This is a genomic window from Pseudomonas poae (assembly GCA_028869255.1).
Taxonomy (GTDB): domain Bacteria; phylum Pseudomonadota; class Gammaproteobacteria; order Pseudomonadales; family Pseudomonadaceae; genus Aquipseudomonas; species Aquipseudomonas poae_C.
The window spans coordinates 1,154,352-1,268,736 of record CP110972.1 but is presented as its reverse complement, the minus strand read 5'-3'; the positions used below and the strand labels follow the sequence as shown (position 1 = coordinate 1,268,736).

The following is a 114,385-nucleotide window of genomic DNA, read 5'->3' as shown; positions in this document are numbered from 1 at the left end:
TCGCCGGACTCATGTACATACGTGCAGCGTCCTTCGAGGAAATGGCAGAACTCATCGCTGGTGACATGGCAGACCCATTTACCCGGCGTGCAGATCCACACACCACACTCGGACTTGCCATCAGGGCCTTTGTGCAGCAGCACGCCAGAGACATGGGACTGGCCTTCAAGCATGGTCGGAATCACGCCCCAGTCTTTAACGTCAGTGATACTCAGCGGGTCGTACAGAAACGGAGTATTCATTGTTGCACTCCAGGAAAATTAAAGGCTCAAGCCAGCATGTAAACGTTGCGCAGGGTTTGCCGGACGTGGCATTCGCCTGTCCAACCGGACCGGAACAGCACCAGGGTGTTGGGGCGAACTTCGATGACGTCACCATCGTCGTTGCGGTAGGTGGCTTCGCCTTCGATGAAGTGGCACAGCTCATCACGGGGAATTGACAACCGCCAGCGCCCAGGGGTGCAAACCCAAAGCCCGGCTTCAGGGATGTTATTGGGCCCTTTGAACAGCAAACGCCCGCTGGAGTGCGAGACGCCAATGAGGGCGTCGCTTTGCACGCCCCAGTCCACCAAGTCGGAGCGGCTGCTGACTGCTTCGAGGTACGGCGTAATACCTGCCGTGGTTCTGTAATCAGGCATGGTTCAGTATCCTGTTGAGAATGTCAGCAGCATCTTCCGGCCCTTTGCGCGACTGCATTTGAGCGCTGGTGTGTTGCAAGCGTTGGCTCATCACCGGGTCGGTGAGGCACGCGGCGAGCTTTTCTGCGAGCATCGCTTCGCTCCAGTCGTATCGATCGAGTTTGAAACCGTGACCGCTTTCTTCAGCGCGCATGGCGTTATCGTGACCGTCCCAGACGTACGACATGACAATCGCCGGTTTGCCGAAGAACAGACATTCAGTGAAGCTGTTGTTGCCGCCGTGGTGGATCACCGCATCGACCTGGGCAATCACCGATGGCTGGGGGAACCAGTTGGAGATCAGCACGTTGTCCGGTAAGTCCGGGTATTCATCAAGGTGCTCGCCTACATTGAACAGCGCGCGGTAAGGCAGCTTGCCGACCGTCGCGATCAGTCGTTTGAGCACATCGACATCACCGGAGCCGAGGCTGCCAAAACTGACGTAGAGCAATGGTTTGTCGTTATTGGCGCGGAAAGCCGGAATCTCGTACGTCATATCGCGCCGCACACACCCTTGCAGGTAGTGGAAGCGCTCGGCTGGCAGCTGATGACGGCGCTCGAACTTGACCGCGTCCGGGTAGAGCAACAGGTTCATGTAGGGCGATGTCTCGAAGAACGTACCCAGCGGATACGGCTGCTCGCCATGGGCTTGCAGGAACTGATTAAAGTCTTCGTGAATCGGCCCTAGAACGTCTTCGAAGCGCTGGCGAAACTCCGCGTGACCGGCCTTATCGTCGATGCTCATGCCCGACAGGTGCGGCGGGATATCCGGGTCTTGAATTACATTCTCCGAGCAGGAAATGATCCGGACCCAGGGCCTGCCGTATTGCTTGATCGCCGGAAATAGGATCACGTTGTCGACGCAAATCAGGTCCGGCTTCACTTTATCCAACACTGTCGGCAAATCCTTCTGTGCCCACTTCGCGGTGTCGACGATGGCAGCCCAGCATTCCTTGACGTAGTTGTCAATTTGGTCGAGCGGGGACTTGCGAAAATTAGGAATATGACCGTTGACGAAATCGACCCAGTAGCGCGCCATTTCTACAGCCGGCATCGGTGCCGACATGTTGACCATGTGCTCTTCAAACCCATACCCGGCGTACAACCCACTCATGCCCGGGTCGGTAAGGAACACCGCCTTGTGGCCGAGGGCCTCGCAGGCCTGGGCGATACCGACGGAGTTTAAGGCCGGACCAAAAGCGGCTTCCGGAAAGAAGGCGATCACTTTCTGTTTCATCGAGAGGTACTCCTGGCTGGTCTTTTTGAGGTCCGCGCGTGAGTCCATTATCAGGCTGCCTGGCAAGCGACGATGACGCACGCTCCTGATCTACGTCAGCTTCGGCTGCCTCGGTCCCGCAGATACCGATATGATGACGCACCTGAGCGGCACGATCGAAACCCTGCCCTACCGCTTTTTGATCAACGTCGGCGCTTTCCGGAACATGTACGACACGGTTCCGGATAACGTGTACTCTGGACAGCTTGTTCCTACAGCCGGCAACGCTTAAAGAATGCCAGCTGTTCATCCATCACGGCTGCAACAACCGGTTTTGTGAGGCTCTGTATTTCGACTTGCCGCCGCTGATCATTCCTTATTGCTGGGACGGCCATGACAATGCTGCCCGCGCCGGGGAAGTCGGTGTTGGCCGCTACTTGTCACGCTTTGCCAACCCATTTGCCGCACTGCTTGCTGCCCTCGAACAATGATTGGACGATCATTCAATGAAACAACGCCTTGAGACGCTCAGCAAAAATATGTAGTCCCCCTCCGTGGGGTCGAGATTGCCGCACGGGCGACCATGTCGCTGCATGCCGTGCACACCGAACATCCTTCATTGCTTCCCCTGGGACGATGTGTCCAGAGCATTCCGGACGAGCTGGAAATGAAAGCGCGTAATTGAGGCCTTAAGTCTTGAGCATCATGAACACCTTGCGCACCTCGGTAAGGTTTTCCCAAGTGCCTTTGAAGCCGGCGGCGACCACAAACGTAGCACCCGCACTGAACTCCTGGCTGACACCATTGCTGTCGGTCAGCCGCACACGGCCCTCAAGCAAATGGCAGAGTTCGTCGTAGTCACATTCGCATCGTTCAACGTGCTCCGGCGCCTCCCAGATGCCTGCTACGGCGCTTTGTTGCGTAGACGAAAAGTGCCGCCAACTGCGGCTGAGGTACGGGAAGTCGGCCAGTTCCGGGTCGCTGATATGCAGTTCGACAGCCGACAAATCAGGATTGGCAAAATCGACGACGTGCTCAGGTTTATTAATGATCATGCTCACTCCATATCAAGAATCAAAGCCGATACCCAAGGCATCAAAACCTTTCAGCAACCAGTTGCGGTGCCCAGTAAGATCCTCAAGCGCCAGCGATCGCTGCGCTAGCGAAACGCCCACATAACGCAAGGGTTCGGGAGGAAACGGAAAAGGTGCCGTCGAGGTCATTGCCAATTTCGTGCGTTCGGTGGCTTTTCCCTCGAGCAAGTCGAGCATGGTCAACGCCGCAAAACGGCTGGCCGACACTCCCTGTCCGGTAAAACCCTGGGCGTAGGCAACACGCCCGCCAGATGAAGTCCCGCAGAACATCGTGGTGCGCGCGGAAGTATCGATGATGCCGCCCCAGGCATGACTGAACATGACATCGGCCAACGAAGGAAAGGCCGCTTGAAATTGTCGAGCAAGCGTCACAAAGCTTTCTGGACGCTGCGTCAACGCCTCATCGCGCTGGCTGCCAAAGTGGTAAATGGCGTCGTACCCCCCCCAAAGGATCCGGTTATCCTGGGTTTTGCGCAGGTAGTGAAACTGATTGCCACTGTCGGCAACTCCATAACGTCCAACCCAGCCGATGGCACTCAGTTGAGCATCATCAAGGGGCTGAGTCGCCAACGCGTAATCATAAATGGGAATGACTTTGGACTTCAGCCCCCCCAACAGGGGGGCGCGATGTTGGTGCCGAGTGCGACCTTGGCGGCGTTGACAATACCTAGTCCGGCGACCAGTACCTGATGACTTCCGTCTTCATGCAAGGCGGTAACCGGGGAGTGCTCGAACAGCTGCACACCTTGTGCCAGGCAGACACGTCGCAACTCCGAGACCATCTTGACCGGATTCAGCAACGCATAATTGGGCTCAAAAACCCCAGCGATATAAACCGGTGAGTCGAGGCGCGACTTCAGTGCCTCACCCTGAAGAAATTCACAGGCAATACCGAAGCGCGCGTAGTTGCGCTGTAGCGCCCCCAACTGCTCGACCTGCCAGGGCTGGCTTGCAACACTCAACTTTCCACAGAGTTCAAACTCCACTTCCATGCCATGGCGCTGCAGATCCTCCTCAAATGCAACCAGATTTTCCCGGCCCAATCGTACCAACTGCTCAGCCTCCTTGGGCCAACGTGTCAATGCATTGGAAACACCGTGGGAAATACTTGGTGCGCAGAATCCGCCATTCCGTCCGCTTGCCGCGTCGCCACACTGCCCAGCTTCGAGCACAACGATGGATGCGTCAGGCCAGCGTTGGCGCGCCATTAACGCCGTCCATAGACCAACAAAACCGCCGCCCACAATCGCAATATCACACGTAACTTCACCCGTGAGCCTCGGAGCGAGGGGATTCGGCGTACGCGCGTCCCGCCATACCGGATAAGGCCGGGTGCCAGCCAAGGAGTGATTCGCTGTGTGAAGTGTCATACAGTAATGCTCCGCAAATAGATAAACCGACGTTAAAGCAATAGCCAGCACTTCCGCCGATACAACTAGCGCCCCCCCCCAACTGGCGGGGGGCGAAAATCAAATCTTCCAACCTACTCTAGGCTCTGACAAGGTATGAGCCATAGAGCGTGTTATGCCAACCTACCGACTATGCCTTCGAGCAAACAATTTAATGGAGTTGCAGTGCGCTACCCCCAAGCATGGGTACAAGCGTGATCTAGATAACCTAATAATAATGAAGCTGCGGTACCCACCTGCGATTAATAGCCAGCCCACAATAGGAGAATTCTGTACAGTGCAGTGAAACACATAGGCACTCATAACGCTCAACATGGCATTCCGCCAGAATTCACGTCATAAATCGTGCAACTCCGCACGCGATCATTGACGGCAGAAACTCTATAAACGCCAACAGCAGTGAATACACGAAAAATTTATTCCACTTACTCGAACATGAATAACTACTAACAAAATCAGTTATCTGCAATCAGAACTATTGGCTCAAGACAAGTTTTCGGCCAATACCTTTAACATCACCACTGTGTCCGAATACAGAGGCGACTCTGCAGTTGGCGAAGATGATTGCTTCACAATCACCACGCCGCTTGGCCGATGGATATAAACAATCTGCCCATGGATCCCCACTGCCATGATTGACTGTCCAGAGTAAACATACCAGTGGCTCTTGTAAGACGCGCCGGGCGTCCAAGAAGAATAACTTTCATTGAGGGCGTAGTGCTCTGGATCGCCGCCTTCAAACAGTCGATCAACTGCGCTGGGTGAAAAAAGTTGCCTGCCTTCCCACTCACCTCGTTGTGAAACCATTATTGCGAATCGAGCCATATCCCGAAGTGTTGCGTTAAATCCTCCGCCAGAGCAAGCTCGGCCATGCGCATCATTGACAAAATACGCATCCCGCTCACACCCGAGCTGCGACCAAACGACTTCCACGAGTTTAGAGATGGATTGGCCAGCCGCTCGTTCAACAATCCAGGCAACGACTTCGGTACATGCCGTAACGTATTCAAAGCGCATTCCATGCGAACCATGCTTGCGCAATTTTTTTAGATAATCGCAGATATTGTCAGGGTAGTCACTGCCTTCAGGTTGCTGCCATAGACCACTGGCGTATCCAAACTGAGCAGTAATTCCAGTTGGATCGTCATACTCTTCATAACAATCAATTCCAACTGTCATATTCAACACTTGACGAACAGTAGCATCGCCAAACGCACTGCCGATTAGTTCTGGAATATACTTAATCACCAGCAAATTCTCATCAATAATATCTTTAGTGATGAGGTCTTCTGCGATCAAACCCACAAGGGACTTCGTCACGGAAAACATGATGTGTCGATCATTCGGCTGGTAACCATCAAAATAGCACTCATAGACACTTTTAGCATCTTTCAACACAATAAAGCCGTCGGTATATGTCGACTTCAAATGTTCTTGCACTGAAACCTCTCTACCGCACTTGCTTTTAAATAAAACCCCCGACAAATCTTGAGGCGCGCTAATTAGAGGCCGAACAGGAACATCGCCTCGCCCCACCGTAATGCTCCGAGTCAATTGCTCAAGGCGTTTGAAGCCCCATCGATTATTTGGGGCGACCATATAATTACGATGAGTCACGAGATTTTTTTCGGCCGGCGGACATCCGACCATCAATTTATTTTGTTCGACATATAAATCACGACTTTTTTTTGCATCCAAATAAGCTTCATTGACACTTTTCTTATCATACATAGAGATACCTTTTACGCTCCACCAATCAGGAAGCATCAATGTTAATCATCCAAAATAATGCAATATCAAATTGAGCAAGCACACACTCAAAACCAAAATTTCAAACCTGATGAATTTCGGCACCGAACATGCGGAACGCCAGGTACCGAAGTCGATCACTAAAATACAAGAAGCACATCATGAGAACAATCAAACAAGCATCAATATTCAATCACCCGACTTTACAGTATTCCAGTAACGTGTCGTCATACGCTCCGCACCGAACGGCCGTACATTATGGAAAAACAACTTTCCACGCTTGTCCTCTGGAATGAATAGCGCCTCATCCGCCAATCGGGCTGCGTCGATCATTCCTTTTGATGCTAAATTAGCGTTGGGATAGCCAATAGCATTAGAGATCTGAGCAATGATCTCCGGGCGCTGTATGTAATCAATAAATTTATATGCAGCCTCGACATGTTTTGCTCCCTTAGGAATCACCATGTCGTCCGTCCACGCCAGCGCGCCTTCATCAGGCATCATTAGCTTAATTTGTACCTTGCTATTATTATTTGACTGTGCCATGTCCCGCGCCACCGCAATCCCGCCGGAGTAACCTACGACAACACATATATCTCCATTAGCAAGATCTTGCAGCCAACGTGCCGAATGGAAATATGTGATATTAGGGCGCGTTTTGGTTAGTAAATCACGTGCTTTTTCTAAGCTTGGCTGATCAGCCGCATTTGGATCGAGTCCCAAATAGTTAAGAGCGATAGGAAAAACTTCGGTCGGGGAGTCGATAAACGCCACGCCACAACTTTTGATCTTACTGGCATACTTTGGATCAAATACCAGCGACCACGAGTTCGGAATAGGAACCCCATTTAAAGCAGCGTCCACCTTTTCCTTATTATAGCCAATTAACGTTGTGCCCCACAAATAAGGAACACCATGCGCATTACTAGGATCAGTGATCGCCAGATTTTTGAGAAAATCAGGATCAAGGTTTTTCCAATTCGACAACTTAGAGTGATCAATCGGCAATATCGCACCCGCCTTAACCAATCCAGGCAGTCTTTCATGGGATGGAAATGCCACGTCATAACCTGAGTTCCCAGTGAGCAGCTTTGCCTCTAGTGTTTCAACCGTGTCAAAAACGTCATAGGTGACGCTAATACCCGTCTCCTTTTCAAATCCCTCTATAACGTTTTTTGGCAAATATTCGGTCCAATTGTAAATGGATAGCTTATCGTCAGCCGCATAGCTGGTGAGCGTTACACAAGCCGTAACTACAAATACAAGGGTAGAAAGATTGGTTAACTTTTTCATCCGACACGCCCAATTATTGTGTTTTCGTTAAGGCAGAGACCGTGATTGCGTACATTTCGGCGTCTGTCGCACCGTCTATTTATTTGTAAAACCACCCAGCATTGCAAACTCCTTTACTAGATCGTTCTCCTTGCTTCAAAACGAACATCATTAACGACATGCTCACTTTGATACAACTCTATTAATAGAGTCAACTCCAAAAATAAAATAAAAATATCTTATTAAAAATCATATAGTTATGAGAGAGACGACCTATCCGCAACGGAAAAAAATCCTTAAATATGCTGTCCCGGTGTGCAGCCGAGGTACGCCACCTCGCGCCCCCCCCTGCGAGCGCCTCCTAAGATTTACTGCCAAAATTCACGTTTTTCAGCGTAGCTGATAGAATTGGCATATGAGTCAACAATCGGAAGGTATTCATGGCTGGACTTAGAGAGCAGCAGAAAGAGAATCGTCGCTTGGCAATATGCTCTTCAGCGATTAAGCTTTTTGCATCCCGCGGTTATGCGGGCACTACAGTTGGGGCAATTGCTTCAGATGCAAAAGTATCTCCTGCCACTGTATTTAATTATTTCAAAACAAAAAAAGATATTATCCTTGGGGTTATTGACGCGGCCGACCAACAGGCATTTATCCAAATTGGAAATAAAAAGTCTCAGTGGAAAGATGCAGTAGCTGCGCTGGTTGAGGTTGATCGCTTAATTACGATCTATGAATGCAAAGTTTTACCGGTTAGCGTATGGAGGGAAGTACTTCCAGCATGGAGCGTGGCCCCTCCAATCCAACTCGTAACTCTCAATCAGAAAATAATAGAACTGATTATTGAGGTTCTAATATCCCTTCGAGAAAAAAACCTTATAAATCAAAAAGCCGATCTTCTTTTCGTTGCCACCTTCCTTAATTCTTATGCCAACTCGAGGTTCAGATGGGAAATACAGTCCGGTGATTTTTGCATTGATTCACACGTAATGCACATGAACGACGCGATAACGATGTTGATTTACGGAATACGTCAATAAAATATATGTGCTAATTTTTAATCCTCTGACAGGACCCATCAGCTGATCTGCATATAGCGACAAGTGTATCACTAATCTACAACGTCGCCTATGTTCGCTATTTCGAAACAATTCAAACTGCGAATATGTGTCATGCATTGATTGAAATAGAGATCAGGCGGCTAGCTTGGCAAACTCTGCGTTGTGGCTGGTATCCTGACGATCAGTATGAGCTATGCGAATAAGTCAGATGACCTTTTCGCTCAATGGCTTATAAATTCGAGAGCGAATGCTTCGTCGTTGCATCGGTGCCGACCTCACAGACCTAGGCTAATTGCATATTTGTGCACGTATCAAGCGGATACCTCAAGCTGGCTGAAAGATAATACATCTTATTTGAAACCTATACCTTGCCAGCGCATGACCATAGAGGAGCGCGACAGACAGATGGCCAGCGCCGTACTCTTTCGATACACCAGTTGTCATGAGAATATTCCAGCTCAGTCCTAGCATCGGCTGCTGTCAGTCAACCAGGCTTCCTAACAAATACATCCGTGAACACCTTCCATGCCGCGGCACACATTAAATTTCGCTACTACGCGCATCGGGCGGGGGCTGCGTTTGGTAATGGTGCGTGGGCTTTGCACCACATGTGGAACTAGCGCATCACCTTTGGCCCCTGTTGCAAAGTCAGAGGCTTGATGTGCAGTATGGATCCCGAGCGCTTAGGACCGTTAGACGCCCCTCCCCGCTATTCTAATAAGGAACTCCGATGCAGTCGACATTTTTGGCTTTCGATTTTGAGTGGAGTCCGATACAAAACTATCTTAATGATAGAGGCATTGATGTTCCGCATTCGATACTCGCCGGCTTAGCCAGCGATCAGCTCCCCAGCCATGCAGTCTATGACTGGGTGGTGCGGAACCACTCAGCAGTTATTGACGGTTTGCAGTTGGGTGAGTACTACCGGGTCTCTGACTATGGTATCGCAGGGCTTGCACTGCTGAGCGCCGATACATTTTCAGATGCGTTAAAAGTTGCCAGGGCATACATGTCGTTATTCAACCCCGACATTACCGGCATTCGTATTGATCCGGGCAATGCTCAAGGCGAGCTTAGAATAGCAACAAGCCCTATCACCAACCCAGGATGGAGCATTGAGCAGTGCCAGTTTCACGCGAATGTTCTCGCGTCTGCGGCTTATCATTTGTTCTGCTCTGTCATGGGGCACCCTCCTAAGGGGTTAGCATTGACATTACCGGCAGGACTGAAAGACACGCACCCCTATGAAGAGTACTTCAAAGCCCCAGTTCGTACCTACGGTAGCGATATCGTCTACAACCTCCCAGCCAATATACTCGACCTGGCAATACCAACAGCTAACCCTTCTGTATTCCAATCGGCTCTTGGTCAGGCCAGTGACAACTTCAATAAACTATTCGACAGAGAAATCGGCGGCATCCGCCGACGAGTGATCGCTCTGTTAGCGTCTCTGCCGGAGCGGTATCCATCGATACAGCAAACAGCTCAATACCTCAGATTGACAGAGCGGACGCTACGCAGGAGACTTACAGAAGAAGGTAGTAGCTATCGAGAAATATTAGATGAGGCGCGCCTCCAGCGCGCTCAAGAACTGCTGAGGCGATCTCAGCTATCTACCGAGCAGGTCGCTGAGCTACTAGGTTACTCAGACGCATCAAGCTTACGACAGGCATTTCGGCGCTGGACCGGGGTCAGCGTCAATGAATACCGCCAATGCAATCGCGATACCTAGACTTACCCAGTACTTGAACTCGTGCCGCCCACTCATTTGTATAAGCCTTAAACGGCCAAATATCTTTTTCCAACCACATAAAGAGCGAAGAGAGGCGCCCCTCTGTTTCTACCATTAATCGCGTCCATTCGATACTTTGTTACACGGATTTATTCCAGTCAGCAGCGCTTCTACACATCTATTGAATACGTCTGCGGAATTTCTTATCTAAGTCATTTAGACCGGATCTCGAAGGGAGTCTACTTACATCGGGTGACCTATTGCAGGAAAAAGCGACGACGTTAACACGTCGCCGCCTATTCGATGCTTAGTGCAGAGATTTAATGACAGCGTTCAGGAAAACGGCCTGTTCGTTGTAGGGGTTCTCAACAGTAAACTGCGGGTCCGATTGGTCACAACACCGAGGGTCAGGTTTGTCCCAAGTAGACCATTGGACCACGACAAGGTGTTCAGATTGATTGATGGCAATAAACTGACCGTAGATACCGACCGCCGAGAACGTCCAATCTGAAATTGAGGCCGGTTGCCCCTGTACTGGCGGCCGAGATTGAACCGGAACCGATCCACCCGATGCGTCGGAATTTTGCAAAGGCGCGCCAATATCGACATAAATAGGGTCGGCTACATTGGTACCGCCAACAAGCGAATCATCGTAAGCCGGGCTGAACCACCACATATAACCGTACATCCCGTTATCCGCGTAATGAGGCAGGGCTGATGCAGCAGTCCATGTTGTGGAATCACGTATCCAATTTTGCGGAAGAACGTGGGTGCCGTTCGACAACACGCCATTGTTAAGAACAAATAGCCCTAACCGGCCAAAGTCTCTCAACGTGGCATTAAATCCGCTCCCGCCGCTGGTTACTCCATTTGAAGACCACCAGTTGCCATCTGCTTCCATACCGTAGGGTTGCCATATCTTTTCCCCTAAATACTTGGCCAAGCTCATCTGTGTAGCCCGCTGAACTATCAGGCCGGTCAGAAATGCGTCACCGGTGTTATATTGAAACCTCACCCCAGGAGCGATCGGTTTTCCGGTATCTCTGTCCACGACTCTTTTCACGGTTTTCATCAAACTGACGATGCAACTCCCGGGATCTGCTTGAGTCACGCAGCCCAGCATCTTAGAGAGATCAGATTTGGGATCAAGCTCATTTTCATTCCATTCCACTCCAGACGCCATATGCAACATATCGCGCAACTTGACCCCCTCATAAGCAGTGCCCGCCAGCTCAGGGATGTAAGCGACTACCTCATCGTCCAGACTAGAAATATAGCCGTCCTTTAGGGCGATCCCCATCAAGAGGGAGGTTACTGACTTTGATACAGACTTACCATCCCATAAACTTTCATTGCTAAGCCCATCCGCATACTTCTCCAATACAACCTTACCGTCCTTTATCACCATCAGCGCGGCAGCTTTGTTATTCTTTATATAATCATCAACGTTGTTAGTTCGCGGCGCCCCATCAGCCTTTACGCCGTACTGATAAGATAAAGATCCTAAACGACTTACCACAGAGGGATCAGCTTTCGGCAAAGCAGATGGTGTTTTGCCTTTTAAGATCGGTTCAGTGCTGAATAGTTTTGCACTATTGCTAAAACCAATGATTTTTTCCTGCATAGTCCAGGAAAAAAGTTTTTGGGGGTCCGGCAACACAACACTATCTTTGCTATCAACCGCAAAAACATGATGTGAGGTTAACACTACTGCAGCAATGCCTCCGGACAAAAAAAACTTGCGCCATGCTAATTTATTCATAAGCCCTCTTCATTTTGTTAGTTTTTTCAAAGAAAGTAGTTTTTACGCTTACCCCAAACTCTCGAGAGCCCCCCTAGTCAACAAAAAACTATATTTCAAGCTAAGGACCTATCTGGACGACCATATATACCTAGCCCTCCACATTTAACTCGCCAACAAAAATATTAAAATTGACCTAACTGCCTCTGAACCTATGGTTTTTTTTGAGCTGTGTTTATTCAGACAGTGACCCTCATATTTTCCGCAAGAGGATTAACTCTGTTCAACGAGACGATTGAATATTTAAAGACTACGTCGACTTACTACTACTCAGTTCACGCCCATACGACGTAGGTTAGCGGGCTGCCAATAGCTATCAGGCGGCGGTGTAACATTGAAGACGCGGGGCGCTTTTTCTAGACTACGCAGGCCTAAGGCGCTGTATTCCCTTTTTATCAGATCGTGGTAAACGATCATCTCAGTTGTCAGTGTAGGAACCTCGTAGGCTTGCTTCGTATAGGCAAAGTTTACTCGCCAGAGTTGGCCATGACTGTCATAACTTTCAGCCATGAGAATGCCCCAACTGTCTTCGTCAAGATAGAAGCGTCGCTTGGCATAAACATGACGTTCTCCTGACTTTAGAGTAGCTTCCACAACCCAGACTCGATGCATTTCCCAGCGAGTAAGATCGGGGTTTATATGACCTTTTTGCAAAATCTGCTCATGCGGCGTTCCGGGCTTTCCAAGACGATAATTATTATAAGGCACGTACAGTGCACGACGGCCTACCAATGTCCAATCAAAGCGGTTGGGAGCACCGTTGAACATATCCGCGTCATCGCTAACGTAGCCATCAACCGGATTGTCATAAGCCACTGTTGGTGCTCGCCGAACACGGCGCTGGCCAGGAAAATAGTTCCACGCCAATCGTGGCTCTACTGTCTGATCAATCGTTTCATGAACAAGCAGTAGCTCTCCCGCAGAACGCGAGGGAGGCAGTACTTGATTCATATAAAAAAATAGTATGTTTTCCAAATTGTCTGCGTTCTTACTTAAGTCGTAATAGTTGAACAGCAGTTGATTTTCCTCTCTGAGGCTGGAGACGCTGCCGTCGGATCGCACCGAAGCAGAGGTCGACGTCTCTTCGAAGTAACGGCCTTGCCAACGTGCAATGTGATTCCAGATTGCTTCCAGCCCGCTCTGCGGAATAGGGAAAGGGATGCCACCGTAGGCATGAATCATCCCATTTCCGCCTGGATTCAAATCGGCATTCAAAGCATTTCGAACAGTGTTCGTATAAATCTCATCAGGCGCAGCGAAGCTCCGCTCAGTGGGGTAGACAGGTAAACGAAATGTCTCTGGATAAGCAGCGAACATCGCCCGCACCCCCTCACTGAGGTGTTCGGCATAGGCTTTCTGGTTCTTAGCATCGATGACTAAGACAGCCCGTTGATTTGGGTAGGGGTCGACCTCGAAGTGACCGGCCCCCTCGTAGCCACTAGGTGCCTTACGCAGTCCGCCAGTCCACTCTGAAATTCCAAGACCAGGGTCGCCCGCACGAATGGCGCCGAATGGGGTTAGATCTGTAGAAAGACGATTAGCCTGCTCCGCCGGCACCTTCGCCTGCGCACTCAGAGATATGATTGCACCTAGTAGGACGCCTGCTAAATGGCCATTGCTTGGAAGCTTCATGGTAATACCTGTTAGAAGGAGTAGGAAACATTCAGGGCGACATTGTCACGGTCAATCAAAGGGTTATTTTTTCGAGCACCCCAGAATGCTGTGTAACTCAATTTTCCGCTAAGGCTTGAGCCGTATCGGGCTCCTAGTTCCAACACCGAAGACTTTCGGCCCTCGATGAAGTTTTCGCTTATGGCGGGCGAGGTGCCTTTTACATCCTGCCGAAACGTTAAGCCGGGAAGAAGATCAACGCCGGTGAACACCTTTTTGAGGGTACCGGTGAGACTCAGCGTGTAACCCCACGAAAGCGGTGACAAATAGGCGTAATTGACGGTATCTGTTAGATGCCCCGGTATGTAGTTACTGGCCACTTCCCCCAAGAAAAAGAAGTCGTCCAGCCCAAGCGTTGGGCCGAACGCATGCACGGCGGACATAGAACTTGTGAACATCTCTCCGCGCTTATATAAGTCAATGGGTTGGGAGCCAACCGTGCCGAATTTTCCAAGGTCTACTGGAGCCTCGCTAGCGCCGCCTCTTAGCAAAGCTCCAGTAATCAGTTGCTGAAACTCCCACGTCATAGACGGCTCTATTGGCGCATTCGGGCGATAGGTAAGTTCAAGAGCGACGTTGGTATCACCCACATTGCCTGACGCGGTGAAACCAAATAGATGAATATCTTCTGGATAAACTAAATTATATGAGGTGTTGTCGAGCATCGCTAAACCGTCCACCAACGGCACAGACGCAGGGTTTGATGCCGCAGTTAAAGCGCAAAGATCTGAGAAGCGCCCGCCACCGCCGCCGCTGCATCCATATGACGCGCCTGGATGTATCGAGATAAATGGAACTTTGCTGTGATAGTTAATGTAGTAGAGACCGAATTCGGTGTTATTTAACTCCTCCGCACTGTAGCGGAGCACAAAACCAAACTGTCCAGCGCCACGGGCATCATGTTCACCAGCATAACGCGCCCCCGCGACCACTCCATCAACACCATTAACACCAGGGACCAGTGAAGCAGGAACACCCACTCCTCCCAGTTGTCCACGCAGATCGGCAATTAGCCCATTTGTCCCTTTACCAAAGATGTCCGTGTCGGAGAAGAACCCACCGGTCGGTATTACCTGGTTTGCACGCCACTCCAAACCATAGAACCCCTCCCAACTAAAACTATCGCTTAGTCCCATCTGAACTGACAGCATGTTACTTGGGAGCAAAGCTTCTTTAAGGCTTGCTGAGGGCAACACAATACGGCCTACATCAACCGGATTTACAATATTTAGCCCTTCACCATAGTAAATACCCTCCCCCCAATTTATAACTTGCCTACCCAATCGAACAGTGACTGGCAACTCGTTGTATTCAAAACTGCCGTATACAAAAGCATCAAGGACCCTTGCACCATGCCCGAGACTATCGCGCAGCCCTGATGGAAATTTTTCGTCGCTGTCGGTATTGCGCAGCGCATTATTGCCACCGCTAGGAGGGTGATCCATCAATTGCGTGTCATACCAAGCACTGCCCCGCATAAAAAAGCCCAAATTATCGCGCTTGAGGCTCAACTCCGAAGTTACTTTATACTCACTTGAAATCAACCCGCGCTTATAGTACTCACTGCCATCATTTGCGTTGGCAAAAATATTTTGACCGTCCCGTACAATTCTCTGCGCTTTCGCTGTCCGATACATCTGCGAGTAGTCGATGACACTATCAAATGACGCATCCACCCCTTCAAATGGAGTATCTAGTTGAAGCGCTGAAACCTCATGCGGGGCAATTAAAAGCCCCCAAGACAACAGTATTGAGGCGGTCTTTTTCATTTTTATGCCTGCCTATCTAGCAATGTGCTGGTAGCAGAATATGAACAGAGTTTTGTTATTCTCTCTAGAATATTAACGGACAAAAAACGGTGAAAATCGGCCAGCACATGACTTAACACGCAACAGAAACCAGCCAGAAAAAATTGCATCAACAAAGAATGGAAAATCACCATTTTTTCTATAAGAACCTGACCTATAGTCAGGTTGCGCTGGACACCAATCGATGCACCTACAGAGCGCAGCAGATCAAATAAATCTATTGTCTAAGCACTTTCGAGCAAGGAGTAGTTCACTGATATCTTCATTGCGGCTCACCCCTACAAACTTATTAAATAACACCTTGCACAAATACGCCCAACGTGAAATAAAAATACAATCCTATAAAAACTACTCACCTTAATAAATCTGGACAACATTCACTGCTCGTCCGAAGGCAAATAGCCTATTCCTGGTTTTCCGATCCCCCTCACCCACGACAACATCGTGCTCAATGAGGGCACTTTCACCTTTGAGGGGGCATGTAAAGGGGTTCGGCTTTAACTGAGCAGGCAAATGTTCAATTAGCAGTGGTCCCGTCAGCGGTCTGATGCTCAAAGTAGCCGACCGGTGTGACATCGAAGGCCCCGCCTGATTGCAGCCAGGCTCTTGTGAGCGTAAAAACGGTGCTGCCTGACACGCCTATCTGGCCCACGGCATACCAATGACGTCCGACGTCGTACAGACAGCCACTTTTCGGAGTTGAAGACATTGACCTTCTCATTCAATGGCATTCGCCGTTTCATAGGCACATCAGCGTTGATCTTCTTGTGTACGCCGTCTGTCATGGCCAGCACATTCCTTCATCCGGGCACTCTTCACACCCAGGAAGATTTCGACCGGATGAAGGCTAAAGTCTCACGACACCTGCAGCCTTGGACTGACGGGTGGGACATGCTGGTCAAGAACCCTCATGCGTCGTTGAACTGGACTCCACGCACTCAGCGCGTGATTTATCGAGGTTATAACGGCACTGACAAGGAGAACTATTCCCTGCTTTTCAACGATGCCGCCGCAGCCTACGCGCTTGCGCTTCGCTGGAAAATAAGTGGTGATGCGGCCTACGCTGACAAGGCTGTCGCCATTCTGGATGTATGGTCCAAAACACTGACTCGCATTGATGGAACACCCGATAAATTCCTCGCCTCCGGCATTTACGGTTATCAGTTGGCTAATGCTGCGGAAATCATGCGCGCATACAAACCGTGGCCTACTCAGGATTTCAACCGTTTCAAACGCCTGATGCTCGATGTGTTTTATCCAATGAACCACGACTTCCTCGCGAACCACAATGGGGCAAAAATTGATCACTATTGGGCCAACTGGGACCTGGCTAACATGGACTCGATGATCGCCATCGGTATCCTGACGGATCGCCGAGATATCTACGATGAGGCCGTCGAGTACTTCAAGCATGGCAGAGGCAATGGTGCCATCGATCACGTTGTGTGGAAGATCTATTCTGACGGTCTTGGCCAGACGCAGGAGAGCGGGCGTGACCAGGGACACAACACGCTAAATGCCGCGGAACTGGGCGCATTCTGCCAAATGGCATGGAACCAGGGCGATGATCTATTTGGCTACCAGGATAACCGTGTCCTGCATGGCATGGAGTACATTGCGAAGTACAACCTGGGACAGGACGTGCCTTACACGCCTTACAGCAACAGCGACGTCACCCAGGATGTCATTTCAAACAACGGTCGCGGCGATACTCGCCCCGTCTGGGAGCTTCTCTACAACCACTACGTGGTGCTTAAAGGACTCGATGCGCCGTATATCAGCGCATTCGCTAAAAAGATAAGACCAGAAGGGGGCGGTGGTGACTACGGACCTAATAGCGGTGGATTTGATCAACTGGGTTACGGCACGCTGACCTATACACTGAAATAGAAATCTCAAAGGTTTCACAGCAGTACCCGAACAATCGGGACAGTTAAATAGAAAGCTCCGGATTTATCGAAGGCAGACGATTGAAGACGTCACCGGGAGCAACTGCACTCCCCGCCCCCCATGGCGTATTGTGAACAGGACTGTCCTTGGTTGGGCCCGAACCAATCAGGAGTTTCGCACCCGGTGTGCCCGAAAGCAGTCGCCATCAAGCGCTGTATTTCTCCATTTGATGGCGGACCACATCGGGTTGAAAAATCAGCAGATGCAAAGCAAAACCCAGTTGCAATTTCCGTTTGAGTTCCGCAAGGCACATACATACGGACTTCACGAACGCGTGAGTATTGCGTTCGTGCTGAATGGGCTGACTGCAAGCCATTTAAACGTGCAATTCAAGGCAACGACACCAGTGCGTTCGCCGCAAGCTTTCAGCAACGGGCCTGGAATCTGATCGGTGTACTGAGTTATCCGCAGGCTGGTCAGATCCTCGCGAAATCGCCCCTGCCCGCCAATAACTGTTACCTACGTGCGTGAGCTGATTCGTTACCCTGGGAGGGTCATACCTATGGCCTCGATTGAGCACGAGGCTACCGTCTACGACCGGCTCGCAGCCGCCCCCCTTAAAACACACGATTGATCAATAACTGCGGCAATCCAGCCAATGACCGCAAAAGATCGCGAGCGCAGACTTCTCCAACACGCCGTCAAGCAAGGCGGCTCAGTGGCATACAAGAATAATGACTCGTGAGAGGAGCTGCCATGTCGGGCATCGATACCCTGGGCTACATCGGATTTACTGCGCGTGATCTGGCTGCCTGGAAACGCTTCGCCCCAGAAGTACTGGGCCTGCAAATTGGCCAAGAATTGGAGGACGGTACGCTCATACTACGCGCCGATCTTCATCAACGGCGCATCATCATTCACCCTGGCGAACGTGACGATATCGCTTATGTCGGCTGGGAGTGTCGCTGTCAAGAAGATCTGGACAAGGTCCGAGTTTCGCTGCGCGCTGCCAAGGTGCCCTTCGAAGAGGTTTCCAGCGAGGTGGCCCGCGCGTTGGCCGTGCAAGAAATGATTCGTTTCCGCGACGTTGACGGCGTACTCATTGAGGCGCATTACGGGCCGACTCTACTTGCCAACCAGCCCTTTATATCACCTGTCGGCGCACGTCCTTTCCTGACTAACGAACAAGGCCTGGGGCATCTGGTCCTATCGACAGGGCAATACGGCGAGCAAATTAATTTCTACCAGAGCGTGCTGGGCTTCAAGCGCACCGACTCCCTGATGATCAGTGGTCTCAGTCGCGAAGCGATGTTCATGCGAGTCAACCAACGTCATCACTCCTTGGCTATCGTCGACCTGCCTCCAACTAACGGCCTACGCCTTCACCATATCTTATTGGAAATGAACTCATTGGATGAGGTGGGCTTCGCCTACAGCCGCGCTCGTGCGGCAGGTGCTCACATTCTCATAGACCTCGGTCGGCATGTGAATGACAACATGTTCTCCTTCTATGTCATGACGCCTTCCGGCTGGTCAGTGGAAATCGGCTGGGGAGGCATTCAAATCGATGATGAGACCTGGCATGTGACTCATTACCCGACCAATAGCAGTTGGGGCCACGAATTTCATATGCCGCCATCCTTGGGCGTCGCCCAATCCCCATCAAAAACCGGAGCGCACGCATGACGATCCATACTGCCGAAAGCACCTCTCGTTTCATTGAAGTCATGGGAATCAATATTCACTACCACGACACCGATGTCGGTGATCGCATCCTGGTGATGCTGCACGGAGGAGGCCCGGGCGCGTCCGCCTGGAGCAACTATCGGACAAATTTGCCTGTGCTGGCCGCCAAGTATCGGGTCATTGCTTTCGATGCGCCGCACTATGGCGACTCGGACAAGCCAATGAGTGCCTATCAGGACACCGACTACTATGCGGATGTCTTCGCACAGGCACTCGATCAATTGGGGGTGAAGGCTGCTGATTTCGTCGGTAACTCCATGGGCGGTACCATATCCCTGACGCTGGCGATGAAGTGGCCAGGCCTGGTACAGAAACTTGTACTGATGGGGCCTGGCGGCTCACCCACAATGTTTACGCCCATGATGACGGAAGGCATTAAAATCCTCGGTGCGTTCTACCAAGACGAAGGTCCTACGCGCGACAAACTGGAAGCCGCCATACGCATCATGGTATACGACCAGTCGATGGTAACTCCGGAACTGATCGACGCACGCTTCAAGGCTGCGACCCACCCAGACCTGCTGAGAAAACGGGAATGGAAAGGGCATCCGATGCTCAATCTGTGGAAGCGCCTGGTGGGCTCGCCGCTCGAAAAACGTACGCTCCTGATCTACGGCAAAGAAGATCGGGTGATCCCATGGGACAGTAGCCTTCTTCTAATGCGCTTGCTCCCAAATGCCAGTCTGCACGTGTTTCCACGTTGCGGTCACTGGGCACAACTCGAGAAAGCCGATGAGTTCAACACTCTGGTGGCTGGCTTCTTGGAGCAACCTCATGAGTGACGTTCTCTCGACTGCTCGTGCGACTCCGGTTACCTCACATCAGGATCTTGCCCTTCGACTGCGGCAGGCGTATGAGCACGGTACCGTAAAGCCTTTGCGTGATGGGCTGGACCCCACCGATGCAACAGGTGCCTACGCTGTGCAGGCCATCAATACCCTTCACTGGGTGCAGCAGGGGCGACGCATTGTCGGTCGCAAGGTGGGTCTTACAGCCGTGGCGGTCCAAGCTCAGTTCAACGTCAATCAACCCGACTTTGGGGTATTGTTCGAAGACATGCGGATAGCGGACGGTGGAGTCTTGGCCCCTTCGTCAATGTTGCAGCCTCGGGCCGAAGCGGAAGTGGCGCTCGTCCTATCACAGGACATCACCAGCCCGACCGCTACTGTGCAAGACATTATTGCCGCAACCAGTCACGCAGTTGCAGCAATCGAGATCGTCGATAGTCGTATCGCCGACTGGAACATCACATTCGCCGACACCGTAGCCGATAACGGCTCCTCTGCACGCTTCGTTCTGGGCAAGGAAACGCGCGCTCTGGAGGGGCTTGACCTCTATACCTGCGGCATGGTTCTGGAGGTCAATGGTTCTATCGCCTCAGTGGGGGCTGGAGCGGCTTGCCTTGAGCATCCGTTAAAGGCCGCCGCCTGGCTGGCTCGTACGCTCGCGATCGCCGGCGAGCCCTTGCGCGCAGGCGATATCGTCCTTACCGGCGCGCTTGGGCCGATGGTCACACTCAAACCGGGTGACCGGGTCGAAGCGAAGATCGGTGGGCTGGGCGCAGTTTCATTCACCTATTGGGAGGCACGCTGATGAGCATCGTCAATGTAGCGATCATTGGTTCGGGCAACATCGGGACGGATCTCATGATCAAAATCCTGCGCCAGTCGAAGATACTTAAAATGGCTGCACTGGTGGGTATCGACCCGGACTCTGAAGGATTGCGCCGCGCGCAGCGGCTCGGTGTCACCACAACACATGAGGGCATAGAAGGGTTGCAGCAACTCGCGGTATGGCCGCAAATAGGTATCGTGTTCGATGCAACGTCTGCAGGTGCACATCGTCACCACAGCGAAGTCGTGACAAGCGCCGGCAAAGTCATGATTGACCTTACACCAGCAGCTGTTGGGCCTTATGTCGTCCCGGTGGTCAACGGTACCGCACACTTGGCCTCCCCTAACGTCAACATGGTGACCTGCGGCGGGCAAGCGACCATCCCAGTGGTGGCCGCTGTGTCCGCCGTTGCAACTGTGCACTATGCCGAAATCGTCGCCTCCATTGCATCGAAAAGCGCCGGCCCCGGCACACGTGCAAACATCGACGAATTCACTGAAACCACCAGTCGCGCGATTGAGGTGGTGGGCGGCGCGGCCCGGGGCAAGGCAATCATCGTCCTAAATCCAGCCGAACCCGCCATGTTGATGCGTGACACAGTGATCACTCTGTCCAGCGGGGCCAGTGAAGAACTTATCGAAGCTTCCATTGTGGCAATGGTGAATAAAGTGAACGGCTACGTGCCGGGCTATCGCCTTAAGCAAAAGGTTCAGTTCGAACGAATCGGCCCTGACGCGCTCGCGTGCATTCCGGGCCTGGGACGCTTTGAAGGGCTCAAGACCACGGTGTTTCTGGAAGTCGAGGGTGCCGCGCACTACCTGCCTGCCTATGCGGGCAATCTGGACATCATGACGTCGGCCGCCCTGCGAACAGCCGAGCAGATCGCGGCAACCCGCACAGAGGAGGCCGCGTGATGCGCTTCGACCCTACCCAGACCAAGCTGTATATCCAGGACGTGACCCTGCGGGACGGCATGCACGCCATTCGCCATCGGTATTCGCTCGACCAAGTCCGTGCCATCGCTCGCGCGCTTGATCAAGCGCGTGTCGATGCTATTGAGGTTTCACATGGTGACGGCCTGAATGGCTCCTCCTTCAATTACGGCTTCGGGGCCCACACGGATTGGGAGTGGATCGAGGCTGTCGCTGATGTACTCAATCATGCCGTGTTAACGACGTTGCTGATTCCCGGCATCGGAACCATAGAGAACCTGCACCAAGCCCATCGGCTGGGGGTACGTTCGGTTCGCGTTGCCACCCACTGCACGGAAGCCGATATCTCGAAACAGCACATCGCGGCGGCGCGGGATCTTGGGATGGACGTTTCAGGTTTTCTAATGATGAGTCACATGGTCGAGCCTGACGCGCTTGCCGCGCAGGCGAAACTGATGGAGGACTATGGTGCGCACTGCGTCTACGTGACCGACTCCGGGGGAGCGCTGGATATGGACGGGTACCGGGCACGTTTGGAAGCCTACGATCGTGTCCTGCGACCCGAGACGCAGCGGGGTATTCATGCGCATCACAACTTGTCCCTGGCTGTAGCCAACTCCATCGTTGGGGTTCAATGCGGTGCAGTACGTGTCGACGCTAGTCTCGCTGGCATGGGAGCTGGCGCGGGTAACGCGCCGCTCGAGGTATTCATCGCGGCAGCCGAGCGCAAGGGCTGGAACCATGGTACCGACCTGTACCGCTTGATGGATGCCGCAGAGGAATTGGTTCGTCCGCTGCAGGACCGTCCAGTTCGGGTCGATCGCGAAACGCTAAGCCTGGGATTCGCTGGAGTCTACTCCTCGTTCCTGCGGCACGCTGAAAAAGCGAGCGTCGATCATGGTGTCGATGTCCGCGCGATTCTAGTCGAACTGGGTCGCCGCCGGATGGTGGGTGGCCAGGAAGATATGATCATCGACGTGGCTCTTGATTTGGCGAAAGCCTCGTCTTTGGAAGCTAGCGTCCTGCCAACCTGATTAGTCGCACTTACTCTTTCGATAAGTCCCGTCCCTGGGAATAAAACAATAAATAGGAGATCGGTGATGAAAAACATGACCGTGAAGCTGCCGTATGACCTTCGCACCCCCGTATTGATCGCCGGCGCAGGCCCCGCCGGGCTGACCCACTCACTCGCGCTCAGCCGTTACGGCGTACCACATATTCTGTTGGAGATGTTTCCGGGTTCCGCGCATACGCCACGGGCTCACATCACTAACCAGCGAACCATGGAAATTTTCCGTGACCTTGGTATAGAAGAGGCAATCAAGGCCAAGGCGACGCCCGCAGACAAGATGTGGAGCAATGCTTGGATTACGACTATGGCTGGGCAAGAGATCTTTCGATCCGAGGCCTGGGGGGGATGAACACGCAGCTCGATACCGTCAGGCCAGCCCCTGTGGTATGTGCAACATTTCCCAGCACATCATGGAGCCGATTCTTGTCGATGCGATCGAGACTGCAGGCGTAGCGGACTTACGTTTCGGTCATCAGCTCGAGTCTTTCGTACAGGACGAGCAAGGGGTCAGTGCGGTTGTACGAGAAGTTCAGAGCGGAGCAAGTTATACGATACGCGCCGACTACCTGATTGGGGCAGACGGCGCTCGCAGTAGAATCGCACAACAGTTGGCCCTGCCGTTCGAAGGGCATATGGGTAGCGGAGGCGATACAGGTATCGGCGAGGTCGTCTATGTCTGGATCAAGGCAGACCTGTCTCGTTACTGCGCGCATCGACCTGGCACCATGTACTGGGCAACTGATCCTCACCACGGCGCAACTTTCGTCAATGTGCTGCCTTGGGATGAATGGGTCGCCGGGTGGAATCTACTTCCGGGTGAAGTGTATGACCCCAGTCCGGAGGCCCTGCGTCGGCGCGTCGCCGCGGCCATTGGTGACAGTACCATCGACATTACCATCAAGAGCGTCTCGCGCTGGGCGCTCAACCGGATGTGGGCGACCCGCTATGGAGAAGGCCGTGTCTGGTGCATGGGCGATGCGGTTCATCGACACCCGCCGATGAATGGCCTGGGGTCGAATACTTCTGTCGCGGATGGCTACAACCTTGCGTGGAAGCTAAAACTGATGCTCGAAGGCAAGGCCGGCCCCGAGCTATTGCAAAGTTATGAAATCGAACGTCAACCGGTTGGCGAATACATTGTCAATCGCGCCTGGGATTCGGCCGTCGGTTTCTTTGGACGGTTCTATCCCGAGTTCCTGGGTATCAACCCGGCTGCCACATCGGAGCAGGTCCAGCAGGCGTTGTTGCTGCTGAAAGAAGACAGCCCAGAGGGTGAATTTCGACGCGCCAGCTTCGAGAAATTCAAGCACGAGGTGCTCGACCCTGCCTTCAATGCACTGGGCGTGGAGATGGGATATCGCTATCGATCAGGAGCACGCGTTGATGACGGTACCCCTGAACCAGTGGTGTATGGACACCAGGATGTCGCATTCGAGGCGACGACCTGGCCAGGCGCTCGTCTCCCTCATGCTTGGCTCGAACGGGGGTTGCGGCGAATTTCAACCCTGGACCTGGTAGGACGAGGCCAGTTTGTCTTGCTGACCGGGCGAGGTGGAACCGATTGGTTCGAGGCAGCACGGGAGGCAGAGCGCATCACCGGCGTGCGGGTAGAGGTCTGCTTGATAGATACCCGCTTTGGGACGGTGCGTGATCCGCTAGGGCAGTGGGCGCAGGCACGTGGAACCCGGGCTGATGGCTGCGTACTGGTTCGTCCAGATGGGCACGTGGCTTGGCGCGCAGAGAGCGTGGCGGCCGCTGGTGAGCTGTCGTCAGTAATGACACAGGTGCTAGGTGTGCCGGAGACTAAATCGGTTGCACACCCTTCATTGGAGGCCAGCGAGCTGTCGCTGGCTTTGCACGGTTAAGCGTTACAGGAGCGCTAGCCATGAAAGCAGATACCCAACTTCTGGACGCATGGATCGACATCCACGCTCATTTCAGTCCACCGCGCACAGATGCGCAGCGCGCGGCCATGTGGCACGCGTTACAGCAGGATCACTGGATCGGTGAACAACCCGCTGAATGGAACCTGGATGAACGACTGGCTTATATGGATCGAGTCGGAATCAGCATGCAAATGCTAAGTTTTGTAGCACCGACTCATTCAGCGATTGAGGCCTGCAACCGATACGGTGCGGAACTCGTGGAGGCTTATCCGTCACGATTTGGTCTATTGGCCGGCCTGCCGACGGATGAAGCGGAAGCTGCCTTACTCGAGGTGGTGCGTGCCGAAGCGCTAGAGGCTGACGGGTTCGCCGTGTACTGCCAGTACAACGGCGTCTTTCTCTCCGATGAGCGGCTGGAGCCTCTCTGGGCCATGCTTAACGAGCGCCAGGCAGTCGTGTTCGTCCACCCCAACCATGCCGTACCCGGCCAGTTCTCACGGCCTGGTGTGCTCTTGGAAGTCGCCTATCAGACTGCGAGTGTCATCACAGATATGCTCTATGCCGGCGTGTTCAGGCGTTATCCCTCTATACGCTTCATTCTGGCCCATTGTGGCGGGGCACTACCGGCCATCTCTGGCCGGCTGATGCTCCTCGGAACCGAATCGTGGGTGCCTAATCCACAGCGCCTCAGTCAAGCGGAGATGCGAGCCCAATTGGCAGCACTGTATTTGGATACGGCCATGACGGGTTCACCTCAAAGCCTGTTGGCCGGCATTGCGATGACTTGTCCTGAACATCTGGTTTATGGCTCGGATTGCGGCGCACCGTGCACCACGGAACACACGGCGATCGCCAACATCAAGGCCCTTTTGGCTGTTACCGGGCTACGCCCCGAGCAGATCGAGCAAATTGGTCGAAATGCCCTGACACTTTTCCCCAAGGCAGCGCAAAGGATCTGGCGCGTACAGGGGGCTGCCTCGTAAAACCAGACCCAACCCACCAGACGTATCCATACTACTTTGCGCGCCGAACATAGTTGCCGCTTTGCATCCTTTGTCAGGATAAAAAGCGGCAACAGATAAACAAAACAACAACAAAAAGAGAATAATATGCGTGTACAACACTCGCTTCGGTTTTCATCCGTCTGCTGTATGGGGTTCATGGCAATTGCCATCGCAATCAACGCAAATGCCGGCGAGACGGCCATCTATGGCGGCCCCATCGGCGGCACCGATATAGGCGGAGCCTACTTGCCTCCGCAGCCAGGTCTCTACATGGGGGCAGGCTATATCGGCGTCACCTCGGATCGTTATCAGGACGTCAATGGTCATAAAGTTGCCTACGATACCGGTTTTGACGCGTCAGCCGGCGTGGTGGGGTTGAATTACGTCTACCCATTCAAAGTACTCGGAGGAAGCCTCGCGTCATCGGCGCAATTCGGTTATGGCCGTCGATGTGTTCGGTTTGGAAAACGAAACTGCGATATAGGCACCGCCGATATCTACAGTGACCTGTTCTTCTGGAGCAAATATCTGGGAGGGGGTGAGTCGACCACCTCAGGTCTTGCCCCGCTGCCCTACGGTCTGACAGTTGCTGGAGGCCTGGGGGTGACGATCCCAACCGGTCGATACGACAAAGACAAACCTGTCAATACCGGTGGAAATACGTGGATCATCTCGCCGAATATTGCAGCCACCTACCTGACTGATCCGAAATATTCACTCGGTGGCGACGGAACAGAGTTGAGTGCACGACTGTTCTACTCCATGCCACAGGAAAACACCGCCACCCACTTCGATGCAGGAACGGTCATCAATGTCGACTGGGCCATTACTGAACGCTATGGCAAATGGCAGGTTGGCATTGCCGGCCAGCAAGCAAAGCAGATTGAGAGCGATAAGCGGCCTGACGGTACCCGAACCAACGCCTCGAAATTTTCGGCTGGCTCCATCGGACCGGTGGTCAGCCTGTTCGTGCCTAGCATCGGCAGTCAAATTAAGATCAAGGCTGGCGCGAATTATGATGCGAAGAACACATTTTCCGGCTACAGCCTAGTCATGGTGATGGGATGGAAAGTGTTCTGATAGCCTCGTATTAATGCCGAGCGAACCATAAGTCAGCAACGAGGGCTGGCGCAGATATCGATGCGCCAGCAGTTGCAATGCATCCAGGCCTCACACTCTATCGACCACAGGCGTTGCTTAAAGATATTGGCCGGCTAAATGATCAATTCGGCTGAACAAACAATCAATGACGCGTCGCTGGAACTGAGTTAGCGTGATCGAACAACGACAATAACCACGGGACGCTCGCATCCAGCAAGACGTATCCGAGATCGGAGAAGGCGCATGGCTCAATCGACACCAGCGTTTCACAACGATGGAAGCGGCTCGGACAAGGGGCTCTTTAAATATGACGACGGCGTGATGTGGTCACTTTCCAACCCAGCCCACTACCGACCAACCGAGGCCATGGATCATCTTCTGCGCTCGATACGCCTTTCAGGGGCAGTACCAGGTAGTGCGAACCTGTCGGCTCCGTTCGGCGTAGATGTCGCCTACGGCCCTGACACGTTCGTCATTTATGAAGCTCACCATGGCAGCTGCGAGGTGTCCTTCGGTTTGTACAGTGATCCAGTAACTTTCACACAGGGAGACATTCTCGTTGTCCCCTGTCATATCCGGCACCAGATATCCAATCCACCGAAGTCACCCTGTATCGATATCCGCGAATTGCTCAGAATTCAGGTCGAGCCTCACGTAATCGACGCTGAAGGACGGCCGTCTCTGACGCGCCTTTTGAGCCAACGGGTTTCCTACGGGGGGAGGCGAATTGTTCGAGCTGCGAATGATCGTCATGTTTGTGGACAAGCAAACATCCGGTGCACTCATCAGCGGCCTACCCGGTCCGGTGTTGTTGAAAAGGTTCGCTGACCAGCATAACTCGCTCCTGAACGCCGTTTTCGATGAGTTCGATGTGCAGCGAGACAGTGATTTCATGACGCAGTCCGTTGTTATCCGGCTCGCGGAGACAATATTGACGATCACTTTAAAAGAGGCCGCCTCGCAAAGTAGCAGCGATGCTATCTATAAAGGTTTGGGCGACCCCGCTATTGCACGGGTGATTTCGGCAATCTTGCAGGAGCCCCAACGAGATTGGGAACTGCACGACCTCACAGAAATTGCCCATCTTTGTCGATCAGCTTTGACCACCCGTTTTTCAGCATCCGTCGGCATGACGCCTAGGCAATTCGTGACCCATATTCGTCTTGCGAGGGCTGGAGAGCTGCTGGCCGACAGCTCGCTCAGCATTGCGAAGATTGCGGAACAATCGAGTTATGGGTCCGAAGCCGCGTTCAATAGAGCGTTTCGCAGGTGGTGCGGAATAACCCCGGGGGCTACTAGGCTCCGTGCGAAATCCTCCGAAACCCATTCAAACCTAAGGAGTGCAAAGATCTAGTAGTAGTTTAGCCTTCTATTAGAAATCCGAAATGCTGATATTGAACTTCGACAAGCGACTTACTACTTGAACCAGCGTGAAATTTTTTATCACAAAGCGAACTGCACCACTATATGTCAGTACAATCAGTCATTGGTATCTGGCTGGAAAATCAAAAACAAGGGGTTAGAGCAGGACGTTGAAAAAATACTGACGAATACCATATTGAACAATAGGTAAATGGAATGACCTCACCGAGTGAAAAATCCAAGTAAAATAGCCGGTACCATCAGCTGGCTTGATACACAGATGCTCCGCGAGAGGCCTATCCATTAGGATATGGATGGTCCGCTGCATATGAGCGTTCATGTTTTCAATCCGAATACGAAAATCTTCTATCGCCCTGTAGATGCAGCGTTGCGTTGGTGCAATCTCACTCGCTACGAAGCTCAAATTGTCCAGGCGGATTGGTCTCGCCCCGAGAACCTTGCAATCCTATTTCCCCAATGGCCCAATCTTCACATCGCTTTCGAAAGGATTTTAGACGCTATACGCAATGGTGAACTGCCGTATGGCTGCCTCGGCATTTCTGTTCCTTTGGGAAGCTATGTAGAGTCCTATCAGTTGACCATCCGCCATTCAGACTTACGTCGCTGGATGGAGATTCATTACCCCGACCATAAGCCCAGCTTTTTATTCGAGTCCGGTGAGGATGCACCTGCAAAGGTCAGCCTCGGAACTTTTCTCTCATTGAAAGCAGATCGAGACGAGTTATCGAGGGCGTTGAAAGCGCAACAGCAGCACCTTCAAGAAATCTTGGGAGAACTCCAGTCGATTGGACTTGAAAGAGATGATCTCAAAGCCTTGGCCAAAACGAATGGTCAACTCAGCGAGCGTAGTGAACTGACCTATCACAATATCATTGGGGCATTGGTCAGCCTTCTTTTGGACCATTCGCCCGCCGGAAAACCTCTTTCGGTATTTACGAATCAAGCAGCCATCGTTGACGCCATTGTCGCCCGTCACAAAGATGTGCCCGGCCTCAGCAAGCGCACACTTGATGAAAAGTTTGCCGTGGCCAATCGTAGCCTCAAAAAAAATACCTAATCGAGCCAATTGCGTTGCAATAGGCTTGATTGCAATGCAATGACTCATCCGCCGTGGTGCGATTCAATCCATGTCACTTCCCAACACGCGCCAATTGGCGCCAGGAGTGACTAGCATGTCCAGCCAATCTGTCCCCTCAGTTGAAGCGCCTCAACCCCAACGCCACATCATGCGGCGTGAGGAGGTCGAACAAAAAACCGGCTTCAAACGTGCGCACATTTACAACCTGATGAAGGAAGGAAAGTTTCCGCGGGCAAAGCGTATCGGGCTGCGCGCAGTCGGCTGGGACTCTCTGGAAATCGAACACTGGATTGCAGAACGCCTTTCGCGACAGGAGTGAGGGTGATGCACGTGGTCTCGGTGGTTTCCACCAAGGGTGGGGTAGGCAAAACTACAGTAGCGGCGAACCTAGGCGGCCTGCTGGCAGATGCTGGCCTGCGTGTTCTGCTCTTGGATCTGGATAGCCAACCCACCCTCTCCAGTTATTATTCATTGAGCCAGAAAGCGCAGGCAGGTGCGTACGAGCTGATTGCACTCAATCTCACAATACCTGAACTAATAATTTCTAGGACTGCAGTCGTCGGTCTCGACCTGATTTTCTCTAATGACGATCAAGGTCGACTGAGCACCTTGTTGCTGCATGCCCCTGACGGACGACTACGCCTGCACAATTTGCTCAACGAGTTGTGTCTCAATTATGACCTGCTTTTGATCGATACTCAGGGAGCACGCAGTGTACTGCTGGAAATGGCCATCCTGGCCTCCGATCTCGCCCTCTCTCCCATCACGCCAGAAATGCTCGCTGCCCGCGAAATGCGCCGTGGCACCTTGAAGCTACTGAGTGAGCTCGAACCATTTCGCCACCTAGGCATCGACCCGCCGCCCTTACGGCTCTTACTGAACCAGGTGAACATCAATCGAGTGGACACCCGGATGATCATCCGAAGCCTGCGCGAGACTTTTGCAGAGGCTACCAATATCTCGGTGCTAGACACCGTGATCCCGGACCGGGTGGCATATATCAATGCCGCATCCCTCGGCTTACCGGTTCACCGAATAGATACACGCCCGTCGAGTAAACGCCGACGCTCGCAGTCTGCGCTAGAAATCATGCAGGCGCTGGCCATCGAGTTATTCCCTGAATGGCGTGAAGCGATCTCTTCGGTAATGAGGTGTGCGGAGCCTCGATAAAACAAATCGCCTAATCAGCATTTCACGGATTTTTTTGTTTGATCGACCTTGAAGCCAACAGGGCTTGGTAAGGAGTTTTCTAATGTTGGATCAGTTTCCTATCGTTGTTCAGCCTTCCATTCGACCACGCGACGCGGCTTGCGAGGAGTACTGCACCGTGGTTTTTCGTTTGCAAGGGGGCGCTCGGCCATGGTGTGGTTCCTCGCAGAACTCTCCCAACATTTCGAAGGTTCAGGGACTGCCGAAATCGTGAAATTCGAGGTCGGTGACCATTTACGTAGCCGACGTTAACCGAGGCGGTTGCGATGAAGAAGCTCATTCAGGAGGAAATCACCGACAAGCTGCACCAGGACCACTTCACTCAAGGTCCTGGACTGGAGCGACTGTCCGATCCAGTCATCGACACTCCCATGCTGGTCACTCTGGAACAGTTACGTCCCTACGAACACAACCCACGCTTCATCCGTAATCCGCTTTATGACGATATCAAGGCATCGATCCGTGAACGCGGGCTGGATCAACCGCCACCGATTACCCGCCGTCCGGGTGAAACCTCTTTCATCATCCGCAACGGCGGTAATACGCGCTTAGCAATTCTCGGCGAGCTGTGGCAGGAAACGCGCGATGAGCGTTTCTTTCGGATTCACTGCCTGTTCCGACCTTGGAGCAATGAAACCAACGCCCTACTCGGCCATCTGGCGGAAAGCGACCTGCACGGCCAACTCACGTTCATCGAAAGGGCATTGGCAGTAGCCAAACTCAAAACCATGCTTGAGTCGGATGGCCCAGAGCTCTCACAACGGGAGCTGGCTCGACGTCTTGCCGCTGGAGGCTATCCGGTTTCGCAGTCGCATATCAGCCGGATGCTGGACACCCTTGAACACTTATTACCCGCCATTCCACAAACTCTGTATGCCGGCTTGGGTAAGCCTCAGATAGAGCGCCTGATCGGTCTACGTAGTCAGGCTGAGCGAACCTGGAACCGTTATCCAACCGCCACAGTCGCGTTTGCAGAGTTCTGGCTGGAGACCATGGGCTACTTCGATGGCGATCCTGAATCCTTTGATCTTGAGCAGATCCAGGACGAATTGCTCGAACGCATGAGCCACTTGCTCGGACAGTCCTACCGTATGCTGGCCCTGGAGCTGAGCGATACCCAACGGGTCGTCTCCACACCTGGGGCTGTAACGACCACGCCCTCCGAGAGGATCTATCCGCAAAGCGTACATCAAGCCACGGCAGCCCGCCCCTCCTCCGACACCAATCCCGAATCAACTGATGCCAAGAGCAAGGTAGAGCCAATTTCAGAAGAACTGCTCAGAGCACCCGAAACAAATGCTTCACCTGCGGTCAGCCCTCTATCACGCGTTCAACAGATTCGTGAGCAAATCGATCGCGAGATATCCGACGAGGCGACGTCGCTAGTCGAAACCTGCCCAATCGACGACCTCTGGATCATCAAACCACCGCCGGATACACCTGAACAACTTCGTTTAGCCATTGCCGGACTGGCTCGTGAAATGGCGGCCTATGCCGGAGATACCGAGAGCATCATTGATCAAAAGCTTGGCTTGGGCTTCATCCTGGATATTGAGCGACTTGATCTTTCAGCGCCTCGCTCGACCGGCGTTCACCTAATGCTCCTGGCCCTGTTACGCGCTCAAGACGAGGTGAACTGGGAGGATCGCAAGCAAATACCCTCAGCACTGTTCGGGCAATTGTTGTTGGGGGTCTATCAACTCCCTCTACCAGATCGACCGGTCACGGACGTGGGGCTGGAGCGACTGCCTGACTATCTGCTAATCAAACTGTTTCGCCTGATACGCCTGGCCCGGCGTCTAATCGACTTAACACTCATCTCTGAAGACAAAAACTCACCGGAGGAGCTGAGATGAACTTGTCCTTCAATATGCTCAATCAAGCCATGCTAACCCAGGTACTGCACGAACTGCGCCTGGGCAACCTGCAACGCTGCAAGGCACTTGGACTGAGTGAGGATGACATCTTCGTGCTGCAATCCTTACCACCGACCACGCTATCGCGCCTGGCCCACGCCACTGTCCCTTGGCTTGAAGTCAAGATTGACTCGCCGGTGCTGCATCGTTTGATAGAACAAGCTGAACGTGATGAACAGAACGAACGGTTGATCAACCGAGCACTCAAGCTCGGCGCCAGCAGCACCATCATGTACCAGTGTTTTGGCTTGGCGCATTCGGAAACAGCCATGCGCCGGCGTCTACTCAAGATAGAAACCCGTAAAGGCCGCCCACAACATTTGAGCGAAGCGCAGGAGCATGCGTTGTGGCAACGTTGGTGCCAAGTACGAACAGAGGACGGCACCGAGGATAAACTCGACGCCATGATGATGCTTGCCGAAGAACAGAAGATCAGCTTGACCATCGTTTGGCAGCAAATCGACCAGTACAGCAACAAAATATGAATGCTGTTCCTGCCAGTCGCTGGCAACGTGTCCTGCAGCAATGCACACAGCAGCTGCATGAGCGCTGGCCAGCACACCCTACCACTGAACAGCCCTCCAACCAGGCTCTACAGGCTGGCTTTCTGTATAGTGGCCAATCACACGAAGTCGTGCCACGTCGGCTGCTGTTGGATAATCGGCTGACGCCATTGGAGCGAAATGCCTGGCAGGTATTTCGGCTCATGCTGCAAGGCCAGGGCGTGGTCACGCCGCGCTATGAGGATTTGCAGCCTTACCTCTCGAGCGTACCTTACGGTGCGTCAGCCTCGCGTGAAACCATTGCACGCGTATTGACTATGCTTAGGCTCACTCGCTGGCTCAGTTTGGTGAGCCGCGGTCGCGATCAAATCAGCGGGCAGCTACAAGGTTCTTTGTACGTTCTGCACGATGAGCCGTTAACCCCCGCCGAAGCCATGGAGCTCGATCAGGATTACCTAGAACTGGTCGGACATGCCCTCGGTCATGCGACGAAGGCCGTGCGGATTGTCGCTCAACACATTGTGGAGGAGGTCCGACAGGACACGAATCTCGATCAGGGTCGGTTACCGACGCGGCTGGACTGTTGGGGCGAACAGTGGGCGCAGCAAGGCTTGGATCAGCCACCCGGTGATGCATTCCACGATTCCGAACATGGGGAAGATCACCGCGTTCGGAATCGTGCAGGCCCTCGTTCGGATTCCGAATCAGGCTCGAATCCTAACGTTTCCAGCACCGTTCGGAATCCGAACGCTGCTTGTACTGTATTAAAAGAAAGTAAATGTACAGTACCGCGCGCGACCTCTACTGTGGATAACCTGCACTGGCCCACTTCGCTGCGCCTGAACCCAAGCGAACGTCAGGCCATCGGCGTGGCGCTGAACAAGCTCAACCCAGCGGATCAGCAGGCGGTGCTTAACGAAGCGGGGGCACGCTGTGCGGCCGGTGGTATACGCAAGCCAGCGGCCTATCTAATGGGCCTGATCCAGCGTGCGCTGAAAGGCGACTTTCGTCCTTGGGCAAGTCAGGCCGAACCGTCACCCGTCGCAGAGCCCCCCCCACCCGCTCCCTCGCGGCCGACTCGGAAAAAGGGCGACCCCGCATCAGCCCTCGCCCAAGCGTGTCTGAATGAGCTGCGCCAACTGCGTGGACGCGGTGGAACTCAATAGAGTTGATGCCAGTGGCATCAAATCCATAGAGCTCCAGTCTACGGAAATGTCGGACCTTGCCATGGAGCTTTTAGAGGAACAAAGGTACGTCCTCAACTAAACGTAGACGTTATGTATTTTCTCTTTTTTCATCAAACCGAACAGACCGCGTTCAGCTTTTTGGCTGCCCTTGACCCTCATCTGTCGCAACGTCCCGTCCAAGCAAATGCGAGGACAACACCATGGCCGATCACTATCAACTCAATCTGGGTTCATTGCGCAGCAGCATCACCCTGACCCTGCATACCCACCATGCAGCCCGTATCTGGCAAGGTCGAGCCGCACGCGAAGGCGTCCACTCGATCATGGGTATGGCCGGTTACATCAGTGTCACCAACCTGATCAAGCAAACCGCGGCCCAGGACGATCCCTATGCTGACTGGGCCATCGTGCAACTCGAAGAAAAACTGATGCAGGCCAAGGCTGGGATGATGGAACTGACCCAACAATTGGATCGGATCAGACAGGATCTGCCGACACAAATCGACATGGGCGATAACCTCAACATCCACCCGGTCACCTTGCCGTTGTACATCGGCAGCCAGCTGGGTTTTCTGGCGGTCTACCTGCTGACCGACTACGACACTCTAGTGCGTCGGACCCTATTGGCCCATCACACCGCCTTGATCGGCCGCACCGACATGGAAGCCTGGATCGACGACGGCGCCCATTTGCTGCGCAGTCTGTTTGGTCAGGCACAGCGCTACCGACATGCCGGCGTCACGCGTGATGACATGGCGGCGAACAACGCCCGTGCCATTGCGGCTATCGAGAAAATGGGCTTGCCTCCGATGGACATCCTTGAGGGACATCGCCGCTCCCAGTTCGCGCCGCCAATCATTCGCCGTGGTGTTGTGCCAGTGGACGACGCAGACGCATTGGCAGAGGAAGCGGGAGAGCCATCTGCAATTGCGAATGAGCCGGAGGACGAAGCATGAATCCGATAATCCCCGCCCAAGCACCCCACTTCGAAACGTTGACGCCGGATGCCTATCGACAACTCGAACACGCAGCCTCCCTAAAAGGCCTTTTAAAACCTTTTAAGGGTAAGGGGGAGTTGGAGTACCTGGCGCAGGTGGCGAGGGAAATCGAGGCGCAGTTATGTCACCTGATGGAGGCTGTGGTACAGCAGGCCGGACAGCCCCCTTACTCACTGCTGGATATTCGATTGGTGCTGCAGAACACCAACGCTGGCAGCACCTTTTTGCGTTGGCGCACCCGTGACTTCGCCCGCATGGGGGTTGCAGTCTGGGAACGCCAGGTGGGCAACAAAGTCCTGCCGCTGACCGTACACGAGGGATTGCACCGTTTCGAATGCAACCGCATTGCACTGAACCTGCAGATGAGCGTGGTGCATTCGCTTTACCGCCAGGCCTCCACCTGCGCGATCAAAATGGCCAGCGCAGAACAGCTGCTGCGCCCGTTCACACCAGCAGCGGAGATATCACAATGAGCACTTTTTTTGTCGGCGAAGGCAATATCGGCAGTGCGCCAGAGTTTCAGGAGTTCCCGTCAGGCAATGACGAGCCGCGGCGTTTGCTGCGGCTGAATGTGTACTTTGACAACCCCGTGCCACGCGAGGGCAGCTATGAAGATCGAGGCGGCTATTGGGCACCGGTTGAGCTTTGGCACCGCGAGGCCGAACACTGGAGCACGCTATATCAGAAAGGTATGCGTGTCTTGGTCGAAGGCCGCACCGTGCGCGATGAGTGGGAGGACAGCGAAGACAATGCTCGAGTGACCTTCAAGATCGAGGCCCGTCGCGTGGGCATCCTGCCCCACCGGGTGAACATCGTGGCCATGCGGGAACGCACCAGTGAACCGGCGGCCTCTCAAAATACAGAGCCGTCCGGTTCACCTGCGTCGAAACCTAAGAAGCGCAGAGGGCAACCACCTACGGACTGACAAACTTCAGGCATAAAAATTGCGTCTTCGCGCGAAGTTATTGGCCTGTCATTACTCGCCGCTCGTGAAGTACCACACTGCTACGAGGTTGCAGCCTTGGCCCATTCACGGCTGCTCTCACCGGCTAATATGAGGAACCTGCCATTCAGGTTTCTCATATCTCGCAAAGGCCGTTTCCTACAACGCTGCTCCGACCTCAATCCGGAGCAGTTCTATGCGTCTCTTCCTCTGCGAAAAACCTTCCCAAGGTCGTGACATCGCCAAGGTTCTTGGAGCCACCCGACGCGATGAGGGTTGCCTGATCGGCATCGACTCAACCGTCACCTGGTGTATCGGCCATCTGCTGGAGACAGCTCCACCTGAGGCTTATGGTGCCCAGTACAAGTCCTGGTCGTTGGATCAATTACCGATCATTCCCGAGCAGTGGAAGGCCGAGGTCAAACCCAAAACTGCCGCACAATTCAAAGTCATCAAACGTCTGCTCAGTAAAGCATCCGCCGTCGTAATCGCGACCGACGCCGACCGCGAGGGTGAAATGATTGCCCGCGAGTTACTGGAGCTTTGCAAGTATCGGGGCCCCGTCCAGCGCCTCTGGCTATCTGCACTCAACGAGGCCTCGATTCGCAAAGCATTGTCCTCACTGAAGTCCGGCCAGGAGACGTATCTGCTCTATCATTCAGCCCTCGCTCGCAGCCGGGCGGACTGGCTGATCGGCATGAACCTGAGTCGCTTGTTTACTCTCCTTGGGCGACGGGCGGGCTACGACGGCGTATTGTCGGTGGGACGTGTCCAAACACCCACTTTACGTTTAGTGGTCGATCGGGATCGAGCGATTGCCAGCTTCGTCTCGGAGCCCTACTGGGACGTGGATGTGCAATTGTCCGCAATGGGTCAACCATTCATCGCCTCGTGGCAACCACCCAGCTCAAGTCGAGATGAGGCAGGTCGTTGCCTGCAACATGCGGTTGCCCGTCAAGCAGCCCAAGCAATTTCTCACGGTAAGACCGCCACAGTATTCTCGCTGCAGACTGAGCATTTCCGCGAAGCGCCGCCTCTGCCCTTTGACCTGAGCACATTGCAAGAAGTCTGCTCGCGCAAGCTAGGACTCGGCGTTCAGGAAACTCTGAACGTCGCGCAAGCCCTTTATGAAACCCACAAAGCCACCACCTACCCGCGCAGCGATTGCCGCTATTTGCCTGAGAGTATGTTCAACGAGGTACCCGCGGTATTGGATGCCCTGCTCAAAACAGATCCCGCGCTGCAAACCGCACTCGGGAGACTCGACCAATCACAGCACTCCCGCGTATGGAGCGATACCAAGGTCTCCGCGCACCACGGCATCATCCCCACCACCGAGCCGGCGAATCTTGCGCGGATGTCCGAACAAGAACGCCAAGTCTACGAACTGATTCGTAGCCACTACCTAGCGCAATTTCTTCCGCACCATGAGTTTGATCGAACCGAGGTCGAGCTGGAGTGCGGCGAAGAACGTTTGACTGCTGTCGGCAAGCAGATCCTGGTACAGGGCTGGAAAGACTTGCTCTCCGACAACACCGAGGTCGATGAGCCTAGACAAAAATCCCAAGTATTGCCCGTCCTACAACAGGGTACGCAGTGCACAGTGGACGATGTTGAACTCAAGTCACTGCGCACCGCCGCTCCTAAACCGCTCACCGAGGGCGATCTAATCAAGGCGATGAAGAATGTGGCCAAGCTGATCAACGACCCACGCCTGAAGCAGAAACTTCGGGACACCACCGGGATCGGTACCGAAGCCACGCGAGCCGGCATCATTAAGGGGTTGATTGATCGCGGTTATTTACTTAAGAAAAAACGCACCTTAATGGCCTCCGCTGCGGCCCATACGCTGATTGAAGCGGTTCCCGCTGCAATCGCAGATCCGGGTATGACCGCGATCTGGGAACAGGCCCTGGACGAAATTGAAGCGGGACGCCTGTCTCTGGATGCGTTCGTCGCCAAGCAAGCGAGTTGGATTACGCAATTGGTCGAACACTGCGCAGCGCTCACGTTGGCGGTACCTGTCGAAGCCGGTCCAGCCTGCCCCATATGCAATGCCTCAACACTCAGACGAAAGGGGAAATCAGGGCCATTTTGGTCGTGCTCCCAATACCCAGCCTGCAAAGGTACTGTGCCTATCAGAAAAAATTCGCGTCCTCACTGACATGCGTTGGCGATCAACAGAAGCGTTGGAATGTACTGCTCAGTGCACCATCAATGGCATCTGATCCTTCTCCAGGTCGACCAGGGGCTGCCCGATCTCGCGCGCCAAGACGATGCCCGTCGTAATCCATATCTGCCCCAGTTCATTGAACGCTTTAAGGTGAGCAGGATTTTCGTTGAGCCAATGAACAAGGCTGTCGAAGTGTTCGGGGTTATCCGGACAATCATGGATCTTGATGAATAGCTCCAATGTTCGATCCCAGATCAGATCCATGACGTTCTCGCTCTGCTCTTCCATGCTCAACCTTTCCTCCGTCTGGCCCTATCAGACCGCTCATTATCACAGGTCACTTCGGGCTCCGATTCCTGGAGGAATAGAAGCTACGTCGCGACACACAGCTATTTAAGTCAATATAGCAACCTATTGAGTCGATACTCAACCTTTAAGGATGTTCATGTCAACGGGTCTTTGCTCAACCATTCGGGTTGAACTGGAGAACTCATCACTTGGCACATAAACATCCAACCCAAGCCCAAATCGGACGCATGATCGCGAAGCACCGCACTCAGCGAAATCTGACCCAGGAAGAGGTGGCTGAACGCATGGGGATTGGCAGCGAAGCCATTTCGCGCCTTGAGCGGGGAGTGGTGGAGCTTTCCGTGGTCAAGCTGATGCAGTTAGCGGATATTTTCGACTGCAGGATGGATGAACTGCTGACGGAGTCGAGCAATCGTCCCAATGACCAGAGCCAGATGATCGCGGTTCTGCTGAGTGGTCTGAAGGAAAGTGACCGCGCCTTTATTTTGGCAACCGTCGAACAATTAGCTGCCCATCTTGGCAGTAAGTAATCTCTTTCATCGCGCTCAACGCAGCGTCTTATGAAGGAGCGCTCACTGGCTTGACGCCGTATTGCCCTCTCTGCTGTAGTAGCTTCGGACCACCGCCAACGGCGACCCAAGACCGATTCGCTCCGGGCAGCTCGGTCGAACTCTAAGAGTTCGGAGCCTTCTCTTCTGCGGAATTTCATTCCTGATTTGTGCTCGACCTGATCACGGTGGCGGATGACCACTGTTGCCTCTGCCCGGCAATAGCGGTCATCCGCTTCGGTGATCGTATTCAGTCCCGGAGCCCACCGGGGAAACACTGGGCACCCTTTGTGCGCGGATGCGTGCCAGCAGCTTCCGATCCAGGCCACGACAAGGGTCGGTTGGCGAATCATGGCGCAGTTAAACCTAGTTTTGCGAGGAGCTTGTCGACTGCGTAAGACCGTCAAAGGTGGCTTTTCTCTTCCTCGCCTGGCACCCCGCCAGGCCCACTCTTCACTTTCTTCAGTCCAGTGACCACCACCGTATTCCGGCCGTAAAAAATCAGGTTGCAGCGTCTTGACGCTCCCCTTTGACAGGCTTATACAAAGGGCGTGGTTCGCTGTCGTTGGCAGCCCAGCCCAGGTAGCCAGAACCTTCAAGGCTACGCCACGTTCGTGGTGGTTTACCCAAGTGCAATCAGCGTTCGGAAGCTTGCACGGTTACCGCTTCAGCGGTGATGAATGCCCACTACCCCCTGCGCGCGGATGACCACCGCAGATATTCTTTGCTGCTCCCCTATTCCCCTAACGCATTGTTCTGATCGTCATCGGCTTGCCGGTAGCGAGTCGTTCATTGCTCGCCTTCACCTTACCCACCCTGACGGGGACTCACTTCCCCGTTAGGGATTGTGCGTCACCGTTTTCCCTTGAAACAGGAGAACCACCATGGCCAACGCCAATCAATCCCATGAAGCAACCACCTACTTCAACCTGCACACCGTCGGTATCGGCTACCTCAACCGTGTGCGTGAAGTGCAAGTGCGCCGTGGTCAACCGTTTATGGCTTGCGATATCGCAGCCCTGCACGGAGCCAACGACGCGGTTGAGTACACCCGCTTCGACTGCAAAGTCGCTGGGGGTGAAGCTGAACGCTTGATTCGTCTGTATATGGACGCCGTCAACACCGAGAAAAAGGTCTTGCTGTCGTTCCGTATTGGCGATCTCTGGATCGATCCATTTCTCTACGAGAAAGGCGCTAAACAAGGCCAACCAGGCGCCAGTCTGAAAGGTCGTCTTCTGTTCATTGAATGGATCAAGGTCAATGGCGTATTCGAATACAAAGCGCCCGCCAGGCAGGAAGCAACAGCACCTGCTGAGCAAGCGCCTAATAGTGAACCATCCCAAACGTCGGTTGATGCCGATGCTGCGGAGTTCGAAAACCCAACAGAGGCTCGGGTAGAACCTGAATCTCCACCAGCTCCCCGCACGGCCCGCCGTGATGCCACCCGTAACCTTCAGTCCGCCTGAACCGTCCACGTTGCTCCACATCAAGGCGCTCTCTTGAGCGCCTTTTCTTCAATCAGCACAGGGGAACCAATATGGAATCCTTCTGGCTTTGCGATGACTGCCTGTTCGCGACGGCTTACGAGGACTGCAGCACGTTATCGCTTTACTACACGACGGATGAAACCGTGAAGCGCTTCGCCAGTATTGATCATGGTCTGATGCGGTTGATGCCCATCAGTGCCGACTTCGATCCTGAAGCCGGCTGGGGGATAGAAGCCTTTTCTCTATTGCCTTGCGAAGGCTGTGATTCACAGCTCCACGGTCAACGCCACCGGTTTACTCGGTTGTAAACGGCACGCCATTTAACGCACACGACTCTATACCCACCTCGGGGGACGCCACTCCCCCAAGGGTGTGTACCCCTGATTATTCCCTTCGGAGGTACCACCATGAGCACTCAACTCACACTGATTGAAACTTCGAGCGTCGAGGCTGATCGTATCGTTCACGAAAACCAGCTGATCGAGGAAGTGCAACTTATTCTGGATCGTCGGTTGTTCACCCGCGGTCCTGCCCTGACATCCCCTGACACCGTGGCGGCTTACCTAAAGCTGCAGCTTGCACAACAAGAGCATGAAGTCTTCGGTGTGATTTTTCTAGATGCCCAGCACCGGGTACTGGCGTTCGAAGTCCTCTTTCACGGCAGCATTGACGGGGCCAGCGTTTACCCCCGCCAAGTCGTTAAACGCTCCCTCGCGCACAACGCCGCTGCTGCCATTTTTGCTCACAACCACCCTCAGGTTGCTCGGCGCCCAGTCAGGCGGATCGCGTCTTGACCGCACGATTGAAAGAAGCCTTGGCCTTGATCGAGGTGTGCGTACTAGATCACTTCATCGTGGGTGAAGGTTGCCCTCTCTCCCTTGCCAATCATGGCTGGCTTTAACCCTTTCAGGCGCCTGCGGGCGCCCTTTTCCATTCTCATTCTGGAGAATCCTCATGAATCCAATACGCCAAGCAACAGCCCTGCCACTGGTTTCAAACCCCTTTACTCGCGGTTACGACCACCTGGACATCGAACGGCTGCTAATGATCACCTACGAAGACGATTACCCTCCCTGTTTTCGACCCGTCCACGCCTCTCAGGCGCATCTGCCCGACCATGAACTGCAACTGTTCCCCTGTCAGTTCAATGACGATTTCGCCTTGATCAGCGGAGGTCAATCCATTCCGGATGAGTTGGATGAACGCTGCCAGTCCACCGGGCTGGTGCGCCAAGTGATCTACGCCGTGATGGGTGAAATGCTCAACGAGCGGTATCACGTCGGCGACCTGTACTCCCTAGAACAGGCACAAGCCATGGTCCATCGCCTGAGCTTCGAAACGGGACACTACAGTCGAGCCTGGGAGATCAGTACGGCACACCTCACTGAAGAAGCATTGCGCTACTTGGTGGCTGGCAATCATGAATCCAGACCAACCGGTCTGCTGTTCGAACCCTTTGCGCTGAACGACTGCAATGGCGTTGGATGCAAGCTGATTGGTACACCTTGGACCGACGATAACCTGGTGAACATCGAGGACCGTCCTTACTCATCGCTGAGGCAAGAGCAACTCGATGCTGGTACGCCGACAGCCTTGGTCGACGTGCTGTATTTGGCGGCATTGGCGGATGTGCGATTGTTGATCTTCGATCCCGACGCTGCTGTCTTGGATGGACTCGCTATTTATGATGCATAGCAAAGTATTTAGCGTTAACACGACATGCCATAGATCGGATTTCTCACTGAATCGCTCCTTCACCTCATGTCAGGTTCTGCACTGAATCTGACATGAGGTTTTTTTTCATGGAGCGTTTTTTCACGCCTGTCTGCCTGCTGGGTTTGCTCAGCGCCTGCACCGCGCAAATACCTAACACATTGCCGACACCTTCAGAGGTAGACGGCGGATCTGATCGGGCTCAGTTATCGAGAAGTTCAGCCGAAGAGGGTCATACGCCAGAACTTCGCTATGGCCGCTATACGCTGGTCAGCACCGAGCCCACTACGGAACAACGCGACCTTCTCGCTCAAATCATTGATGTGAGCATCCCGTCTAACCTGAACCCTTCAGTGCAGGACGCGTTGCAGTATTTATTGCAGCGCTCGGGCTATTCGCTCTGTCCCGATACCGCAGCGTTGAAGGTGCTTTTTTCTCTGCCCCTGCCTGCGGCACATCACCGGCTTGGCCCAATCCCTTTGCGCAGCGCGCTACAAGTGCTGGCTGGCCCCGCCTGGCAACTCACGACCGATGAAGTTAGCCGTTCGGTCTGCTTCGAGCAGCATAAAACAGGCGTCGGCGCTGCGCTGGTTACACCCGTCTCGCCCCATCAACCGGAGGCGCGGCCATGAAGGCCTCGACGCTTCAAACCCTCATCGTCGGCTTACTTTGCCTGGCAGTCTCCGGGCTGAGCGGTAGTTTGTATAACCAGTATCAGCGCCTTGCAGAACTGCAGAGCACGGACACGCAATACCGACAAACCCTGGACACCCTGCAACAGGATTCAAGTGCCCTCAAGGACGCACAGGAAAAACTGCAGTTCACGCTGAAAGACCTGAAGCAGTTGGTCGATGCCGGCGAGCAACAGGCCAATACCCTCGATCCGATGTTGGATCAGTGGGCGCAAGAGATACAAAACCTGCGCGACGGTCTGGCAACCCGTGCCACCGAGGCGGACATGACAGCACTGCGAGCACGCCTTGAGCACGCCGAGCAGCAGCTCTTGGACCTCAAGATCCAGCCATCACCCTCACCGCCGACACCTTCCGCATCCAGGCCGAAACCGACTGTTCGTTCCAAACCCGCCCCGCTCTCGCCACCGTTCTCCGTGTTGGGATTCGAGTCCCGTGGTGGTGAGCACTTTCTGGCGGTCGCACCTCATGACAGTCACGCGCTTGTGAATGTTCGACTGCTGCATAGCGGCGAGGAGTTCGGTGCCTGGCGTCTAAAAGTGCTGGAACCAAACTCGGCCATCTTCGCGGTGGCCCGTGAGCTAGACCAGATCGTGCACCTCCCTTGAGAAGCGACCATGAAAAGAGCGCCACTCCTCCCCTTCGCATGTCTGGTTTCACTACTGACCATAGATGTTGCGATGGGTAACCCCATCACAACAGAGTCACAGATCCAGGACACGCAGTCCGCTCCGCTGGGCCGCTCGCACTCTGAACAGGCCACAAGCTGGGGGCTGACAGAGCAGGAGTGGACGCGTTTTGAACAGATCCAAGCCGGCCCGCGCGGTTTCTGGAGCCCAAACCTCGATCCGTTGACCGCACTCGGAGTCGAGGCCCAGACCGAGCAAGAGCGCCAGCGCTATGCCGAATTACAAGTAGCGCTGGAAGCCAAACGCGCCGAGCGCGAGTTGGCCTACCAAAACGCTTACACCGCAGCCTGGGTCAAGCTGTTTCCTGGGCTACTACCGATCCAAGGGATGGGCTCCCCATCTGCCTCCAGCTCACCGGTCGCGCCGCGTCAGGCCCTGTTTGTAGAGGAACACTGCCCAGCGTGCACTGCCGAAGCGCAGCGTCTGCAAAGCAGTGATACGGCGTTCGATATCTACCTGGTGGGCAGCCAAGGTGAGGATGAGCGCGTCCGGAGTTGGGCACGGCAAGCAGGCATCGATCCGGCCAAAGTCCAACGCCAGAAGATCACCCTGAACCATGACCGTGGTCGCTGGTTCAGCCTGGGTGCTCCAAGACCATTACCTAACACATTTCAACAGGTGAACGGACAATGGCAACGTCTCGACTGAGTGGCATTGCGTTCCTGCTGACGATGTTCGCCGCCCAGGCCGACGAACTTCCGCCTCCTGCTTACCAACTGGCGGCGCATGACGCTGACATCCCCTCTACGGTGCTGTTCGCGATTGCCCTGCAGGAGAGCGGTACCCGCGTCCGTGGTCGACTGCTGCCCTGGCCTTGGACGCTGAATATTGCCGGTAACCCTTACCGCTTCGCCACTCGCCAGGACGCCTGTCATGCCTTGCTTCAGGCTCTTGCCCAGCATGACGCTAAGCGGGTAGATGCCGGACTTGGGCAGACCAATCTGGGTTATCACGGGCAACGTTTTTCCAATCCCTGCGAAGCCCTTGACCCCTACCGAAATCTCGCTGTAACCGCCGAACTGCTGCAGGCGCATCACGCCGCCACCGGTAATTGGGTGTCCGCTGCTGGACGTTATCACCGCCAGGCAGGAGGAACGCCGGCCGCGCGTTACCGCGCAGGATTTTCCCGGCAACTCGAACGGCTGCTGACTTCCTTCGAACAAGGCACACCACCATGAAGCGGAGATCCCTTACCTGCTATCTCATCCTGCTCTTGGCACCTTTCGCCCAGCCGGAGCTGACTGTAGCCAGGGATCAGCCTAGCGACTTCACCCGCCCCCATTTTCAAGTTGCCAGGCAGCCCATAAACAACAATATCCAGCATGATCGGGCCATGCATGCGGACTTGTCCACGGTTCCCGATGAAAACTGGATATTACCCGTTCGCAGCTCTCACTTGAGCCCCGGCCAAATCACGTCTCGCGCATTGAACATGCCGGGCTTACAACCATTTTTCCTGGTGGGTGAGGATACCCAATCACTGGCTTGGCTGAATCAACGCGCAGTTGAACTGCTGGAAATGGGCGCGGCAGGTCTGGCCGTTGAAGTGACCGATATTGAAGCCTTGGCCCGGATTCGAGCAGCAGCTCCGGGCATCACCATCCTACCGGTGAACGGCAACGACATCGCCGCCCGTCTGCAGATTGAGCATTACCCCGTCTTAATCACCGCCATATCGCTGGAACAGTGAGCCCAACCATGGCCGAGCATGCGATGGAGTCCAAGCTCCGGCCAGCGGTGGAGCTGTACACCGTAGCGATCTGCGTCGCTGCCGCCGTGTTGTGCGTGTACTCGCCCTGGGCTGTGGCCCTGTCACCCGAGATTGGTCTGGTTGCAGCGCCGGCCTATGCCCTGTTCGGCCTCATCCGCCTGCTACAAGCCTGGGAGGTGCTACGTTATCGACGCGATATCCGTCGGCTGCCCCGCTACGAGCTGACCAGTCGGCAGATTCCGGTCAGCAGTAAACGGTTGTTCATGGGGCGTGGTTTTCTCTGGAACCGCCTGCACACCCAGCGGTTGGTAGAGGCCCAGGATCCGGCGGTCGCCCGCTATGTCAATCAACCGACCAGCTACCGCCTGGCCCGTGGACTCGAGCGGCGCTTGGAGCATGCGCCGTTTCTCATTTCTACCCTGGCACGTGTCACTGCCTGGGACAGTGCTTTCAATCCATTAAGGCCTCTCCCCCCGGTAGGCGGTTCGCCGCTGTTACATGGGGTTGAGCCCAACGAAACAGAGGTAAGTCTGCCTCTAAGCGAAAGGGTCGGACACACCCTGGTGCTGGGCACTACACGCGTCGGCAAGACACGACTCGCCGAGGTGTATATCACTCAGGACATACACCGCGTCGAACATGAGGTAGTCATCGTTTTTGATCCGAAGGGTGATGCCGACTTGCTCAAACGTATGTACGTCGAAGCTAAACGGGCCGGTCGGGAAAAGGAATTCTATGTTTTCCATCTGGGCTGGCCGGAAATCTCCTCGCGCTACAACGCGGTGGGACGCTTTGGGCGCATCTCGGAAGTGGCGTCACGCATTGCCGGGCAGCTCAGCGGTGAGGGCAATTCTGCGGCCTTTCGTGAGTTTGCCTGGCGTTTCGTCAACATCATCGCCCGCGCACTGATAGAGCTGGGCCGACGTCCTGACTACCTGCAGATCCAACGGCATGTGGTCAACATCGACGCACTGTTCATCGAGTACGCGCAGCACTTTTTGCTAAGCGCGACCCGACCGCGTGGGAGGTTATTGTCCAGCTTGAAGGCAAACTCAGCGAGAAAAACATTCCCCGTCATATGGTGGGACGCGACAAACGCGTGGTCGCCATCGAACAATATCTGGCGATGAACCGGGTATTTGATCCGGTAATGGACGGACTGCGTTCAGCGGTTCGATATGACCGTACTTACTTCGACAAGATTGTTGCCTCCCTACTGCCACTGCTGGAGAAACTCACCACCGGCAAGACCGCACAATTACTGGCCCCCAACTACACCGATTTAGATGACCCGCGGCCTATTTTCGACTGGATGCAGATCATCCGAAAACGCGGCATCGTCTACGTCGGCCTGGACGCGCTGACCGACGCCGAAGTGGCCGCCGCCGTGGGCAACTCCATGTTCGCCGACTTGGTCTCGGTCGCGGGTCACATCTACAAACATGGCATTGACAATGGCCTGCCGGCATCGGCTAGCAGCAGTACCAAGCTGCCGATCAACCTGCACGCCGATGAGTTCAACGAGCTGATGGGTGATGAGTTTATTCCGCTGATCAACAAGGGTGGCGGCGCCGGCATCCAGGTGACCGCCTACACCCAGACCCTCAGCGATATCGAAGCGCGCATCGGTAACCGCGCCAAAGCTGGCCAGGTTATTGGCAACTTCAACACCCTGCAGATGCTGCGGATACGCGAAACCGCCACGGCGGAGCTGCTCACCCAACAGTTGCCCAAGGTCAACGTGCTGACCAGGACCCTGGTGTCGGGTGCCACTGACACCTCCGATCCTGAAGCCAACACGGATTTCACCTCGTCCTCGCAGGACCGCGTCAGCAGCACCAGCGTGCCGTTGATCGAGCCGGCGCACATCGTCAGCTTGCCCAAGGGGCAGATGTTTTCCTTCCAGGCCGGTGGCCAGCTCTGGAAAGTGCGCATGCCGTTGCCAAAGCCCTCCAACGACGATGACATGCCCGAGGACCTCCAGGAGCTCACTCAGCGGATGCGGGCTACTTACAACGACCAAGCGGGCCAATGGTGGACTGCCAGCGGTGGCGGCCCAACAACAAACTTCGATCTGGATCAGGTGGGGTAGCGCGCGCCCACAGGTTTTAATTCGGCAGAATTCTATCCAGAAGGCGTAGTGACGACACCAACACTGCAACGCGCAAATGGAGCGAATGATGGCGACTTCCGTCCAGAACACGCCACCACAACCGATTCAGCGCCCGGGATTAATCGTCTCGGCGATTGGTCTGGTTTTGCGAATCATCGGATTGCTGATCGCCTCGCTGGTGTTCTCGATCCTGGTCGAGTTCGCAGGCCTACTACTGTTTTGGAGCGAGCAGGGTTGGCGACATAGCCAAGCCATGTTGAGTAGCGAGTTGGGGTGGCTGAGTGATTACTTCAAGTCTTCACTGATTCTCCAACAGCCTGGTCGAACGATTGTCCAGTGGCTGGACTTCCTCAACCAATGGTTGCTGGTTAAGACCGGCTTTGCGGATTTTGCCCAGAATGCGCACGCGTCGAACCAAGTTAACGACTTTCGGGGTTTGATCAACCAGTTATACGTAGGAATCGAAGATTTCGTACTGGCCGCGCTGTATACGTCCTTCACCTTCGTAGTGCGCCTCACCATCCTCGCACTGGCCACACCACTGTTTCTGCTAGCCGTGCTTACCGGCTTGGTCGATGGACTTATGCGCCGGGATCTACGCAAGTTTGGCGCTGGCCGAGAAAGCAGTTTTGTCTATCATCGCGCCAAACGTGCGTTGATGCCACTACTGTTGGTGCCGTGGATTTTTTATCTATCCCTGCCATTTTCAGTCAACCCTATGATTATATTTTTACCCTGCACTATAGCTCTTGGGATAGCCATATCGATAACCTCGACAACGTTTAAAAAATACCTATAAAGGCAAATGAGCTGTTACACGCCCGCAAGCACCTGCCCACGACCAAAGTTAAACAAACGCAGCCAATGGTTATCCGGCCAAAACCTGGCGAGCCAATAGGGCGTATTGCAGAAAACCCTACTTCAGCGACTTAATGATGCGCTGATGTCAGCTCAGGTCGAGAAAAGCCAAATTTTTTCCGATATTAGCTGACCACTACGATCTGATCGACGAAGCTTTTATGATCGAATCTCCTATTCGACAGGCGCTCACCCCCATAGCCATCTAAAGTAAGTTTATACATCCAGCATCTTGAGTGCCGCTAAAATTCTTGATTGCTTCTCCGATGCAGAAACTGCCCTGTTAAAAAAAAGATCCAGTTCACTGACTAGCACCTCCATCGCACTTCTTAACTCTTCTGAAGAGACCACCTCTGGATAGTTCAAACGCGCGTCGACAACTGAAGTTCTTATCTCATCAATCTTGGCCCCAGCTTGCCCAATGGTCTGATCAACCCAATTTTGTAACCCTGGCAATAAAGCATTTAACTGCCTGATCAACTTTTTATTTTCCGCATCCAACTGAAGACCTTCCGGGAGGACTCGCAAGACCTCGGGTGTCATAGACAAAGATCCAGTGCTAGCCAGAATTACCTCTAAGCGATCCTTGACATGACAAGCCAGTTGGTTAACACGCTCAAGCTCCTGGCGAACGGCAAACACTTCTCTGGCAATGATCGCAACAAACTCTTGTAAACTGGACATACCCACTACCACCCAATGGCTTAAATCATAATAAATAGTTAGTTGCATCGCCTCATCAAAATACTGATTTACGAGCCCCCCCCTTGCAAAAAAGCCGGTAATTTTCAGTTGCCTCATCGCTTAGCTCCCAAAAACCCTTGAAGCAAGTTAATGTAAAATCATTATTATCCAACGGAAATGCCTACAAGGCAGGTTCGCTTTCCGGTTTTGATTACATAACCATGCACACGCAAGCCATGCTAAGTGCTACTGCCCGCCTTGATGAATCACTGCTCGCCGTGCAGCAGTCTGTTAGTTTGATCGAACCGCAGTCATCTGGATGATTCTGGAGACGACCGAATCGCGTGGCTGCTGGATTTGTTACTGCGCATTCCTCTGCCGCACATCTGGTTATCCTCCTAACTCTGTCACGGTGGAGACATTGTGTACGAAAGTGGCCAAGCTTAATCTCTAACCCGTGCTGCAGCCTGCTTACCTCCGGTGACTTCGAACTGGCCCACCAGTTTTTGCAGCTTATTGGCGTTCATGCGTACGGTCTCAGCGCTGCTTTGCAGGGCCACGACGTTTTCGCGCATTTCACCTGAGGCGGCGTCGACGCGGCGGATAGTTTTGGCGTAATTGAGGCCGCGCTGCTCGATGATGCCGATCATGTTTTGCACTTCATGATGCAATTCAGCGTTGTCGGAGCCGGCATCGACGCTGGAACGCAGGTGGTTGTCGACGTACTGCACGCCGCTTTCCATAAAGGCTACGGCTTGCTGGGTTTCGCTCTGCAGGCCCTCGACCATTTGTCGGATGTCTTCGGCGGCACTGGCCGTGCGCACCGCCAGTGAGCGGACTTCATCGGCCACCACGGCAAAGCCGCGACCGTGCTCGCCGGCCCGTGCCGCTTCGATGGCGGCATTGAGCGACAGCAGGTTGGTCTGGTTAGTGATGTTGGTGATCAGGCTGATGATGTTACTGATCTGCGCCATCTTCGAATCCAGCGACTGCACACTGGAGGCGGAGCGCTCGACGACGTCACGAATCGACTGAGTGCCGACTCGTGCCGCCTCGAACTGCTTGCGGGCACGCAGGACCACATCGTCCATGGCCCGCTTCATCTGTTCAGCGGTCAACGAGGCCTGACGGATTTCCTCGAGCTGGCCTTCGACAATGGTCATCATGCGGTTCACCGCTTCGGTCACCTCGTCCGACGTCAAACCGGCTTCCTGACTGTTACCAAGCATCAGTTCGTTGGTTTTGCGCATGCTTTGTGAAGCATGAATCACCTGACCGACGACGGTGTCCAGGTTGTCGATAAAACTGTTGATCCAGCGGCCCACATCTCCGGTTTCATCATTGACCATGGTGCTGGTGTCGAGGCGCCTTGCGCATACAGTGGACCCGCGGCATCACTTGGTAGCCAACACCCCGCAGCTAGCTAGGGGACGCCGGGGCGGGGCAAAAAAAATATTGCTGAGGACTCTTCCCGAACGGGTAACGCTACTTGGAACTTGGGCCCTGAAGATACTCGTGTCCAACTGCGTTTCAGAGTCATGGAAAATGCTCAACCGGTGGAGTATTTTTTAGTTCAATCAGCGAAATGCCAACCAAATCCCTAAGCATCCTGCACCAGGAAGGGGTAGTGAGATTGCACTGTGCCCGAGGCCACTGCCGACAAGCAAAGGGGAACATGCACTCCTCAAATTGCGCTAATCTTCAATGCGGATTGGATCCATGCATTGCATCCCATGATAGAGCAACCAGTCACATTACAGAGTCTCCAAGCATGAACTGAAATTCTATCCGACTCACCTTTCCCAGCATCTGTACTGAAGCAAAAAAAAGTATTTGTTGATTGTTTTCCGATATCGCGACGGAGATATGGCCGACTAGACTTTGCCCAAAGCGGTTATCAAAGTTAATAAACTTCAAAATTACACAATCAATATCACAGTTCTCGCCATACCCTTCGTACTCTACTAAAAACCTGGGGCCTGGAGTTGTAAGTTCTCGCGGACCTTGTTCAATGGCCCCCTCGGAAAACTCCATCCTAACATTTAAATTGTCCGAGTCATCAATAGGGCAAGTAAACGTCAGCGAGTCCCCCTCAGGAACGAACAGCACTGCGCTCATGAGAACCTTTCGACCCCCTATTTCCATGGCCCGCCTCTTAGCGAATATCACTAAAAGACATCATTATGACATCACGCTAAAATCCGCGAAAGTGTCGCAAAAAAGCCGCCAAGACGCCAAAAAGAGATGGGTTGCGGAACGCATCATGAAAGTCGTGTCCCCCAAGCCGCAGAAACTGGGTATGGAGGGAAATATTTCCCAGGCCATCCCTCTGTCACAACACCAGCATGCGGGTACGCATGGGGGGTTGGAGAGAATGAGCTCAGCAGAGACCCGGTAGCCCCATTCTGTCAAACCGCGCAATATCAAGCACTCAGTTGAGCTCAGAACGCTGTTGCGCCAACAGCAACGAGAGCTTCCCGAACTTTTCGAGCGCCAATCTCCCAGCCCCCCGCTAGGTGGCTCTCGACACATCGTGGAACTGCGGCCATGGCTAAAACTGAATTGCTCGCAATCGGCGCTCTAGCCATTCGCCCAGTCCCTTACCACAAACCGGGGCAAGCTTTCCAAACCAATATGTAGGGCACTACCTATCGACATTCTACTGCAGGCTTCGACCCTCGGAACGCTTAGCAAAGCGACGACTGTCGGCTGGAAGCCACATAAGAGCGTTGGAAAAGAAAGCTAGGCCACGTTGTAGGGGCTAACGAAGGTTATGAACTCATCCGACCTGACAGCCAATCAACGCTTTCTTCCCCGCCATGGGCTCGGGTCAGGCTTAGGTATCCAGGTGCGGTCGCATCAACGCTTCAAACCATTCCTGAAAGACTGCCAGTCGCCGCGAACGCTGCCTGCGGTTCGGGTAGACAAGCGACACCTGCATAGGCGCGGCGCGAAAGTCGGTCATGACCTCCACAAGTTCGCCTCTGTCGAGCAGATGCTGGACGTCAAATCTAGGAATCTGGATCAATCCCATCCCCGACACGCAGCAGGCTATGTAGCTTTCGGCGTTGTTGACGATCACCCGACTAGGTACGGCGACCTGCCGGTCGTTGCCCGCTACAAAGCAGTCCCAAGGCAGTTCCCGTCCAGTGGAGGGCGAGGCGTATCCCACCGACCAGTGTCCCTGGGTCAGGTCATCCGGCTTGACCGGAACGCCATACTCACGCAGGTATGCCGGACTGGCGCAGTTGATCAGTGCGATATGGCCGAGGAGGTGAGCGACCAGACTGCTGTTATGCAATGCACCAATCCGGACGGCGCAGTCAACGCCTTCTTGCACTAGATCGATCGCGCGGTCGGTCGAGCCCAATGCCAATTGAGGGCGGGGATAGCGACGCAGGAAACCCGGCAGTGCAGGGGCAATCAGTCGGCGGGCGATACGGCTGGGCACGTCAACATTGAGCCGCCCTGAAATCTTACGTTGGCTGGCATAAAACAGCTGATTGATGTCTTCCGCATCTGAGAGGAAAAGGCGTACCCGCTCCAGCAACTGCAGGCCATCGGCAGTCAGGCGCACCTGTCGCGTCGTTCGATGCAGCAAGCGCGTGCCCAGGGTCGATTCGAGTTGTTGGACGGCAGCGGACACCGATGCACGCGGCAGTTCCAGCGCATGGGCAGCCTTGATGAAACTGCCCATCTCGGCAACCTGAACGAAGACGCGATACTGATCGAGTTTATCCATTAATTCCTTTCCACATAGCCTGTTGAACTGAGAGCCAGCTCGAAGGGACCGCGTCTCATCCGGCGAATCCGCCGCTGCCAAGGAAGGCGTCTTCCTGGTCCGTGGTCCGGCGTCCCAGTATCACGTTACGATGCGGGAAACGGCCGAACCGGCGAATGATGTCCCGATGTCCCTCTGCATGGAAGAGCCAGGGTTGCCCGAGCCGAGCGTTCAGCTCGACCGATAGATCCTGGTCACCGATATCTTCCGAATGGGCAAAGGGCAGGCAAAAGAACAGTTTCAAGTCTGCGTCGACCTCCCCCATATACCCAACAGATTCTGCCTTTCGGGCATAGTGTCGGGCCAAGGGGTCCGTTGTATACATACGAGCTATACCGCGGAAGGCATTGCGCGGGAATTGGTCGAGCAGGATGAGCAAAGCCAGCGCTCCCTCTGGCGTATCCGCCCAATCGTCGCGCATGCGCTGTGCCGCCGGCAGATGCAGGCAGAGGAAGCGCTCACGAAAATGCTGGTCGAAGGCCGGATCGTGGCTGAACCAATCCGTCTTGGACGCTCGCCAGAATCGCAACAATTCAGCAGGGCCCTCCGGCGTGGCTGGCGCCCCCGCAACGGACATCCGGGTCCGATTGCATCCCGACGCGACGCTCACTGCCCGTCCTTCCTGCGGAGGTCTCGGAGCAGGTGCCCTTCCCAGAAGCTCACCATCAGCACGACCGCGGTGGTCAACCATCCCATGACCAGCATGTCGGCGAAAAATGCCACGGGCACCAGCGCCAGCAGCATCAGCACGCCGGCCAAATGCGACGCCGGCACTACACCATAGACGATCCGCTTGTATATGGCGCTGCCCAGCAGATAAATCGCCGGTCCAGCGAGCAAGATGACGATCTGGGCCGCGCCGGGGTGCGCATGCGGATGGGCCAGCACCAAGTCGTTGCCAACCGCGGAGGCGATAACGCCAGCGATCAAGATGGCATGGATGTAGTGGAAGTACGCCCCGATGCGTCCGGGATCATCCGAGCGCGTGATGGCCTCCGTCGCGTCCTTGCTCGACGTCCCGAAGTAAAGCCACCACATGGCCAGCGTGCCGACGAAGGTGGCCAGCAGCGCCAGCACCACCGGCACATCCCATTTTGCGGCATCGGCAAGGGTGGCGCCGCTGGCGAGCACCGTTTCACCCAGTGCCACGATCACGAAAAGCTGGCAGCGCTCGGCCAAGTGGCCGCCTTCGATCGTCCACTCCTGTGTGCGGGAACGCCCCATCCCGGGCAAATCAAAGCCGAACATCGGGGAGACGTACTCACAAAGAACAGCGACCAGCCATAGCAGGGCACGCGTTTCGTGCTGTGCTAGTGCCCCGGCGATCCAGAACACCCCCGAGATAGATACCCAGCCGAGCATGCGGCGGTAGTTTGCCGACAGCGGATGTCCACTGGGCAGTTGCAGCGCAATGAAAGCGGTTCGCCCGACCTGCATCGCTACGTAGGCGCCCGCGAACATGAGCCCCCGGTCGGAGAATGCCATCGGAATGCTGGCCGCCATGACCAGCCCGAGCAACATGGTCGCGAACATCATGCCTCGGATGGGGGGTGTTTCGGGGTCGAACCAGTTGGTGACCCAGCAGGTGTATTGCCAACCCAGCCAGACCGCGAACCACAGGATCAGCGTTTCGATCACGCCGAATCCCGTGAGGTTGTGCAGCAGCTCATGGCTGAGCTGGGTCACCGCGAAGACGTAGACCAGGTCGAAGAACAGCTCCTCGTAGGTCACACGTGCGTGATGGCCGTCGCGATGGCGCAGCAAAGGATGGTCTGGCACCGACTTGCTCGACATGGTGGTGGTCTCCTGCTTCACGGCTGCGAGAGGCGCCAGACCTCGATGCCGGCCGCGATGGCTGGCACAGCGAAGACCAGTAACAGGATCGGAAACTCCTCGCGTGCACTGTAACCCGCGAGGCTGACGCCCACCCACATGTTGACAGCCGCAACCAGCAACCAGACGGGCACGAAGGCTTTGGCCGCGAGCGCCATGCCTGCCGTATTGGCCCCCAGAGCCAACCGAACAGGACGAAAACGCCCAAGAGGACTACGCCTCCGAACATGACCATCAGTACGTGCATGCAGAATCTCCCATATTTTTCATTGACTGCTTCTTTAGCGTCGACCCATGGAGAGTTGGCGAGCTTGAGTTGCTGGCGCTCAGTTAAAGATGCTGAGGTTCCTGACGACGTCCTTGCCGGCATAAGGCGGAAAGACGTCCAATTCGAGGTCAGGATTACCAATCAGCATGGCCTTCGTATTGCTCAGCGCATCAAAGCCGGCCTTGCCGTAGTACTTGCCCATGCCACTGTAGCCGACGCCACCGAAGGGCAGGCTGTCGATCCAGCAATGCAAATTGGTCTGGTTCACGCAGCCTCCACCGAAGGATAGGCTGCCCAGCACGTAGTCGATGTTCGCCTGGTTCTTGCTGAAGATATAGGCGGCCAGTGACTTGGGCTTGCGCTTCATAATGCCCACGATCGCTTTCAGGTCGGTGTACGGAATAACCGGCAGGACCGGGCCAAAGATTTCCTGCTGCAGTGCCGGGTCGTCCCAGGTCGAGGGTATAGCACGGTCGGCTCGACGTAGCGCGCCGACACGTCGAAACGACCACCATGCACAACCTTGTCGGGCAGGATGTACGACACGACACGCTGCGCGTCATGTTCGCTGATCATGCGGGCGAAATCGGGGCTCTGCTGCGGGTCGGCACCGTACATCTTGACGATGGCTGCCTTGAGCTTGTCGATGAAGGCGTCGGCGACGCTTTCGTGCACGTACACGTAGCCCGGCGCGATGCACCATTGGCCGGAGATCGCGTTGTGGCCCCAGGCGATGCGATCGGCGGCAATGTCAAGGTTGGCGGTTTCGTCGACGATGGTGGGGTTCTGGCCACCCAGCTCCAGAATCACCGGCGTAAGGTTCTCGGCCGCCGCGCGCATCACGACCTTGCCGACGGCCGAACTGCCGGTGAAGAAGATGAAGTCGAAGGGAAGCTCCAGCAGCGCGCTGATTTCTTCGCGCCCGCCAGTGACGATAGCCACGTTCTCGGGCTCGAAGTACTGGGGCACGAACTTCTGGAACAACGCGGCGGTGGCTGGCGTAGTATTGGCAGGCTTCAACACCACCGGGTTGCCCGCCGCCAGTGCGGCGATGGCCGGGTCCAGCAACAGCAGGATTGGCGCATTGAACGGACCGATCACTAGCGTCGGACCGTAGGGTTCCTTCAGAATCAGGCCACTATTGCCGGAGGCCTCCAGCCCTTTGGGAATGGCCACCCGCTGTGGCGCCATCAGTTCCTTAAGGTTTTCGCGGTAGTATTTGATGTTGCCCAACGGCACCGTGATCTCGAAGAGTTGCTCGAAGGACGGCTTGCCGAAGTCCTGATACAGCGCAGCGCAGAATTCCTCCTGGCGCTCGCGCAGCATCCGCTCCAGGCGGTCCAATTGATCGATGCGCCAGTCGTGAGACTTGGTGGCGTCGGTCAGGAAGCGTTCCTTCTGGGCATCCAGGATGCCTTGAAACTTGTTGGCCATATCGGAAGACCTATTCGTCAAGTGCATCGAGCGCCAGTCCGGCGGTGAGCCTGCTGCTGTACTGCTGCTGCCCGGTGATAAGTCGGCCGTCGCGGATAGCAAACGGCTCATTTACTTCCCGGCAGAGATAGGTGGTGCCCTCGATTCCGGCCGCTTCGCTTTGAATGGTGTAGTTATTCAACTTCATGCCGAAGGCCGTGTTGACCTCGTCTTCTTCCGCGTCGGTGAAGCCGGTCCACGTCTTCCCCTCGGCCAGCAGCTTGCCATCCGACAGACGCGTCCAGAGCAGTAGAGAAGATCCGTGGCAGATCAAGGTAACGATCTTTCCCTTCTCGTAGAAATCGGCAACTAGTTGGTGCAGCGCCAGATCGTCCTTGAACGTCAGCAGTGGCCCGCCGCCTGCGACCCAGATCGCGTCGTATTCGTCCACCTTCACCGCACTAATCGGCAGCGTCCGCTTGAGCATCGGACCAAACGTGGCGTGGTGCACAAACCCGAGTGTAATCAGGTCGTCAGCATACACGCCCCCCGGGGTGCGCGGATCGCTGTGCGTATCGATCATGACCTCGCCACCCTTGGGAGACGCAAGCTCCACCTCATGCCCGGCTTGCGTGAACATGAGGAAGGCGCACGTCATTTCTTCACCGAAGAACCCCACCGCAAAGCCCTTAAGCTGGGCTGTGTTCGAGACGATCAACAGTATGCGACGCGGCTTGCGTTTCAGTCCGACGCGAATTTCAACTTTCAGGTCTGATGCAGGCATGCTCGTTTCTCCTCTAACTTCAAAAGTGTTGCGGACAACCCGAGCGGGAATCCCTCCTGGATGCCTGCGTTCCAATTCATCAGTTGATCGGCGAAACGATACCGCCGTTGATGTAGCTGGTGGTACCCGTCATCCAGCGCGCTTCCGGCGACACCAGGAACAGCGCAAGGCCCGTGATGTCGGTGATGTTGCCCAGACCGCCGTCGATCGACATCGATTTGAGCCAACCGATGTTCTCGTTGGATTCGGCTGGGTAGAAGAACGACGTATCAAGCGGTCCGGGCGCGATGCAATTGACCGTGACACCACGCCCGCCCAGTTCCTTGGCAAGCGACTTGCTGAAGTGTTCCAGCGGTGCTTTGCTACCGGCATAGCCCGCATAGGTGGGCGCAAAGGCAGCGACCATGGTGGTAACAAAGCTCAGGACGCGGCCCTCGTCGGCGATATTTTTCGAAGCTTCCTTGAGAAGGAAGAAGGCGGCCTTGGCATTGACGTTGAACAACTCGTCAAACTCCGCTTCCTCGAACTCCGCCAGTGGCTTGCGGATGATCTTGCCTGCCGTGTTGATGAGGATGTCGACCTTGCCAAATGTGGCAATGGCGGCATCGAACAGCGCTGTGGCCTGCGCAGGCTTGGTGAGGTCAGCCTGAAAAATCAGCGCTTCTTGTCCGGGTCCACGTACAGCCGCAGCAACCTCTTCCGCCTGCGCCTGCTTGGAGGCCGAGTTGTAATGGACCACCACGTCGGCACCTTCCTGCGCCAGTAGCAGAGCCAGTGCTTTACCCACGTTAGCCGAGGCCCCTACGACAATCGCGGTCTTACCGATGAAGCGGCGCGCGCCGGTGCTGGTGGCCGAAGGAAAGATCTTGATGACTTCTTGATGAGTGATGGCAACCATTTGAAAACTCCTGCGAGGTAATCATTTACCTGCCCCGTCGCTGACGCCAAGAAGGGCGCCGATCCGCTCAAGGGGGCAACATCTGCGGCCCTTGGGGCCTATTTGGTGGCGTATCCACCATTGATGAGGATCGTTTGACCGGTGATCCACCACCCGTCGCTCACCAGGTGACGAATGAAGGGCACCACATCCTTGATGTCGGTCAAGCCTGTTGCACTGAACGATGAAAGCGCTGCAGCCGTTTTGTGGTAAGCCACTGCATCGGCACCCTCGGCTGGATAGAAGAAAGGCGTATCCATCGGGCCCGGGCCAACCGCCGTCACCGAGATGCCGCGCGCACCGAATTCCTTGGAGGCCGCGCGGGTGTAGTGCTCCACCGGCGCCTTCGTGCCGGCGTAGGCGGCGTAGAACGGCGTGAAAGCACCCAGCAGCGATGTGACCACCGTGCAGATCTTGCCGTTATCGTTCAAGTTTTTGCCGGCTTCCTTGAGGAAGAAGAACGCAGTCTTAGAATTGACCGCCGTCATCTCGTCGTACTCGGCCTCGCTGATTTCGGCCATGGACTTCTTGAGCACCTTCCCCACGGTGTTGATGGCGATGTCAGGCTTGCCGACTGCAGCGATGGCATCAGCAAACAGCTTCTCGACGGCTCCGGCCGTCGTCAGATCACCCTGCAGGGCCACTGCCTGCGCGCCGCTTGCCTGGACCGCAGAGACCGTCACGTCGGCATCGGCCTTGGATGCGGCGCTGTTGTAGTGGATCGCGACGGCCTTGGCGCCCTGCGCGGCCAGATCGCGGGCGATCAACCCGCCAAGGTTCTTGGCTCCGCCCGCGATGAGAACAACTTTACCTTTGATAGAATGGTCTGCCATGGGGGAATCTCCTTCACGAATGGGCGAAGATCCGAGCTTAGGCTGCATCAACCAGGCGATAAACCATTAGTAATTGGATGGATAATCCAGAAAAGCGATCTAATCGAGGGTGTTTGGACAGACTGATCACGCGATTGATCAAAACAGGTTATCGCCTAGAGACTCGAGACGCTGGGCATACCCTTCCCCCCCCATCGCCCGCTATGAACGCACCCAGCATGGGTGGAATCCGCCCGGCCGCGTCAACAGTCTCGCCGTATGTTTGTGCGTGCTGTGCGGCATAGGTCAAGGTCGGCCTTAAGGCCCTCCGGGTAGGAACATGAGATTGTGACCTTCATGCTCTCAGTCTTGGGCATTGGCCTTACCCGCGGAACATTCTGTAAGGCAGTGAAGTCCGACGTAAACGTAGGGTTTCGGCTCCGTATTTATGCTCATCGCTCCGACAAACTCTCATTTGAGGAACACCTGGGCATTATCGTGCACCCGTTTTTATATGGTTCAATTCAACTGGGCGCGAATTGGGATTGCCCAAACACTCAATGCCAGATAACGACTTTTTTAAAATCCCGCAGTGAACTTCCTGAAGAAAAGCGATTCCTCACGTCTCGCTTTTCTTACTGCATCCCCCACCCTCTAACTTGATTCTGACTCCATATCACTATGGGCCAGCATCATGTCGACTTCCGCCTTTCGCTGCTTGTTGCTACTTTCGCTAACTATCGTCCATGGCAGTAGCTATGCCGCATCGGCTCATGAGCAGGAACAGCTCGGCCTGGTCCAGAAGCAGCTCGACATTATCGAACGCCTTGCGACACGAGCTAAGGCAGCCAGCACGGCTGAACCAAACGACCGCTATCGCTTCGACTATCCCCGCCTGACTGAGGACATCCAGCGCATCCGCCAAGGTGTACAGGGGTATCTATTCCCCTCTCGTGCACAGCCCCGAGATCCCGCTGAACTCGTCGGTGACTACCGCATCGACACTCCGCCGCAGGAGCTGTCGCGATGAGCATGACTGACGCCCAGAGCGCTGCCTTCCAAAACGCCTCCGGCTTCTCGACGCAGAACAGTTCGACGTTGTGGCTCTCCCTGGTTCTCGTACTGACCTTGCTGTGGTGTACCTGGGTGATGTGGACGGCTTACCGGGGCTGGGCGGCCGGCAGTGTGCGCTTCGGCGCCTTCGGCGGCAGTGCCGCGCGCGTCTTGCTAGCCCTACTCGTCCTGATGTTCTTCACCCTGTCCTAACCCAGGAGATCGCCGTCATGTTCAAGTACTTTACCCCTCTGAAAAACAACCTGCGTGATCGTGCCAGTCAACGTCTAATTGGCTTGTTGTTGGTGCTCGGCCCAGGCTTCGCCTTTGCCGAGCTACCGACCATGGAAGCGCCTTCCCGCGGCGAAGGCACCGGGTTGATCGAAACGATCAAAAACTACGCCTACGACGGCGGCATCCTGCTCGGCCTGTTGATCGCCCTGCTCGCTTTTCTCGGTGTGGCTTGGCATTCCCTGACCGTCTATGCCGACGTGCAAAACCAGCGCAAGACTTGGAAAGACCTCGGCGCCGTAGTCGGCATCGGAGCCCTGCTGGTGGTAATCATCATCTGGTTCCTGACCAAGGCCGCCGCGATTTTGTGAGGGCGACATGAACGACACTATCGAACGCCTTGCCGACGGCACCTTGGTCTTTCTGCCGGAGCGACTCAATCGTGATCCCGCCGTATTGCGCGGTTTAACCAATGATGAGATGTGGGTTGCACTTGGCGCCGGCGCAGTCATTGGCCTGCTGTTGGGCGTTCCTCTGGCGATCGCCACCGCTTCCATTGCCGTGGCGCCGACTGGCATGATCGCAGGCATGGCAGTGGTGTTATTTGCCGGGGGTACGCTTTTGCGTCGGGCCAAACGGGCCCGTCCGGAGACCTGGTTGTACCGCAAATTCGAATGGGTACTGGCCAGTCGCTGGCGCCTGGGACGCGGCAGTTTAATCCTTCACTCCGGTGCCTGGACGGTTCGCCGTTCGCGTCGACTGCGCCCTGCCCTGTCCCGGTGGCAGCGATGAGTCGCTTTCGGAACAAGGTGGATGCCCAACAGGCCCATATCTTCAGCCTGCGTCTGGCGGTAATGATCCTCGCCCTAATCTGCGCCGGACTCTGGTATGGCTGGCGCTCGGCGCCGACCGATCTGACCGTGCATGTCCCCCCGGATCTGCGCTCGGGCAGCACTCGCAAGTGGTGGGATATCCCTTCAGAAAATGTCTATGCCTTTGCCCTGTACATCTTTGGCCAACTCAACCGCTGGCCCTCGGATGGCGAGCAGGATTACCGCCGCGCCATCTACGGCTTGCAGTCCTACCTGACACCCGCCTGCAAGGCCTTCCTGGACGGTGATTATGAGTACCGCAAGGCCGCTGGCGAACTGCGCCAGCGGGTGCGTGGCGTCTACGAAATTCTGGGCCGAGGCTACAGCGAGGATCCGGAACTCAGGGTCAAGCAACTCGACCGCGACAGCTGGCTGGTCAAGCTCGACCTCAATGCCGATGAGTATTACGCTGCGGAACCGGTGAAACGGGTGGTGGTGCGTTATCCATTACGTGTAGTGCGTTTTGATCTTGATCCCGAGCGCAACAAGTGGGGGCTGGCACTGGATTGTTATCAGGGCACTCCGCAAAAAATCTCCCTGCCTGGAGGTGAGCCATGAAGCGGATCTCTCCCCTGGGAATCACCGTCGCACTGATGCTATGGGGAGCTGCAGCGCAAGCCGTCGAACTGATGCACTGGGACCGCCTTCCCCTCGCGGTCCCTCTGGCGATCAATCAGGAGCGGGTGATCTTTGTCGATGAGGATGTTCGAGTCGGCGTGCCCTCAACCCTGACGGGCAAGCTGCGCGTACAATCAACCGGCGGCACGCTGTACCTGCGAGCATCGGAAGCCATTGCACCGACACGACTGCAAGTGCAGTCGGTCGCAACGGGTGAGATCATCCTGCTGGATATCGCGGCCACTCCTGGTGATCAACCGCTGGAGCCCGTGCGTATTCTCAAGAATGCTCAGGGACAGGCTAGCGAGGCTGAATCTAACACCGTCCCTGTTCCAGAACGCACACCAATCCCGGTCGCTCTGACGCGCTACGCCGCGCAAAGCCTGTACGCGCCGCTGCGCACCGTGGAGTCCCTGCCCGGTGTACGCCGCGTCCCGCCCAAGTTGCGCACCGAACTGCCGAGCCTGCTGCCGACCGAAAACGTGTCCAGCACACCCATCGCCGCCTGGCGACTCGGTGACTACTGGGTAACGGCAGTGAAGTTGCGCAATAGTGGTTCAGAGATAGTGCAACTCGACCCGCGTCGGCTTCAGGCCAAGCTGTTCGCCGCTACCTTCCAGCATGCTTTCCTCGGGCCTGTCGGCAGTGCTGAAGACACCACGATTGCCTACCTCGTCACCCGCGGTGCCGGCCTCGAGCACGCCGTGCTGCTCCCGCCCATTGCGCGAGGTGCTGACGATGAAAGCTAACGCCTTGCTCAAATGGCTGGTACCGGCTGCGTTGCTGGCCGTGGTGTTGATTATCCTGAAAAGCTGGGTCGCGGGTGGCAGCACGCCCTCTCCAGAGCACCCAGTTGGTCAGGGCAACCTTCAGTTATCCGCCGAGCAAGCCAAGTCGCTCGGCATTGCAGGCGATACCCCGCGCGATACGGTTGCCACCCTGGTCGGCCAGGTGAAGGCGATGCGCAGCGACATGCTCGGTTTGAAGAAACACAACGATTCACTACAGACGGAAAACAACCGCCTACGCGAGCGGGAAAACAGTGTCGATTCGCGAATCCAGACGGCGCTTGGCAGTGTGACCCAGCAGGTCGACGAAGGCCGTCGACAAGCCAACGAGGCCCGACTCAAAGCAGAACAAGACAGTCGCCAGGCTAGCGGTCTGCTGACGCAATTGCAGGAACAATTGTCGGGGCTGACCGGCAAAGGCAAGGACATGCCGATCGGATTGGGGCTTGAGCCGGGCGACGGTGCTCAGTTCGAAGCGCAGCATTCTGCCAATGATGCGCTGCAGTGGATTGAACCTTCGGATACTCCCCCACTGACACCCGTGGCAAAACCACGACCTCCTCCGCACTGAGTCTGCCTACCGCCTTCAACTCGCTGGAGGGCCTGAAAGACAACGCTATTGACCGCAGCCAGAAACAGTTGCGCGCGGTCACCAAGAGAGAGCGTGAACTGGCCCGATCCGTTGATCGTACCGAGGGTGCGAAGCCGATCTACACCATTCCCGAAAACGCCACGCTGATGGGATCAGTCGCCATGACCGCGCTGATTGGCCGAGTCCCGGTGGACGGTACAGTGAATGATCCCTATCCCTTCAAGGTACTGGTCGGTCCCGAGAACCTGACCGCCAACGGCATCGACCTGCCGGACGTTGCCGGTGCCGTGATGAGCGGCACGGCGTCCGGTGACTGGACCCTGTCTTGCGTACGCGGACAGGTCGAGTCAATTACCTTTGTGTTTACCGATGGCACCATCCGCACGGTGCCTCAGCCGAAAGCGGTAGCCAGCCGCAACGCCTCCACCACCCAGAGTTCGAACTCCGACAAGATCCGTGGCGGACTCGGCTACCTGTCCGATCCGTATGGCATTCCTTGCATCACCGGCGAGCGCCGCTCGAACGCTCAGCAATACCTCGGCAGCCAGAGCCTGATCACGGCGGCCGGCGCCGGTGTCGCCGCTCTCCTCGGGGATGAGCGTAACAACAGCAGCGTGATCAGTTCGGGCGGCAGTACGCTCGGGGTCACCAGTAGCACGGGCAACAGCGCGCTGAACTCAATTCTCAGTGGTGGGGTCAGCGACATCCGCGAGTGGGTCAACAAGCTGTATGGCGAGGCCTTTGCTGCCGTGTACGTGCCACCGGCAGCACACGTCGCACTGCACCTCGACCATGAGATCACCATCGACTACGAGCCCAAGGGCCGGAGCGTTCGCCATGAAAAAGACCGTAGCTCCCTGTCTGACCTGGATTAGCGTGTTCTGCTTGTTCCTGGCGGGGTGTTCCACCGACAAGGACACGCTTTTGCCGCATGGCGAGCAAACCATGCTGGACATCTGGAACGGCGCCGGTTCGCAAGGCACTCAGCAGCAACTGCTGGATGCTCGGCAGCAGTTGCGCCGCCCGTTGGTTCGAGCAGACTTCTCCGTTGCTCTCCAGGAACCGTACACGCGTACAGCGGCGAACGAGATCCGCAACCTGTTCCCTCGCCTGCCCAATCCCGATCTGGTGCTGTACGTGTATCCGCATTTGAGCGGTACCGAGCAGGCACCAGTCCCCGGTTACTCGACCGTCTTTTCGCTCTACCAACGGGTGCAGTACGCATTGCCGGGTGAACGTCAGGAAGACTTGTAGTGCATACCGGCGATTCGGGCAAGCGCACTCCCGCGTGGAAAGCCTGGCGCAATCCATTGCGCCCTCGCGCCACCTTGGCCGATGAAGCCGCACTCTATGCGCACAATCCCAGCTTCACCGATCATCTGCCGTGGGTCGAATACCTCGACACCGAGCAGTGTTTTCTGCTGGATGACAATCGCTCGGTGGGTGCGGTGTTCGAGTTGCTGCCTATCGGCACCGAAGGGCGCGAACCCGATTGGCTGATGGCCGCCCGCGATGCCCTTGAGGATGCCCTGCAGGATAGCTTTGCCGAGCTGGATCAAGCGCCTTGGGTAGCGCAGTTTTTCTGCCAGGACGACAACGATTTCACCTCCTATCTGACCCGACTCACCGACTATATCCGTGACAGCGCGCGAGGCACGGTCTTCACCCAGGCATATTTGGAGCTCAGCCGCCGTCATCTGAAGGCCATCGCCAAGCCGGGTGGTCTGTTTGAGGATAAGGTGGTGACGCGCCTGCCCTGGCGTGGCAATAACCGACGGGTACGCCTGGTGGTCTATCGCTGGCTCGAGTCTGACGGTGAGGAAACGGGGCTCACCCCCGTGCAATCCCTGCAACAGGCTTGCGAACGAATCGGTGCTTCGTTGCAGGTGTGCGGGGTGCAATCGACGCGAGTCGATGGCCGCGGTTTGCATGCCTGGTTGTTGCCCTGGTTCAATCCAGCGCCGAAGCTCACCGATGAAGCGCCCGAGGAGTTCTACCGCCGCGTGGCCTATCCGGAGTCGGGCGACGGTGAATCGCTGGCACTGCCCTTCGACCACGACTTTGCCGAGCGGCTGTTCTTCAACGAACCGCGTTCGGATGTGCAGCACGGACTCTGGTTTTTCGACGATCAACCCCATCAGGTCATGGTGGTGGACAAGCTGCGCCGGGCACCGTCGATTGGTCAACTCACCGGAGAAACCCGTAAGGGCGATGCAGTCAACGCCCTGTTTGACCAGTTACCTGAAGGCACGGTGATGAGTCTGACCCTGGTGGTCAAACCGCAGGATGTGCTCGAGGACCAGTTAAACCGATTGGCGCGAAAAGCCATCGGTGAAAACCTGGCCTCGACCCAGACCCGTCAGGATGTCGAAGAGGCCCGCGCGATCATTGGCCGTCAGCACAAGCTGTACCGCGGCACGCTGGCGTTTTACGTGCGCGGTGACGATGAACAGCAATTGCACCAGCGCTCGGTCAGCCTTGCTAACGCGCTGTTGGGCGCGGGGCTGCAACCGGTACGTGAAGGCGATGAGGTCGCCGCCTGCAACAGCTACCTGCGTTGGTTGCCGATGGCTTTCAACCCGGCCCGCGACACTCGTAACTGGTACACCCGCCTGATGTTCGCCCAACACCTGGCGAACCTGGTTCCGGTCTGGGGCCGCAGCACCGGCACCGGCCACCCGGGCATCACCTTGTTCAACCGCGGCGGCTCGCAATTGAGCTTCGACCCTTTGTCACGCCTGGATCGGGCCATGAACGGTCATCTGCTGTTGTTCGGTCCCACCGGTGCCGGCAAGTCGGCGACCCTGGTCACCCTGCTGATGCAGGTCATGGCCGTGTACCGCCCTCGCCTGTTTATCGTCGAGGCCGGCAACTCATTCGGCTTGCAGGGAGACTACTTCGCGACAGAGGGCCTGTCGGTCAACAAGGTCCGATTGAAACCAGGCGCCTCGGTCAGTCTCGCCCCGTTCGCCGATGCTTGGCGCCTGGTCGAGCAGCCGGATCATGTGGCGAGTCTGTCGATCGATGAGCTGGACGATGAGGTGGTAACCAGTCACGAAGACCAGCGCGATGTTCTCGGCGAACTGGAAATCACCGCCCGCCTGATGATCACCGGCGGCGAGGCCAAGGAAGAGGCGCGCCTGAGTCGAGCCGATCGCAGCTTGATCCGAGAGTGCATTCTCGATGCGGCGCAGACCTGCGTCGCCGCGGGCCGACAGGTACTGACCCGCGACGTACGCGACGCCTTGCTGGGCGTCGCCGCCGATCAGCATTTACCAGAGAAGCGTCGCGAGCGTGCCCAGGAAATGGGCGAGTCCATCGACCTATTTTGCCAGGGTTTCGAGGGTGAACTGTTCGATCGCGAAGGTACGCCTTGGCCCGAGAGCGATGTGACCATTGTCGACCTGGCCACTTACGCGCGCGAAGGCTACGAGGCACAGATGTCCATCAGCTACATCAGCTTGATGAACACCGTGAACAACCTCGCCGAGCGCGATCAGTATTTAGGTCGGCCGATCATCATGGTCACCGACGAGGGCCATATCATCACCAAAAACCCGCTGCTGGCGCCCTTCGTGGTCAAGGGGACGAAGATGTGGCGCAAGCTCGGCGCTTGGTTCTGGCTGGCGACGCAAAACCTTGCCGACTTCCCCACTGCTGCGCAGACCATGCTCAACATGATCGAATGGTGGATTTGTTTGAATATGCCGCCGGCGGAAATTGAAGAAATCGCTCGTTTCAAGAAGCTTTCACCGGCGCAGAAAGCCTTGTTGTTCTCCGCCAGCAAAGAGCCTGGCAAATACACCGAAGGAGTGGTGCTATCGAAAAAGCTCGAAACACTGTTTCGAGTCGTACCGCCCAGCCTCTATCTCGCCCTGGCCATGACGGAGCCCGAGGAAAAAGCCGAGCGCTGGACACTGATGCAGGAGAATGGCTGCTCAGAGTTGGAAGCGGTTTACCGGGTAGCTGAACGGATTGATAGAGCGCGAGGAATATAGCCAGTATAAGGGAGGTGCGGCGCTCCGGGCGTTGGTCAATCCGGCAGCTAGCCGTTGGACACCTTTTCAACGTAGGCATCCATGAACCAGTCAGGGACCTCATCAACCTTGAATTCAAGGTCAGTCCCATCCGTAACTTCGGCCAGCAGCACCAGATCGGCACCGGAGTTATCGAAGATGTAGGCCCGGTTCGAAGCTGCAATAGCCGCAGGTAGCAGGCTCAGGCAACGGCCATAGCGCTGGACAATTTTTTCTGTGGGAACTGGGTGCCCACCTGCCGCGACACGGTTCCTGACCCTGTTGATATTGATGTCAGGGTCTTCAGTTGCCACAAAGTAGAGGTAGGTTCGGTATCCCGACTCTCTTGCTTTGAGCATAAAAGCGATTTTGTCGTCGCTAGACATCACCGTTTCGAAGGTGAAAGACAGCTGGACTTCGAGGAGCTTGTTCCGAATGAAGTCAGAGAGCACGGAGGCAAAATAAGAGTTCATCGCGACCGTCTGGAAATTCAGGCCGTTGCTGCTAAAGCCTATTTTGGCCGCCTCCTCATCGAGGCCGGCGGACCTGACCAGCCGATGCGCCCTAATGAAACCGAGGACCTCATCACACTCAGCCACCAGTTGAAATCACTGAACTCCAGACGACCGTTCTCTTTGGCAGCCTTCTCGATTTCATCCGGGTTAATGTAGATACCGATCAGGAGGGAAGGGATGGCACTTTTCATCGTGCTCTTGCCGGAGCCGTTGGGTCCAGCAAAGACCCTCAACCGAGGGACAGTCATGAGCAGCGGCGCACCTTGATTACGCCACCCTGCGTCACTTTGTGCTTGGGCTTGGCCACCCGAATGACTTTGTGCTTACCGTCAGCAGTCGTTTCAACAAGCATGCCGTTCATGACTTCCATCACACTGCGGCCGGCAGCCAGGGCGTTGATATAGGCGGTATTGATGGCGCCTTCAGCCATGACCGGGATCTTATCCTCCAGTCGGCTCACCAGATCGTCACTCAACACTCGTTTGGCTTTCATATCGCGCTCCACGTTCTCAGAGCGTGCAGAATCTGCACTTAATCAGAATCTTAGCTACGTAAACCTGTTTGTAACAGGACGAAAGCTACTTCTGTCAGCCCTCATTCTAAAGGAATGGCGTCTGGAACCATACCTTTCAAGAGATTTTCACGCTCAATGCATGACCGGCGACATTTGAAGCAAGTGCCGCCCTTGGTGCCGCACCCAAATCAGGGAAGCGCTATCTCCTACCAAGTGTTTCAGCCGTTGGACAAAAACGTAGAAGCGACTACCGCTCTTTAACTGCAATCGGTTGGTCTGCGCCGTTGTGGCCAGATTGAGTGCAAACCAGCGATCAAGACGATGCAATCGCCTATGGCCAACAGGGTTACTGTGACGCGCTCCGAAGCCGTTGCTGAATCCTCAACAGAAAACCGGCTTCAAAAGCATCTTGGCAGTCACCGACAGGAAGGGTCTTGCGTGTTTGCGCCAGCTCCCACCACAGTGGAATCTCGCCGGGCGTATCAAGCCAAGCCTGAGCGCATTGCACGCCACGTTCGATGATCGGGGCAAATTCGTTGCCCCAAGGTGTCAGAAGACTTGGGCAACCATCCGCCGCAGGAATTGAAATGTAGTTTTCGTCCATACACACCCTAGATTTCTGATTTATTGTTAGACGCTGGGCCCAGCTTCGAGAAGCTTAACGACACCAAATGAACGCTCGATAACAGGCATGAGCATCAAATGGCCTAGATCAATGCCAATGTAGACTATATCCCGTGGATTGAGAGTCCCTCAAGGCGCAATTTGCGCGCATGACTCAAGACTACGAACAGCTTCGTCTGCAGCTGGCGGCAAACATCCGCTTGATGCGACGCGTGAAAAAACTTACCCAAGAGCAGCTCGCACTCATGGCCGAGGTGGATCGCACCTACGTCAGTCAAATCGAGCGATGCACGGGCAATCCGTCGCTGTTGGTCCTATGCAAGCTCGCCAATATTTTCGAAATTACCGCAGATCAGTTACTTGTGGAACACGATATCCTGCGCAGCGCCCTTCACGTCAAATAATAGTCTCACGTTTCACAAACCCGATAGATCCGCCTTCATAATTTCCACTGACAGTCTTCAGTCCCTAGCCGAACCTGCCCAGGCCATCCACCGAGAGCCTGGATCATGCCTGTTGCCTGCTCGTCAATCCCGCCCACAACGCTACGGCCCTTGGCGCTAAGCGTCCTGCTGGCGTGCGGCCCAAGCGTGGCGCTGGACACCGGGAGCATCACGTCCTCCGTGCTTTCTCCAAGCTGTCTCGACTACAGGGTCGTCGGCATTTGTTTCTGGCTCCTCTGCACGCCCTTCGGCTGCACCGTAAAAACCTCGACCAAGGTTCGTCATTTCATTCCTGAGGTGGTGGTCTCGAGCTACGCCACCACCGGCAATAACCCCTGGACCGAGATGGCCACCCTCTCCGCTCCCATCAGCGGTGCGGAAGGTGGCGGCAACCTGATCACGCCGAACACCCGCCGCGACAACCTGCCCCGTTTCAAGAACGTCGATGGCATCGGCCACCCCGGTGGCTGGGCTGCAACGCAATTGGCTTCGCAGTCCGGCTATGCCTGCGCCAGCGGTGCAACTGCATTCATGCCTTACTACCTGAGTACCCTGGACTCACTGGCCTGGCGCAATGGCATCCCGGAAAGTTTCTACCCCGAGTCGCTCATACCGGGGATCCATGAAATCGGTAGTCAGGTCTCGGGAAACATGTGGGGCAACGTTTATCCCCGGCAGGGCTTTCTGGTACAGCCCGACGATTTCAAGGCGGCCGCAGTCATGGCGCAACGGGCCGGCGATGTGATGACCCGCAACTGGCAGCCGCATGTGTACTTACCACTCACGCCCGCCAAACGCGACGGCTATTGGCCACCTGGCCCGATCGTTGAAAACGACGCTTCGACCCACAAATGGCAATTGCTCTACCCCCAGGTTCAGCCGACGTGCGCCATCTTCCCCAGCGATCCGCTACAGAGCGCGGATGGCGGCTACGCCTGGTCGCTGTGGCGTCCCTATAGCTGCTGCAAACGTGAGGGACAGACCTTCCTATTCAGCATCGACTTCGAAGGCGGTGCTTCATGAGTCGGCTTCTCGCACGACCTTGGTTGGGCGCGATGAGTCTATTGCTCTGTGGACTGCTCGCCATGGCCACTCATGCCCACGCCGCCGAAGGCGATTACCGCCTGGGTACTCAAGGCGAAGTACTCGACGACCGAGTGATGTACACCATTGGCGGCGGCTCGGCAGTGGGCTCACCGAGTTCGCTTTACCGACCCAGTGGTCTCGGTGTCGGCGGGTCATGGCGAGCGAACATGATGTGCGGAAACATGAGCCTCACCAACACTCTGCAAAACCAGCTGAACGGCGTCACCGAAGGTTTCCAGCAAATCATGGGCAACATCGTGCAAAACGCGACCCAAGCGGTGATGTCGCTACCGGCGTTGATCATTCAGCGCGCCAACCCCGGCCTCTATGAGTTGCTCAGTAACGGGGTGATGCAAGGTCGGATCGACTTCGACCGCTCCAAGCTAACCTGCCAGGCCATGGCCGAAAAGATGGCGGATAAGGTCGGTCAAGCCGGTTGGGGCGCGCTGGCCAAGAACCAAGAAATGCAAGGCAATCTGGAGCAAACCGGCGGTGATGCGGTGGCCGCGGTGAAAAACACCGAGGCCCATAACGGCAACAATGGGGTGTCCTGGGTCGGCGGCTCAAAGGCCGGAGGTAACGGGCAGACGCCCATTCGGGTGACTTCCGACGTGGTGCGCGCGGGCTATAACCTGCTGCATAACCGAACGGTGGATGACAATGCATCGATCAGTAATAGCGATTGCCTGGGTGGGGCTATTTGCCAGACCTGGGCCTCTCCCCAAGAGGCATCCGAATGGGCCGTACGCGTGTTGGGCGAGAGTGAAGTCGCGACCTGCGACACCTGCGAAACCCTGCGTGCGACCGCTGGCAGCGGATTGACGCCACTGATCCAGGAGGCCTACAGCGAACGCCTCAAGGCCCTGCAAGGGTTGCTGTCGGGCTCTCTGCCGCCTACCCCTGACAATCTGACTAAAGCCTCCAGCCCGATGCTGCCGGTGACCCGTGGTGTGGTTGAAGCCCTGCGCGACGATCCCGACCAGGATCTATTGGCACGGCGCCTGGCCAGTGAGACGGCCTTGTCCAGCGTGCTAGACAAGGCGCTCCTGCTACTGCGCACTCTGCTGGCGGGCAGCCACGAACCCAACATCGCCTCAGCCGAACCGGCACAGACGGCCTTGACGAAAAACATCGACACCCTGGAGCGCGAAATTCGCCTGTTGCAAACCGAGCTGCAGGTACGGCAGATGCTGACCACCAGTACGGCCAGCCTGGTACTCGATCGGCATGCCGGTGGTGCCGATGCTTCGCGTACCGTCGAGCAAGGCGACCCCGAGCCCGGTCGACTTAATGATGCTGACGCCAGGCGCAAGTGAGCCATGAAACGCTCACCGCTATTCACTTTGCTTTCGAGTCTGGGGATTGCCGTGGTAATGATCCTGACCGCCGCACTAGTCGCATGGATCGGCCGCACTGCGCTGGGCAGCTTCGAGGCCTGGCAGCAGGCATTCGAATCCGTTCGGCCCTATCTGCGGTGGTGGCGTGCCCTGCTCTACGGCGCCCTCTTTGCGCTTTGGTGGGACCTGCTGCGGCGCTACCGACATCGGCCACAGGATCGACTGCGCGTTCAGCGCATCGGGACATTAGGACTCGTGCTCTTGACCGTCGTCGAGTTCACCCGACTGTGAGATCACCACCATGCTCATGAGCACCAACAGCTACCTGGAGTTTTACCTCTCTCTACTGGCCTGGATCATCAACAACGGCCTCTGGAGCGTCCTGTCCGACACAGGGCTGTTTGCCGCGCCCTTCGGCGCGATCATCTTGCAAGAGTGGTTGTCGGCCCGTCAGCAAGGCGCGGATGAAGGCAACAAGGGATTGCTCTCGGTGCCACGAATCGAGAACCGGCTGTGGTTGGCCTACATCATCGTATTGTTCGGCTGCGCGCCGGTCTTTCCGCTAAACCTCTCTTCAATGGCGTTCGATGATGCAGCGAGCCAACGATGCGGCGTCAGTGTGGCCAAGCCAGCGGAAACCGCTTGGGGGACTACCTTTAACACCATAGGCGAACGCTCTGCCAATGTGCCGATCTGGTGGTTTCTGGTGCATGCCTTGAGCAAAGGTGTGACCGCGGCGGCTACCGCCTCCATCCCCTGCACACCGGATATCCGACAGATGCGGATGGAGATCGACAGTTCCCGAATCGACAGTCAGGTACTGCTACAAGAAATCGCCGACTTTACTCGCGATTGTTATGGCTATTCCCGCTCTCGGCTGTTCACCAACCGTCCGCAGTTGGATAAGGCGCAAAGTCATGATGCGTCCTGGATCGGCTCAAGCTATTTTCTCGACACTCCGGGCTACTACGACACCGATCGCTCGCGCACACCGCGAGTCAACTGGCCGTATGACGAAAGCCGCGATGTTTCCTTACCGCGGCTAGAGAATGGCGCGGGCTACCCCACCTGCAAGCAGTGGTGGAATGACAGCGGTGTCGGGTTGCGAGAGCGGTTGATTGAGCAAGTCGATCCTTCGCTGCTGACTCAGTTGAAAGGCTGGTTGACTGGCCGCTCAAGCAACGAGATTGAGGATGCGACTTTGCGTGAGCTGGTCAGCCCGCGCCAGCAATCAATGTCCATGTCGCCCGGACAGGTGTACCAGGACTATGGCTCTAGCGCTCGTGGCGGCTCGATCAATCAGGGGCTCAATAACCTGGCCACCAACACTGGGCTGGCCCTCGGCTCCTTCAGCAACTTCCCGGCGATGAATGCGCTACGTGCCGCACTGCCAATGGTGCAGGCCTTCCTCATCATGGGCGTCATCATCAGCTTGCCGTTGATCCTGCTGGTCAGTACCTACCAGCTGAAGACCGTCATGACGGTGACGTTCGCGCTGTTCACGCTGCACATGTTGAGCTTCTGGTGGGAGCTGGCACGCTGGGTCGACTCCAGCATGCTCGACACCTTGTACAACCAGGTGTCGGCTTCCAACCAGGTGCTGTTGTCGCTGCCCACATCCGGACTTATGGATGGGACGGTCACCGCGCAGGTCATTGAGTATGTGATGGGGGCGATGTTCATCGTGCTGCCGATGCTGTTTCTAGGGGCCATGAGCTGGGCAGGATATTCAGTCGGCAACGGGATTCAAGGCATGTTGGCGAACGGTATCAAAGCAGCAAGTGACTCAGCGAGCAAAGGTACGGATCAAATATTGGGTGCTGCTAAGCGCTCAATTAGATGACTTGCTGTCGCCTATATAATGCCCGTTGTCGTCGAAGTCACCGATGTAGAGGTCAGCACCTAGATAGTCTGGCCCTGGATTTTTCTCTTGTTGATCGGCACCAATAAAAGCCCTGAGCCATAGCAAAGTAATGACAGCCAGCATCATCACAATGAAAGTAACCAGCCAAGCACTGACAAAGAGCAATCCTCCGATCAATGCCAGTTTGGCAATCAGAAAGCTCCCACGAACTATTAATTTACCTGCGGGCATACCTGCTGACACCGCACGCTCAGCCACGCGGGACTCAAACGCTTTCAACTTGCGATACCCGCGCTTTATCGACATGCCACAGATATAGGCCCAGCGGTGGGCGCGGGAAACTTGAACAGGGTTCTGAGTCGGCATGGTCTCGCCCTCTTCTGAGCGTTTTCATGGTTGAGACAGGAGTAACAGCCTACTACTGAAAACTGTCCGTGCCTGACCGTTTATCAGGTTACCCAGCCGAAAAATCTTCACTGGAAGACAGCAGACAAACCTCGTGAAACAGCTTCTCTACAGTGATTGACCCATATCAATCGTCCGGCTAAATACAAGGTACGGATCGCTGTTATCGACAGCACCTTCCCAGGTAGCCAGAGCCTTCAAGGCTACGTCACTTCGGTGATGGCTCTCCCCAAGTGCGATTAGCGTTCGGTAGCTCGCACGGTGACCGTTTCTGCGGTGATGAACGCCTACTGCTCTCCTGAGCACCTGTCGAGCTCTGCTCGCCAGGCCAACCTTCTTGTTTTTCTTCAACCCACCGCGGGGAAATTCTTTCCTCCCACGGGACAGGTTTCTTCGCGTTTTCAACGGAGGCACACCATGTCCGACTCACTTACACCGAAAGCACTGAACACCCTTCGGCTGCCCATTGTGTTCACTCCTGGGGCTTGGCAACACGCAGTACTGCTCGAGCGCTCCGATCACGCTGGGAAGCTGCAGGTCGATCGGCTGAGCCACGTAATGCGCGCAGCCTTCGAAGCCCACCTGGCCTCTCCACACGAGCCCTATGTGCTGTTCGATGTAGCCATTGAACCAACCGATCACTTAGACCACGACCTATTGCTGCAATTGAGTCTCAGCCTACTCCAAGAACCGGGTCAGCCTGCCGCCTTGCTGATAGCGCTTGCAGGAGAATACCAGCGCTAAGCGCAATTGGCGGCGCCCACCTCCACATTCGGACGGCATGCAAGACCTGCATCAATCCAACCCATCACCCAACCGGGGAACCCTCCCCCGACGGGCAAGGCGTTCCTCCGTTTTTCTCTTGAGGAAAATTCCATGCGCGATATCTACCAAGACGTGACTGACAAGATCGTTAACGCGTTAGACCAAGGCGTTGCCCCCTGGATCAAACCCTGGTCCTCAAGTGGCTCAGCTGACGTCGGTCATCAACCCTACCCCATTAACGCCATCACGCGTCGTCCGTATTCGGGCATCAATTTACCGTTGCTCTGGGCTGAGGCCAGGTTGCAGGGGTTCACTCAAGATCGTTGGCTGACCTTCAACCAAGCCAAAAAGGCCGGTGGGCACATTCGTAAGGGTGAGCACAGCGCCCTGGCAGTGCTCTACAAGCCGATGGAGCGCGAGGAACAGACCGAGTCAGGCCTACCCGTACTGGATGAAAACGGTCAGCCCAAGGTCGCTCACTTTGGCATTCTCAGGACGCATTTTCTGTTCAACATCGAGCAAACGGAGGGGCTCGAAGCGCTCAATGAAACCCAGCTCGAAACGGAACCGACGGATCCCTTCCAGGCCAACAGCTTTGCGGAAAATCTGCTGTTAAGTTCAGGTGCACACATCGTTCATCGGCCTGCCGACGAAGCCTTTACCACCCGATCAGGGATCTCATCCAACTGCCGACAAAAGCACAATTTCACGATGAAGGTAGGTACTACGCCACCGCACTTCACGAGCTGACACACTGGACCGGGCATCACTCTCGGTTGCAGCGCGAAGGCGTGACGTCAGCCTGTCCGTTCGGCTCGCCAGGCTATGCCTTTGAGGAGTTGATCGCCGAGATGGGCGCTGCGTTTTTATGTGCTTACGCCGGCATTCAGGGAGAACTGAGGCACGAGGGCTATATCGATTCCTGGCTCGGCCTGCTCAGGGCTGACAAACGCGCGATCTTTCGTGCCAGTGGCCAGGCCCGAAGCGCCTCGGAGTATGTACTCAACCTGGAACAGCAACTGAAGCAAGCGGTCTTGGATGACTCACTCTGCATGAACGACGGCGCTTGATCGTTACCTCACCACTGCAAACGCTTCACAGGGTCCAACACGAGTTGGACCCTTTTTTAACGCCCAGAAAAATCCCCATGCCGCAGGGCTCTGACGCAAAGAAACGGAGATGGGCACACACCCGCAGCCTGTCATTCCGCATCCAGGTTCTGCGCCAGAAAATCCACCAGTTCAAGCGGACTCCGGCTGTCGATCACTTTGTAGATCAGATCGCGTTTACTGCGCGGCAACTTCTTGACCACGCTCTTCGCCGAGGCCCTGACGGCTTCATCGGTCCCATGGATACGTGCCGCGAGCAGTAGCACGAGCGTGGCGTCAGTGAGGTTCATGGCAAGACCCAAAAAATATGCACCGCAGTGTACCGACTCTTTTCTTTTCCGTACTAGCCCCCCAACAAATCGATGCCTAGCGGTATCCATATTTCGATTGCCGCACAAAGGGACACAAGCCAAAAGGACGGGTAAGGGTGGAAAGGAATGGGGAGTCAAGGGTAAGAGCCCTATCCGAAAAGGCTAAAAGGCCACTGACCCAGCGACTTCCCGGAGGTGACGATGCTCAGTCTGTTTCGCCATAAAAGGCAGAAGCCCTCTCCGCCACCGACCGTGAGCGTTGCCGAAGGTTACCTGCCCATCGAGTCGGCCCACAGCTTGTTAGCAGCGGAACACCGCCGTCAGTTACTCGATCGCATCTGGCAGTACACCGCTCTATCTCACGCGCAGTTCATCCAGCTCTATTTAAATCCGATCCATCGCTACGCCGAGCAGGTCCAGCAACTCCCGGCCAGCGAGACGCACCACCATGCATATCTCGGCGGCATGCTCGACCATGGGCTGGAACTGGTAGCTTGCAGTTTGAAACTGCGTCAGTCTTATCTGCTTCCGACCGGTGCCGCGCCCGAAGACCAAGCTGCTCAAACCGACGCCTGGTCGGCGGGTATTGCTTATGGCGCCCTGTTGCATGACATCGGCAAGATCGCCGTGGACCTGCTGGTCGAACGCCAAGATGGCCGTCTTTGGCATCCTTGGCAGGGCCCGCTGGATCAGCCCTACCGTTTTCGCTACCTCAAAGGCCGCGACTACCACCTGCACAGCGCGGCCGCAGGCTTGCTCTACACCCAAATTCTCGACCGCCCAATCCTGGACTGGCTCAGTGGATTTCCGTCGCTGTGGGCCTACCTTCTGTATGTCCTGGCGGGCCAATACGAACGTGCCGGCGTGCTGGGCGAATTGGTCATTCAGGCCGACCGCGTCTCCACCGCGCAGAACATCGGTGGCAACCCGAGCAAGGCGCTGCAAGCGCCGACTCATTCGTTGCAATACCACTTGATCAGCGGACTGCGTCATCTGGTTCAACACGAGCTGAAACTCAACCAGCCAGGTGCCGCGGGTTGGTTGACTCAAGACGCACTCTGGCTCGTCAGCAAGGCGGTCACGGATAAACTGCGAGCCTATCTGCTGGCGCAATCGGTTGAGGGCATTCCCTCATCCAACATCGCGGTGTTCGACGAACTGCAATCGCATGGTCTGGTCGAGTCCACACCAGAAGGCAAAGCCATCTGGACCGCGCTCGTCGTCCAGGGAAACTGGCAGCAAACCTTTACCTTTCTGCGCCTTCAACCGGCGTTGATTTGGGGAAGTGAAGACCGCCCCGAGGCTTTCAACGGAACGGTGAGCATTGCACTCGATGACAATCAGCCCAACGCTCCGGTATCACCACCAGCCACCAAGGCTGTCAATACAAACTCAACTCAAAATCCATCACAGCCAGATCCCATGACGATGGAGGATGCCGACTACCTCGGCACGTTGCTGGACATGTTCGAGCTAGAGGAGCCAGAGGCCAGTGACGCATCGTCAGCAAGCGCTCTCGAAATCTCAACTCCTCTTTCGAGTAGCCCTGGCCAGGCATTCCTGAATTGGGTCATGAAAGGCATCCAGAGCCACAAGCTGATCATCAACGACAGCAAGGCTAAAATCCACACGGTGAGCGGTACTGTGTTTCTCGTAACACCGGGTCTTTTCCAACGTTATGTCCAGGAGTTTCCTGGCATCTTCAAGGGTGTCGATCAGGAAATTGAAGAATGGCGTTGGATGCAGAAGCAATTCGAGAAACTGAAAGTCCACAGGAAGCGTGGTGACGGATTGAATATCTGGACGTGTATAGTGCAAGGTCCCAGGAAGAAAACGACCTTGAAGGGGTACTTGATTGCGGAGCCGATGTCACTTTTAGAATTGATACCGCCAGATAACCCATTTCTCGCACTTGATGAGAGGTAAGTATGTATCTATCGTGGGGCTTGGCGCGAAAGCGCCGCCCCCTATCGCAGTCACAACTTTGCCGCTATAGCCTTCAACCTTTTACTTTCGCGTGCGACCTTGATCTGTGCCTTCCCCTCTTTGCTTACTCGAATCGAGGTAGCGTATTGAATGATGGAGTCATAAGCCTCCTTGCCCGTTGCCTCATACCAGCCGGATTTATAGATCAGCAATCCCGTAGCAACCATTTCGTTTAGCCTAGGGTAGTTCGCTACTCGGTCCTTAATCAGCGTCTTCATATCTGCAACGTCTTTTTCTGTGAGTGGCATTGCTGCAATCCTCATCTTTTAAACAAATGATAATGAGAAAAAATTGGTCGCGAAAATAGGTCCAGCCCCATCAGCGCACCATAGAGTCTATCTATTCCCCGTGTTCTAACAAGGTGCGTAGATTATCCCGTACGGTCGCGGCGATCGTGGCAGGGGCAACGTTATGCAGGCGCGCGAGCTTTTCAACAACCACCTCAACATCTGCTGGTTTAGAAGATCTCGAGCCGGTCTTGGTAAAAGGTCCATCTGTTTCCGTCAACAATCTGTTTATCGGGATCGTGGAGACCACGGTCACGTGTCTCGGATTTTCCAGCATCGCGGCGTTTATCGAGAAATAGCATCCCAGTTCGAGCGCGCGTGCAGCCTCCGATTTCGTGCCCGTAAACCAGTGGAGTACCACTTTTCCTCGTAGAGGTGGCAAATAGGACTCGATGTGATCGAGTACGATCTTAGCCGATCGGACGCTGTGGACCGTGATGATCTTGCCCCCTGCTTCCGCGCAGCGCTGCAGAACATGCTGAAAGACTTGCTTCTGCAGATCAAATGACTTGTAGAAGCGCGGCCCCGCATCTAGGCCTACCTCCCCAACATAACGCGTCTCTGGCAGATATCGATCCCACAGATCGAGCTCGCCAAATCTTTCCTCAACCAACTGCGGATGAAGTCCCAGCGCGGCGCGCACGTAACGCGTGCGCTGGGCTAGCTCATGATTCCGTGGCCACGCTAGCGGAGTCGTCGTCACAGCCAACGTGAACACTCCCGCATTCTCCGCCTCTTGAACCGCGCCTGGATGATCCGGGTACAGATCCAAATGACAGTGAAAATCCACAAGGCCAGCTGTAACGCTTCTATCCGATCCCGACATCAGCGTGGCCTCGTCTCAACGCCATCAATCAGCCGAGCAACTTCTTCAAGGCCTCGACGATAAACATCGGCGAGCTGATCGAGGTGCGCAACCTCGTCGACGAGCGAGCCCGGCTTATGGATTAGGAGGTTTGCGAGTTGTGGCCGCCCACGCAGACGTTCGATCGCGTACTGAAAAGACCTTACTTGCTTACCCGTAGACTCACGGGTGTCCAGGATATCGGCGCGAAGATCGGGCACCGTATAGGTCGTCTTGTCCACTCCCACTCCCCATGCGCCATCTAATGCGGCACGTCGAATCAAACAGGGCAAACAGTACCCGCAATGCTCAATACCTAAACCCTGCCAGCGTCCTTTTGTCGGCGATGAGCACGACAGCGAATCCGGTGCGAGCTGGGTCAGCAATGGCTGACTACGGCAATTTGATGCCATTTCCCCTTTGGTTTTGTCCCAGCAAGGGTTATTGATACGTCCGTTGATATCCAGTTCAACAAGCAGCTCGTTCCAACGCCCCATATAGTAGGGATGAGTGGTGCGTGTGCTGTTTGAACCTAGGCGCAATGGGTCAAGAGGAACGTTCAACGCAATCAGCCCGTTCTCAGGCACCTGCAGTACGAAGGCCTTGTCCAGACCGGTTCCAGCAAACACACCCAGTGCGAAGAACAGAAATGAACGGCCCCGCGTGCTGTTCTCAGATCCGACATTCTCGACCAACCCATCGTCGAATGTCATGCCCACGCGCAAACGCTCAAATGATGACTTGTTGTAGTGTTTCTTCAAGACACCGAAGAGCTTACTTTGAGCATCGCTGGTTGCGCTTTCACCAAAGTGACTGACCAGGAGCGGTGTCGCTCCGGCCTCCAAAAGATCAATTGCGCCAATCAAACTATCCAAACCACCTGAGAACAAACTCACGGAATCGAACGGTGGTGCGATCAAGGTAGGAGGTGCTTCTTGTGCGATGAAAGCGAACCTAGGCGGCCGCGCCCGAAATCCGATTGTCCAGCGGTCGCCGGTCAAGAAATTCAATATTTTCGTCAGAGTTGGAACTGCGCCAGTCCAGCGCTCTGGTTCGCTAACTGGAATGACCAGACGGATTTCCCGCGTCCACGAGTCCTGCGACTGTTCGACACGAGATATACGGGTGTCGGCCGCATGGACATGCGCTGCGACCACCAGCAGATCAATGCCAATCTCCGATGGGAAAATGCCCAGTTTCTTCAAACTCGTCAGGGCACTTCCAATGCCGTGATCAAGCGACTTATCCCCCACAACCATCTGCAGCAAGGTCCGCTGTTCGTCCGCGCCCATAGGAATGTCGGTATCGTCGTCAAGTCCGAGGCGACCAGCAATGAGTTGTCGTTTCATTGGTCCGCCTCTGCGTCACCGAGCGATTGTAGGATAGCGAACGCGGACTCGTACACAGTGTCCACGAATGACTGGATGCGCTCCGGGGTCAAATGTGGAGATTCGCTACGCGCCCTCGTGAGCGCATCGCTAACACCCCCTCGGATGAAATCGCGTAGTTGGGCTTCCACACGGTGTGCCGCCTGCGCGCTTGTTGGCATCGTTACCGCCTTCGTGCCGATGTCGTTGCAAATTCTCGCTTCAATGGCGTGTGTTGTATACAGCTCGAACACTGTTTGCATTTGGTCAGGAGTGAAGGTTGAAAGGTCCGTTAGCCCCTCGGTGGTCAATTCAATGATTGTTTCGATGTACGCCTCACGCGCGATACCTTCGTCGACGGTGCCTGCCCCAGGACAGATGTAGTCGGCCAAACCGACGAAGATCTCTGCTATGGGACGTCCTGCGAGTGACTCAAGCTCCAACGAGCGTAGCGCTTCACGCACACCACGGGTTTGCGCATCTGCCAAAAAACCCAGCAATCTAGCTCCGGCACCACGTGAAGCCCCCATGCGCTGTGCCGCTTGCCGTGCGCCTCCCGAGGATGTGGAAACGTAGCGCGAGACAGCGCGTCCAAGGCTAGCGCGGTCAGTACCACCCGACCCGGCAAAACGGGTAAAGCTACTTCGTGCTCCAGAAAAACGTTGAGGATCGGCCGAAGCTGGAATAGCCGGCCGATTGGGCGCTACTGGAGGCGATACGCCATCAGCCGGTGCGACGCCGTTGGCTTCCCCCCTTCGCCTGTGGCAGGCGACTCTCCCAACCATGAAGGCACCAGCGGCGTACCGCCGCCCGGACCACCGTATGCCGTTGACGTCCCCATTACCGAACTCCTTTCGTGTCTTTCAGCGCCAACTCGGCAGTCTGTTTCAGCAACGGATTGTCAGTCAGTTTGCTCCATTGTGTGAGCAGCGCTTTCAGGCGCGCTACGCACTCCGTGTCCTTGATGACGCCTTGCCAGCCCCGAACGGCCCATGGCCCACACTTACTGCTCGGTAGAGCCTCTAGGAAGTCCATTAGTTTATTTTGAAGCCCAGGCTGCGCCTTGGCCAGTACGACAAGGCCATCTACACCCGCCGGCATGGTCTCAAAGGCACCAGCGCCCATGATTCGGGTACGCACTGCCTCGAAAACTTTGTCGGCTTCGGGCTGTACAAGAAGCTTCAGCTCGGCTTCATAGCCCTGCACCATCATTTTTCCACCGAACAATTTTTCCACCACGCTCGCCAAGTGTCCCAACACCGACACCGGACCGAAGTAGTCCTTTTTGTCCTTCGTCACGAAAAGATAGGGACGAAGATCAATCCCAGACAGCAGGGGCTTGACCTGCGCCCAGTCGCGTACCATTCCCGAAGAGCTCCACTCGGCAAATACGGCGCTCTCGGGAACCGGCAATACAGTTTCCATTGCAATGGAGCCTTTACCTGTGTGGGTCCCAAGAGGTTTGCTGTCAACCTTCGCACCGGAATCATCGACAGCAAGGCTCTTCTCAAGCGTCTCAAGATCCTCGCAGTGCCCCTTTGGGTGGACAGCCGCTACAAATGCGATCTGCTCAAACAGTCGCGGAATGAAGCGCTCAGCGAGCATCAGTTTGGCCAACACGGGCAAGGTGATGTCGTCACCGAATCCGCGCGCGGTGGCCATACGCTCTCGCAACAACAGCGTGTTGAGAAAACGCTTAATCTGGCGCGGATTGCCTTTGGCGCCACTTGCCAGGATGGGGCCGAGCTGGTCGCTAAGCACGAGGGCGTTGTTGGCTTTCTCTGCCTGCTTTCCTAGCGTCGATTTGATCGTCGCGGCATCAAGGCCAGCGTTCTCCCATGGTCGTTTTAAGCATTCGCGCGCGACAGCAATGAGCTTCGCGTAACCCGCATCCTCTTCACCGACCTCAGCCCCCGTCAACAACAGCGTCACGTATATCCGCGTTTCTGTTTCACCTAAAGCCGGGATGCGAAATGGCACCTGAATGAGTTTTTCTAGGTAATTTCGAGCGTAGTCACGCGGTCCCGTCGTTTCTGGTAAGTCCGGAAAATGCTTACGCACCGCATACTCGATCATCGCCTCATCAGCGGCGACAACGAAGGCGGTGCGCGCGGTGAAGACGAACAGACGAATTGCTTCGAGTGTTTCGATAGCAGTATCTGGTAAACAGCGGTCAAGATCATCAATCAAGACGATGAGCTGATTGATTCCGGCATCCTTCAAGAGCTTGTCAAAGGCCTTCCTAAAAGCTTCGACCTCCTCCGGAACGTTTTTTGTTTCAGCCGGCCTTAACATCGACTTCACGCCGTCGATTGCAGACGAGAGATTTTCTTTCGTCGCCAATTTAGCAGGATCGGCGAACATTCCTTCGAGCGTTCCCACGATGGCATTGATCTGGTCCGGAGTTGGGATGCCGGTAAATGCAGTGAGAGCCAGGCCTCCTGCACGCTTGGCAACCTTTAACCAATCAATTCGATTGAAGACATCCTTAACAGCCCCTCCAGCCTTCGTCAGAGCAGGACGTTTTTCAACCAGACCAGTAACTATCCCCTCGATCAGTGCGATCTTGGCATCTTCAAAGCCCTGGAAGCGCCAGCCGTTGAACTTGAGGCAAAGCACGTCGTCCTGTCCCAAAAAACCTGTCTCGATCATTTCCAAAACACTGGACTTTCCGGCGCCCCAATCTCCATGAACCCCAATCGTAACCGGGTGATCTGGCTTTTCACGCAACAACTCGATAATGGTTGTTGCGATCGCCTCATTGTTGAGCAAGTCAACTTTTGTTTCGTTGTCAGTCAGAATCACTCGCCTAGCTCTCCCAAGGTATTCCATTCAGAAATGCTGGCAGAAGGAAGCGGATACTAGTCAAAATCTCATCGCGCGATCCTTGCTGTCTAAGCACCAGGGTAATCTCCATTTGCGCCCTGCGCTCTATGACGCTCAAGATTGCAAATGTCTCAGTTCAGTTGCAGGACATAGACCTCCCCGTCATAACCATTCTTAAATGCATCATTCGGACCAATGAATTGCATTCGCTCTGACCACCCAATTGCATGGATATGACCAGCACTCACTAAGCTAAATGCCCTGCTGGGATAAAGTCCGTAGCGTTGAAGTTGTACTACTGGCTCGACCACAGAGTGCAGTCCGAAAAAGAACCTGCAAGCCATGGTTCTTAGACAATCCGAATGACAGGTTGCGAGCTGACGATTCTGATGGTTCTGGTTGCTCTTGTAAGGGCCACATACCAGTCCTTCGCGGACATATTGGCCGACTGCACTATCACTGCATGGTCGAATTCAAGCCCTTTCACTAGCAGCGTACTGCCGATGCAACGAAACGGCAGCTTGCGCCCCATATGACGTTGCCTATTCTGCACCTCCGCGACAGCGGACATTAGGGTATACCCCTCCACGGTCCCCCTCAGAATCAGCGCCGAGCGCATCGAGTAAAACATTTCGCGCCTGAACAGATATGTCCCCGGCATGGCTTTGAGAGCATCCAGGAACGTTACCGCTGCGTCCCCAGTGTTGGTGCTGATCAGCGAATCAATGACAGGAAACAATGGGGAAAATTTCATCCCGGCTCGACCTCCCTTGAGGCGAGAGGCAATGGCTTTTTCCATTGGGGTTTTGTCAGTACCCGTCATGCACTCACTGGCGAAATTCAGTAACGCGCCAAAAAGCTGCTGGCCCACAGCACCCTCGATTGCTTTTGCATTTTTGACCAGAGATTTACAGTTGATCGCTTCAATAGTGGAGAACGCTCTCTTTGAAAGCTTTTGCGCTAGTGATGCCCGGCTTGCCTCGTTGGTGCTATTCCCAATGACAACCACACTCTCACCGTCGTATATAGATTTCAGGCACTGCGCATAAATGACGGGCTGCTGATACATAGGATTATCAGGAAGCTCGAACCATTCGACACATGCCGGACCAGCCCTCAAATCGACTGCCATCCCAGCTTCAAGTTTTTTGCGTACATCTCGTAACCAATCAGCAAGGGGGGTGTTGTTCGATGCCTTCCACCGCCATGGTGTATTTAGCTCGGCTACCAAAGGGAACGCGGGATAAACCTCCGTCCCCCAGCTCACTGGATTCTGCCCTTTGAAATCAAAGATCGCTTGCAGTGGGTCACCGAAAATACAGGTGGAAAGTTGATTGGCTAAAAGACAAACCACCCGATGCTGTACAGGTGAGCAATCCTGGTACTCGTCTACAAACAAACCTTCGTAGGAAGCACCAATGATTTCGGCGACTGCCTTGGTCTGAAGGAGTCTCAGAGCGGCATCGTAGACGGCATTCCATTCTGCTGAAGTAGTCGGCCGAAGAGCTTTGATTTTTGAGCGTAAGGGAAACGAAGTGGCGAATCTTAAACACCAGCCTGCGATGGTCTCGACCTTGAACTTGTCACTAGGAACCGAGAGTTTGTTAAGTCTCGCGGTGATCGCATCTACCCCCGCGTGTGTATGCGTGAGAATTAAGCGCCGCTGACCTGAATAAGCCACCGCCCGTGCTATTTGCTCAGTTTTTCCACACCCCGCTGCGGCAACAATGCTTGCACGTTCCAAACCAGAAATGTACAGGCTGAGCGTATTCTCAGGCGACTCAAGCATCGATCCACTTCCGCAGATCGGAGATGATATTCGCGAAGGGCGTCACGTCGTGGGGAGGAAAATGGTTCACGATTATTTCCCCTAAACCTTCCCCTCTGGTGATGTCCTTGAACCAGCTTTCCTCCTTCGCTGTTTTGCCCAAAGCAAGTCTGAAATTAGGCTCATCTCTCCAAGGAGGCAGGGCTAGGTCACCAATCTGGTCGATGCCCATGACTTTCAGTGTTTTGTTAATACCAGTCAAGATACTGTCGGTGCTGGCACACCCACTCGCGTATTTTACTGCGGCCTCAACCCCGCCCCACGGCAAGTCAATAAACAGGCGTTCTTCAGTTGAATATTGTCCTGGCCACTGAAGGCATATAGCGCCTTTGGCCTGGGCTCTCGCCATTGCGGCGGGGTTTGGCGGCTCGTCGGAGTCGAGCAACATCAACACCTGATAACCGAGGTCACAAAGATGCTCGGCGATCACCGGGGCACTGTCTTTGCCTGAACCATTGACCGCGACAACGCCTTGGGCGGCCAACGAGTCCATTCCTCGTTCAACCCAGCAGTTATCAAGGCCACGAACAATGCCTTGCTCTGTCCGACCTTCTCCGACAACGATTCGTCTGGCGAGGAACGCTTCTGGTGCACCTCGCAGGTGCCGTTGTGCGGTGCCTAGCTTCCGTACTGCCGCGGATATGGATTTAACTTCGGTAACACCGGCAGATGACCTGACAGAAAAAATATCCTCTGCCTTCAGTTCGCAAATTACGACTGGTGAGTGCGTGGTGATGAATATCTGTGCCTGACTCGCCCCTTCGCCTGCCGGAGCCGTTTTCAGAAGCTTCAGCAACCTGGCGATTCGATGAGGCTCAAGACCAAACTCAACCTCATCGATCATCGAAATATGTTGGTGGCCTACCTCGTGCTGGAGAGCAGACACAATCAACCGGGAGGAACCGGTGCCAAGCATGCGCAGTGGTAAACCATCATCATGCAGAGAAACACCTCCAGCGGTGATGTTCACCCCATCGACGTCTAAAGCCGCAGCATAGGCGCCCCTAGCCGGTACGGAAAATTTCCTGCTCAGAATCTCCACGCGATCGATTACTGACTTGAAAATATTCTGATTGGTGTTGCCGAAAGCTTTCCTGGCAGCTCTTCCGGCATCAGCCAGCTGGAGCGAATACCCACTGTTGCATTCCCCCACTCGCGTCAATACAGATGACCGTCCCCAAGCTAAGTGTCGCTCTGCATAAGGGCCGAGACGTGTAACTGACAGCAGTTTCCAGTCTTTATAACGCAAGGTGGGAGGGTCTTTCTCGGCTGCGTTTATCCGATCGTTATAAAGCGACCAACGAGCCTCGAGTGATGCGTCAATAGTCATCCGTAGCGATAGGGCGTAGTACAGTCCCTCGTCTGGCTCGTCTTCAATTTTTAGCGTTTCGGCATTCCACCCTCGCATATGCATCCCATAACGCTCTTCAGACAGGAATGCCGTGGGCAGGTCTACGAGCGTCACCATGATATCGACTGGTTTCGAGGTGTCCAAATTATAGAAATCGCAGTCGTCTGCCAGCGTATAAGGCTTCGGGTGAAGACAAAGCTCAATCGCATCAAGTATGGAGGTTTTTGTCGAGTCGCCGGGACCGATCAGACAGTTCATGCCTGGAGCGGGTGACCAATGAAGAGATTCAATCCCGCGAAAATGCTCAATATCGACTGAAACGATGCGCATGACATTTCCCTATGCCCGTTGATGGCATTTTGCTCAACAGTATCCAAATGACGTCAGAACTACTAGCGATCTGTTTAACGACACGCAGTCGGAGAACCTCATCGCGGTGGGCTGTCTGGTGATCGGCCCAATTACAATTTCATTCACGCTGCCCTGGCGATTGAAACTGTGGATATCCTGCTCTAGCCACTTCTCTGCTCCCGAGAGGCGCTCGCCGTCCTTTATGGCGATCCAACAAGCACGGTACTTACCGTAAAGGGATCCTGGATAGTCCGCGGCAGGAGCCTGCGCGACTTTCTCCTTTACTCAAGCGTTAAGCAGTAAAACAACCACGCCTTTCAGGTGGTGTGAGTTAGTGACAGCTTTGGCACCGGTGAGGAGGTCGGCGGGAAGAAACGGGATTATCCGAGACAAATCGAGCCAAGCCAGGTAGATCAAGGGTTTCCGGAGAGAACCTCCTTCCAATTCCCCTCTGAATCAGTGCCAAAGACGCGCTAAGCGGAAAAAGAGGATTATCAGCAAATTTGTATGCGTTTAGCGGGCTCTTTGGCACACCGACCTCATAAGCCTGGAGTTACCGGAACGCCCGAGAACTAGGCGCTTCAGCTCTCTCCTGCCTAGTAAATTGGCTCCTTTTCTAGCAGCAGAAAAGGAAACGAACATCTTTTCAGTTTCCATCGTTTCGTTTTAACAACAACCTATTGTTTTATATGGTTTTTTTAAGAGCCTAGATTTACGAATCAGATGATCAGAAACGGACGCAAAAAGAAACGGATGCAACGCTCTTCCCGAGTAACGTTCCTATCCCCTACGGAACGTTAGCTCTTGCCGATCACATGGGAAACGGCTAATGTCCACAAGTCGCTGCATATCAGCGACCGGGTTTGACGGCCCGAGCAAGTTGGCGCATAAGCGCCCACCATTCGACAGCAGGCGCTTTTTTTGTGCCTGCCGTTTCGTGTTATGGCGGCTGTGCGTGGGGCACCTTCGGGTGCGCTGGGTGCCAACTTTCCCGGTCCGTCAACCCGCGCACAGCTGCCACCCTAAATCGTTTGACGGCGATTGGTGACAGCTCCACATATTAAGTTGGAGCAACACCCCATGAAGCAACATACCCGAAATCCGTCCGCGCTTAGCCGCGCAGCAGCCCTCAGAGCGATGGCTCTCTCCGCTCTGCAAGCAGACTCTTCACTTTCCGTACGCCTTGGTCGTTACAACGCCGCTATGGAAAAGGCGCGTGCTCTTGAATCAAGCCACGATGTTGCGGAGGTGACCCATGGCTAACTTCAAGCCTCTCGACTCCAACTCACAAGGGTCTTCAAACCCAGTCCTTTACTTCAATGACAGTGCAACTCGACGGGATCTGATGGACGCCGCTGACTGGCGTCTAGGTGCCGTTAAAGACCTGCTTTCTGTACTGAGCGTTTGCAATGCAGATGACACTGGGGCTCGGGACATCGCGAAGGTTTCGCGTGCTCTACAGCTACTCGTTGAAGATGCTGACTCTCTATACCAGGCCGCTCGCCAAGCAGCATAGCGATAGCTACAGGCCCTGGCGCCAATGGCACCAGGGCCTGTCGTCCGGTAACGAAGCAGGAGGTCTGCTGATGCAAAGCTGGTACACCGCCAAAGAGCTCGCCGGTTTAACTGGCATGCCAAAAACGACTCAGGGCGTTAGGAAAGCTGCATCGCGTGCGGGCTGGAAAAGCCAACGTAGGCAAGGCTCAAAAGCACAGGAATTTCCATTCGCTCAATTTCCGGTTGATACCCAAACAGCGCTAATTGCCCGTTCAGTCGCAACGCTGCAAACGTCACCGAGTGCCAATACCCACCAAAATTTATTAGAGCGTGACACCGTTTTTCCGTCACGTTTAAACGAAGGTCAACGCTCTGTAATGATGGCCCGCCTAGCCTTTGTGCGCGAGATCGAGCGATTGAATCACGCCATCAGTCAGCAACACGCCATCGAGACTCTAGTAAGTCTGGCGAAAGCCGACCAACTCAGCACATACCTGACCGGCCTCGTGGAACGGGCGAACAACCGTAAATCCGGCGAGCGATCCTTGAGCGAGCGCACGCTAAAACGCTGGCTGGCCCACTATCGTAAACAGGGTGAAATCGGGTTGGCTCCAGCACGCCGCCAGAAAGATTTGAGTCTACCAATATGGTCGGCGGCATTCCTAACCTGCTATCAGCGCCCGACCAAGCCCAGCGTCGAAGCGGCTTATGCCGAGTTCGCCCTCAAGCATCCAGCCGACCGCCCGAGTATTCATGTCGTCCGCCGCTTCCTTAATAAGTTGAGCGCCGAAGCCCGTGAGCGCGGCCGTCGCTCCCCGCAGGAGCTCAAGGCCCTGCAACCCTTCAAGCGCCGGACCACTAAAAACCTGCTGCCATGCGACGTGTTTACCGCCGACGGCCATAAGTTCGACGCAGAGGTCTTGAACCCGCGCACCGGAAAGCCATACCGCCCGGAAGCAACCACCGTCCTCGATGTCGCCACCCGCAAGGCCGTTGGTATTTCCATTGGTGAAGCCGAATCGACCATCGGTGTTATGGACGCGCTACGCGATGCCATGAAGCACGGCATGTTCGCCTTCTTCTACGTCGACAACGGTTCAGGCTTCGCCAACGACACTGTCCGCGAGGTAGTCGACCGCCTGGGCGGCACCATGACCCATGCTTTGCCTTACAACAGCCAAGCACGAGGTTTAATCGAACGCTCTCACCAAACAATATGGGTCAACGCTGCCAAGAAACTAACCAGCTACATTGGCGCGGACATGGACAAACACGCCGGGATAAAGGTGCATCGGATTGGCCGCAAAGAACTGCGCGAAACCGGAAAAACCCGCCTGATTCCAACCTTCGCCGAGTTCATGTCGGGGGTCGAATATGAGATCGAAACTTACAACAACTGCCCGCATCGGGGACTGGCAAAGTTCCGCGATCCGCTGACTGGCAAGATTCGTCACATGAGCCCAAATGAGGCCTGGAGCGCAGCCATTGCCGCTGGCTGGGCACCGATTGTGGCACCCGCCGAGTTGTTGAATGACCTGACACGCCCGCAAGTTATCCGCCCGACACGTCGCGGCGAAGTTACCTGGGCCGGAGAAACCTATTTCCTGGACGCTTTGCGTAACTTTCAGGGCGAGCAAATTTGTCTGGCATACGACGTGCGCGATTCATCCCGCGTTTGGGTCCGCACGCTGGATGGGGAGTTGATCGGCGAAGCAATCCTCGACGGTAATGCCAGCGATTACATGCCGAAATCCATGATTGAAAAGGCCTACGATAAACGCGAGAAAGGCCAGGTGAAACGCGCAGTGGACAAGCTGGAAACGCTGACCGGCAGCCGCGTAGAAATGATCACCACCTCCCCTGCTCCATCCGCCGACATCGGCGCCGAGCAACTGGCCGACGCCCAGCGATTTGCCGCAAGCCTTACGCCTCCCAAAACCAGCAGATTCGAATTACCTAATGACCCGATTGGTAGGTATCGACTGTGGGAAGCACTCAACAGGCGCCTCCAAGCCGGGGAGATCCTCAACGAAGAAGAAGGTTTATGGCATGAGCGATACCCGCGCCATCTCGACTTTACCGCCATCAAGCGGATGTATGAGCACACCAACTCGTAGGGCCATTCCCCACGCCGATGGCCGATAGCACTAAAACAGCATAGAGAAGCACCGAATGAGCGCACCGAAGATAGTCCCCCTGACGAACGTCGGCTTGCTAGCCAGCGCAGTTGAGCGGGCTATGGCCCGGCCATCCAACTTACCCGGATTAGTGGTGATGTACGGTGCTAGCGGGCTAGGCAAAACCGTGGGAGCAACATTCGCAGCGAACATCTATCGCGCCTACTACGTCGAGTGCCGGGACACTTGGACAAAGAAGGCCTTTCTCGCTGCCGTTTTGCGGGAAATGACGATAGTGCCAAGCCGCACCATGTCGGAGATGGTTGATCAAATCGCAGATCAATTGTCACGGAGCGGGCGCCCTCTCATCGTCGACGATGCACAGTACCTTCTAGAGAAGGCAGCGGCCAACGTCCTGACGGACATCTATAACGCCAGCCACGGGACCATTGTTCTGATCGGAGAAGAGCGCGTACCGTTCAGCCTAGCCAAGCTTGAGCGCCTGCATAATAGGGTTTTGGAGTGGGTGCCAGCACAACCTGCCACACAGGAAGATTTGCGAACGTTGTCAGCCGCCTGCTATCCGCACCTCCAAATTCATGACGACGTTCTTGAAGACCTACGAAAAGCCGTGCGTGGCTGCTTACGTCGAGTGGTGGTAAATCTTTACCGACTTCAATCCGAAGCCCTAGCGTTCGGCTGGGACTCTGTTGATAGCGCGCAGTGGGGAGACCGTGGCTGGTTCACCGGCGAGGCACCATTGCGGAGAACACTCTGATGGGCATTGGCCGGAAGCCCGCGCACATGGTCATTCGGGACGGTAAAAGCAATCGTCAGCGTGTGTGGGAAATGATTAGAAAGTATCCTGAGGGTATTAGTTGTTACACCATCAGTCGCCGTACTGACCTCAACGATGAAACCGTTCGGACATACGTAAGCAGCCTGAGGAAAGCTGGCTATTTGGAACGCGGCGATGGTATTGGGGATCAAGCAGAATTCAAGCTAGTTCGTGATGTGGGCACCGAGGCACCCCAGGTTCGATTGGACGGCACTCCAAGCCAACAAGGTCGCGGCACAGAGGCAATGTGGCGCACGCTCAGGATGCTGGACGAAGTCAACGCTACCGAGCTCGCGATGTACGCCAGTACAGCGGCAGCCACGAGCATTGCAACAGCAAAAAATTATCTCAAGTGGTTGAACTGGGCTGGTTATCTGACCGTTGTCACTCCCGCGCAACCTGGGAAGCAAGCGCGCTATTGCCTTGCGCATGGTATGTACACAGGGCCAATTGCACCGATGATTCAACGTCGAGGGCAGGTCTTCGATCCTAATCTCGGAAAGGTCGCGTTTGTCCGGAAAACGAAACCGGTCGATAAGTAACCAACGCATATTGGGCTCCCTGAGCGCCGGTAGATCTTTCAGATAATCCACCGCCATATATGCCCTGCTACCCTATGTGATACCACCGTGCCCTCGGGTACTATCGCTAGTCAGGGTACTCAACATAGGGAGAGAAGCAGTGATCCTCACATCCGCGCAAGTCGGGCCGTTCCGTTCCATAAACACAATTCAAAACGTCGAAATCGACCGAGACGTAACCGTTTTGGTAGGCATGAACGAAGCCGGGAAAACTGTTTTTCTCAAGGCGCTGCATAAGTCTCAGGATGCTTTAGGTAAGGAGAAATTTAACCCTACCGATGATTATCCGCGTAAAGATTACACCTCCTACATGAAACGTCATGCGGAGAATCCTGAGGCGGCAACACGGCTGACGTATAAGTTAAAAAAGGAGGAAGTTGATCAGATTAACAAAAAACTCAAAACAGACATTTCACCAGACTTTACCTTTTCAGTAACTCACTCATACGACAACAAAAAAACAATTGAATTAACTGTCGATGAGGCCCCGGTGGTACAAGCACTGGCCCTCACGGCCGGATTAAGCAGTGACGCATCAGCAATAATAAAAAACTGCAAAAACTTGAGACAAGCACTTTCTGAACTTAAGGAGATTGATGCGAACGAGGCGGATAGCACTTTTTTAGGGGTTCTAGAAAAACGCGCTTCAGCAACAGATTGGGAAAGTGTCGTTGAGTACGAAACATGGAGCCACTTATCAAGTCGACTCCCTAAATTCCTTTACTTCAGTGATTACGACCTACTACCAGGCAAGCTCAACCTAAAAGATCTGGCAAGCCGTGTAGCAAACGCCAAGGCCGACCCGAGCAACGCAAACAAACAAATACAATCAAAACATCAGGCGGTTCTGGCACTGCTTCGTATGGCAGATGTAGATATGGATGATTTTTCTGGAAGCACTGGATACGAGGAGTTAAAGGCAAAAGTTGAAGCAGTCTCAATAAGTCTCACAGATCAAGTTTTAGAGTTCTGGAAACAAAATGAAGACTTAGAGGTCGAGGTCGATATTCGTTCCGACGCAAATGACGAAGCACCATTTAATGATGGCCCAAACTTATATTTACGAATTAAAAACCGCCGCCATCGAGGAGTAACAACTCCTTTTGATCAGCGCAGCAGAGGGTTCATTTGGTTCTTCAGCTTCTTAGTTTGGTTTGATAGTGTACAACAACAAGTAGATCCTTCAGGAGCACCAAAGCACAGCCAACTGGTCCTGCTCCTGGATGAGCCGGGTCTTGCATTGCACGCTTTAGCTCAAGCGGACTTCTTACGCTACATTGATAATCTCGCAAAAGACCATCAAGTTATCTATACAACTCACTCGCCGTTCATGGTGAACTCAAACCGCCTTCACCAAGTACGCGTAGTTGAAGACAAATCACCATAGGTGGAACTATAGTTTCTGACAATTTGTCAGGCTCTGATGCTCGGACTATCTTCCCACTTCAAGCTGCGCTGGGTTGGAGCGTTGCTCAAAATCTTTTCATTGCAAATAAAAACTTGTTAGTTGAAGGACCATCTGAACTCGCATACCTACTGACGGCCTCAGCCATTTTAGAGACTTGCGGTGACGAAAGCCTGTCCTCGGACGTAACTATCGTTCCGGTTGGAGGCCTAAGCAATGTTGCAACTTTCGTGTCCTTGTTAGGTGCAAATGGCCTTGAAGTCGCAGTGCTTCATGACTTCAGCGGAAAACCTGAACAGAAGCTTGATGGATTAATTCAGCAAAAACTGCTGACAAAAAAATCCGTATTTAATGTTTCCCAATTTCGCGACGCATCGAAATTCGGCCAGAACACCGTTCCAAGCGACATCGAAGATCTTCTACCCACTAAGCTTTACCTTGAATACTTCAACAGGGCCTATGCGAAAGAACTGAAAGGTGTCCCCATACTCGAATCCGATCTGCCGGAAAGCGACCGCGTTGTACATCGTATAGAGCGAGCTCTAGAAAATAAGGACATTAAAGTACGCCCCTCGGGCGGCTTCAATCACTACGCGGTCGCTGCAGCTTTCTCCACCACTCCTCCAGAAACACTTGATGAGGTCACGCGCCTGAGGTTCGGAGCCCTTTTCAAGTCGATCAATGACGTTTTCAGCTAATAAATTACTGCTCGGCATTTTCAGCCGGTCCGCTCCCCGCCGACCGGCCTTACTTACCAAAAAACCTAATCTGCCTACAGAGCGATTTGAGACGCGCAAACCTCTAAGCTAACCGCTGACCTATCCGACTTGCGATCACCGTTTCTAACGCGGGTCTAACGCCCTTTACGGCCATCCAATATGAGCTGGCCTTTCCGATACAGCCACATAAATGAATCTAGGGCTGTCGAGCGGCTTGCATCCAGATGGATGTCACCTACATTGAATGATGGCGCTTTGCCTTGCTTAGGGAGGGGACAGTTATGAAATTTTCAAAAATACTGCTAGCTACAGGAGTTAGTCAGATTTTGGCTGGATGCTCTGGGCATATCTACGTAATGGACCGCGATCAGGCCATCCAAAACTTCGGAAGCGAGAAAGATAAGAAAAGATATGTTGGGATTCCTTTTAGTCCCTTGCGAGAAAGAATTCAAACCTACTATCTGGATAGAATTTTAGACAAAGACGGAAAGGTTATCAGGATTTATACCGGCACCTCTGAAGATTCCAAAGATACAGCTTGTAATCTTGTAGAAGTAAAGGAAGCACAGATAGCTCCGGATGTTGACCCACTAAAAACCAGGTACATTGCTTACGATCCGGGCTGGCTCGAAACTTCAACTTTTGGCGTTGAATTAGATAACGGAGTGATTACAAAGGTAAACAGTTCATCAACTCCCGGCGTGAAGGTGGCTGCGGACGCACTTTCAACTATCGTGCCTGCGGTTCGACTAGCAACCAAGGGGGAATCACTAACAGACGCTACTGATTATGCTTCTTGTACAGCGGGAAGACTTATACGCCCCGCCGACAAACCTTAAAGCCAATAGATCGTTGGTGAACTCCAGAGAAGATCCGATTGATTCGAACTTCTACCACTTCACTCCGGCCCGGAGGTTTCAACCACGTCAATGCTCATTGACCAACATCACAGCAATCAGGTTACACATGTTTTTGGGTGACATTGGCGCGCAAAAACTAACATAGCGTAGGAAAAGATACGATTTAAGCAAGGCTTGATCGGAGTTCAAACAACTAACATGAGCTCTTCCGTACAACCAACCCGAAATGGCATCCCGAGAGGTGCCATTTTTTATTTCGGCGGCACGAAAGTTAAATTTAACGAGATGACTGATACCTTCTTTCATATCGACGAAAGCATTTTGATAGAGGGAAGAGATATGCAGCAAGACGAAGGTAGTACGCAGAGTAAAACCGCCCCACCTAAATGGGAGGGGACGATGTTAGAGATGCTCGAGGTAGTAGAGCACTCGATCTCAGCACAACCAGATAAGGAACGCTCGCCACAATCCCTGGCACGCGCAGTAGTTTTAGGACTATGCAGAACCTTCGGCGGTGCAGTTTTTTATTTGCCAATGGGGGCGGCTGCGGAACGGAAGGCGCGGGACTTTGATATTTATACGTCATGGAAGAATAAAGTTCCTATACCGCAACTGGCTAAAGATTATCGCCTAGGCAGTCAGGCCATCTATGAAATCATCGCACGCGAAAGAAAAGCAGCAACTCTTAAAAGTCCTGAGCAAGGTCAACCTTAATGAAACCCATCAATTGCGACAAAACCAAGCTGGATTTAATTCCCGACTTAGCAAAAGCTGCACTTGATGCAATCAAAGCATCAAGAGAGCGAATCAATTTAGAGATTGAAAGTATTACCGGGCAGATCGTTTCTATTGAGAAAGAAAAAAGCAAATCGAAAAACGGGCTTGTTTCCTTGGAAGACTACAGCGCGTTCCTTCTTCAAGAGATTCAGGGGCGTGCGGACAATTACGCGCGCCTTTGGCTAGGCACACGACATTCGTCTCAATCAGGGCGTGCGGCTGGACCTCAACACAGTGTTATGCGCTGGCCAGATTTTGAGCAAACTGAGGTCGGAAAACTGCTAAGCGAAGTACTTAAGCCTGACGTAACAAGTGATGCACTCTGCTTTCTGTTTCCTGATGTGATGCATGATCGACTCATGACATGTCTACGTGCGGGGAGCGCGGGCAAATGGGCAACATGCGGCGAAGTTAGCATCGCGAAACGCCGTGACGAACTCCAATCAATTGAAGACCAAATAGCCGAGCTTAAGGAACAACGAGACAGCCTGTTCCAACAACTCAACGACATTAACAACGCCGTGCAAATACGTTAATTCCATTACCCCCTTTTATAGGCCTGAAGATGACTAATCAAGATAAACGCTGGGAAGGTTTGACGATTGATGGTGAATTGTCGGCTGGAGTGTACTACGCCGGTGTAAGACACAAACACTTCACACTGCGAATCCCAATGGCGGGAGACATCATTAATGTACAGATCGAGCATCCCGAGGGAACGATTCACGTCGCCACCTTGGCGATACTACATAAACAGTTGGTGTCCTTGGGAGATATTCCCCCTGAGGCGCTGACCTATGAGCTGCTACATGCCGAACTGTCGGAGAGCGATTTGAGCCTCCTAAGTGATGCCGATGAAGCATTGGAAAAAAAGCTCAAACTGCCGAGCCTGGCAGCAGAGATTGGCGACAAGTCGAGCACGCCCTCATCCGGCACGGATATCAATTAAGTGAGATCCATGGAATGTCCCGAGCACAGCTCGGGACGGTGATCGATTTAATTGTGGGTAAACCGAAGACTGGCAAGCGGTATATCAGCCAGCGCAAACCTATTCAGAAAATGAAGAAAAAACCAGGAGGCATATGATGTCGAGTGATCTACGCGTCGCGTTGCGAATTCAGGCGAACTCGGGAAACAGTCGGCGCGAGATCAACGCATTAAATCGTGATCTACGCCAAGCTGGTAAGGACGGCGCTAAATCTCTAGCGAACGAAAGCCGAAATGCACAGGTAGCAGTCTCTGGCATTGGTCGAGCGGGAGTTGCCAGCTATCGGGCGATCCGTCAAGGCATGCGGGACAGCACGCAGGGTGGCCGTGACTTCCGTACTCAGGTGACGCAAAGCACTGCAAGCATGAAGCAACTTGCGCAAGCCGCACGAGCGGCAGCGACTCAAGTTAAAGAGAATCTGCGGAGCGCTGACCGGGAGGGTGTACGTCCTCTAGGTGTTGGCGTGGATCGCGCCAGTACCAGCTTTCGAGAGTTGGCGAGAGCAGCTTCAAACTCTGGACGGATCATCAAAAATGTTTCGGCTATGGCTCGCACAGAGTTCAACCGCATTAGAGGTGTGATGGCGAGTACCAATGGGATGGTTGCCGGTGCAGGGCTCGGTATTGGCGCAGCAGCATCCATAGGGTCAGCCGCTCGCACGGAGCGTCAAGTGATCCAGTTAGGCCAAACGGCTGACATGACACCTGCACAGCGCCAGGAATTCAAAAAAGAGGCGTTCCGCGTAGCCAAAGCCTATGGCAACGATCCTGATGCAATCCTGACGGGTGGCGCCGCCTTGTTGGCCGGTGGCCTCAGTCCAAAAGCTGCAAAATCAAGTATTGATGCTATCGGTCAAGCGAATGCATTACGGGGCGCAGACCCTACGGTGCTAGCCGGGGTTGGCATGGCGGCTAAAGAGGCATACGGATTTGATTTGGAGAACCCTAGCGCAATGCTTGAGATCCTTCAGAAAATGACTATTGCCGGTGATGCCGCGAAAGCCGAATTGGGTGACTCTGGGCGATATTTTCAACAAGGTCGGCGCCAATGCTAGTGCAGCAGGTTTCAAGTTTAGCCAGTCGCTTGGCCTAATTGAATCGTTGTCCAACGTCGAGCCCAACGCTGACAACTTGCGCACCATGGTGGGCAACTTTCTCACCGTATTTAACACCGGGTCGTACCAGAAACAAATTACCGAGAAGACCGGCACAGAGTTTTTCAACAAGGACAAGAGTCGTCGCGATCCCTTTGAGGTCATCGCGGAGCTGAAACGAAAGTACGAAAAAATGCCGAACGATAAGAAGCGTGCAGAGTTTTGGAACGTCGCGTTCAAGAGTATGGATCGTGAAGCGGTTACAGCTTGGCGCTGGATGCTGTCCGGTGATCGTGAGTCCAACATGCACACGATTTCCAGTAAGACCGAGAACGGGGGGCCGATTTTCAATCAGCAACGCAAGGAGAACACCGAGAGTGCCACCGGCACAGCTGGGCGTATGCGGGCCACCTTGCGTGACGCCACGGATCGAATGGCGCAGCCTATCAATAAAGCGTTTGCCAGCATGGGCACATACCTTCTTGATGACTTGAACATGTCGGGCGAACAACTGCTTGGCCTGGGCGCGGCGACGGCAGCGGGCAGTTATTACGCTGGGAGAGGCCTCAAGAAAGGAGCTGGTGCGCTACTCAGTAAATTGCCAGGGTTCGATAACCCATTGAACACCCTTAAGGGTATTGCCGTAGGCAAGGCGCTTGAGGAGGCAACTGGTGTTACCTCCGTATACGTTACTAACTGGCCGAGCAATATGGGCACAGGAATAGGTGACCTAGGGGTCGCAGCGGCAGAGGTACTTGGCGGCAAGGGCAAAGGTGGTGCTATCGCGAGAGTGGTAGGAGCAGTCGGCGCGGGGCTGTCAGCTCGCGGAGGGTCAATGCTGCTGAGAGCCATACCGGGGATTGGAGCGGGATACATGGCATTAGACATGACTCAATATGCGCCAACGGCCTCCCCGCAAGACGACGCCACCAGGCTGTCTCAAGCGGAGCGAAGCAAGATGCTGAATGCCAGCCAGAGAGAATACTACGGCGCCTTCTACCGCAATCGAATGACCCTAAAAGATCAAAATCCAGATGCAACCGACAATTGGGTCTCGGCTCAAGCTCGACGACTGGCTCAGCAAGATACGGGCTTGACTGCCCAGGGATCGACAGTCGCGAGTGCGAATGAGTGGGCGCGCAATCAGGCGAATACGTTACTAGGAGGTGCCTTTAGCACTCAGGCTGGAGGCTCCTCACTTGTCGGTTTGAATGAGGCAATTGCTCGATTCAGGGCCGCTCTTGATAAGCCAATTTCATTTGATATACGCCTTGATCGCGAGGAACTGTTCCTAGAATTTGAGCGCAGAGTCGGAACACAAGTCCGGAGAGGTCAATAACCGCAGATGAGACTAGACGCTTGGTAGAACTGCTTCGCTACGTAATGTGATGAAAGCATGCATCAACGGCTAAGCCGCTCACACACGGAAACACATCATATTTTAGGAAAACGTATGCTGGCGAAAGCTTCATTAGATGTAGATATCGCGGCGAGCCTAATAAACGGACAAGCGCCAGAATGGGTAGAGCTAATTCCTGCGGGCCCAAAGGTCACTGGCCGTGACGGTAGATCGTGGGTTTTCGACCAAGCGTCTGGCCAATTGGTCACCACGGCCTTTGTTGGTCGATCTATCGATGTTCCTATTGACTGGGAGCATGCTACACAGCGACGCGCTCCGCAGGGCCAGGAGGCCCCCGCAGCAGGTTGGATAACAGTTTTGCAGCTGCGTATCGGCGCACTATGGGGAAAAGTCTCTTGGACACCTCGAGGAAGGGCCCAGGTAGAAGCCCGAGAGTATCGATACCTTTCTCCGGTATTTGATTACGAAACGGAGACAGGCCGTATCGTGGCCCTTGTGTCGGCAGGATTGGCCAACAAGCCGAATCTTCTGCTCACTGCTCTGAATAATGAGCAGTTCGGCCGGAACGTCGAACGCAAAGCGACAACGATGAACGCAGAGGAAAGGCGCGTCGCACAGATGTTCGGACTCTCAGATTTGGAATTCACCACTACACGTGATGGGGCACCAGATGTAGTGGGCGGTGCCAGCTTGAGTCAGCTAGAGCTGGGCGTAATCCGCACGCTAGGCGTAGACCAGGCTGACTACCTGAAGACCAAACTCGAAAGCTTTTAAAGCTAAACGAAATCACGGATGGCTGTGTCCCTCCCTATGAATCAAGAATACACGACGCCTAACGCGTAGCTCTACGCTAGGACCACACCGCCCAACAACAGCTTGCTAGAGTAATGATATGAAAAAACTCAAAAACCCACTCACCTTGCTGGTTTTGATCATTGTTGCAGCATCGTTCAGTGCCCCTTTTGGAACACCGCAACTGGCAGCTTTCGCGAAAGATTTTTTACCCGCTGTAGCGACATTGATCGCCGCTTATGTCGGAGCATGGTATGGAGCAACCTTGGTACGAGATGCGGCCCAAGAGGACGAGAGAAAAAGGCAAATAGGTGCTGGCGCACGCGCCATGTTCACGCTGTGGCGCCAGATAAATATTGTCGCTCAGATACAGATGGACTTTGTGGATGACTATCGCGACAACCCTTCGGTAGTAATATCACTCCCCCCTATAGACTATCCATTGGATGAGCCGCCGAGGATAGATCTAGATAGCCTTGCGTTTTTTCTTGACCTGGGAAATGCGGGGATACTGGAAGCGCTGGTCATTGCCGAACAGAACTTCCTTCATGCGATAGACGTGGTCCGGACCCGTTCGACACTGCACTATGTGGAAGTGCAGCCAATCCTCGAAAAGATCATCCCAAATGGCGGAACGATCACGCACGGCTCTTTAGAGCAAGCGCTTGGTCCACGACTGTTCTCACAATTGATAGACCAGACGAAACGTCTGATTTTCAGAGTGGATAGATCAATTGAGGATTTGGATAAAGTGGCTGAAGAACTCTACACGGCGCTGAAAAAAGGGTTTCCAGACGCAAAATTTCCTCGACCGTCAAAACCAGCATCTGAGTGACACCGTTGAGGTGCCAAAAACTGCGCAAAATTCAGTGTTTCTAAAGCGAGCACCCAGTGCCAAACATCCTGCAAGGCGGTGCCAAATCCGACACCAACTTACAGGTGGCAACGCTATTTAGATCCAAGAAATTCGTGGGAGTAAATGTGGGAGTAATTTCCAAGACATGAAAAAGCCCAACCTTTGCAGATTGGGCTAAGTCATTGAAAAATATGGTCGGGACGGAGTGATTCGAACACTCGACCCCTAGCACCCCATGCTAGTGCGCTACCGGACTGCGCTACGCCCCGACTAGGCGTGTTACTGGGTTTGCTTCGCAACGAAGCGATCAGGAATATACCGCAAGCTTTTGAAATGTGGAAGTATTTTAAAAGCCTGTATCACTTCTTCAAAACCACCAGTACATCTTCGAGTTCGGAGATCATCTGGCGGATCAGTTGCTTGTACTGGGTGGTGTCGTCTTTGGCTTCATCACCGGACATGCGCTGACGCGCACCGCTGATGGTGAACCCCTGATCGTACAACAACGCACGGATCTGTCGGATCATCAGCACATCCTGGCGCTGATAATACCGACGGTTCCCGGTGCGTTTGACGGGGTTGAGTTGAGGAAACTCCTGCTCCCAATAGCGCAGCACGTGCGGTTTTACCGCACAGAGCTCGCTGACTTCACCAATGGTGAAGTAGCGTTTGCCTGGGATGACGGGTAGCTCGTCGTTATGACTTGGTTCCAGCATAAGCCTCAACTCGGGCCTTCAACTTCTGCCCTGGACGAAAGGTGACCACACGGCGAGCCGTGATCGGGATTTCTTCTCCCGTTTTTGGATTGCGGCCAGGCCGCTGGCGTTTGTCCCGCAGGTCAAAATTGCCGAAACCGGACAATTTGACCTGCTCGTTGTCTTCCAGAGCGTGTCTGATCTCTTCAAAAAACAGCTCGACCAATTCCTTGGCCTCGCGCTTGTTCAGACCCAACTCTTCGTACAGACGTTCCGCCATCTCAGCTTTCGTCAAAGCCCCCATACGTCACTTCCTTAACGTGGCGTTCAACCTTTGTTCGAGCGAGGTGAGGATATTTTGTGTCGTGGTATTCACCTCATCGTCATTAAGAGTGCGCGATGGATGCTGCCAGGTCAAGCCAACTGCAAGGCTTTTTCTATGCGGATCAATGCCTTTACCCTGATAGACGTCAAATAGCCTGAGGTCTGTCAGCCATTCCCCTGCATTTTCACGGATTACATCCAGGACGTCAGTGGCGGCTACTTCACGGTCAGCGATCAAGGCCAGGTCACGACGCACTTCAGGGAAGCGCGACAACTCGCTGAATTTAGGCATCTTGCCCGAAGCGACTTCGGCCAGTACCAGCTCAAATACGAAGACCGGACGGTCCAGACCGAGGGTTTTCGACAGCTCCGGGTGAATCGCACCAACGAAGCCCACCAGGCGCCCTTCGCGCTCGATGCGTGCCGTCTGGCCCGGGTGCAACGCCGGGTGACTGCCAGGTACAAACGTGAAGGCGTCCAGTGCGCCGGCGAAACCCAGTACTGCTTCCACGTCAGCTTTAACGTCGAAGAAGTCCACGGCATCGCGACCTTGCGCCCAACCTTCCGGCAGGCGGCTACCGCATACAACACCGGCAAGCATCGGCTCTTGCTTCAAACCGTCGAGTTGCCCGACAAAACGCAGGCCGCTTTCGAACATGCGCACGCGATCTTGCTGACGGTTCAGGTTGTGCGAAAGTGCCTTGACCAAACCCGGCCACAGCGACGAGCGCATGGCCGCCATGTCGTTGGAGATCGGGTTCGCCAGCAACAGCGGCTCGACGCCCGGGTTGAACAACTCGAACTGCTTCGGATCGATGAAGCTGTAGGTCACCGCTTCCTGGTAGCCACGGGCAACCAGCAGGCGACGCAGCTCAGGCAGGTGCGCACGCGCTTCAGCCTTGGGTTGCGGTGCCAGGCGCGCCTGCGGGTAACGCACCGGCAGACGGTTGTAGCCGTACAGACGGGCCAGCTCTTCAATCAGATCGACTTCCAGGCTGATATCGAAGCGATGGCTTGGCACTTCAACCTGCCACTGCCCTTCCCCACCGGCAGAAATACCCAGGCCGAGGGCCGACAGCAGTTGCTCGATCTCCGCCGGCTCAATCACCAGGCCAAGCATTTGCTCGACGCTTTTGGCGCGCAGGGTGATTGGCGCAACGGACGGCAGGTGCTGCTCGCTGACGGTTTCGGTGATCGGCCCAGCTTCGCCACCGGTGATTTCCAGCAGCAGGCCGGTGGCACGCTCCATGGCTTCACGGGCGAGCTTCCAGTCCACGCCGCGCTCGTAGCGGTGCGAGGCATCGGTGTGCAGGCCGTAGGAGCGGGCCTTGCCGGCGATGGCGATCTGGTCGAAGAACGCGCTTTCGAGGAACACATCACGCGTAGTCGCGGACACGCCGCTGTGCTCGCCACCCATCACGCCGGCAATCGCCAGGGCGCGGGAATGGTCGGCGATCACCAGGGTATCGGCGCGCAGGCTGACTTCCTGGCCATCAAGCAATACCAGCTTCTCGCCCTCTTCAGCCATGCGCACGCGGATGCCGCCATTGATTTCGGCCAGATCGAAGGCGTGCAGCGGTTGGCCGAGTTCGAGCATCACGTAGTTAGTGATGTCGACAGCAGCGTCGATGCTGCGCACATCGGCGCGACGCAGGCGCTCAACCATCCACAGCGGGGTCGGCTTGGACAGGTCGACGTTACGGATCACACGGCCGAGGTAACGCGGGCAGGCGTTTGGCGCCAGCACTTCGACCGAGCGCACCTCATCGTGCACCGCCGCCACAGCGGCAACCACTGGACGGGTGACGGCTGCGTTGTACAACGCCCCGACTTCACGGGCCAGGCCGGCCAGGGACAGGCAATCGCCACGGTTAGGCGTCAGGTCGACCTCGATGCTGGCGTCTTCCAGCTCCAGGTACACACGAATGTCCTGGCCCACAGGCGCGTCGGCCGGCAGTTCCATCAGGCCGTCGTTGCCCTCGCCCACCTGCAGCTCAGCCTGGGAGCAGAGCATGCCATTGGACTCGACACCACGCAGCTTGGCTTTCTTGATCTTGAAGTCGCCCGGCAGCTCGGCGCCGATCATCGCAAACGGGATCTTCAGGCCCGGGCGCACGTTGGGCGCTCCGCACACGACCTGGAAGGTTTCTGCGCCATTGCTGACCTGGCACACACGCAATTTGTCGGCATCAGGGTGCTGCTCGGTGCTCAGCACCTCGCCCACCACTACACCGCTGAAAACACCGGCGGCCGGCGTCACGCTATCGACCTCAAGGCCGGCCATCGACAGACGAGCAACCAGCTCGTCGCGACCTACCTGCGGGCTTACCCAGCCACGCAGCCATTGTTCACTGAATTTCATCCTGCTCTCCTAAAGATTCGTTACGACTAGCGAAATTGCGCGAGGAACCGCAAGTCGTTGTCGAAGAACAGACGCAAGTCGTTCACGCCGTAACGCAGCATGGCCAGACGCTCAACGCCCATGCCGAAGGCAAAGCCCGAGAATTCTTCCGGGTCGATCCCGGACATGCGCAGCACGTTAGGGTGAACCATGCCGCAGCCCATCACTTCCAGCCAGCCGGTCTGTTTGCAGACACGGCAGCCTTTGCCGCTGCACATCACGCATTCCATGTCGACTTCAGCGGATGGCTCGGTGAACGGGAAGAACGAGGGGCGGAAGCGCACCGCCAACTCCTTCTCGAAGAACACCCGCAGGAACTCTTCGATGGTGCCTTTGAGGTCGGCGAAGTTGATATCGCGATCAACCAGCAGGCCTTCGACCTGGTGGAACATCGGCGAATGGGTGATATCCGAGTCGCTGCGATACACACGGCCTGGGCAGACGATGCGGATCGGCGGCTTGTTCGCTTCCATGGTGCGGACCTGTACCGGCGAGGTATGGGTGCGCAGCAGCATGTTCGCATTGAAATAGAAGGTGTCGTGCATCGACCGGGCCGGGTGATGGCCTGGGATGTTGAGCGCCTCGAAGTTGTGATAGTCGTCTTCGACCTCAGGGCCTTCGGCGATGCCGTAGCCGATATGGGTGAAGAACTGCTCGATACGTTCCAGAGTCCGGGTGATCGGATGCAGACCGCCCGACGCCTGGCCACGGCCAGGCAAGGTTACATCAATGGACTCGGCGGCGAGCTTGGCCGCAAGATCGGCCTCCTCGAGCGACGCCTTGCGCGCATTGAGAACCTCTGTGACACGCTCCTTGGCGACGTTGATCAGCGCACCGACTTGCGGACGCTCTTCAGCCGGCAAATTCCCCAGGGTCTTCATCACCTGAGTCAATTCACCCTTTTTGCCAAGGTAGTGAACCCGGATTTGCTCCAGGGCATTGATATCTTCAGCGCTTTGCACAGCCTCAAGAGCTTGAGCGACGAGCGCGTCCAGGTTTTCCATGTACAGACTCCAGATACAAAATAGGGGAAGAGCTTGAAGGCTCTTCCCCTATTTATGACGTTTACCACCGAAGGCTACGGAGCAGCCCAGGGTGACTGTCGGGGGTACTTAAGCCAAGGTGGCTTTAGCTTTCTCGACAATCGCAGCAAACACCGCTTTTTCGTTCACGGCCAGTTCAGCCAGAACCTTACGGTCGATTTCGATGGACGCTTTTTTCAGGCCAGCGATGAAACGGCTGTAGGACAGACCGTTAACACGTGCACCAGCATTGATACGAGCGATCCACAGAGCGCGGAACTGACGTTTTTTCTGACGACGGTCACGGTAGGCGTATTGGCCTGCCTTGATTACCGCTTGCTTGGCAACACGGAATACGCGTGAACGCGCGCCGTAGTAGCCTTTAGCAAGTTTCAGAATTTTTTTGTGACGCTTACGGGCAATGACGCCACGCTTTACACGAGCCATGAGTTACTTCCTCTATTCTTGATCCAAAAATTAACGAAGGCGCAGCATGCGCTCGACTTTTGCCACGTCAGACGGATGCAGCAAGCTGCTACCGCGCAGTTGACGCTTACGCTTGGTCGACATTTTGGTCAGGATGTGGCTCTTGAAAGCGTGCTTGTGCTTGATACCGTTAGCAGTTTTCAGAAACCGCTTAGCAGCACCACTTTTAGTCTTCATCTTTGGCATGTTCGGATACTCCGCATTCAGTTGATAAACATAATCAGAAGGCCTGCCGTGCCCTGTTGATTACTTCTTCTTTTTCGGGGCGATGACCATGATCAGCTGGCGTCCTTCCATCTTAGGATGCTGTTCGACCGAACCGTACTCGAGCAGGTCAGCTTCAACCCGCTTGAGGAGTTCCATCCCCAGCTCCTGGTGGGCCATCTCACGGCCGCGGAATCGCAAGGATACCTTGGCCCTGTCCCCATCACTCAGGAAACGTACCAGGTTGCGCAGTTTTACCTGGTAATCCCCTTCCTCCGTCCCTGGACGAAACTTGATTTCTTTTACTTGAATCTGCTTCTGGTTCTTCTTCGCTGCAGCAACCTGCTTCTTCTTTTCGAAGATCGATTTGCCGTAGTCCATCACCCGGCAAACAGGCGGGATTGCGTCGGCGGAAATTTCCACCAGGTCCAATTTGGACTCTTCAGCGATACGAAGCGCTTCATCAATCGAGACGATGCCAATCTGCTCGCCGTCAGCGCCAATTAACCGAACCTCGCGTGCCGAGATATTCTCGTTGATCGGGGCTTTCGGTGCAGCTCGTTTATCTTGTCTCATTTCACGCTTAATAATAATTACTCCGAATCTGGGCGACCACGCCGGGAAACCGCTTGCGCGAGGAACTCAGCGAACTGGGCGACGGGCATCGAGCCCAGGTCAGCACCTTCACGAGTACGCACAGCGACAGTCTGCATCTCGACTTCCCGATCTCCGATAACCAAAAGATAGGGAACCTTGAGCAAAGTATGCTCGCGGATTTTAAAGCCGATCTTTTCATTTCTCAAGTCGGACTTGGCACGAAATCCGCTTTCGTTGAGAGTTTTTTCAACTTCAGCGGCAAAATCGGCCTGTTTATCAGTGATATTCATGATCACTGCCTGGGTCGGAGCCAGCCACGCGGGGAATGCACCCTCGTAGTGCTCGATCAGGATCCCGACGAACCGTTCGAACGAGCCGAGGATCGCCCGGTGCAGCATGACCGGGTGCTTACGGCTGTTATCTTCGGAGACGTATTCGGCTCCCAAACGGATCGGCAGGTTAAAATCGAGCTGCAAAGTACCACATTGCCAGACACGACCAAGACAATCTTTCAGCGAGAATTCGATTTTCGGGCCGTAGAAGGCGCCCTCACCCGGCTGCAGATCGTACGCAAGGCCCGCACTGTCTAGCGCAGCGGCCAGTGCCGCTTCGGCGCGATCCCACAACTCATCGGAGCCAACGCGCTTTTCCGGACGAGTGGACAGTTTCATTTCGACCTCGGTAAAACCGAAATCGCGGTACACGTCCATGGTCAGCTTGATGAACGCTGCGGATTCGGCCTGCATCTGCTCTTCAGTGCAGAAGATGTGGGCGTCGTCCTGAGTGAAGCCGCGCACACGCATGATGCCGTGCAGCGCACCCGATGGCTCGTTGCGGTGGCAGGCACCGAATTCGGCCAGGCGCATCGGCAACTCGCGGTAGCTCTTCAGGCCCTGGTTGAACACCTGCACATGGCATGGGCAGTTCATTGGCTTGATGGCGTAGTCGCGGTTTTCCGACTGGGTAGTGAACATGTTGTCGGCGTAGTTGGCCCAGTGCCCGGATTTCTCCCACAGGCTGCGATCAACAACCTGCGGAGTCTTGATCTCCAGGTAGCCGTTTTCGCGCTGAACCTTGCGCATGTACTGCTCGAGCACCTGATACAGGGTCCAGCCGTTCGGGTGCCAGAACACCATGCCCGGCGCTTCTTCCTGGAGGTGGAACAGGTTCAGGCGCTTGCCGATCTTGCGGTGGTCGCGTTTTTCGGCTTCTTCGATGCGCTGGATGTACGCCGCCAGCTGCTTCTTGTCAGCCCAGGCAGTACCGTAGATCCGCTGCAGTTGCTCGTTCTTCGCGTCGCCGCGCCAGTAGGCACCCGACAGCTTGGTCAGCTTGAACGACTTGAGGAAGCGCGTGTTCGGCACGTGCGGGCCACGGCACATGTCGACATATTCTTCGTGGTAGTACAGGCCCATGGCCTGCTCGTCCGGCATGTCTTCCACCAGACGCAGCTTGTAGTCTTCACCGCGGGCGGTGAACACGTCGATCACTTCGGCGCGCGGCGTGACCTTCTTGATCACGTCGTAATCTTTTTCGATCAGTGCGTGCATGCGCTGTTCGATCGCGGCCAGATCGTCCGGTGTAAAAGGACGCTCGTAGGCGATGTCGTAATAGAAGCCTTCTTCGATGACCGGGCCGATCACCATCTTCGCGGTGGGGTACAGCTGCTTGACCGCATGGCCAATCAGGTGCGCGCAAGAGTGGCGAATGATCTCCAGCCCCTCTTGATCCTTGGGCGTGATGATTTGCAGGCTGGCATCGCCGGTGATCAGGTCGCTGGCGTCGACCAGCTTGCCGTCGACCTTGCCGGCCACGGTGGCCTTGGCCAGGCCGGCACCAATGGATGCGGCGACCTCGGCTACGGAAACCGAGTGATCGAATGAACGTTGACTGCCGTCGGGAAGAGTAATAGTTGGCATGGCGCCTCCTCTCCTAGTGGTGACCCCTACCAAAGGTCACGTGGGTTGGGATGAGCCAGTACAAGATCCAATACCAGGCCGTTCAGTGATGAACGCCTGCCTTACAGCGGCAGGAGCCTTTCGGCCAACCGATAATCGAACCAGAGTGACTGGAGTGAGCTAAAAAGAAACATGGCAAGGCGGCAACTGGCGCGCCCGGAATTAGCCAAGCGCAAGATCCTAGCACAGATGAACGGTCATCGCGCCGCTGCCGCTTTGCGTAAAGACAAATTCCGCCCTTTATAGCTGCAAAAGTGAACTTGAGCTGTACGCAATGCCTCAAACCCACCGAGAATCGCCGTTCGTCCTCGACCTAAAGGAGCATCCCATGATGCGTTTTACCTCTACCCTCGCTCTCGCCGCTACCCTGAGCCTCCTTTCCCTCGGCGCGCAGGCTGCAGCCCCTTCCAACTGGCCAGCCGGTGCCCGCGACAGCTTCGTCAGCGACTGCAGCGCAGCTGCCAGCCAGAACGTGGATGCCAAAACCGCCAAAGACCATTGCGAATGTGGCGCGGACAAGATCAATGCCGAACTGAGCACCGCCGAAATCAAGGAACTCATGACCAACCAGAACGCCAGCCAGGCGCTGAAAAACAAGGCGGTCGCGGCTATTTCGTCCTGCAAAGTCGTGAAGAAAAAGTAAGATCGGCGCCTGATCAGACGGCCGTTTTGCTGGAAAAACAGCCTGAAAACCGCCATTTCTCACAAATTACGCAGCTTTTACGGCTTTTTTTACCAGCGAATATTTCGTGCGAAAGCCCCGTAAATCGGGGCTTTCAGCCGACCAAAGCACTAAACGCAACGCTATTGATTAGCAAACAATGCCTTGGGGGGGCTCCCAAGCCGAACATTTCGACTATGATAGCCCGGTGTGCCCAGTTGGCCTGAGCAGCACAGCACTACTGAAAATATATGTTTCTTGGAGATACACCATGTCTAATCGCCAAACCGGCACCGTTAAATGGTTCAACGATGAAAAAGGCTTCGGCTTCATCACTCCTCAAGGTGGCGGTGACGACCTGTTCGTACACTTCAAAGCTATCGAAAGCGACGGTTTCAAAAGCCTGAAAGAAGGCCAAACCGTTTCCTTCGTGGCTGAGAAAGGCCAAAAGGGTATGCAAGCTGCACAGGTTCGCGCAGAGTAATCTCCGCTGAGCTAAAAAAACCCCGTCCATGTGACGGGGTTTTTTATGGGCGGTGCAAAAGCCCGTCAGCTATCAGCCGCAGTTGACCCGCGTGATCACCAGGCTGTCTTCGGTGTTCAGGTTCAGGCGGTCGGAGCGGTACTCCAGGGTGATCATGTCGTTGGGCTTGAGAATTCGTGCGTTCTGCGCACCGGCACGGGTACGCGCCTGCTCCAGCAACTGGGGCGAAGCTTTCTGGCCGATCGTGAACTCGGCGGCCTTCGACTCACAGCGGCTATGACCAGCATCGGCCACGGCGGCGTCTTTGGCTGGCTCAGAGGCACCCGGGGTGCTGCAACCCGCCAACGCGAGTGCTGCCAACAAAGTACCGAATGATGCGAGCTTCCAAGGCATGAAGCCTCCTATGATAAAAAATGGACAGAGATCGTGCGACAGCGATCGGGCGGATTGGTTTCAAGACGTAAACCGCCGCAGGGCAAGTCTGCCTGACTCTCCACAGGCAATCGCCCGATCAATCGTGACTGGATATGAACGTATTCAGTAGATGTCGATGTAGTCAAACGGCGGTTTGGGCCAGTTCTGTTTCAATGCATTGAAAATCTGCATGACCCAGACCTCATCGCTGGCAGCCACATTGCCCACGTAACCAGAGCCTTTGGCCCAGGTTTCCAGGCGAAACAGCAAGCCTTCGATAGCTACCCCGCCCACCGCCTCGCCCGAGGAGATGTAGGCGATACCGGCCTTGGTCACGCGTAATTGGGTATGTTCGTCGTCACTGGCACTGGCGATCAGTTGGCGCACGGCCGCTGGCGTCAGGTTCTCGGGGTTATTCAAGTCGATCTGCACGCGGTGTTTCCCGGCAATTAAACAGGCAGACAGTGTCGCACAGCGCCCTCTTCATGCCTAAGTAGCAGTGCCAAACACCGCGCAAAATGGTTAACTGCCCCGGTAAGAACCGCGTTTTAGCGCACTGCCCAGTATTTCAGCCCCGTGAGCCCCCACCATGAGCACCGTTACCCTGCAAGCCGACATCAAAGCCAAGTGGCCCCAAGGGCAAAGCTCCTACAGCCCCGGAAGCCCTGAGGAGTTGGCAATCATCGGTATCGACCTGTTGGTCAAGGAACTGGGTACCCAGGCCGCGCAAGCATTCATCGGCCAGATATTCGAGAAATACCCGGCCGACCACATGGGGGCACACGACCCCGAGCGCGAATAAGCACCGACCCGAGAACGCCGGTCGGCAAACGTATTACTTCAGACGTGCAAGGCGCTCGGTCAGCAGGTCGAAAAAGCCCTGGGCGTCGCCGCTTTCAACCCAGAACGCGTTCTTCGGTTGTTTCAGGCCGTCGTACCAATCGACGATGGTCTGGCCGAAGGTCGGGCCCTCACGGCTGTCCACCACGACGTTGACCTCGCGACCGCTGAACAGTGACGGTTTAAGCAGGTAGGCAATGACAGTAGCGTCATGCACTGGGCCGCCGGGGATGCCGTAGTGTTCCATGTCGCCCTTGACGTATTCATTGAGGATATCGCCGACGACCTTGCTCGCATTGTTCTTGATGTCGGCAATCTGCTTCAGGCGTGCCTCACTGGTCAGAACCTTGTGGGTCACATCCAGCGGCAGGTAAGTCAGTTTGACGCCGCTTTTAAGCACGATCTCGGCGGCCAGCGGGTCGGCAAACAGGTTGAACTCCGCAACCGGCGTTATATTGCCGCCATTGAAGTGCGCCCCACCCATCACCACCACTTCCTTGATGCCTTGGGTGATCTCCGGCGCCTGGGTCAGTGCCAGCGCCAGGTTGGTTTGCGGGCCAAGCATGGCCAGGGTGATGCTGTGGGGTTTGGCGGTGCTGAGGGTCTTGATCAGGTAGTCGACAGCATTGCCGTCAGCCAGGCCTTTTTTCGGTTCGTGCACGGTGACGCCGGAAATACCTTCCTTGCCATGGATGTTCTCGGCATAGATCGGCGTGCGCAGCAGCGGCTTGGGTGCGCCGGCATATACCGGGATGTCCTCACGCCCTGCCCACTCGCGTGCCAGCCGCGCATTGCGGGAGGTCTTGTCCAGGCGCACGTTGCCGGCCACGGTGGTCAACGCACGAATGTTCAATTCGTCCGGAGAGGCCATGGCGAACAGCAACGCCACCACATCATCGGCGCCTGGGTCGGTGTCGATGATCAGGTCGATTTTCTCCGCCGCGTGGGCGCTTGCAGCAGTGAGCGCGGACAAAAGCAGAACACTCCGAAACAGATTTTTCAGGGTTGGGAGACCACGTTGCATAAAACACTCCTTGTCGTTGGGGATTCTAGAACGTTACGCCGGACACCAGCGCGATGTTGCAGTAAGGCTGGCATTCGCCGGTGCGGACCACGGCGCGCGCCTTGCGGCTGAGCTGCTTGAACTCTTCGTGGCTGACCAGGCGCCGCTCACCCAGAGCGGCCTGCTCTGTAAGCGTATTAAGCTCACTCAGCGCGGGCGGCTGCTTGAGCAGGATCTCTTCGGCCAGCACATGGCTTTCCACCTGCATTTCGCTGAGCACAATGCGCAGGGTGCTGATGAAATCAGGGATGCCCTGGGTCAGCGCCAGGTCGATCAGCTCGACACCCGGCGGCACCGGCAAGCCTGCATCGCCAATCACCAGGATGTCGCCGTGGCCCAGGGACGCAATCACCCGCGACAGAGCGATGTTGAGCAGAGGGGTCTTTTTCATGAGGGCACAAAACCTTGTACGTCGTGCAGCGTGGGAATGGAGGGTTGTGCACCGGCGCGGGTGACCGACAGGGCGGCCGCGACCTGGCCAAACCGAATGGCCTCGGCCTCGCTTTTGCCAGTGGCCAACGCCGCAGCAAACCCGCCGACAAATGTGTCACCGGCCGCCGTGGTATCCACGGCCTTGACCTTGGGCGCCACCAGGTGCTCAAACACGTGGCCGTTGCTGAACAGCGCGCCCTGCGCGCCCAGAGTGATGATGACCTTGCCGGCGCCCGCCTGGACCAGCTGCAATGCTGCGACCCTGGCGCTGTCGAGGGAGTCGACCGTCACGCCGCTCAGTGCCGAGGCTTCGCTTTCGTTGGGGATCAGGTAGTCGATCGAGGCATACCATTCAGCCGGCAAGGGCGCGCTGGCCGGGGCCGGGTTGAGGATCACCGTCTTGCCCAGCTCACGGCCGCGCTTGAGGGCATAGCCCACGGTGGCCATCGGCACTTCCAACTGGCAGACGATCACCTCGGCCGCCTGCAACACAGCATCAAATGCCTGCAGCGAGGCCGGTGTCAGTTCGCCATTGCTGCCCGCGACGATCACAATCGCATTCTGGCTGCTGTCATCCACCACGATCAGCGCTACGCCGCTGGAGCCGTCCACGGTGCTGACCGCCTGGCAATCGATGCTTTCCACCTGCAACGCATCGCGCAATTGAGCGCCATACGCATCGCTGCCGACACAGCCGATCATCGCAACATCCGCCCCGAGGCGCGCCGCGGCCACAGCCTGGTTGGCGCCCTTGCCGCCGGGCACGGTCGAGAATGTCTGGCCGATCAGGGTTTCACCGGCACGCGGCAAGCGGCTGGCGCGGGTGACCAGGTCCATGTTCAAGCTGCCTATTACCACTACTTTTGCTGGCATACATCAGTACTCATCAATTCGGTTCAGCGGTATTGGGCGAACACACCGGCAAACGGCGCCGTTGACTCACGCAAAACAATGCTCGGCGTCACGATGCGCTGATCGATCGGCATTTGGGGTGTCGCAATTCGTCGCAATAAAAGCTCGGCCGCCGTCTCGCCCAATTGCACGATCGACTGCCCGACCGTGGTCAACGCCGGGTACACGTAACGGCCCATTTGAATGTCATCGAAGCCGATCACCGACAGCTCGCCCGGCACGCGGATATTACGCTCGGCGGCCGCACGCAACACGCCGAAACCGATCATGTCGTTGCTGGCGAAAATCGCGCTGGGCGGGTTTTCCGACAACAACTTCACGGCGGCGGCATAACCGCCGGTGCTGGTGAAGTCGCTTTCCTGAGTGCGATTGGCCGCCACCTCGACACCCGCCTCGCGCAGCGCACGGCGATAGCCGGCCAGACGCATTTGCGCCACGCGGGTATGGCCAGGGCCGCCGATGCAGGCAATGTCTTTATGGCCCAGTTCGAGCAAGTGCCGGGTCGCCAGGTAAGCGCCCTGCTCATGGTCGATGCGCACCAGGTCGACATCAATGCCGTCCAGCGCCCGGTCGACAATCACCATGGGCGTGCGCACCGCACTCAAGCCGGCGGCAAGGCCGCTGTCGTCACCGCCCACCGAGGTCACGATCAAACCGTCGATGCGCTTCTCGAGCAACACGCGCAAATAACTGCGCTGCTTTTCGGCGTTGTCATCGGAGTTGCAGAGGATCACGCAATAACCGTTACGCTCGCAGTAGTCCTCGATGCCGCGGGCCAGCTCCGCAAAATACGGGTTGAGGCTGTTAGGCACCAGCAGGCCGATGGTAGCCGTGGTCTTGGCCTTGAGCGAACGGGCGACGGCGCTGGGCACGTAGTCGAGCTGCTTGATCGCCGCTTCGACTTTGATACGTACCGGCTCACTCACCGGGCGCGTCTTGTTCACCACGTGCGACACCGTGGTGTAGGAAATACCTGCAAGCGCTGCCACATCCTTGATCGTTGCCATGGCTCAGCCTCGCCGACTGGCGCGCTGGCTGCGGTAGGTGTCGAGGACCACGGCAATCACGATAACGGCACCGGTAATGATACGTTTGGTGGGTTCCGTGGCGCCGATCTGCGCAAGGCCGGCGGCCAGTACCGAAATAATCAACACCCCGAAGAACGTACTGATCACCGAGCCACGCCCGCCCATCAGGCTGGTGCCGCCGATCACCACGGCCGCAATCACTTGCAGCTCCAGGCCGGAGCCGGCATTCGGGTCCGCCGCTT

At 55.2% G+C, this 114,385-nt stretch carries 115 protein-coding genes, 1 tRNA gene and 7 pseudogenes (2 of these 123 only partly in view); 70 read left to right on the top strand and 53 right to left on the bottom strand.

The window, feature by feature from the left end; genetic code table 11:
* The 3 genes in view from LRS56_06040 to LRS56_06030 are tightly spaced (at most 26 nt apart) and all read right to left on the bottom strand, a layout consistent with a single transcriptional unit that may run on beyond the window.
* On the bottom strand, positions 1 to 242 hold the 5' portion of the coding sequence (locus LRS56_06040; protein WDU64070.1) for a cupin domain-containing protein. Its footprint begins 103 nt before the window's first position; 242 of the gene's 345 nt are visible here — the first part of the coding sequence; the start codon lies at positions 240 to 242; its stop codon lies beyond the left edge, outside the window.
* A 26-nt stretch (positions 243 to 268) separates the two neighbouring features.
* Complete coding sequence (locus LRS56_06035; protein WDU64069.1) at positions 269 to 637, bottom strand: cupin domain-containing protein; 369 nt, start codon at positions 635 to 637, stop codon at positions 269 to 271.
* Complete coding sequence (locus tag LRS56_06030; protein WDU64068.1) at positions 630 to 1,961, bottom strand: glycosyltransferase; 1,332 nt, start codon at positions 1,959 to 1,961, stop codon at positions 630 to 632. The genes LRS56_06035 and LRS56_06030 overlap by 8 nt, the downstream gene beginning before the upstream one ends.
* Before the next feature lie 197 nt (positions 1,962 to 2,158).
* Between LRS56_06030 and LRS56_06025 the strand changes: the two genes are divergently transcribed.
* Complete coding sequence (locus LRS56_06025; protein WDU64067.1) at positions 2,159 to 2,383, top strand: hypothetical protein; 225 nt, start codon at positions 2,159 to 2,161, stop codon at positions 2,381 to 2,383.
* Positions 2,384 to 2,581: 198 nt separating this feature from the next.
* Here the strand turns inward: LRS56_06025 and LRS56_06020 are convergent, their stop codons facing one another.
* The 5 genes from LRS56_06020 to LRS56_06000 all read right to left on the bottom strand — a co-directional run bounded on the left by LRS56_06020 (position 2,582) and on the right by LRS56_06000 (position 7,437).
* Positions 2,582 to 2,947, bottom strand: a complete 366-nt coding sequence (locus LRS56_06020; protein WDU64066.1) for a cupin domain-containing protein — start codon at positions 2,945 to 2,947, stop codon at positions 2,582 to 2,584.
* A 12-nt stretch (positions 2,948 to 2,959) separates the two neighbouring features.
* On the bottom strand, positions 2,960 to 3,601 hold the full coding sequence (locus LRS56_06015) for an FAD-binding oxidoreductase (protein ID WDU64065.1): 642 nt from the start codon (positions 3,599 to 3,601) through the stop codon (positions 2,960 to 2,962).
* Positions 3,589 to 4,194: an FAD-dependent oxidoreductase gene (locus tag LRS56_06010; protein WDU64064.1), complete on the bottom strand. Its 606-nt coding sequence runs from the start codon at positions 4,192 to 4,194 to the stop codon at positions 3,589 to 3,591. The genes LRS56_06015 and LRS56_06010 overlap by 13 nt, the downstream gene beginning before the upstream one ends.
* Positions 4,195 to 4,878: 684 nt before the next feature.
* Positions 4,879 to 6,126 (bottom strand): serine hydrolase, encoded by a 1,248-nt coding sequence (locus tag LRS56_06005; GenBank protein ID WDU64063.1) that lies wholly within the window; start codon positions 6,124 to 6,126, stop codon positions 4,879 to 4,881.
* Between the two features lie 207 nt (positions 6,127 to 6,333).
* Positions 6,334 to 7,437 carry a polyamine ABC transporter substrate-binding protein gene (locus LRS56_06000; protein WDU64062.1) on the bottom strand — a complete coding sequence of 368 codons (1,104 nt, stop codon included), beginning with the start codon at positions 7,435 to 7,437 and terminating at the stop codon, positions 6,334 to 6,336.
* A gap of 419 nt (positions 7,438 to 7,856) precedes the next feature.
* On the opposite strand from LRS56_06000, the gene LRS56_05995 reads away from it, so the two are divergent.
* Positions 7,857 to 8,456 carry a TetR/AcrR family transcriptional regulator gene (locus LRS56_05995; GenBank protein ID WDU64061.1) on the top strand — a complete coding sequence of 200 codons (600 nt, stop codon included), beginning with the start codon at positions 7,857 to 7,859 and terminating at the stop codon, positions 8,454 to 8,456.
* 751 nt (positions 8,457 to 9,207) lie between these two features.
* Positions 9,208 to 10,209 carry a helix-turn-helix domain-containing protein gene (locus tag LRS56_05990; protein WDU64060.1) on the top strand — a complete coding sequence of 334 codons (1,002 nt, stop codon included), beginning with the start codon at positions 9,208 to 9,210 and terminating at the stop codon, positions 10,207 to 10,209.
* A 307-nt stretch (positions 10,210 to 10,516) separates the two neighbouring features.
* Here LRS56_05990 and LRS56_05985 read toward each other — a convergent pair whose 3' ends face one another.
* The 3 genes from LRS56_05985 to LRS56_05975 form a co-directional block, all read right to left on the bottom strand.
* Positions 10,517 to 11,971, bottom strand: a complete 1,455-nt coding sequence (locus tag LRS56_05985) for a serine hydrolase (protein WDU64059.1) — start codon at positions 11,969 to 11,971, stop codon at positions 10,517 to 10,519.
* Between the two features lie 309 nt (positions 11,972 to 12,280).
* Positions 12,281 to 13,642, bottom strand: a complete 1,362-nt coding sequence (locus LRS56_05980; protein ID WDU64058.1) for a DUF1329 domain-containing protein — start codon at positions 13,640 to 13,642, stop codon at positions 12,281 to 12,283.
* An 11-nt stretch (positions 13,643 to 13,653) separates the two neighbouring features.
* Complete coding sequence (locus tag LRS56_05975) at positions 13,654 to 15,450, bottom strand: DUF1302 domain-containing protein (protein WDU64057.1); 1,797 nt, start codon at positions 15,448 to 15,450, stop codon at positions 13,654 to 13,656.
* Between the two features lie 822 nt (positions 15,451 to 16,272).
* Here LRS56_05975 and LRS56_05970 point away from each other — a divergent pair.
* The 21 genes from LRS56_05970 (at position 16,273) to LRS56_05870 (ending at position 38,115) form a co-directional block, all read left to right on the top strand.
* Positions 16,273 to 17,379 carry an alginate lyase family protein gene (locus LRS56_05970; protein ID WDU65698.1) on the top strand — a complete coding sequence of 369 codons (1,107 nt, stop codon included), beginning with the start codon at positions 16,273 to 16,275 and terminating at the stop codon, positions 17,377 to 17,379.
* 756 nt (positions 17,380 to 18,135) lie between these two features.
* Positions 18,136 to 19,065, top strand: a complete 930-nt coding sequence (locus LRS56_05965) for a VOC family protein (GenBank protein WDU64056.1) — start codon at positions 18,136 to 18,138, stop codon at positions 19,063 to 19,065.
* The gene (locus LRS56_05960; GenBank protein ID WDU64055.1) at positions 19,062 to 19,907 is read left to right on the top strand and encodes an alpha/beta hydrolase; all 846 of its coding nucleotides are present in this window, start codon (positions 19,062 to 19,064) and stop codon (positions 19,905 to 19,907) included. The genes LRS56_05965 and LRS56_05960 overlap by 4 nt, the downstream gene beginning before the upstream one ends.
* Positions 19,900 to 20,718 (top strand): fumarylacetoacetate hydrolase family protein, encoded by an 819-nt coding sequence (locus tag LRS56_05955; protein ID WDU64054.1) that lies wholly within the window; start codon positions 19,900 to 19,902, stop codon positions 20,716 to 20,718. Before LRS56_05960 ends, LRS56_05955 begins: the two co-directional genes overlap by 8 nt.
* Complete coding sequence (locus tag LRS56_05950; GenBank protein WDU64053.1) at positions 20,718 to 21,653, top strand: acetaldehyde dehydrogenase (acetylating); 936 nt, start codon at positions 20,718 to 20,720, stop codon at positions 21,651 to 21,653. Before LRS56_05955 ends, LRS56_05950 begins: the two co-directional genes overlap by 1 nt.
* A complete protein-coding gene (gene dmpG / locus LRS56_05945; protein WDU64052.1) occupies positions 21,653 to 22,705 on the top strand; it encodes a 4-hydroxy-2-oxovalerate aldolase in 1,053 nt (350 codons plus the stop codon). Before LRS56_05950 ends, dmpG begins: the two co-directional genes overlap by 1 nt.
* Positions 22,706 to 22,771: 66 nt before the next feature.
* Positions 22,772 to 23,092 (top strand): FAD-dependent monooxygenase, encoded by a 321-nt coding sequence (locus tag LRS56_05940; GenBank protein ID WDU64051.1) that lies wholly within the window; start codon positions 22,772 to 22,774, stop codon positions 23,090 to 23,092.
* A 37-nt stretch (positions 23,093 to 23,129) separates the two neighbouring features.
* Positions 23,130 to 24,608 (top strand): FAD-dependent monooxygenase, encoded by a 1,479-nt coding sequence (locus LRS56_05935; GenBank protein ID WDU64050.1) that lies wholly within the window; start codon positions 23,130 to 23,132, stop codon positions 24,606 to 24,608.
* Between the two features lie 20 nt (positions 24,609 to 24,628).
* Positions 24,629 to 25,612 carry an amidohydrolase family protein gene (locus tag LRS56_05930; protein WDU64049.1) on the top strand — a complete coding sequence of 328 codons (984 nt, stop codon included), beginning with the start codon at positions 24,629 to 24,631 and terminating at the stop codon, positions 25,610 to 25,612.
* Positions 25,613 to 25,738: 126 nt separating this feature from the next.
* Positions 25,739 to 26,713 (top strand): transporter, encoded by a 975-nt coding sequence (locus LRS56_05925; protein WDU64048.1) that lies wholly within the window; start codon positions 25,739 to 25,741, stop codon positions 26,711 to 26,713.
* Between the two features lie 763 nt (positions 26,714 to 27,476).
* Entirely contained in the window at positions 27,477 to 28,088 is a 612-nt protein-coding gene (locus LRS56_05920) for an AraC family transcriptional regulator (protein WDU64047.1), read from the top strand.
* A 336-nt stretch (positions 28,089 to 28,424) separates the two neighbouring features.
* Entirely contained in the window at positions 28,425 to 29,174 is a 750-nt protein-coding gene (locus LRS56_05915) for a hypothetical protein (GenBank protein ID WDU64046.1), read from the top strand.
* Positions 29,175 to 29,289: 115 nt separating this feature from the next.
* Positions 29,290 to 29,514, top strand: a complete 225-nt coding sequence (locus LRS56_05910) for an AlpA family transcriptional regulator (GenBank protein ID WDU64045.1) — start codon at positions 29,290 to 29,292, stop codon at positions 29,512 to 29,514.
* Positions 29,515 to 29,519: 5 nt separating this feature from the next.
* A complete protein-coding gene (locus LRS56_05905; protein ID WDU64044.1) occupies positions 29,520 to 30,365 on the top strand; it encodes a ParA family protein in 846 nt (281 codons plus the stop codon).
* Positions 30,366 to 30,670: 305 nt separating this feature from the next.
* Positions 30,671 to 32,260, top strand: a complete 1,590-nt coding sequence (locus LRS56_05900) for a ParB family protein (protein WDU64043.1) — start codon at positions 30,671 to 30,673, stop codon at positions 32,258 to 32,260.
* Entirely contained in the window at positions 32,257 to 32,805 is a 549-nt protein-coding gene (locus LRS56_05895; GenBank protein WDU64042.1) for a DUF2857 domain-containing protein, read from the top strand. The genes LRS56_05900 and LRS56_05895 overlap by 4 nt, the downstream gene beginning before the upstream one ends.
* Complete coding sequence (locus LRS56_05890; protein WDU64041.1) at positions 32,802 to 33,989, top strand: STY4528 family pathogenicity island replication protein; 1,188 nt, start codon at positions 32,802 to 32,804, stop codon at positions 33,987 to 33,989. The genes LRS56_05895 and LRS56_05890 overlap by 4 nt, the downstream gene beginning before the upstream one ends.
* Before the next feature lie 221 nt (positions 33,990 to 34,210).
* Positions 34,211 to 34,966 carry a TIGR03761 family integrating conjugative element protein gene (locus LRS56_05885; GenBank protein WDU64040.1) on the top strand — a complete coding sequence of 252 codons (756 nt, stop codon included), beginning with the start codon at positions 34,211 to 34,213 and terminating at the stop codon, positions 34,964 to 34,966.
* Positions 34,963 to 35,481 (top strand): DUF3158 family protein, encoded by a 519-nt coding sequence (locus LRS56_05880; protein ID WDU64039.1) that lies wholly within the window; start codon positions 34,963 to 34,965, stop codon positions 35,479 to 35,481. The genes LRS56_05885 and LRS56_05880 overlap by 4 nt, the downstream gene beginning before the upstream one ends.
* The gene (locus LRS56_05875; GenBank protein ID WDU64038.1) at positions 35,478 to 35,933 is read left to right on the top strand and encodes a single-stranded DNA-binding protein; all 456 of its coding nucleotides are present in this window, start codon (positions 35,478 to 35,480) and stop codon (positions 35,931 to 35,933) included. The genes LRS56_05880 and LRS56_05875 overlap by 4 nt, the downstream gene beginning before the upstream one ends.
* Before the next feature lie 214 nt (positions 35,934 to 36,147).
* The gene (locus tag LRS56_05870) at positions 36,148 to 38,115 is read left to right on the top strand and encodes a DNA topoisomerase III (protein ID WDU64037.1); all 1,968 of its coding nucleotides are present in this window, start codon (positions 36,148 to 36,150) and stop codon (positions 38,113 to 38,115) included.
* A gap of 39 nt (positions 38,116 to 38,154) precedes the next feature.
* On the opposite strand, the gene LRS56_05865 is transcribed toward LRS56_05870, so the two are convergent.
* The gene (locus LRS56_05865) at positions 38,155 to 38,412 is read right to left on the bottom strand and encodes a hypothetical protein (GenBank protein ID WDU64036.1); all 258 of its coding nucleotides are present in this window, start codon (positions 38,410 to 38,412) and stop codon (positions 38,155 to 38,157) included.
* A 209-nt stretch (positions 38,413 to 38,621) separates the two neighbouring features.
* On the opposite strand from LRS56_05865, the gene LRS56_05860 reads away from it, so the two are divergent.
* The 12 genes and pseudogenes from LRS56_05860 to LRS56_05805 all read left to right on the top strand — a co-directional run bounded on the left by LRS56_05860 (position 38,622) and on the right by LRS56_05805 (position 48,185).
* Entirely contained in the window at positions 38,622 to 38,963 is a 342-nt protein-coding gene (locus tag LRS56_05860; GenBank protein WDU64035.1) for a helix-turn-helix transcriptional regulator, read from the top strand.
* Positions 38,964 to 39,865: 902 nt separating this feature from the next.
* Positions 39,866 to 40,447 carry an STY4534 family ICE replication protein gene (locus LRS56_05855; protein ID WDU64034.1) on the top strand — a complete coding sequence of 194 codons (582 nt, stop codon included), beginning with the start codon at positions 39,866 to 39,868 and terminating at the stop codon, positions 40,445 to 40,447.
* A 71-nt stretch (positions 40,448 to 40,518) separates the two neighbouring features.
* A complete protein-coding gene (locus LRS56_05850; protein WDU64033.1) occupies positions 40,519 to 40,776 on the top strand; it encodes a hypothetical protein in 258 nt (85 codons plus the stop codon).
* 201 nt (positions 40,777 to 40,977) lie between these two features.
* Positions 40,978 to 41,369: pseudogene (locus LRS56_05845) on the top strand (DNA repair protein RadC).
* 53 nt (positions 41,370 to 41,422) lie between these two features.
* Positions 41,423 to 42,163 carry an ABC transporter substrate-binding protein gene (locus tag LRS56_05840; protein WDU64032.1) on the top strand — a complete coding sequence of 247 codons (741 nt, stop codon included), beginning with the start codon at positions 41,423 to 41,425 and terminating at the stop codon, positions 42,161 to 42,163.
* Positions 42,164 to 42,270: 107 nt separating this feature from the next.
* The gene (locus LRS56_05835; protein ID WDU64031.1) at positions 42,271 to 42,813 is read left to right on the top strand and encodes a PilL N-terminal domain-containing protein; all 543 of its coding nucleotides are present in this window, start codon (positions 42,271 to 42,273) and stop codon (positions 42,811 to 42,813) included.
* Positions 42,810 to 43,481, top strand: a complete 672-nt coding sequence (locus LRS56_05830) for a chemotaxis protein (GenBank protein ID WDU64030.1) — start codon at positions 42,810 to 42,812, stop codon at positions 43,479 to 43,481. Before LRS56_05835 ends, LRS56_05830 begins: the two co-directional genes overlap by 4 nt.
* Before the next feature lie 9 nt (positions 43,482 to 43,490).
* Positions 43,491 to 44,210 (top strand): TIGR03759 family integrating conjugative element protein, encoded by a 720-nt coding sequence (locus tag LRS56_05825; GenBank protein ID WDU64029.1) that lies wholly within the window; start codon positions 43,491 to 43,493, stop codon positions 44,208 to 44,210.
* Positions 44,192 to 44,740, top strand: coding sequence for a lytic transglycosylase (locus tag LRS56_05820; GenBank protein WDU64028.1), 549 nt, complete (start codon positions 44,192 to 44,194; stop codon positions 44,738 to 44,740). The genes LRS56_05825 and LRS56_05820 overlap by 19 nt, the downstream gene beginning before the upstream one ends.
* Positions 44,737 to 45,252, top strand: coding sequence for an integrating conjugative element protein (locus LRS56_05815; GenBank protein WDU64027.1), 516 nt, complete (start codon positions 44,737 to 44,739; stop codon positions 45,250 to 45,252). Before LRS56_05820 ends, LRS56_05815 begins: the two co-directional genes overlap by 4 nt.
* Before the next feature lie 8 nt (positions 45,253 to 45,260).
* A pseudogene (traD, locus tag LRS56_05810) lies at positions 45,261 to 47,365 on the top strand (type IV conjugative transfer system coupling protein TraD).
* Positions 47,366 to 47,453: 88 nt separating this feature from the next.
* Positions 47,454 to 48,185: a TIGR03747 family integrating conjugative element membrane protein gene (locus LRS56_05805; GenBank protein WDU64026.1), complete on the top strand. Its 732-nt coding sequence runs from the start codon at positions 47,454 to 47,456 to the stop codon at positions 48,183 to 48,185.
* A gap of 275 nt (positions 48,186 to 48,460) precedes the next feature.
* On the opposite strand, the gene LRS56_05800 is transcribed toward LRS56_05805, so the two are convergent.
* From LRS56_05800 to LRS56_05740, 13 genes and pseudogenes are all read right to left on the bottom strand, one after another.
* A complete protein-coding gene (locus LRS56_05800) occupies positions 48,461 to 49,045 on the bottom strand; it encodes a hypothetical protein (GenBank protein WDU64025.1) in 585 nt (194 codons plus the stop codon).
* A 326-nt stretch (positions 49,046 to 49,371) separates the two neighbouring features.
* Positions 49,372 to 50,298, bottom strand: a pseudogene (locus LRS56_05795) (methyl-accepting chemotaxis protein).
* Between the two features lie 379 nt (positions 50,299 to 50,677).
* On the bottom strand, positions 50,678 to 51,046 hold the full coding sequence (locus tag LRS56_05790; protein WDU64024.1) for a hypothetical protein: 369 nt from the start codon (positions 51,044 to 51,046) through the stop codon (positions 50,678 to 50,680).
* Between the two features lie 718 nt (positions 51,047 to 51,764).
* Entirely contained in the window at positions 51,765 to 52,670 is a 906-nt protein-coding gene (locus tag LRS56_05785) for a LysR family transcriptional regulator (protein WDU64023.1), read from the bottom strand.
* Positions 52,671 to 52,725: 55 nt separating this feature from the next.
* On the bottom strand, positions 52,726 to 53,286 hold the full coding sequence (locus LRS56_05780) for a DUF924 family protein (GenBank protein WDU65697.1): 561 nt from the start codon (positions 53,284 to 53,286) through the stop codon (positions 52,726 to 52,728).
* A gap of 29 nt (positions 53,287 to 53,315) precedes the next feature.
* On the bottom strand, positions 53,316 to 54,503 hold the full coding sequence (locus LRS56_05775) for a low temperature requirement protein A (GenBank protein ID WDU64022.1): 1,188 nt from the start codon (positions 54,501 to 54,503) through the stop codon (positions 53,316 to 53,318).
* Positions 54,504 to 54,520: 17 nt separating this feature from the next.
* Entirely contained in the window at positions 54,521 to 54,700 is a 180-nt protein-coding gene (locus LRS56_05770) for a hypothetical protein (GenBank protein ID WDU64021.1), read from the bottom strand.
* A 168-nt stretch (positions 54,701 to 54,868) separates the two neighbouring features.
* On the bottom strand, positions 54,869 to 55,213 hold the full coding sequence (locus tag LRS56_05765; protein WDU65696.1) for an aldehyde dehydrogenase family protein: 345 nt from the start codon (positions 55,211 to 55,213) through the stop codon (positions 54,869 to 54,871).
* Entirely contained in the window at positions 55,195 to 56,244 is a 1,050-nt protein-coding gene (locus LRS56_05760) for an aldehyde dehydrogenase family protein (protein ID WDU64020.1), read from the bottom strand. The genes LRS56_05765 and LRS56_05760 overlap by 19 nt, the downstream gene beginning before the upstream one ends.
* Positions 56,245 to 56,254: 10 nt before the next feature.
* On the bottom strand, positions 56,255 to 57,007 hold the full coding sequence (locus LRS56_05755; GenBank protein WDU64019.1) for a type 1 glutamine amidotransferase domain-containing protein: 753 nt from the start codon (positions 57,005 to 57,007) through the stop codon (positions 56,255 to 56,257).
* Positions 57,008 to 57,086: 79 nt separating this feature from the next.
* Positions 57,087 to 57,905 carry an SDR family oxidoreductase gene (locus LRS56_05750; protein ID WDU64018.1) on the bottom strand — a complete coding sequence of 273 codons (819 nt, stop codon included), beginning with the start codon at positions 57,903 to 57,905 and terminating at the stop codon, positions 57,087 to 57,089.
* A 98-nt stretch (positions 57,906 to 58,003) separates the two neighbouring features.
* Positions 58,004 to 58,777 (bottom strand): SDR family oxidoreductase, encoded by a 774-nt coding sequence (locus LRS56_05745; GenBank protein WDU64017.1) that lies wholly within the window; start codon positions 58,775 to 58,777, stop codon positions 58,004 to 58,006.
* Positions 58,778 to 58,925: 148 nt separating this feature from the next.
* A pseudogene (locus LRS56_05740) lies at positions 58,926 to 59,133 on the bottom strand (DUF2274 domain-containing protein).
* Between the two features lie 317 nt (positions 59,134 to 59,450).
* On the opposite strand from LRS56_05740, the gene LRS56_05735 reads away from it, so the two are divergent.
* The 9 genes and pseudogenes from LRS56_05735 to LRS56_05695 all read left to right on the top strand — a co-directional run bounded on the left by LRS56_05735 (position 59,451) and on the right by LRS56_05695 (position 66,908).
* Positions 59,451 to 59,786: an RAQPRD family integrative conjugative element protein gene (locus tag LRS56_05735; GenBank protein ID WDU64016.1), complete on the top strand. Its 336-nt coding sequence runs from the start codon at positions 59,451 to 59,453 to the stop codon at positions 59,784 to 59,786.
* A complete protein-coding gene (locus LRS56_05730) occupies positions 59,783 to 60,022 on the top strand; it encodes a TIGR03758 family integrating conjugative element protein (GenBank protein WDU64015.1) in 240 nt (79 codons plus the stop codon). The genes LRS56_05735 and LRS56_05730 overlap by 4 nt, the downstream gene beginning before the upstream one ends.
* Before the next feature lie 17 nt (positions 60,023 to 60,039).
* Positions 60,040 to 60,411 (top strand): TIGR03745 family integrating conjugative element membrane protein, encoded by a 372-nt coding sequence (locus LRS56_05725; GenBank protein WDU64014.1) that lies wholly within the window; start codon positions 60,040 to 60,042, stop codon positions 60,409 to 60,411.
* A 7-nt stretch (positions 60,412 to 60,418) separates the two neighbouring features.
* Positions 60,419 to 60,832, top strand: coding sequence for a TIGR03750 family conjugal transfer protein (locus LRS56_05720; GenBank protein ID WDU64013.1), 414 nt, complete (start codon positions 60,419 to 60,421; stop codon positions 60,830 to 60,832).
* Positions 60,829 to 61,470 carry a TIGR03746 family integrating conjugative element protein gene (locus tag LRS56_05715; GenBank protein ID WDU64012.1) on the top strand — a complete coding sequence of 214 codons (642 nt, stop codon included), beginning with the start codon at positions 60,829 to 60,831 and terminating at the stop codon, positions 61,468 to 61,470. Before LRS56_05720 ends, LRS56_05715 begins: the two co-directional genes overlap by 4 nt.
* The gene (locus LRS56_05710) at positions 61,467 to 62,279 is read left to right on the top strand and encodes a TIGR03749 family integrating conjugative element protein (protein ID WDU64011.1); all 813 of its coding nucleotides are present in this window, start codon (positions 61,467 to 61,469) and stop codon (positions 62,277 to 62,279) included. The genes LRS56_05715 and LRS56_05710 overlap by 4 nt, the downstream gene beginning before the upstream one ends.
* Positions 62,269 to 63,785 (top strand): annotated as a pseudogene (locus LRS56_05705) (TIGR03752 family integrating conjugative element protein). The gene LRS56_05710 and the pseudogene LRS56_05705 overlap by 11 nt, the downstream one beginning before the upstream one ends.
* Positions 63,748 to 64,164, top strand: a complete 417-nt coding sequence (locus LRS56_05700) for a TIGR03751 family conjugal transfer lipoprotein (GenBank protein ID WDU64010.1) — start codon at positions 63,748 to 63,750, stop codon at positions 64,162 to 64,164. The pseudogene LRS56_05705 and the gene LRS56_05700 overlap by 38 nt, the downstream one beginning before the upstream one ends.
* Complete coding sequence (locus LRS56_05695) at positions 64,164 to 66,908, top strand: conjugative transfer ATPase (protein ID WDU64009.1); 2,745 nt, start codon at positions 64,164 to 64,166, stop codon at positions 66,906 to 66,908. Before LRS56_05700 ends, LRS56_05695 begins: the two co-directional genes overlap by 1 nt.
* A gap of 47 nt (positions 66,909 to 66,955) precedes the next feature.
* Here LRS56_05695 and LRS56_05690 read toward each other — a convergent pair.
* The 3 genes and pseudogenes from LRS56_05690 to LRS56_05680 form a co-directional block, all read right to left on the bottom strand.
* Positions 66,956 to 67,689, bottom strand: a pseudogene (locus LRS56_05690) (zeta toxin family protein).
* A complete protein-coding gene (locus tag LRS56_05685) occupies positions 67,686 to 67,934 on the bottom strand; it encodes a hypothetical protein (protein WDU64008.1) in 249 nt (82 codons plus the stop codon). Before LRS56_05685 ends, LRS56_05690 begins: the two are co-directional and overlap by 4 nt.
* 367 nt (positions 67,935 to 68,301) lie before the next feature.
* Complete coding sequence (locus tag LRS56_05680) at positions 68,302 to 68,559, bottom strand: LasR-specific antiactivator QslA (protein ID WDU64007.1); 258 nt, start codon at positions 68,557 to 68,559, stop codon at positions 68,302 to 68,304.
* A 169-nt stretch (positions 68,560 to 68,728) separates the two neighbouring features.
* On the opposite strand from LRS56_05680, the gene LRS56_05675 reads away from it, so the two are divergent.
* The 5 genes from LRS56_05675 (at position 68,729) to LRS56_05655 (ending at position 73,288) form a co-directional block, all read left to right on the top strand.
* A complete protein-coding gene (locus LRS56_05675) occupies positions 68,729 to 68,983 on the top strand; it encodes a helix-turn-helix transcriptional regulator (protein ID WDU64006.1) in 255 nt (84 codons plus the stop codon).
* A gap of 105 nt (positions 68,984 to 69,088) precedes the next feature.
* Entirely contained in the window at positions 69,089 to 70,045 is a 957-nt protein-coding gene (locus tag LRS56_05670; protein WDU64005.1) for a TIGR03756 family integrating conjugative element protein, read from the top strand.
* Positions 70,042 to 71,424, top strand: coding sequence for an integrating conjugative element protein (locus tag LRS56_05665; GenBank protein ID WDU64004.1), 1,383 nt, complete (start codon positions 70,042 to 70,044; stop codon positions 71,422 to 71,424). The genes LRS56_05670 and LRS56_05665 overlap by 4 nt, the downstream gene beginning before the upstream one ends.
* Positions 71,425 to 71,427: 3 nt before the next feature.
* Positions 71,428 to 71,736, top strand: coding sequence for a hypothetical protein (locus LRS56_05660; GenBank protein ID WDU64003.1), 309 nt, complete (start codon positions 71,428 to 71,430; stop codon positions 71,734 to 71,736).
* Positions 71,737 to 71,746: 10 nt separating this feature from the next.
* On the top strand, positions 71,747 to 73,288 hold the full coding sequence (locus tag LRS56_05655) for a conjugal transfer protein TraG N-terminal domain-containing protein (protein ID WDU64002.1): 1,542 nt from the start codon (positions 71,747 to 71,749) through the stop codon (positions 73,286 to 73,288).
* Here the strand turns inward: LRS56_05655 and LRS56_05650 are convergent.
* Complete coding sequence (locus LRS56_05650; GenBank protein WDU64001.1) at positions 73,277 to 73,675, bottom strand: DUF3742 family protein; 399 nt, start codon at positions 73,673 to 73,675, stop codon at positions 73,277 to 73,279. The genes LRS56_05655 and LRS56_05650 overlap by 12 nt on opposite strands.
* 456 nt (positions 73,676 to 74,131) lie before the next feature.
* On the opposite strand from LRS56_05650, the gene LRS56_05645 reads away from it, so the two are divergent.
* The gene (locus LRS56_05645; GenBank protein WDU64000.1) at positions 74,132 to 74,458 is read left to right on the top strand and encodes a hypothetical protein; all 327 of its coding nucleotides are present in this window, start codon (positions 74,132 to 74,134) and stop codon (positions 74,456 to 74,458) included.
* Between the two features lie 132 nt (positions 74,459 to 74,590).
* Positions 74,591 to 75,549, top strand: a pseudogene (locus LRS56_05640) (zincin-like metallopeptidase domain-containing protein).
* A gap of 131 nt (positions 75,550 to 75,680) precedes the next feature.
* Here LRS56_05640 and LRS56_05635 read toward each other — a convergent pair.
* Positions 75,681 to 75,878, bottom strand: a complete 198-nt coding sequence (locus tag LRS56_05635) for a hypothetical protein (protein ID WDU63999.1) — start codon at positions 75,876 to 75,878, stop codon at positions 75,681 to 75,683.
* Positions 75,879 to 76,100: 222 nt separating this feature from the next.
* Between LRS56_05635 and LRS56_05630 the strand changes: the two genes are divergently transcribed.
* Entirely contained in the window at positions 76,101 to 77,825 is a 1,725-nt protein-coding gene (locus LRS56_05630; protein WDU63998.1) for a helicase/relaxase domain-containing protein, read from the top strand.
* 50 nt (positions 77,826 to 77,875) lie between these two features.
* Here the strand turns inward: LRS56_05630 and LRS56_05625 are convergent, their stop codons facing one another.
* The 7 genes from LRS56_05625 to LRS56_05595 all read right to left on the bottom strand — a co-directional run bounded on the left by LRS56_05625 (position 77,876) and on the right by LRS56_05595 (position 86,718).
* Positions 77,876 to 78,133, bottom strand: a complete 258-nt coding sequence (locus LRS56_05625) for a hypothetical protein (GenBank protein ID WDU63997.1) — start codon at positions 78,131 to 78,133, stop codon at positions 77,876 to 77,878.
* 91 nt (positions 78,134 to 78,224) lie between these two features.
* Entirely contained in the window at positions 78,225 to 78,998 is a 774-nt protein-coding gene (locus LRS56_05620) for a TatD family hydrolase (protein ID WDU63996.1), read from the bottom strand.
* The gene (locus tag LRS56_05615) at positions 78,998 to 80,365 is read right to left on the bottom strand and encodes a hypothetical protein (GenBank protein ID WDU63995.1); all 1,368 of its coding nucleotides are present in this window, start codon (positions 80,363 to 80,365) and stop codon (positions 78,998 to 79,000) included. Before LRS56_05615 ends, LRS56_05620 begins: the two co-directional genes overlap by 1 nt.
* On the bottom strand, positions 80,362 to 80,883 hold the full coding sequence (locus tag LRS56_05610) for a hypothetical protein (GenBank protein ID WDU63994.1): 522 nt from the start codon (positions 80,881 to 80,883) through the stop codon (positions 80,362 to 80,364). Before LRS56_05610 ends, LRS56_05615 begins: the two co-directional genes overlap by 4 nt.
* 340 nt (positions 80,884 to 81,223) lie before the next feature.
* The gene (locus LRS56_05605) at positions 81,224 to 83,188 is read right to left on the bottom strand and encodes a P-loop NTPase fold protein (protein WDU63993.1); all 1,965 of its coding nucleotides are present in this window, start codon (positions 83,186 to 83,188) and stop codon (positions 81,224 to 81,226) included.
* 370 nt (positions 83,189 to 83,558) lie between these two features.
* A complete protein-coding gene (locus LRS56_05600) occupies positions 83,559 to 84,998 on the bottom strand; it encodes a UvrD-helicase domain-containing protein (protein WDU63992.1) in 1,440 nt (479 codons plus the stop codon).
* The gene (locus tag LRS56_05595; protein WDU63991.1) at positions 84,991 to 86,718 is read right to left on the bottom strand and encodes an AAA family ATPase; all 1,728 of its coding nucleotides are present in this window, start codon (positions 86,716 to 86,718) and stop codon (positions 84,991 to 84,993) included. The genes LRS56_05600 and LRS56_05595 overlap by 8 nt, the downstream gene beginning before the upstream one ends.
* Before the next feature lie 1,101 nt (positions 86,719 to 87,819).
* On the opposite strand from LRS56_05595, the gene LRS56_05590 reads away from it, so the two are divergent.
* The 14 genes from LRS56_05590 (at position 87,820) to LRS56_05525 (ending at position 100,601) form a co-directional block, all read left to right on the top strand.
* On the top strand, positions 87,820 to 88,002 hold the full coding sequence (locus tag LRS56_05590; GenBank protein ID WDU63990.1) for a hypothetical protein: 183 nt from the start codon (positions 87,820 to 87,822) through the stop codon (positions 88,000 to 88,002).
* 146 nt (positions 88,003 to 88,148) lie between these two features.
* On the top strand, positions 88,149 to 90,353 hold the full coding sequence (locus LRS56_05585; GenBank protein ID WDU63989.1) for a DNA-binding protein: 2,205 nt from the start codon (positions 88,149 to 88,151) through the stop codon (positions 90,351 to 90,353).
* 55 nt (positions 90,354 to 90,408) lie between these two features.
* A complete protein-coding gene (locus LRS56_05580; protein WDU63988.1) occupies positions 90,409 to 91,131 on the top strand; it encodes an ATP-binding protein in 723 nt (240 codons plus the stop codon).
* A gap of 26 nt (positions 91,132 to 91,157) precedes the next feature.
* The gene (locus tag LRS56_05575) at positions 91,158 to 91,733 is read left to right on the top strand and encodes a hypothetical protein (protein ID WDU63987.1); all 576 of its coding nucleotides are present in this window, start codon (positions 91,158 to 91,160) and stop codon (positions 91,731 to 91,733) included.
* Between the two features lie 139 nt (positions 91,734 to 91,872).
* The gene (locus tag LRS56_05570; GenBank protein WDU63986.1) at positions 91,873 to 93,159 is read left to right on the top strand and encodes an AAA family ATPase; all 1,287 of its coding nucleotides are present in this window, start codon (positions 91,873 to 91,875) and stop codon (positions 93,157 to 93,159) included.
* A gap of 23 nt (positions 93,160 to 93,182) precedes the next feature.
* Positions 93,183 to 93,875 (top strand): ATP-dependent endonuclease, encoded by a 693-nt coding sequence (locus LRS56_05565; GenBank protein ID WDU63985.1) that lies wholly within the window; start codon positions 93,183 to 93,185, stop codon positions 93,873 to 93,875.
* A gap of 302 nt (positions 93,876 to 94,177) precedes the next feature.
* A complete protein-coding gene (locus LRS56_05560) occupies positions 94,178 to 94,735 on the top strand; it encodes a hypothetical protein (protein ID WDU63984.1) in 558 nt (185 codons plus the stop codon).
* Between the two features lie 219 nt (positions 94,736 to 94,954).
* Positions 94,955 to 95,470, top strand: coding sequence for a hypothetical protein (locus LRS56_05555; protein WDU63983.1), 516 nt, complete (start codon positions 94,955 to 94,957; stop codon positions 95,468 to 95,470).
* Complete coding sequence (locus tag LRS56_05550; GenBank protein ID WDU63982.1) at positions 95,470 to 96,069, top strand: hypothetical protein; 600 nt, start codon at positions 95,470 to 95,472, stop codon at positions 96,067 to 96,069. The genes LRS56_05555 and LRS56_05550 overlap by 1 nt, the downstream gene beginning before the upstream one ends.
* A 29-nt stretch (positions 96,070 to 96,098) precedes the next feature.
* Positions 96,099 to 96,482, top strand: a complete 384-nt coding sequence (locus tag LRS56_05545; protein WDU63981.1) for a hypothetical protein — start codon at positions 96,099 to 96,101, stop codon at positions 96,480 to 96,482.
* Between the two features lie 136 nt (positions 96,483 to 96,618).
* A complete protein-coding gene (locus tag LRS56_05540; protein WDU63980.1) occupies positions 96,619 to 97,575 on the top strand; it encodes a hypothetical protein in 957 nt (318 codons plus the stop codon).
* A complete protein-coding gene (locus LRS56_05535; GenBank protein WDU63979.1) occupies positions 97,532 to 98,953 on the top strand; it encodes a hypothetical protein in 1,422 nt (473 codons plus the stop codon). The genes LRS56_05540 and LRS56_05535 overlap by 44 nt, the downstream gene beginning before the upstream one ends.
* A 114-nt stretch (positions 98,954 to 99,067) precedes the next feature.
* Positions 99,068 to 99,748 (top strand): hypothetical protein, encoded by a 681-nt coding sequence (locus LRS56_05530; GenBank protein ID WDU63978.1) that lies wholly within the window; start codon positions 99,068 to 99,070, stop codon positions 99,746 to 99,748.
* 118 nt (positions 99,749 to 99,866) lie between these two features.
* Positions 99,867 to 100,601, top strand: a complete 735-nt coding sequence (locus tag LRS56_05525) for a hypothetical protein (protein ID WDU63977.1) — start codon at positions 99,867 to 99,869, stop codon at positions 100,599 to 100,601.
* A 213-nt stretch (positions 100,602 to 100,814) separates the two neighbouring features.
* Here the strand turns inward: LRS56_05525 and LRS56_05520 are convergent.
* The 9 genes from LRS56_05520 to thrS all read right to left on the bottom strand — a co-directional run bounded on the left by LRS56_05520 (position 100,815) and on the right by thrS (position 108,270).
* Positions 100,815 to 100,891, bottom strand: a tRNA-Pro gene (locus tag LRS56_05520).
* Between the two features lie 90 nt (positions 100,892 to 100,981).
* A complete protein-coding gene (locus LRS56_05515; protein WDU63976.1) occupies positions 100,982 to 101,338 on the bottom strand; it encodes a MerR family transcriptional regulator in 357 nt (118 codons plus the stop codon).
* The gene (gene ihfA / locus LRS56_05510; GenBank protein WDU63975.1) at positions 101,319 to 101,621 is read right to left on the bottom strand and encodes an integration host factor subunit alpha; all 303 of its coding nucleotides are present in this window, start codon (positions 101,619 to 101,621) and stop codon (positions 101,319 to 101,321) included. Before ihfA ends, LRS56_05515 begins: the two co-directional genes overlap by 20 nt.
* A 3-nt stretch (positions 101,622 to 101,624) precedes the next feature.
* Positions 101,625 to 104,003 carry a phenylalanine--tRNA ligase subunit beta gene (gene pheT / locus LRS56_05505; protein ID WDU63974.1) on the bottom strand — a complete coding sequence of 793 codons (2,379 nt, stop codon included), beginning with the start codon at positions 104,001 to 104,003 and terminating at the stop codon, positions 101,625 to 101,627.
* A gap of 26 nt (positions 104,004 to 104,029) precedes the next feature.
* The gene (gene pheS, locus LRS56_05500) at positions 104,030 to 105,046 is read right to left on the bottom strand and encodes a phenylalanine--tRNA ligase subunit alpha (GenBank protein ID WDU63973.1); all 1,017 of its coding nucleotides are present in this window, start codon (positions 105,044 to 105,046) and stop codon (positions 104,030 to 104,032) included.
* Positions 105,047 to 105,154: 108 nt separating this feature from the next.
* Entirely contained in the window at positions 105,155 to 105,511 is a 357-nt protein-coding gene (rplT, locus tag LRS56_05495; GenBank protein ID WDU63972.1) for a 50S ribosomal protein L20, read from the bottom strand.
* Positions 105,512 to 105,541: 30 nt separating this feature from the next.
* A complete protein-coding gene (gene rpmI, locus LRS56_05490) occupies positions 105,542 to 105,736 on the bottom strand; it encodes a 50S ribosomal protein L35 (GenBank protein WDU63971.1) in 195 nt (64 codons plus the stop codon).
* Between the two features lie 60 nt (positions 105,737 to 105,796).
* On the bottom strand, positions 105,797 to 106,348 hold the full coding sequence (infC, locus tag LRS56_05485; GenBank protein ID WDU65695.1) for a translation initiation factor IF-3: 552 nt from the start codon (positions 106,346 to 106,348) through the stop codon (positions 105,797 to 105,799).
* Entirely contained in the window at positions 106,348 to 108,270 is a 1,923-nt protein-coding gene (gene thrS, locus LRS56_05480) for a threonine--tRNA ligase (GenBank protein WDU63970.1), read from the bottom strand. The genes infC and thrS overlap by 1 nt, the downstream gene beginning before the upstream one ends.
* Positions 108,271 to 108,637: 367 nt before the next feature.
* On the opposite strand from thrS, the gene LRS56_05475 reads away from it, so the two are divergent.
* Positions 108,638 to 108,952: a hypothetical protein gene (locus LRS56_05475; GenBank protein WDU63969.1), complete on the top strand. Its 315-nt coding sequence runs from the start codon at positions 108,638 to 108,640 to the stop codon at positions 108,950 to 108,952.
* Positions 108,953 to 109,241: 289 nt separating this feature from the next.
* The gene (locus tag LRS56_05470) at positions 109,242 to 109,454 is read left to right on the top strand and encodes a cold-shock protein (protein WDU63968.1); all 213 of its coding nucleotides are present in this window, start codon (positions 109,242 to 109,244) and stop codon (positions 109,452 to 109,454) included.
* 72 nt (positions 109,455 to 109,526) lie between these two features.
* On the opposite strand, the gene LRS56_05465 is transcribed toward LRS56_05470, so the two are convergent.
* Both LRS56_05465 and LRS56_05460 read right to left on the bottom strand, forming a co-directional pair.
* Positions 109,527 to 109,847 (bottom strand): I78 family peptidase inhibitor, encoded by a 321-nt coding sequence (locus LRS56_05465; protein ID WDU63967.1) that lies wholly within the window; start codon positions 109,845 to 109,847, stop codon positions 109,527 to 109,529.
* A gap of 144 nt (positions 109,848 to 109,991) precedes the next feature.
* The gene (locus tag LRS56_05460) at positions 109,992 to 110,300 is read right to left on the bottom strand and encodes a hypothetical protein (protein WDU63966.1); all 309 of its coding nucleotides are present in this window, start codon (positions 110,298 to 110,300) and stop codon (positions 109,992 to 109,994) included.
* A gap of 157 nt (positions 110,301 to 110,457) precedes the next feature.
* On the opposite strand from LRS56_05460, the gene LRS56_05455 reads away from it, so the two are divergent.
* Positions 110,458 to 110,670 (top strand): hypothetical protein, encoded by a 213-nt coding sequence (locus LRS56_05455; GenBank protein ID WDU63965.1) that lies wholly within the window; start codon positions 110,458 to 110,460, stop codon positions 110,668 to 110,670.
* Positions 110,671 to 110,703: 33 nt separating this feature from the next.
* Here the strand turns inward: LRS56_05455 and LRS56_05450 are convergent, their stop codons facing one another.
* The 5 genes in view from LRS56_05450 to LRS56_05430 are tightly spaced (at most 25 nt apart) and all read right to left on the bottom strand, a layout consistent with a single transcriptional unit that may run on beyond the window.
* Entirely contained in the window at positions 110,704 to 111,732 is a 1,029-nt protein-coding gene (locus LRS56_05450) for a nucleoside hydrolase (protein ID WDU63964.1), read from the bottom strand.
* A 25-nt stretch (positions 111,733 to 111,757) separates the two neighbouring features.
* The gene (rbsD, locus tag LRS56_05445) at positions 111,758 to 112,162 is read right to left on the bottom strand and encodes a D-ribose pyranase (protein WDU63963.1); all 405 of its coding nucleotides are present in this window, start codon (positions 112,160 to 112,162) and stop codon (positions 111,758 to 111,760) included.
* On the bottom strand, positions 112,159 to 113,076 hold the full coding sequence (rbsK, locus tag LRS56_05440; protein ID WDU63962.1) for a ribokinase: 918 nt from the start codon (positions 113,074 to 113,076) through the stop codon (positions 112,159 to 112,161). The genes rbsD and rbsK overlap by 4 nt, the downstream gene beginning before the upstream one ends.
* 23 nt (positions 113,077 to 113,099) lie before the next feature.
* A complete protein-coding gene (locus LRS56_05435) occupies positions 113,100 to 114,122 on the bottom strand; it encodes a LacI family DNA-binding transcriptional regulator (GenBank protein ID WDU63961.1) in 1,023 nt (340 codons plus the stop codon).
* Between the two features lie 3 nt (positions 114,123 to 114,125).
* A protein-coding gene (locus LRS56_05430; protein ID WDU63960.1) for an ABC transporter permease crosses the window boundary here: on the bottom strand, positions 114,126 to 114,385 show its final stretch. Its footprint extends 718 nt past the window's final position; the window shows 260 of its 978 coding nt (coding positions 719–978); the start codon falls outside the window, past its right edge; it ends in the stop codon at positions 114,126 to 114,128.

Excerpts from the sequence above, each read along its gene's own strand:
- LRS56_05825 (WDU64029.1), top strand. The coding sequence starts at position 43,491 with ATGAAAAGAGCGCCACTCCTCCCCTTCGCATGTCTGGTTTCACTACTG.
- LRS56_05450 (WDU63964.1), bottom strand. The coding sequence starts at position 111,732 with ATGCAACGTGGTCTCCCAACCCTGAAAAATCTGTTTCGGAGTGTTCTG.
- LRS56_05715 (WDU64012.1), top strand. The coding sequence starts at position 60,829 with ATGAGTCGCTTTCGGAACAAGGTGGATGCCCAACAGGCCCATATCTTC.
- LRS56_05840 (WDU64032.1), top strand. The coding sequence starts at position 41,423 with ATGAATCCAATACGCCAAGCAACAGCCCTGCCACTGGTTTCAAACCCC.
- LRS56_05665 (WDU64004.1), top strand. The coding sequence starts at position 70,042 with ATGAGTCGGCTTCTCGCACGACCTTGGTTGGGCGCGATGAGTCTATTG.
- LRS56_05720 (WDU64013.1), top strand. The coding sequence starts at position 60,419 with ATGAACGACACTATCGAACGCCTTGCCGACGGCACCTTGGTCTTTCTG.
- LRS56_05465 (WDU63967.1), bottom strand. The coding sequence starts at position 109,847 with ATGCCTTGGAAGCTCGCATCATTCGGTACTTTGTTGGCAGCACTCGCG.
- LRS56_05760 (WDU64020.1), bottom strand. The coding sequence starts at position 56,244 with ATGGCCAACAAGTTTCAAGGCATCCTGGATGCCCAGAAGGAACGCTTC.
- LRS56_05955 (WDU64054.1), top strand. The coding sequence starts at position 19,900 with ATGAGTGACGTTCTCTCGACTGCTCGTGCGACTCCGGTTACCTCACAT.
- ihfA (WDU63975.1), bottom strand. The coding sequence starts at position 101,621 with ATGGGGGCTTTGACGAAAGCTGAGATGGCGGAACGTCTGTACGAAGAG.
- LRS56_05735 (WDU64016.1), top strand. The coding sequence starts at position 59,451 with ATGTCGACTTCCGCCTTTCGCTGCTTGTTGCTACTTTCGCTAACTATC.
- LRS56_05590 (WDU63990.1), top strand. The coding sequence starts at position 87,820 with ATGAAGCAACATACCCGAAATCCGTCCGCGCTTAGCCGCGCAGCAGCC.
- rpmI (WDU63971.1), bottom strand. The coding sequence starts at position 105,736 with ATGCCAAAGATGAAGACTAAAAGTGGTGCTGCTAAGCGGTTTCTGAAA.
- LRS56_05785 (WDU64023.1), bottom strand. The coding sequence starts at position 52,670 with ATGGATAAACTCGATCAGTATCGCGTCTTCGTTCAGGTTGCCGAGATG.
- LRS56_05855 (WDU64034.1), top strand. The coding sequence starts at position 39,866 with ATGGCCAACGCCAATCAATCCCATGAAGCAACCACCTACTTCAACCTG.
- thrS (WDU63970.1), bottom strand. The coding sequence starts at position 108,270 with ATGCCAACTATTACTCTTCCCGACGGCAGTCAACGTTCATTCGATCAC.
- LRS56_05920 (WDU64047.1), top strand. The coding sequence starts at position 27,477 with ATGATCGTCATGTTTGTGGACAAGCAAACATCCGGTGCACTCATCAGC.
- LRS56_05635 (WDU63999.1), bottom strand. The coding sequence starts at position 75,878 with ATGAACCTCACTGACGCCACGCTCGTGCTACTGCTCGCGGCACGTATC.
- dmpG (WDU64052.1), top strand. The coding sequence starts at position 21,653 with ATGCGCTTCGACCCTACCCAGACCAAGCTGTATATCCAGGACGTGACC.
- LRS56_05645 (WDU64000.1), top strand. The coding sequence starts at position 74,132 with ATGTCCGACTCACTTACACCGAAAGCACTGAACACCCTTCGGCTGCCC.
- LRS56_05990 (WDU64060.1), top strand. The coding sequence starts at position 9,208 with ATGCAGTCGACATTTTTGGCTTTCGATTTTGAGTGGAGTCCGATACAA.
- LRS56_05900 (WDU64043.1), top strand. The coding sequence starts at position 30,671 with ATGAAGAAGCTCATTCAGGAGGAAATCACCGACAAGCTGCACCAGGAC.
- LRS56_06020 (WDU64066.1), bottom strand. The coding sequence starts at position 2,947 with ATGATCATTAATAAACCTGAGCACGTCGTCGATTTTGCCAATCCTGAT.
- LRS56_05925 (WDU64048.1), top strand. The coding sequence starts at position 25,739 with ATGCGTGTACAACACTCGCTTCGGTTTTCATCCGTCTGCTGTATGGGG.
- LRS56_05815 (WDU64027.1), top strand. The coding sequence starts at position 44,737 with ATGAAGCGGAGATCCCTTACCTGCTATCTCATCCTGCTCTTGGCACCT.
- LRS56_05770 (WDU64021.1), bottom strand. The coding sequence starts at position 54,700 with ATGGCGCTCGCGGCCAAAGCCTTCGTGCCCGTCTGGTTGCTGGTTGCG.
- LRS56_05885 (WDU64040.1), top strand. The coding sequence starts at position 34,211 with ATGGCCGATCACTATCAACTCAATCTGGGTTCATTGCGCAGCAGCATC.
- LRS56_05630 (WDU63998.1), top strand. The coding sequence starts at position 76,101 with ATGCTCAGTCTGTTTCGCCATAAAAGGCAGAAGCCCTCTCCGCCACCG.
- LRS56_05620 (WDU63996.1), bottom strand. The coding sequence starts at position 78,998 with ATGTCGGGATCGGATAGAAGCGTTACAGCTGGCCTTGTGGATTTTCAC.
- LRS56_06010 (WDU64064.1), bottom strand. The coding sequence starts at position 4,194 with ATGGCGCGCCAACGCTGGCCTGACGCATCCATCGTTGTGCTCGAAGCT.
- pheS (WDU63973.1), bottom strand. The coding sequence starts at position 105,046 with ATGGAAAACCTGGACGCGCTCGTCGCTCAAGCTCTTGAGGCTGTGCAA.
- LRS56_05580 (WDU63988.1), top strand. The coding sequence starts at position 90,409 with ATGAGCGCACCGAAGATAGTCCCCCTGACGAACGTCGGCTTGCTAGCC.
- pheT (WDU63974.1), bottom strand. The coding sequence starts at position 104,003 with ATGAAATTCAGTGAACAATGGCTGCGTGGCTGGGTAAGCCCGCAGGTA.
- LRS56_05800 (WDU64025.1), bottom strand. The coding sequence starts at position 49,045 with ATGAGGCAACTGAAAATTACCGGCTTTTTTGCAAGGGGGGGGCTCGTA.
- LRS56_05985 (WDU64059.1), bottom strand. The coding sequence starts at position 11,971 with ATGAATAAATTAGCATGGCGCAAGTTTTTTTTGTCCGGAGGCATTGCT.
- LRS56_05660 (WDU64003.1), top strand. The coding sequence starts at position 71,428 with ATGAAACGCTCACCGCTATTCACTTTGCTTTCGAGTCTGGGGATTGCC.
- LRS56_05540 (WDU63980.1), top strand. The coding sequence starts at position 96,619 with ATGTCGAGTGATCTACGCGTCGCGTTGCGAATTCAGGCGAACTCGGGA.
- LRS56_05890 (WDU64041.1), top strand. The coding sequence starts at position 32,802 with ATGAATGCTGTTCCTGCCAGTCGCTGGCAACGTGTCCTGCAGCAATGC.
- LRS56_05680 (WDU64007.1), bottom strand. The coding sequence starts at position 68,559 with ATGGACGAAAACTACATTTCAATTCCTGCGGCGGATGGTTGCCCAAGT.
- LRS56_06000 (WDU64062.1), bottom strand. The coding sequence starts at position 7,437 with ATGAAAAAGTTAACCAATCTTTCTACCCTTGTATTTGTAGTTACGGCT.
- LRS56_05670 (WDU64005.1), top strand. The coding sequence starts at position 69,089 with ATGCCTGTTGCCTGCTCGTCAATCCCGCCCACAACGCTACGGCCCTTG.
- rplT (WDU63972.1), bottom strand. The coding sequence starts at position 105,511 with ATGGCTCGTGTAAAGCGTGGCGTCATTGCCCGTAAGCGTCACAAAAAA.
- LRS56_05965 (WDU64056.1), top strand. The coding sequence starts at position 18,136 with ATGTCGGGCATCGATACCCTGGGCTACATCGGATTTACTGCGCGTGAT.
- LRS56_05595 (WDU63991.1), bottom strand. The coding sequence starts at position 86,718 with ATGCGCATCGTTTCAGTCGATATTGAGCATTTTCGCGGGATTGAATCT.
- LRS56_05915 (WDU64046.1), top strand. The coding sequence starts at position 28,425 with ATGAGCGTTCATGTTTTCAATCCGAATACGAAAATCTTCTATCGCCCT.
- LRS56_05805 (WDU64026.1), top strand. The coding sequence starts at position 47,454 with ATGGCGACTTCCGTCCAGAACACGCCACCACAACCGATTCAGCGCCCG.
- LRS56_05655 (WDU64002.1), top strand. The coding sequence starts at position 71,747 with ATGCTCATGAGCACCAACAGCTACCTGGAGTTTTACCTCTCTCTACTG.
- LRS56_05905 (WDU64044.1), top strand. The coding sequence starts at position 29,520 with ATGCACGTGGTCTCGGTGGTTTCCACCAAGGGTGGGGTAGGCAAAACT.
- LRS56_05910 (WDU64045.1), top strand. The coding sequence starts at position 29,290 with ATGTCCAGCCAATCTGTCCCCTCAGTTGAAGCGCCTCAACCCCAACGC.
- rbsD (WDU63963.1), bottom strand. The coding sequence starts at position 112,162 with ATGAAAAAGACCCCTCTGCTCAACATCGCTCTGTCGCGGGTGATTGCG.
- LRS56_05560 (WDU63984.1), top strand. The coding sequence starts at position 94,178 with ATGAAATTTTCAAAAATACTGCTAGCTACAGGAGTTAGTCAGATTTTG.
- LRS56_05820 (WDU64028.1), top strand. The coding sequence starts at position 44,192 with ATGGCAACGTCTCGACTGAGTGGCATTGCGTTCCTGCTGACGATGTTC.
- LRS56_05585 (WDU63989.1), top strand. The coding sequence starts at position 88,149 with ATGCAGATGACACTGGGGCTCGGGACATCGCGAAGGTTTCGCGTGCTC.
- LRS56_05685 (WDU64008.1), bottom strand. The coding sequence starts at position 67,934 with ATGAAAGCCAAACGAGTGTTGAGTGACGATCTGGTGAGCCGACTGGAG.
- LRS56_05545 (WDU63981.1), top strand. The coding sequence starts at position 96,099 with ATGACTAATCAAGATAAACGCTGGGAAGGTTTGACGATTGATGGTGAA.
- LRS56_05875 (WDU64038.1), top strand. The coding sequence starts at position 35,478 with ATGAGCACTTTTTTTGTCGGCGAAGGCAATATCGGCAGTGCGCCAGAG.
- LRS56_05865 (WDU64036.1), bottom strand. The coding sequence starts at position 38,412 with ATGGAAGAGCAGAGCGAGAACGTCATGGATCTGATCTGGGATCGAACA.
- LRS56_05940 (WDU64051.1), top strand. The coding sequence starts at position 22,772 with ATGAAAAACATGACCGTGAAGCTGCCGTATGACCTTCGCACCCCCGTA.
- LRS56_05525 (WDU63977.1), top strand. The coding sequence starts at position 99,867 with ATGAAAAAACTCAAAAACCCACTCACCTTGCTGGTTTTGATCATTGTT.
- LRS56_05710 (WDU64011.1), top strand. The coding sequence starts at position 61,467 with ATGAAGCGGATCTCTCCCCTGGGAATCACCGTCGCACTGATGCTATGG.
- LRS56_05975 (WDU64057.1), bottom strand. The coding sequence starts at position 15,450 with ATGAAAAAGACCGCCTCAATACTGTTGTCTTGGGGGCTTTTAATTGCC.
- LRS56_05880 (WDU64039.1), top strand. The coding sequence starts at position 34,963 with ATGAATCCGATAATCCCCGCCCAAGCACCCCACTTCGAAACGTTGACG.
- LRS56_06030 (WDU64068.1), bottom strand. The coding sequence starts at position 1,961 with ATGGACTCACGCGCGGACCTCAAAAAGACCAGCCAGGAGTACCTCTCG.
- LRS56_05970 (WDU65698.1), top strand. The coding sequence starts at position 16,273 with ATGGCCAGCACATTCCTTCATCCGGGCACTCTTCACACCCAGGAAGAT.
- LRS56_05930 (WDU64049.1), top strand. The coding sequence starts at position 24,629 with ATGAAAGCAGATACCCAACTTCTGGACGCATGGATCGACATCCACGCT.
- LRS56_05530 (WDU63978.1), top strand. The coding sequence starts at position 99,068 with ATGCTGGCGAAAGCTTCATTAGATGTAGATATCGCGGCGAGCCTAATA.
- LRS56_05780 (WDU65697.1), bottom strand. The coding sequence starts at position 53,286 with ATGTCCGTTGCGGGGGCGCCAGCCACGCCGGAGGGCCCTGCTGAATTG.
- LRS56_05470 (WDU63968.1), top strand. The coding sequence starts at position 109,242 with ATGTCTAATCGCCAAACCGGCACCGTTAAATGGTTCAACGATGAAAAA.
- LRS56_06005 (WDU64063.1), bottom strand. The coding sequence starts at position 6,126 with ATGTATGATAAGAAAAGTGTCAATGAAGCTTATTTGGATGCAAAAAAA.
- LRS56_05515 (WDU63976.1), bottom strand. The coding sequence starts at position 101,338 with ATGCTGGAACCAAGTCATAACGACGAGCTACCCGTCATCCCAGGCAAA.
- LRS56_05790 (WDU64024.1), bottom strand. The coding sequence starts at position 51,046 with ATGAGCGCAGTGCTGTTCGTTCCTGAGGGGGACTCGCTGACGTTTACT.
- LRS56_05995 (WDU64061.1), top strand. The coding sequence starts at position 7,857 with ATGGCTGGACTTAGAGAGCAGCAGAAAGAGAATCGTCGCTTGGCAATA.
- LRS56_05555 (WDU63983.1), top strand. The coding sequence starts at position 94,955 with ATGAGCTCTTCCGTACAACCAACCCGAAATGGCATCCCGAGAGGTGCC.
- LRS56_05455 (WDU63965.1), top strand. The coding sequence starts at position 110,458 with ATGAGCACCGTTACCCTGCAAGCCGACATCAAAGCCAAGTGGCCCCAA.
- LRS56_05775 (WDU64022.1), bottom strand. The coding sequence starts at position 54,503 with ATGTCGAGCAAGTCGGTGCCAGACCATCCTTTGCTGCGCCATCGCGAC.
- LRS56_05615 (WDU63995.1), bottom strand. The coding sequence starts at position 80,365 with ATGAAACGACAACTCATTGCTGGTCGCCTCGGACTTGACGACGATACC.
- LRS56_05575 (WDU63987.1), top strand. The coding sequence starts at position 91,158 with ATGGTCATTCGGGACGGTAAAAGCAATCGTCAGCGTGTGTGGGAAATG.
- LRS56_05625 (WDU63997.1), bottom strand. The coding sequence starts at position 78,133 with ATGCCACTCACAGAAAAAGACGTTGCAGATATGAAGACGCTGATTAAG.
- LRS56_05980 (WDU64058.1), bottom strand. The coding sequence starts at position 13,642 with ATGAAGCTTCCAAGCAATGGCCATTTAGCAGGCGTCCTACTAGGTGCA.
- LRS56_05835 (WDU64031.1), top strand. The coding sequence starts at position 42,271 with ATGGAGCGTTTTTTCACGCCTGTCTGCCTGCTGGGTTTGCTCAGCGCC.
- LRS56_05830 (WDU64030.1), top strand. The coding sequence starts at position 42,810 with ATGAAGGCCTCGACGCTTCAAACCCTCATCGTCGGCTTACTTTGCCTG.
- LRS56_05700 (WDU64010.1), top strand. The coding sequence starts at position 63,748 with ATGAAAAAGACCGTAGCTCCCTGTCTGACCTGGATTAGCGTGTTCTGC.
- LRS56_05960 (WDU64055.1), top strand. The coding sequence starts at position 19,062 with ATGACGATCCATACTGCCGAAAGCACCTCTCGTTTCATTGAAGTCATG.
- LRS56_05870 (WDU64037.1), top strand. The coding sequence starts at position 36,148 with ATGCGTCTCTTCCTCTGCGAAAAACCTTCCCAAGGTCGTGACATCGCC.
- LRS56_05600 (WDU63992.1), bottom strand. The coding sequence starts at position 84,998 with ATGCTTGAGTCGCCTGAGAATACGCTCAGCCTGTACATTTCTGGTTTG.
- LRS56_05650 (WDU64001.1), bottom strand. The coding sequence starts at position 73,675 with ATGCCGACTCAGAACCCTGTTCAAGTTTCCCGCGCCCACCGCTGGGCC.
- LRS56_05755 (WDU64019.1), bottom strand. The coding sequence starts at position 57,007 with ATGCCTGCATCAGACCTGAAAGTTGAAATTCGCGTCGGACTGAAACGC.
- LRS56_05895 (WDU64042.1), top strand. The coding sequence starts at position 32,257 with ATGAACTTGTCCTTCAATATGCTCAATCAAGCCATGCTAACCCAGGTA.
- LRS56_05675 (WDU64006.1), top strand. The coding sequence starts at position 68,729 with ATGACTCAAGACTACGAACAGCTTCGTCTGCAGCTGGCGGCAAACATC.
- LRS56_05435 (WDU63961.1), bottom strand. The coding sequence starts at position 114,122 with ATGGCAACGATCAAGGATGTGGCAGCGCTTGCAGGTATTTCCTACACC.
- LRS56_05550 (WDU63982.1), top strand. The coding sequence starts at position 95,470 with ATGAAACCCATCAATTGCGACAAAACCAAGCTGGATTTAATTCCCGAC.
- LRS56_05850 (WDU64033.1), top strand. The coding sequence starts at position 40,519 with ATGGAATCCTTCTGGCTTTGCGATGACTGCCTGTTCGCGACGGCTTAC.
- LRS56_05725 (WDU64014.1), top strand. The coding sequence starts at position 60,040 with ATGTTCAAGTACTTTACCCCTCTGAAAAACAACCTGCGTGATCGTGCC.
- LRS56_06035 (WDU64069.1), bottom strand. The coding sequence starts at position 637 with ATGCCTGATTACAGAACCACGGCAGGTATTACGCCGTACCTCGAAGCA.
- LRS56_05750 (WDU64018.1), bottom strand. The coding sequence starts at position 57,905 with ATGGTTGCCATCACTCATCAAGAAGTCATCAAGATCTTTCCTTCGGCC.
- LRS56_05745 (WDU64017.1), bottom strand. The coding sequence starts at position 58,777 with ATGGCAGACCATTCTATCAAAGGTAAAGTTGTTCTCATCGCGGGCGGA.
- LRS56_05730 (WDU64015.1), top strand. The coding sequence starts at position 59,783 with ATGAGCATGACTGACGCCCAGAGCGCTGCCTTCCAAAACGCCTCCGGC.
- LRS56_05950 (WDU64053.1), top strand. The coding sequence starts at position 20,718 with ATGAGCATCGTCAATGTAGCGATCATTGGTTCGGGCAACATCGGGACG.
- LRS56_05475 (WDU63969.1), top strand. The coding sequence starts at position 108,638 with ATGATGCGTTTTACCTCTACCCTCGCTCTCGCCGCTACCCTGAGCCTC.
- rbsK (WDU63962.1), bottom strand. The coding sequence starts at position 113,076 with ATGCCAGCAAAAGTAGTGGTAATAGGCAGCTTGAACATGGACCTGGTC.
- LRS56_05935 (WDU64050.1), top strand. The coding sequence starts at position 23,130 with ATGTGCAACATTTCCCAGCACATCATGGAGCCGATTCTTGTCGATGCG.